Genomic DNA, 115,343 nt, shown 5'->3' on the forward strand with positions numbered 1-115,343 from the left:
ATGAATGAAAAACGTATCGCATCTGCTTTGGTTGTGCGCATTAAATTGATGGCCAGTTTGGATATTTCTGAAAAACGTTTGCCGCAAGATGGCCGCTTTAACCTGAAAGTTAAGCATCATAATATCGATGTGCGTTTATCGACTATGCCAGTGCAATTTGGTGAATCGGTAGTAATGCGTTTGCTTGACCATACTGATGGTGTTCGCAGTTTGGATAGCGTGGGGATGCCAGCGAATTTGGTTGCGCGTTTCCGCAAAGTTATTACGCGCCCTCATGGCCTGGTATTGGTTACGGGGCCAACGGGTAGCGGTAAGACAACAACGCTTTACGGTGCATTGTCTGAATTAAATAAACCGCAGAAAAAAATTATTACAGTGGAAGATCCGGTGGAATATCGTTTGCCGCGTATTAGCCAGGTTCAGTTGCATGAAAAAATTGGTTTAACCTTTAGCAGTGTGTTGCGCGCAACCTTGCGTCAAGATCCCGATATTCTGCTGGTGGGAGAAATTCGCGATGCTGAATCAGCTGAGATTGCGTTGCGTGCATCCATGACGGGCCACCTGGTTTTATCTACGCTCCACACCAACGATGCAATTAGTTCAGCGTTACGTTTACTAGACATAGGCGTTGATGGTTACTTGGTGGCTACTGCATTGAAAGCGGTAGTTGCACAACGTTTGGTGCGCCGCATTTGTTCCAGCTGCATTCAAAATCACACGCCTGACGCAAATGAATTGCAATTGTTGGCAACCATTTCCAAAACCCGCAATTTTAGTTCGGTAGTGTTTAAGCAAGGTGCTGGATGTCCACATTGTAATAACACGGGCTATCGAGGACGTATTGGTGTTTTTGAAATGCTGGAATTGGATGCAGCCATGGCCGAGGCTTTGCGCACATCAGATATTAACGCATTTGCGAAAGCGGCAAGCGAAAGCCCCAATTTCAAAACACTCAGTGAAGCCGCACTTGAATATGCAGAGCAGGGCATAACAACATTGGATGAGGTTATGAACATCACCGCGCAAATTGAAGAGCTAACCTAAGATGGCTATCTATCTTTTTAAAGGCCGCAACGCGGATGGACGCGTTGTAAACGGCCAGATCGAAGCAGCCAATACTGATGCTGCGGCAAATCAATTGTTAGGGCGCGGTATTACACCTGTTTCAATGGATGAGCAAATTGTTAAGCTCAGTCTTTCTGAGCGATTCGAGCGTTCTGCGAATCTTGGCAAAGTAGAATCTGTTGAATTGATTATGTTTTGTCGCCAGATGTATACCATTTCAAAATCCGGTATTCCGTTGGTAAAAGGTCTGCGTGGTCTTGCTGCTTCTTTGCGTAATTATACGTTTCAGCGTGCGTTGGAAGATATTATTGAACGCTTGGAAACCGGTGTTGAGCTATCTACAGCAATGCGGTTTCATCCGAAAATATTTAATAATTTATTCGTTAGCATGATGAGTGTTGGCGAAAGTTCGGGACGCCTTGATCTAGTGTTTAAACAGCTGGGCGAATACATGGAGCGCGATTTAAATACTACTAAAAGTATTAAAACTGCGCTGCGTTATCCAACCTTTGTTTTGATTGCTATTACTATTGCGATGGGAGTTATTAACATTAAAGTAATTCCCGCTTTCGCGGGGCTATTCGCCAATTTTGGCGCTAAGTTACCATTGCCAACTAGAATTCTCATGGGTATTTCGGAATTTTTTGTCGCCTACTGGGTGTATATGGTGGTGATAGTTGTTGGCGGTATTGCTTGGTTCTTGCACTACACTAAAACGCCTGAAGGCAGCAGGTGGTGGGGCCAGAAAAAACTTCGGCTGATTGTGGTAGGGGATATTATTGAGCGTGCGACACTTGCTCGTTACGCGCGTTCTTTTGGATTGATGCTAAATGCTGGGTTGCCAATTTCAAATGCGTTGGAGTTGTGCGCGCGCGCCATCGATAATAATTATTTGGGCGATAAAATTCGCGGTATTCGTGCAGGTATTGAGCGTGGTGAGGGCTTATATCAAACACATTTAGTTAGCGGCATGTTTACGCCCTTAGTATTGCAGATGATTTCGGTTGGTGAGGAAAGCGGCCAAGTGGACACGCTGCTTGGAGAAGTTGCAGAGTTTTATGAGCGTGAAGTCGAATACGATACCAAATTACTTGGTGATCGAATTGAACCTTTGATGATTGTCGTTATGGCGGGTTTTGTGATTATTCTTGCGCTCGGTATTTTCTTGCCTATGTGGGATATGTACTCGATTCAAAAACAATAATATAACTCAGGAATATTACATGAAAAAAAATCTAGGCTTTTCCAGCTTTGAATTTTATTTCGTAATATCCGTAATCGGTCTGATAATGATTTTTGGGATTCAGCGTTACTACAAATTAGCAGAGGAAACACAGCAGCTGAGCTTTGAAGTCTTAGCTCAAAATTTTAGTGCTTCGGTTTACAGCCATCACGCACGCTGGTTGCTAGCGCAGCAGTCATCAAATATCACGTCGCAACTAATCATTGAAAATAATATCGTCCAGTTTTCCAGGCAGGGATGGCCTATAGCCGTTGTGACTGAGGGCTCCAGTGTTAAACCCAACGAGATCGCCAGTTGTTTAAGTTTGTGGAATAATTTTTTGCAGAATCCGCCAGCTATTTCTGCGGGCGACAACTCCAGCGAGGTACGAAAATATCATTTGGCTACAACTCGTGAGGGTAAGTGCCGCTTCGAATTCCTCACACCTGACGCGGGGACTTTTTTCTTTGAATATTCGCCTGAATCAGGCCAAGTCAAGACTCAAATCCGGCCTATTGCTAAAAATAGTTAGCAATTTCCTTTTAATAACTGGCAAGTTTCGACTCTTCGTCTATATTTTGGTTAATCAAGCAGTTATTTCGATAAATGTCTTGACGAGACAGGAGGGAACATCACACCTGCTCTTGTTTGCGATGTTTCGATATATAGGATGCACATCACCACTTACGTACACACTTTTCTGTTTGGAGTCTTGTTATGAAATCTCAACAATCTGGTTTTACACTGATTGAGCTTATTGCCGTAATTGTTATTTTGGGTATTTTGGCCGCTACAGCTTTGCCAAAATTTGTTGATATGTCTGGTGCCGCCCAACAAGCAGCGGTTGACGGCGTTGCAGGTAGCTTGAGCAGTGGTGCTGCCATGAACTATGCGAATGCCGTTGCGCTTAGTTCTGGTGTGGTTACCGGTACTGCGAAAGTTGTTGTGGCTAAATGCAGTGATACCGCGGGCATCTTGCAAGGTGGCGCTTTACCAAGTGGTTACACTTTCACTGGTACAGACACTGCTGTTGCGGCCTTAGGCACACCTGCGACTTGTACTTTAACTGGTAAAGGTTCTAAAACTGCTACCTTCCAAACTATCGGCGTTCCGTAAGGTTCCTTAGCTAATTTATGTGAACGTTATATGCGAAGAGCTGTGCAAGGATTTACGTTAATTGAATTAATAACGATAATTATTTTAATTGGTATTATGTCTGTCACGCTTTTTTCGCGTATGGGTAGTGTCTCAAGTACAAATGTTAATGCAGGCCGCGATGATCTCATCGCGGCCTTATTTTTTGCACAACAAACAGCTATGGCACGTAGCAACATCCAACTTATTGTCACTGCCAATAGTGTTAGCGTAACGGAAAATGGCACGCCAATAATTGTTCACAGCAAAGGTTACCCCTTGACCTTCGCCTCTGGCGTCACTGCTTCCCCTATTACTTTTACTTACGATAAATTAGGCAGAACTACCGCCGGCAATATTACTTTGTCGTCATCAGGAGGCATTAGTGCCAGCGTTGTGGTAGAGGCGAGTGGTTATGCGCACTAATTCGAGTGTTGTAGACAGATATAATTTTCAACGAGGCGTCAGTCTTATCGAATTGGTTATTTTTTTAGTGGTGGTGAGTATTGCAACCAGCGCGCTCTTGGCTACCTACGCTAATAGCGCAAAAAATAATGCAGATCCTATTATCAAAGTGCGTGCGCTTGAGCTAGCTCAAGCAAGGTTAGATGAAATTTTAGCGCTTAAATACGATGCTAATACACCAACTGGTGGTATTCCTGCGTGTAATAGCACCGGTACAGGCGCCATGACGTGTAACAACTCCCCTGACTCTGACCTAAACGATGTCGACGATTTCCACAATGTCAGCGACACTCCCTATACCGGCTATACGCGCGATGTGACGGTAGTGACGTCTAACAATTTAAAACTGGTTACGGTGACAGTGACGGCACCTAAAAATATAACGCTTACGCTTGCTGCCTACAGGGCCAACTTTTAATGTCACTTTCATATTCCAAAATCAAATTCTCACGTGGATTCACTTTGATTGAAGTGATTACCGTGATTGTGATTTTGTCGATATTGGCCGTTTTAGGAACGCGTTTTGTCCTTGAGTCTACCAAAGCTTATCAATCCACCCAAACACGTTCGCGTTTAATAAATACAGGTCGGCAAGCTATCGAGAGAATGTCGCGACAACTGCGCGTGGCCTTACCTTATAGTGTTCGTTTGACCAACGGAAATACTTGTTTGGAATTTATGCCGATTGCCAGCGGTGGAAACTACGCCGATTACGTCCCCGATTTGGTGAACGGCGCAACTGCAACACAAGCGCTTAATGTTTCGCCCCACGTGATTGATTTTGGAACAGCTGTTTATGTAAGTATTGGTGCAATGGCCCCCGATGAACTATATGGCACTAGCCCAACATCCCGGGCAACCTTAACGTCTCGCTCTGCAAATCAACTTAATTTTTCACCAGCGCGAGGTTGGACACGCAACTCTGTGAACAAGCGATTCTATTTATTGGACAGACCACAAGCTTTCTGTGTGGTGAACGGCCAGTTGCGTTTTTATGCTGACCAAGATGCAAATGCCACAGATATTAATGCAGCGGTAAATACTGCATCGGCATTCAGCATATTGGCAGATAACGTGACAGGTTCAACTACACCCTTCGCATTGACAGCGGGTAGTGAAAACCGTAATACGGTGGTGCGGTTTAATATAACTTTTATGCAGGGCACCTCTATTGCAGAGGGTGCCGAATCTATAGTAATTAATCATTCAGTGATGATTCGCAATGTCCCTTGATAATTTAAAAAAGCAACAAGGTTTTTTAATGCCACTTGCGATTTTTATCGTGGTGGTAATGGGATTATTTGCGTTAGTCATATCGCGTAATACTATTCAAAGTGCTACGTCAGTCACGCTTGAGGCAGTTTCAACACAAGCATTTTATGCGGCAGAAAGTGGTGCGCAACAGGGAATGCAAACTTTGTTTTTTCCTGATGCCAGCTCTCGGCAGCAAGCGGACACGCGTTGTGCCGGACTAAACACGACCTATAACTTCAGTGTTGCAGGATTAAATAATTGCTCTGCAGCTGTCGTTTGTTCCTGTAGGTTTCAAGATAATACCAATTGTGCTCCAGTTACAGCAGCGAACTATACTTCCAGCGCTGCACAAAATAAAACAATGAGCTTTTATACCATAACGAGTACTGGGACCTGTGGAGCAGGAACCTTACGTGCAACGCGGACAATTGAAGCGGGTTCATTTTTAAAACAGGAATAATATATTTTTTAAATCTTCCGAGCGTTTTTGAACATGCAAAAAATAACCATTAAAAAAATTCTATTGTTGTTTGCGGCTTGGATGTTGTCGTTCATGCCTCTTCATGCATGGGCTGTGGCTTGTGATGTAATATTCAGCAACGGTATTCAGGCTACAGCAGCTAACGGCAGCATTAATTTAAGTTATCACTCGCTGTTAACAGGCGGCAGCGCCACCTTAAAAACTAAAACACTTACGGATAATACCAGTTGGGTTGCCTGTAGCGGCTCAAGCTGCGCGGCGAGCGGTACAGCAGCGACAACATCTTCAGTCACCTTTTCTACAGGTACTGGTACTAATGGTGCAATTTCCGTTGCGGCAAATAGCACTCTCTCTAAGGCATCTGGTGACTATTCAACGACAAGTGTCGGGCAGCAGGCTACCTTGACTTTCAGCACTGCGAATGGAACCTATAAGACAACTGCATTTACCACCGGCTACCAGTCTATTGTGCAATTACAATCTGGCGATTACTGGATCAATGGGAATTTAACTCTCGGTCAGGAAACAGTTTTAAAACGCATTGCTAGCTCGGGTACAACACGTATTTTTGTGAATGGCAATATCACTATGGCATATAAAGTTAGCACGCAAAGTTATGTGTCTGATCAATTGCTAATTTATGCAACGGGCTCCATCACTGCGGATAACGAAGCCAATTTAACCGGGTTTGTTTATGCGGCGGGTAACGTTAGTTTCAACTTTAAATCTGTTATCAATGGCGGCGTTTCCGGGGCCAACTTTACGGCTTCTGGTAACGAGGTAACGGTTAACTACCAATCTTCTGCTTTTACCACGGCTAATTTTGCACCTTTTTGTAGTGGTGCAACTGTAGCACCAGTTCTGCTCGGCTCATGGCGTATGGATGAGGGGTCCTGGAATGGTACTGCGGGTGAGGTTATCGATAGCAGTGGCAAGGGAAATCATGGTAGAGCACGCATAGCGGCGGGCAGTACGCCTCTGCCATCTACCACATCTGGCAGTGCACCCGCTTATTCCGTGGGCGCGCAAAGCACTTGTCGCTATGGCGCATTTGACGGAACAGGCTCACCCTCACGAACCTATAGTTACGTAGAGTTATCCGGCTTTCCCGCGCTCCCCAACGGATTCACCTTTGCGGCCTGGATACGTTCAACAAATGCTGGCGCACAACACCAACGCATATTGGTGCGGGATGATGCTGATAACGGTTGGGGGCTTAGTTTGGCAGACGGAACAGGTCAGCCTGAGTTGCGCTTTTTTAATCGAAATGTAACTAATAATGGTGCTGTTACAGGGCAGGGCACTAACCCAAACTGCGGGGTATTTTGTGTTGATACCAATCCCATCATCGCAAGTAATACGTGGTATTACGTTGCGGCGGCGGTAGATACTTCTGCCCAAACTGTCACCTTGTATGTCTACAGTCAGGCTGGTGTGCTGCAAGCGAAAGCAGTAGGGGCATATTCGGGCACTTGGAAAGACGGAACAGGTACTGCCGCTATAGGGGGGGAAACCTCGGCCTCGTCGGAGGGGCAGCAGTCATCCTGGCACTTTTTAGGCAATATTGATGAAGTAAATATTTATTCCGGGGCTCTCTCACAGTCTGGTATTGAGGCGTTATTACCTAGTGTACGTACCTGTCCAGCGCCGGATCATTACGAGCTGCAAGTAGCCGCCTCCAACGTTGCCTGCGCAGGCGCCGATGTCACTGTCCGTGCCTGCGCTGATAGTGCGGTACCTTGCAACCAGGATAATAGCGTTAACACCGGCGTCACCTTGGCAACTTCGGCAGGAGCTTTAAATACAACGGCTTTAGCCTTGGTTAATGGCACCGCCACCACAAAACTTTTGTATGGTGCAGCTGCCGAAGGTGCAACCGCCACCATAACACTCTCAAATGAGGTTACAGCAGCGACTAATGCGAGGAAATGTTGTACAGGTACATCTAGCTGCAGCGTAGCCAATAGCTGTACAACTACCTTTAAAAAAGCAGGTTTCATTTTTCCGGGAACCTTATCGGGAACAAGCGATACTATTCCCACGCAGCGAGCGGGCGTGGCCAGTAATACGGTAGCATCCCCTGTTAGTAACTACGCCTACATACGTGCAGTACAGACCAGTTCGGCTACCAATAACGCCTGTGTTGCTCGTTTTACATCTCCTCAAACCGTGCCTATGGCTTACCAATGCGTAAACCCATCGACTTGCGTTGCAGGGCAAACTTTATCCATGAACGGAACCGGCAATATTCCCGGCTATGCGCAAGCAGCTGCCGTTAGTAGCTATACGAATGTATCGTTCAACTTTGATGCAAATGGCAACGCGCCTATATCCATGAGTTATTCTGATGTTGGGCAAATACACTTAATACCGAATTTAGTACTCCCTGCCACCACTAATGATCCTGCTTACACCATGACCGGTCAGAGCAATGATTTTGTTGTTCGGCCTTTCGCTATGAAAATACCTGCAAGTCCTGTGGGCGTAACCACTGTGGCCGGAGTGGCTAACCCAGGTAAAACCAGCGAAGCGGGCTCCGCAAATAATTTTGTTTCTGCGGGGACACCGTTTAAAGTATCTGTGCAGGCTACCAACGCGGGAGGAAACGTAACGCCTAACTTTGGGAACGAAACCCAGTCCCAGTCCAGGTTTATAACCTTGGTAACCAATAGCTTGGTATATCCGGACCCGGTTGGTGGTTCTGCAACCGCACTGACTTATACCGCAAATTCATTTTCTCTAAGCCCTAGCAGTCCATACACCTATAGCAATCCGACTGTTGTTTGGCCGCAGGTTGGTAGTATGACCATTATGCCTGGGTTGAGCGATTATCTCGCAACGAATACAACTCTGGGGGCGATTGGCGGGACAGCAAGCTCGACAGTAGGGCGTTTTTATCCGGACCATTATCGAGTAGTGCCTGCATCTTCAACAGCCACTAATGGTTGCGGCGCATTCAGTTACATGGGGCAAAAAAATTTATTGATTAAGCCATATATAGTGGCTGAATCAGCAGGCACAGGGCAGATTGTGGTTTCCAATTATGACAATAGGACCTTGGGGTATGGCGTTATTGCCAATGCAAAGCTATCCATACCAGTTTATGCCGCAGAGGATAACGCTAATGGCGTAGATTTGAGTTCACGAATGAGTGCTGATACTGGCACTTGGGTCAATGGTGTTTACAACGATACTGTTGCAGGAACATTTGCCCGTCATGCGTCCACTGCTCCTGACGGTCCCTTCAACAATTTGCGCGTCGGCGTTTCTGGAGTGACCGATACAACCCCTTCCGCCCCCTATGACATTGTAGGGGGGCTGATTAATTCACCCGCTTCCACACCCGCGCCCAAAGACATGTTAAGTGCTTCAGCAATTGCTTTTAAAGATCCTGCAGCCCCAAGTAACTATTTGTTGAATTTGCGCTATGGCCGCTTACGTTTAGACGATGCCTTCGGTCCAGAAACATACCCGCTCGATGTAAATTTCGTTACCGAATATTGGGCAGGCAATCGTTTTATTGTAAACGCTAACGACTCGTGCACGCAGGTTCCACGCGCTGCGGTAAGCTATAAGTGGGGTACAAATTATGCGAGCGGTGGGCCTTTAACTAATGCTACCAATTTGACTGTGCCTTTAAGCTCTGGAAGCACTCAAGGTACTTATTTCAATATGGACCCGGCGACAAACGGCAATATTAATTTTAATGCTGGTAACGCGGGGCAAAAATTTACTAAGCCTTCTGCGGGTGGCACAGGCACTTTTATTGTATCTGTTGATACAACTCTCTTGTCCTGGTTGAGCTTCGATTGGGATCAAGGTAAAACGGCTGGTCCAGACACCAAATTACCAAATGCCACCTTTTCGTTCGGCTCCTACCGCGGCAACGATCGCATCATTTATTGGCGAGAAAAATTGCAGTAAAAATTCTGTTAAGCTTTAGCGCTCTGATTTGCTAAGAAGTAATTTATGGAAATGACCGTTACCACCCCAAGCCTGCTTTTCCCCGCAATTTCGTTGTTGCTGCTGGCTTACACCAATAGGTTTGTGGTTTTGACCAATGTGATCCGCCAATTGAGTAATTTGGAGAATGCTACCTCCATGGTGCTGGTGCGTCGCCAAATTGATAATTTGCGGTTGCGTATCCAGGTAATTCGCCGCATGCAGGCATTCGGCGTTTTATCGTTTGTTTTATGTACGCTATCTATGTTCGCGCTTCTAATGCAATGGTCTGTAGCGGGGCAATTGTTGTTCGCTAATAGCCTTATCTTGCTGGTTATTTCACTGATGTTTTCGTTTTACGAAGTCAATATTTCCACCGAGGCAATCAATATCGAGCTGGAGAAGTTCGACGCGCGGGTAAGCGAAGTGGAACAAGCGGACGGAAAAGCGGATTAAAATCTTTTACAGGCCAGTATGAGCGGAGGCAGCTTAAATAACTATCACCCATCTAGCCTGTTTGACACAAAGTTTAGTGGTGAGTGTCTTCAGCCGGTGCTTCCAAACGTATATCTACCGCAAGTTCATCGGCAATAGTATCCAGCTGATCGTAAAGATCGTCCATGTTGACTGACTTGGGCACCTGAATCAAACCCGTCGCTTCAAACATAGGTTCGCCGGACCAAGGCATACTCGAGCAAGCGGTTTCGAGCTCACTCATGTTAATATGACGGCTGGCAAATGCTTGTGCAATTTCAAAGATGATACCCGGGCGATCACTGCCCACCACACTGAATTGAAATTCCTTGCCAGCAGTTTTAACAGAATCTGCAGCAGACTCCACCACAATTTTTAAGCCTTGATCAGATAGATTGCTCAAGGCTTCGCGCAGGGCAGCTTCGCTTTCACTATCAATGGCAACTTGCAAAATACCCGCAAACTTACCGGCTAAATGCGCCATGCGGCTTTCAAGCCAGTTGCCTTGGTGATGCGTAATAGTTTGGGCTAAAAGTTCGACAACACCGGGTTTGTCGTCACTGATAATGGTTAGGACTAATTGTGTTTGCACAGTGATTTCCTTCTTATGATGGCTTGGCAATAGCTTCAAGGTTAACTTTCTCTCAGTCCTTGAACAAGTAAAATATTAAGCAGTCCATGGACAATGACAAAGTATGATTATTCCCCACGAACAAATTTCAGCCGATGCCTTGCAAGGTTTGATTGAAGAATTCATTACGCGTGAGGGTACGGATTACGGCGAAATGGAAGTATCGCTTTCGCAAAAAGTCGCGCAAGTAAAACGTCAGTTAACACAGGGCGAAATTGTGATTGTGTTTGATCCTGCTACTGAAAGCGTATCCATTTTAACCAAACATGATGCCAAATTAATGGCATCTAAAGACTATTGATTAGTTCTATCAAAACTACGCTTATTAACAATAGAGAAAGTATGAATCATTTATTTTTACACTGCCGTGCAGGTTTTGAAAAAGAATGTGCTGCAGAAATTACTGATTTAGCAAGTGAAATAGGTGTGTATGGTTACAGTAAAACCAAAGACAATTCCGCCTACGTTGTATTTATCACCCACGAACCAACGGGTGCCATGCGTATTCAGCAAGAACTGCGTTTTCGTAAATTAATTTTTGCTCGCCAATGGTTTGTAACTCAAGCTCCAATTACCGGCTTGCCCGTTAATGATCGCGTAACTCCTTTATTGGCCGCAGCAGAACAATTTCCAATTGCGCGTGAGTTGCTTTTGGAAACTGTCGATACAAATGATGGTAAAGAACTATCGGGCCTCAGCAAAAAATTTACAGCTCCGTTCAGTAATGCCTTAAAGAAAAAGCAACTGCTCAGCCCAAAAAGTCCGTGGCGTTTGCATTTGGTTTTTATCACGGGTACAGAAGCCTATTTAGGCGTAAGTTTATACAACAACAGTTCACAATGGCCCATGGGAATTGCGCGTTTGCGTTTACCTAAAGAAGCGCCCAGCCGAGCAACTCTAAAATTGGAAGAAGCCTGGCATCATTTTATTGCCGCTGAAGATTGGGATACACGTTTGGCCTCTGGCATGCGTGCGGTGGATTTGGGTGCGGCACCTGGCGGTTGGACATGGCAATTGGTTCAGCGTGGCATGTATGTAGAAGCTGTAGATAATGGTCCAATGGATAAAAATTTATTGGAAACTGGCCAGGTTTTACACATTCTTACCGATGGTTTTTTATATGAACCGAAAAAGAAAGTAGATTGGTTGGTGTGCGATATTGTAGATAAGCCTGCGCGTGTCACCAGCATGATCATCCGCTGGTTTGGTAAAGGATATTGCCGGGAAGCCGTGTTTAATTTGAAGTTGCCAATGAAGCAGCGCTATCTTGAAGTTAAAAAATGCGAAGAGCGAATCCTTAAAGAATTAACCGCACTAGGTTTTGATGCTGCTGTGCAATTTAAGCAACTCTATCATGATCGCGAAGAAGTCACCGGCCATTTACGTGTTTTTAATTAAACGCTAGTGAAAGGCTGCTTTATTATCGCTAGCAGTGTGGTTTAAAACCCACTCGGTCAATTGAACCCAATCTTCAATTAATTTGCGCAGCTGATTTAAATGTTCTGGCGGCATATCGTGTTTACTTAATGCCTGCTCTCCAATTTCAGTAAGCGCAGAAACAATTTTGCCGATGGTGTGGGCCGAGAGTAGTTGGTAAATTTCAGCATTAAAATGCATTTCTCCCGTGTGAGAACCATGGAGATTTTCATAGGGCGCGACGTGAATATGCGTTAAGGTATTTTTAATAGCGTTAGCTAACCCGGGATTATTATTCCGCAATAATCGAAAGGTGAGCTCTAAAGCTTGGTGGCTAAAAAAATCATCGGGCTGATGGATTTCAATTTGCATCCGAGACATCGAACCTTGTTCCCCGGTAATGAATGGAAGTACTTGTTTTTAATATCCTCAGCTAGAGTTTAGCAATAGAATGTTTTTTTGCCGGGTGTTTTTAGACGAAGAAATACTATGAATAGTGAAATTGATAAAATTTTAGATACCAGCGGTTTGCTATGCCCAGAACCGGTAATGATGTTGCACAAAGCCGTAAAAGATCTTGCGGATGGCGGCGTAATTAAAGTAATAGCAACAGATCCATCTACAACACGAGATATACCGAAGTTCTGTCATTTCTTGGGTTATGAACTAATTAAGCAGGAAGCAGACGAAAAAAGTTATTTTTATTATATTAAAAAAATTTCTGCATGAAGTTCGTACAAATTTTGTGTTTTGAGCGATTTATTGTGTGTAGAAGTCAATGCTCCATGTATATGAAGCATTGAACAGGAAAGTTTACTAGACGTCGTCGACTAGCAAAGAGATAGCCGCAAGTGCTTCCGGATCTTGAGCTTTAATCTTATTGGCAATTTGATGCTGAAAAAAGTAACGGAAGTTGTCGTTGGTTTGCGCCGCATACAAACAATCATCACCCGGTAAAACAGGCGTACTCACTACTTTGGTGTGATCAGTCAACATGCCGTAAATAGTACCGTCGTGCAGCAAGCGCCAGCTAATCACCTCGACCAAAGACAAATGCTTCTGGCCTGGAGTTGCAAGCACCGCGTGAGTACCAATCATATCCGGAACTTCCTGCACTACGTCATCGTCGTTTTCACATTCAATTTCGTAGTAATCAGCAGCGGTTTCCAGTTCTACCACCTTATGGATGGGGGCTTCAAAGAAGACATCATCAATACCTTGGTCATAGTAACCCTCAAAATGACCATTTAAGGGGTCACAGAGGTCCGGGCAGGGCACAATGTCGTTCAGCCAAGGCACTAAACCAACTACTTCACCATTGGCGCGTAAACCCCAACACAGGATTTTTAGGCTAAAGAGCTTTTCGGAACTGGTATCGTTGGAATAGAGCATTTCGAGGCCATCCAGCTCAGGAGCCAGACGGATAAAGCGTTCATCGTGCAGGGTAGAGAAAGTTTTACCGGTGAAGAAGTCGACCACATTGTCCATATTGTGGGTTGGGTTTGAGGTCTTCATAATGCCACCCCCTTTATACAAGCGGTTGGTGATAGCCTGCTGGATTTACGCTGGCTGGCGGTAAGGAAGCGGTTTTAAACGCTACCTTCAAACTAAGTATATGCTAAAGATTTCCGGTGTAACACCCTTTATTTACAAAAAAAGACCATAGTTTTCAAGAGATTATTTATGAAAATTCTAGCGGATGAAAACATCCCTTTAGTGAATGAGTTTTTCCAGTCCATCGGTGAAGTTGTAACTCGCCCTGGAAGAACAATGTTAAATAATGATGCGCTTTCTGCATCAGCTTTGTTGGTGCGTTCGGTAACCAATGTTAACCAAACATTGTTGCAATCAAGCAAGGTGAGTTTTGTAGGTACATGCACAATTGGTGTTGATCATTTGGATCAAAACTGGTTGCAGAGTAATCATATTGAATTTTCCAGTGCGCCCGGTTGCAATGCAAATTCTGTCGTTGAATATGTATACGCTGCGCTCTGCCATTTAGATGTTAATTGGCTCGACAAAAAATTTGGCATTATAGGTTGCGGAAATGTGGGCGGCTTGTTGTACAAGCGCTTAAAATTACAAGGTGTTGATTGCTATTGTTACGATCCACTGCGCACGCCAGAAGGCAATTCAGATTTAACCACATTAGAAGAAGTGCTGAGCTGTGACATCATTAGTATGCATACACCGCTCACAAAAACGGGCGATCATCCCAGCTTTCATTTAATTAATTTGCCAGAATTACGCCAATTAAAGTCAGGCGCGGTTTTATTAAATTGCGGACGCGGGCCTGTGATCAATAACGCTGACTTGTTGCAGTTTTTACACGAACGCGATGACGTGCGGGTTGTGTTGGATGTATGGGAACCTGAGCCCGATATTTCCTTAGATTTATTAGATAAAGTCGTTTTAGGTTCGCCGCATATTGCAGGTTACAGTTACGATGGAAAGTTGAAAGGCACTGAGATGATCTACCAGGCTTTATGTAAACACTTAAAGCGTGAGCCCGAGTTATCTATTAAAAATTTAGTTCCTCCGCTTGCCGATAATCAGCTTCAACCAACTGCTAACCAAACAACTTGGGCACAAGTTAAACAACTTATTGCACAAGTTTATTCCATTGCAGAAGACGATCAGCGTTTGCGTGCTTTAGCGCAACGCGCGCGCGCAGGAGAGGAAAATTTTGGTATTGGCTTTGATGGTTTGCGTAAGCATTACCCAACTCGTCGTGAATTTCATAATTATCAAGTCGTAGGCGCAGATGATAAAACGGCAGAATGGCTGCGTGTTTTAGGTTTTGGTGTAGCAAGCTCCGCACATGAATAAATTCAAGCTCGGTGTAATTATCAATCCCTACGCGGGCATTGGCGGTAGTGTGGGATTAAAAGGTAGCGACGGCGATGAAATTCGCGCTGAGGCTTTTGCACGCGGTGCAGAAACGCGCGCGCAAGTGCGTATGCAACGTTGCCTCGCAATGCTGAAAGATTTTTCAACTGAGATAGATGTATTTTGTTTCGCAGGTGATATGGGCGAAGCAGTTGCTTCGGCTGCTGGTTTACATGTCCGAGTTGTGGGGCAAGCGCAATCATCACCATCCAGTGCGCAGGACACAATCGCTGCAGCAGAAGCTTTAGTAAAAGAATCAGTCGATATTATTTTATTTGCGGGTGGTGATGGTACGGCTCGTAATATTGCTGACGCATTTCAACATTTAAATATTACAGATCAAGTCGTGTTAGGTGTCCCTTCCGGCGTAAAAATGCATTCCGGTGTTTACGCAATTACACCAGAAGCTGCTGGCGAAATTTTATTATGTCTGCTAAAAAAACAGCTTGTGAATGTGCAAGCATGTGATGTGCGCGATATCGATGAGGATGCTTTTCGCCAAGGGAAAGTAAAAACCCGGTTTTACGCCTCTATGTTTGCACCTGTGTTGCCACAATTTTTGCAACAGGTAAAAAATAGCGGTGCTGCGCAAGATGAGTTAGTTAAGCTCGATATTGCCAACTTTCTTATCGATAATCTGGTTGATGATGTGCTCTATATTGTGGGGCCGGGTTCAACAACGAAAGTATTTTTAGAACAGTTGGGTGTTCAGGGTAGTTTGTTAGGTGTGGATGTTGTTTTAAATCGGGAGCTTGTAGCAACGGATGTTACAGCGCCACAACTACAATCATTGGTTGAGAATCATTCTGGCGATGTCAAATTAATTATTACTGCAATTGGCGGACAAGGCCATATTATTGGTCGCGGTAATCAGCAGCTTACTCCCAATGTGTTGCGCATAATTGGTAGACACAATATTCAAGTGGTCGCCACTAAGGAAAAAATTCTCTCCCTCGCTGGGCGATCATTATTGGTTGACTCCAATGATCCCGATTTAGATAAATCATTTTCAGGCTATCAATCAGTGCTTGTTGGGTATGATGAGTTTGTTTTGTATCCCATAGGCATGCCTGAAGAATCTCCGGAAAATCCATGAAGTTATTGCTCGATAAAATAAAAGAGTTACAACATAAGCTATCGGTACAACAGCATGTTGATAGTTATCGTCTTTTGCATGGAAGAGGGCGCTGTTTTGAAGGTTTTGAATTTGTTAATGTCGATTTTTTCCAACCCGTGCTTTTGCTTGTATTTTACAAAGAGCCGCCAACGGGTTGGTTGGATGAATTGACTGCTTATTTAAGCGATAAGTTATCTGAACAATTATCCTGTGTGCTGGTTCAGCGTCGATATCTTGTAAATGCTCCTTCGGAAATCGTTATGGGAGAGATGCCAGAAAAAGTATTTGCTCGTCGCGGTAACTTATTATTTAACTTGCACCTTAATGCACAACAAAATTCCGGTTATTTTTTAGATATGGAATCCGGTAGGCAGTGGATTGAGAACCATGTGCGAGGCAAACGTGTATTAAATTTGTTTGCTTATACTTGTGCCTTCTCTGTAGTAGCGGTCGCAGCAGGTGCTGATAAAGTTGTGAACGTGGATATGAGTAGCCCTGCATTAAATTTGGGGCGCGCTAATCACCAGTTGAATAATTTTCCTAAAGATAAAACGGAATATGTTGCTGAGAATATTTTAAAGTCATGGAGTCGTGTTAAAAAGCCAGGGCCTTATGATGTGGTAATTATTGATCCACCGTCTTATCAGAAAGGAAGCTTTATTGCCGAAAAGGATTACGCAAAAGTGATTCGACGTTTGCCGGAGCTAATGCCAAATGGTGGATTGGTTCTGGCTTGCTTGAATGCGCCAGAACTAAGTGATGAATTTCTACGGCAGCAATTTGAAGAGCAGTTACCCGATGCAGAATTTATAGAGCGTTTGTCTGCACACCCCGATTTTCCAGATGTAAATCCTGGACAGCAACTTAAGCTGTTGGTTTATCGAGTTCCTCGGTTTCAAATAGAAAGTGCTTGACCTAAAAACAACAAAGCCCGCAAGCGCGGGCTTTGTTGTTTTTAAAATATCTTACTGCGAGTAGCGCGATAAAAATTCACCGAATCGATGAATGGCTTTCGTTAAATCATCTTCACGTGGTAAGAACACAATACGGAAGTGATCTTTATTGGGCCAATTAAACGCAGAGCCTTGTACCAACAGAATTTTTTCCTGAATTAAAAAGTCGAGCACCATTTGCTGGTCGTCTTTAATTTTGTACATATCCAAATCCAGTTTGGGGAATAAGTACAAAGCGCCTTTTGGTTTTACGCAAGAAATGCCAGGAACCGCAGCTAAGGCTTTCATTGCTGCATCGCGTTGGTCACGCAAGCGCCCACCAGGAATAATTAATTCATTAATGCTTTGGTAGCCACCAAGAGCGGTCTGCACCGCATACATTGCGGGTACGTTTGCGCAAAGGCGCATGGATGACAACATTTCCAAGCCTTCCACATAACCTTTGGCGCGCTGCTTGGCACCGCTGATAACCATCCAGCCTGAACGGAAACCAGCCAAGCGATAAGACTTAGAGAGACCATTGAAGCTTACGCAAACAACATCCTGCGCAACGCGTCCCATAGGAATAAATTCCGCATCGTCATACAAAATTTTGCTGTAAATTTCGTCAGCAAAAATAATCAGGTTGTGTTCGCGAGCTAGTTGTACGATTTGCTCTAACAATGCTTGGCTGTAAACCGCACCGGTTGGGTTGTTCGGGTTAATAACGACAATGCCGCGAGTTTTGTCGGTGATTTTGCTTTTAATGTCAGCAATATCCGGGAACCAATCAGATTGCTCGTCACACAAATAATGGCGCGCCTTGCCGCCGGCGAGATTTACTGCTGCAGTCCACAGTGGATAATCTGGCGCAGGTACAAGAATTTCGTCGCCATTGTTCAGTAGCGCTTGCATCGCCATGACGATAAGTTCACTGGCACCGTTGCCCAGAAAAATATCATCAATTTCTACATTGGGAATTTGCAGGCGTTGGCATTCTTGCATAATGGCTTTGCGTGCCACGAACAAACCACGGGAGGCGGTGTAACCTTCGGCGTTGGGAAGGTTGTAAATAACATCTTGAATAATTTCGTCGGGCGCGGCAAAGCCAAAGGGGGCAGGGTTGCCAATATTCAGCTTAAGAATGCGGTGGCCTTCTTCTTCAAGGCGGTAGGCGTGTTCAAGTACGGGGCCACGAATATCGTAACAAACGCCGTTTAACTTGTCGGATTTCTTAATGGTACTCATTTGCAGTAATATGCCTTAAGTGTGGTAACGAAATTTGAATTGCGAGCCGCGAATAATCGGTGTTTGCAGCCGCCTATGTCAAGGAAATCATTATGTCTGAATCACAATTTAACGATGACTCTTATTGGTTGGAGAAACTAACTCCAGAGCAATACCGTATTTGCCGTCAGAAAGGTACTGAGCGTCCTTTTACAGGTGAATATTGGAATGAATTTAGTGATGGTACCTATTTGTGTCGCGGCTGTGCTGAGCCCTTATTTACATCCAATACTAAATTTGATGCTGGCTGCGGCTGGCCAAGTTTTTATCAGCCAGCTAATAAAGAGGTCATTAAGGAAATTCTCGATACGAGTCATGGGATGTTTCGAACAGAAGTTGTTTGCCGAAAATGCGGTTCTCACTTGGGGCACGTATTTACTGATGGCCCGGCACCAACTGGATTGCGTTATTGCATTAACTCGGCATCAATCGACCTGCAGAAAGAATAAGCGAGTTCTGGATTAATCGTAGATTTGCTTTTTCTTCCATGCATCACCATCTGGTGGGGTGAAGTTTTCCCACTCTTTTGCGGTGGGATCGGGAGTGGCTACTTCGGCAGGAGCTGAAACCTCGCCAGTTAACTGAGCCTTCTCTTCCAACTTAGCGGTAATTTCTTCCAGTTGCGCAATTTGTTTGTCGTATCCGCGAGTCGTGTTTTCTGCGATCAATAATTTTTTAGCAAGCGTGAAGTAATGAATGGCAAGGCGAAGCTTGTTGGCTTGTTGCGCCAGTTTTGCGTGATACAGGTAGGCATCTACCGCCATTTGTAGGCTCAGACGTTTCACTTGATCTGTATAAGCGCCGAATTGCACTTTGTTAATGATCTTTAAGGCTTCTTGCTGCACCAGGAAATGCTGTAGTTCTTGCAGGTGCTGCCGTATCTCTTTCATTGCCTGCGGGTTTTCAACACGCGCACGCTGTGCGGTGTTATTTTTTGGCAATGTATCCAACTGGTTGTTATAGAGCGTGATGTCATCAAGATGCCGCTGATCTTTGGGCTCAATTTTGCTCAGTTGTTCGCAGGTGTCTATTAATGCGCGATAAACCAGGCTCAATAACTCACCGGTTAAAAAATTGGGTGGGAATCCATTAATTAAATGTATGAGGTTGCGCTGTTTGGTTTTCAGGGTCATGAGGATGCGCTGTTTCTGAATACGTTTTTTTTCGATCGATTGCGTAATGTATGCATAGCCTGCGATGGCGAGCAGTAGGGCGAGAACAGCGGCAACAATGAATATAGACATGAGCTTATTTCTAAAAAGTAATTACATGTGCCAAGTATAGCACTGTTAAATAACCAAATAGATTATGTAATACGCAGTTGTAATCATTGAGCTAAGTGCTTGTTTCCAAAGTTATAAAATTCGAGATAAAAGTGTTGACAGAGTAGGGTCTGCTCCTTAGAATGCGCCCCACTTCTGCAGACGACGTCACAAACGTCCAAGCGGGAGGATTCTGGGTCCCCATCGTCTAGTGGCCTAGGACACTGCCCTTTCACGGCGGTAACAGGGGTTCGACTCCCCTTGGGGATACCACTGCGGGAATAGCTCAGTTGGTAGAGCATAACCTTGCCAAGGTTAGGGTCGCGAGTTCGAGTCTCGTTTCCCGCTCCAATTTTTTATGTTGTATTGCTCTGTTTACCAAGACGGAGTTCCATCTGTCCCCTTCGTCTAGTGGCCTAGGACACTGCCCTTTCACGGCGGTAACAGGGGTTCGAACCCCCTAGGGGACGCCATTTAAGCGGGAATAGCTCAGTTGGTAGAGCATAACCTTGCCAAGGTTAGGGTCGCGAGTTCGAGTCTCGTTTCCCGCTCCAGTTTCTCATCAAGTCCTTTAGTTTTGTCTTCCCTGACGACTCTCTTCTAGTGTAATCCCAAAGATTTCAAACGTGCGTTTTCATAGGAAAAAGGCTCCTGTGTTTCGCTTGCATTCTGACGTAGCTCATCGAGCTCCTGAAAAATACGAATTTCTTCATCTGGCATGTAGTGCAGGCAATCCCCGCCAAAAAACCATAATAAGTCCCTGGGGACCAAAGGCATAAGATGCGGATAGGCTGCTACAATTCTGCAAAATAGATGTTGCCCTTGTAATAAAAGATCTGCGCCCCCACTATTGGGCAGTTCCGATAATTCAAGAAAAAAATCCCGATCTTCTTGTGTGTTGTCTTCAAGGCAGAAGGGCGGTTGTTCTTTTGCTCGCTCTATAAATGCGTGTAAAAGACGCATATGAAAATCTAAATATGCCTTATCGTAATCGTTCATTGTTCAAGCTCGTTCGTTACTTTAGTTCTATTGAATACACATTCATTGAAAAAGAGGCGCTATGTCTGCAGCACTTTCAATTCGAAATCTCACCAAGGTTTACAACAATAAATTTGAAGCATTAAAAGGCATTTCTTTAGATGTTATGCCAGGTGATTTTTTTGCAGTGCTGGGGCCTAACGGTGCCGGCAAGTCTACCACAATCGGCATCATCAGTTCGCTAGTGCGTAAAACGGCGGGTGATGTAGAAATTTTTGGAGTCAATATAGATACAGATTTCTCGCAAGCCAAAAAATATTTGGGCGTTGTGCCGCAAGAATTTAATTTCAATTTGTTCGAAAAAGTAGAAGATATTGTATTGCAGCAGGCTGGTTACTACGGTTTGCCGCGTGATTATGCAAAAAGCCAAACAGAAAAATATCTCAAAAAACTTAACTTATGGGATAAACGTAGCACGCCAGCAAGAATGCTTTCTGGTGGGATGAAGCGCCGGTTAATGATTGCTCGGGCACTGGTTCATGAACCGAGGTTGTTAATTCTTGATGAGCCTACCGCAGGTGTCGATATTGAATTGCGTCGTTCCATGTGGGATTTTTTGCGAGAAATTAATGAAGCAGGCACGACGATTATATTGACCACTCATTATCTTGAGGAGGCTGAAAGCCTGTGTCGTAATGTGGCGATTATCGATAAGGGTTTGCTGGTTAAAAATACCAGCGTCAAAAACTTACTCCAAGGGTTGAATAAAGAAGTTTTTATTTTTGATGCTGCTGCGGATTTGCCGGAACAATTTTCAATTTCTGGTTTTGATGTTCAAAAAATAGATAATCACTCGTTTGAGGTTGAAGTTGAAAAAGGCCAATCGCTAAATCAGGTATTTTCTGCCTTGAGTGAACAAAAAATTTCCATTATCAGCATGCGCAACAAGGCCAATCGTTTGGAAGAAATGTTTGTATCCATGATCGCCCAATCGGCAGCTAATGGTGGAGGGCAATAAGATGGAATACAAAGAACAGTGGATTGCTTTTACGACAATTTTGCGTAAAGAAATAAAGCGCTTTACCCGTATTTGGGTCCAAACACTTTTGCCGCCGGTTATTACCATGGCATTGTATTTTGTGATTTTCGGAAAGCTAATCGGTAGCCGCATTGGGGATATGGGCGGCTTTAGTTATATTCAATTTGTGGCACCTGGTTTGATCATGATGGCGGTGTTAACCAACGCTTATTCAAATGTTGTGTCCTCCTTTTTTAGTGCGAAGTTTCAGCGCAGTGTAGAAGAAGTTCTGGTGTCACCTACACCTAATTATGTGATCCTGCTTGGCTATACCATGGGTGGTGTTGCGCGCGGATTGTGCGTTGGCTTGCTTGTGACTGTTATGTCATTAGTTTTTACTGATCTGCACATTTACAGTTGGTCTATCACCATTGCGATAGTTTTGCTTACATCCATGTTGTTCTCACTTGCAGGTTTTATCAACGCTGTCTACGCCAATACATTTGATGATGTCTCCATAGTGCCAACATTTATCCTAACCCCGCTCACATATTTTGGCGGCGTTTTTTATTCAATCAGTTTGCTTCCCGAAATTTGGCAGCATATTTCGCGATTGAATCCTATACTGCATATGGTTAACGCTTTCCGATACGGAATACTCGGCGTAAGTGATATCAACATTGTAAACGCAATTGTTGGTTTGCTTTTAGGAGTAATAGTATTGTTTGTGGTGAGTTTACATTTATTAAAAACTGGTAAGCGTTTGCGCGCTTAATGAGATATTGATGGCACATTCAATTGATTCCAGCCCTTTGGGGCAAAAAAGCTCCTATGTTTCCAGCTACGACGCGAGCTTATTGTTTCCAATTGCGCGCGCTGAGTCTCGAAAGGCGCTTGGGCTCAGCGAGCAGCTGCCATTTTATGGCCACGATATTTGGACGGGATATGAATTGTCCTGGTTGAATTTAAAAGGGAAGCCAGAGGTAGCTGTAGCAGAATTTGTTATTCCTTTTGATAGTCCATGTATTATCGAATCCAAGTCATTTAAGTTGTATTTGAATTCGTTGAATCAAACAAAGTTTTCAGGATTCGATGAAGTTAAAACACTACTGTTAAAAGATTTATCTGCAGCGGCAGGTGCTGATGTAAGTGTAAGTTTGCATCCTTTGCGTGATTCAAACCTGTTGATTGATTTTACCTTTAACGCAACTTGTATTGATGGTTTGGATATCGAAGTTGATGCCTATCATCCACAGCCTGATATTTTGACTGCTGACGCGTCTTGTTCTGTTAAAGAAACGCTCTGCAGTCATTTGCTAAAAAGTAATTGTCCTGTGACTGGCCAGCCTGATTGGGCGAGTGTGATTGTTGAGTATGAAGGGGCAAAAATAAATCACGAAAATCTGCTGCGTTACGTGGTTTCATTTCGTGAGCATCAAGACTTTCATGAGCATTGTGTTGAACGAATATTTACGGATATTCTGGCGCAGTGCAAACCTGAGTTTTTAAGTGTATATGCGCGTTATACGCGTCGTGGTGGTTTGGATATTAATCCCTTCAGGTCATCAGAAAAAGGTGCCAAGCCAGCGGTAGGTCGATTGCTAAGGCAATGACCTTAAATGATTACTTTATCGCGTAATCTGCTAGCGGCTTTTTCCAAAGACTCGATAACTTTTTCTTTATCGTAATTACGCACTTTATCCATGTCCAAATACATGGAGAATCCTTCAGCACGATCTTCAAAATAACTTTGGTTTTTGCCCAAATCTTTGCGCAGGTCTGCAACCTGGTAAACCTTAATCGGCTGTGCAAAACCTTTCACCTGAATTTCGCCTTTGTCACGGCACATGATAGTGTCTTTACAAAGTGACCAGGTTTCATGAGAAATTAAAATTTCATCAGGTTCTGCTGCTGACTCTAATCTGCTCGCCAGATTCACCTGAGTGCCCAGTACTGTGTAGTCCAGATGGCTTGATGTACCGAATGTGCCAACGGTGCAGTAGCCGGTGTTAATTCCCATGCGTATTTGCAGCGGCTTTTTAATGCCCTGGTTGAACCACTCTAATTGCAGAGAGCGCATTTTCTTTTTCATGGCAACAGCCATGGATACACAGCGAACACAATCTGCTTTCACGCCCTGGCTATTACTATCACCAAAGAGCACCATAATCGCGTCACCCATGAATTTATCAATAGTACCTCCGTGTTGGGTGACTATCTTAGACATCTCAGTGAGGTAATGATTGAGTAATTCGTTTAATGCTTCAGCTTCAATCTCTTCCGCGAGTTGGCTAAAGTCTTTGATGTCTGAAAAGAAAATGCTGATTTTTTTACGTTCAGCTTGCAGGGTTTCATCTTTACCTTGGTTAATAGCTTTCCACACCGTGGGCGGAAGATAACGAGACAGCTTGTACGCGCGGATCTTGTGCCACTTCTGTTCGTTTTCCAGTTGTTTTTGTGAAATGGAAAGCTTGTGAAAGCGATTGTGCATATAAACGGCATACACCAGAAAATAGGCGGCAATACCAATGAGGCTGGAAAGGCTTATTTCAATACTGGTTGATAAGACAAAACTAGGCGCATGGAAAATAAAACTTACTAGAATCCCCACCGCAAATGCGGAGTTATCTTCCATTAACTTTCTTAGCCCTCCGCTAATTAACGCATTGAACTGAATCATGGTTAAAAAAAGTACGCAGGGCAAAACGCTGAAATTGGTAAAACTTAAAACCAAACCAATGAGTCCGGCATCAACATAGGATAACCAGCGTGAGCTTTTCGCCAGTGTATCTGCTGCTTGTTTGTGCGTGAAATGATAAGTGCCGTAGGCGTATATCAATAAGGCAACAATAGTTGCGCTATAAAGCGGGCTAACATTTGACCAATTGATGTAGGAAGCTAGAGTCCCCGCGGCCGCAAAGCATATTAGCGTACGAAAATAATACTGTTGCTGAGGTGATTCCGCCTGAAGGGAGGATGTTTCTTGCTTGCTGGTCATTTTTAAGGCCTGGTGAGACGCGTAATTATTTTCTGTTTGGAGTGCTTATAAACCGGTATGACTGATGGCATATTAAACGTTCTTTTGTATTAAATGTCTATTGGATGATCAATGCTAAAATGGCTTACTAAATTCAAATCATTGCAATTAAGGTTATTAAAAACTGAGAGCGCACTTATGGTCTTTCTCAATTTATTGACCTAATTTTAAATCAAGATATTTTTCTTCAAGTTCAGCATATTGTTTTTTAAGCTCGGATAATTCTGATTGCATCTTGGCGGCTTCAGGTTGGGCTGCAACAATGTTAGCGCTGGGTGCCGGTTGACGCATGTTTTGTTTGAGGGAATCATTTTCTTGTTCCAACTCATTGATGCTGCTCACCAAGTCTTTACTTTCCAGCGTAAAGTTATGCAGTGCATTTTTAATTTGTTTATTTTCTTCACTCAGGGCACTGGTTTCATCCAGCGTTTTTTCTTGTAACGAAATTTCTTCATGTGCTTTTGCCAGTTCGTCTTCCAGCAATTGAATGCATGTTTCTGATTCTTGCACGAAGCGAATTTGACGTTGCAGTTGCTGCTGTAATTCCTGGATGATTAATTCTTTTTCTTCAGTGGTACTGGCTTCAACAAGCTTGCGTTGTAAGTCATTTATGATGCGATGCTGATCAGCAGCAACATTACGCAGTTTTACGATCTCCTCTGCCGCACGTGGATCTTGTCGCGTGATGTTAATCGTTTTATGGGTAAATGAATCCGGATTTTGGATTACCTGGGTTATGTTTTGTTGGATGCTATCGTACACCCCGTGATAGCTTTCCAAAACATCATTGAATGCTGCGCGGTCGCTAACTCCATCAGAAAGAACTAGTAGTTGGGCGTAATAATCCTGGGCATTTGCTTGTGCTGCGGCCCATTGCTTTTCCATATCGAAAAACAAACGTTTAAATTTCTCGAGATTTTCGATGCGCTTTTTGGCCGTTTCTAACTCTTCGCTAGAGTTGTCTGCTTGGTGACCCGCCAGTAAAGGTTCTAAAGCTTGTAAAAAGATGCTCCAGTATTCTGCTGTTCCCCGGTCTTCAGTGGTGCCCAATTCTTCCGCACGTAAAAAGGCGTAACGCAAGGCTAAAATTCGTTGCATTAATGAGCTGTCTGCAGGTAGCTCCAGGGCTATATCACCGTCGGGCGCATGGATGGAAAATTCAGCCGCGGTAGCGTCTAACTCTTCATTTAAATAGGACTTGTAGTTTCCTGAGGCTGGTAGGGATGGCGTTGGGACTTCTGCTTGGGGGCTTTGTTGAGCTTTCAGGAGCTCTAATAGCTTTTCCTGTTGGCGGCGAACCAGCGACTTGAGTTTGCGCGAATGAAAGAAAAAAAACACAGTACACAACAAGAGTACTATGTTAATTTCTGCCACGACGATAATAAGGGCGTTGGGTACCTGCATGGGTTTGACTCGTTATTGGGTTCGCGCTGTTAGGAGCGTCTCTGCCTGCAAGCCTTTATTATGGTACAGAGTTTGCGGATATACGAATTTCAATGTTTATTAAATCTGGTGATAAGCCGGATAAGAGGTGTTAGTGGACGCATTACAGCTTTTGCAGAACAGGGTATCTATAACCAAATTGGTAGCGCCAGCTCCCGATGAAGGGCAGTTATTGGAGATATTTAAAGCTGCCACCCGGGCTCCAGACCACGGCAAATTACAACCTTGGCGCTTTTTGGTTATCGAAGGTGATGGTTTAAACGATTTAAGCTCGGTATTAGTGAATGCCTTGGTTGCCGCAAATCCTGAGATTTCTCCCTCGATTGTCGAAAAGACCAAAAATATGCCTTTCCGGGCACCGATGATTATTATCTCAATCGCTAAATGTCAGGATCATCCTAAGGTCCCCAAGCAAGAGCAGCTTCTTGCCTGCGGTGCTGCGACCCAGAATATCCTGAACGCGCTTTTTAGCCTTAATTTTGGTGCAGTGTGGCGAACAGGTGATTTAGCTTATGACGCAAATGTCAAACAAGCATTGGGTTTGGAAGGATTGGAGGAGATCATTGGCTTTATTTACGTAGGGACTCCCGCAGCCGATATTCCTGCGGCCCCGGAAACAGATGTGACCAGATTTTTTGCTAAATGGCCTGACAAATAATATTGCCTTTTAGTGTGTCCTTGTGTACATTTGCGCCCCCTTACATAGGGTCTGAAGATGATTGCTATGTGAAGATTAGTGATATGTCCGAGTGGCCGAGTCGGAGTTTTACGTAGACAACAGCCGAAGGCTGATAACGAGCACGCAGGCGTGCTGTTAAAAACACGGTATTGAATTTAGTTTAAAAAGTTTTAATTGGTGAGATGTCCGAGTGGCCGAAGGAGCACGCCTGGAAAGTGTGTATATCGCAAGGTATCGAGGGTTCGACTCCCTCTCTCACCGCCATATAAAAGAAACCCCGGATTGTTTAAGACATCCGGGGTTTTTCATTTGTGAGCTTCACATTTTCACTACTGATGTTCCACCAATCAGGTAATAATTTCCTGATATCGCTCTGTTGAAAGCGTTCATCTAAAAGCCATAGATAACCTGTATCGGTTTTGGTGCGAATAACTCGCCCCGCAGCTTGAATGACTTTTTGAATGCCGGGGTAGGTGTAAGTAAAATCATAGCCGCGCTGAAATTTTGTTTGCATAACATTGCGTAGATGTTCTGTTACAGGATTCATTTGTGGTAACCCCAAGGTCGCTATAAACACCCCCTTTAATGCATCACCAGCAAGATCAATACCTTCGCTAAAAGCCCCTCCTAATACCGCGAGTCCTAATACATTATTGTGCTGATTGAACTGCTCGATAAATTCTTGTCTTTCGGATTCATTCATTTGCCGCGATTGGGCAACTATTTTAATGTGTTGATTTGCAAGTTTGAACTGCAAGCGCTCTTCAACTTTTTGTAGAAACTCATAACTTGGGAAGAACGCAATTGCGTTGCCTGGATTATCTGTAAGTTGTTCGCAAATTAAATTGCAAATAGGTTCTATAGCAGCAAGCCGATCTTTGAACCGGGTTGATAAGTTGCGTGCGAGTTTGACAGTTAATTGATCACGATGAAAAGGTGAGGGGACTTTAATGTGCACGCAATCATCTGGCAGCCCTAACAGGGATTGGTAGTAATGAGCTGGGTGCAAGGTTGCAGAAAAAAAACAGGCACCTTGCGCATATTCTGTACGTTGTGCCAGCAAGCGTGCCGGTATCAAGTTTCTTACGGTCAATATTTCTGCTTTTGTGTTTAGGGATTGCAAATCAATACAAAAGTCGTCGCCAATAGCCTCAAGTACTTTTTGAAACTGAAGTGCAGCAAAAAAGAATTCATGTGCTAGTGTGCGTTGAATGGGGTGCTCAGGGTTTTGTTGAAGTAACTCAATATATTTATTGGTGAATTCCAACAAGGCTAAACTGAATTTTTCCGGTAGTGCCGGGATGATAGCCAGATTCTGATGGCCGAACTCATTAATTAGTTTTAACCAAATTTTATTGATGGTGTTTAATGGATTTTTAATTGAGGCAGGGGCAGATTTTTTGGCGCTGAGCAGTTGCTTGCGATCTAACTCACCTGAGTACATTTGACGGCCGCGATCAATCAGGTTGTGGCTTTCATCAACTAATAAATAAGGCCGCCAATTAAATTCCTGGGTTAATCCTAACAGCAAAGGGGTTCCGTCAAAATAGTAGTTTACGTCTGCAATTATAATATCGACCCAGCGACTCATCTCTATGCTCAAATAAAAAGGACAGATCTCAAACTCGTGAGCGAGTTCAGCTAATGCATTTTTATGTAAGACAGGATATCCATAGGCCGCCTCCCGAGCTGCCTCCAATTTTTCGTAAAAATTAAATGCGTAAATACAGTCATCACCATTACATTGCTTTTCGGGTTGTAAACAGGATTTTTCTTGCGCAGTTAATTCCAGTGTTCGCAGAGGAATGTTTTGCGAATCGGTGGCTATCAGATGGATGTTCTCCAGCGCCAATTGCTTACCAGTAGTTTTTGCGGTGAGGTAAAAAACTTTATTGACCTCAGTGCGAGTCATTGCTTTGATTGCTGGAAATAATCCAGCCAGCGTTTTACCTGTTCCAGTCGGTGCCTCAGCTAGCACAACTCTGCCAGTGACGGCAGACTTATAAACAGCTTCCGCCATGAGTCGTTGCGAACTATGCATGGTTTCATACGGAAATTGTAGTTGATCAATCCAAGGTTCAAGGCGTTGAAGTCGTAAATTAATTTTGGCATGCCACGCGCAATATTTAGCGGCCAATATTTCGAAGTCATTTTGTAAGTCCTGCGCGCTCCACATTTCTTCAAAACGATACTCTTTCTGATCAGTTAAATTAAAGTAAATGAGAGCAATTTTTATAGAATCACATTTCGACTGCGCACACATCATCCACCCGTAACATTTAGCTTGCGCCCAATGTAGTTGGCGGTGGTTATGAGGAATTTTCTCGACATCACCGTAAAAAGTTTTAATTTCTTCAATACAACCAGTTACTGGTGAATAGCCATCAGCTCTGCCACGAAAAGTGAGATCGTTAAATTGAATACTTAGGCTGATTTCAGTTTGGTAATCATCGGGTCGATTGGCCGTAACTCGTTGGTGTCCCTCTATACCCTCCAGTCCAGTTGGTGATGGGGTGAATTTTCGGTCTATGCTGCCTGTCTTTGCAGCGAATTCTACCAAGGTTTTGACAGCGACAATTTTTGATTTATTGCCAGCTAACATATACCACCTCAGCGGGAATTTTATTTGCAGAGAAAAAGTCGAGCCAGCGTCGTTGATTGTCCTGGATGCGGTCCCCTGGGCCTTTTACCTCCAACATTAAATAGTCATTTTTATCTGGAAAAAATTGAATTAAATCGGGTAAACCGCTGCGATTATTTCGCACGTCAAATAGTATGCGCTTAAAAATTAACGCTAAATGTTGTGCAGGAATAACTTCCAACGCGAGATTCAAGATTTCCTCGTTAAAAAAATGCCAGTTCACAAAGTGGTTGGCCAAACCTTGTTTCATCCTCCACATGTCGCGTATGTGCTGTTTGTGGTAACCATCTTCAAATAAACAAAACAATTCGGTAATGCGTGGCCGTTTAAGTGAGAAGCTTGCTTCGTACATATCCAGCGGCGCTGATTGAAACGGATTGGCAAAGGCTCCGTCCAGGCTGCGGAACATTTCCGGCCATAACCACAATCCAAAAAGACCGGTGAGTAACTGGTTTTCGACATATATACAGGGCGCTTCGGTGGAATGAAAATGCAAGCGCACAATTTCTTCAACGTTTAGTTGCTGCGTGCCGGAAATGTTATAGGGGTTAACTAAAGTCAAAGATCGTTCTGTTACGGATGACGGCGTTTTTTTTGAATAACTTTTCCCTAATTTTTTAGCGAGTCGAAGCGAAATTCGCTCAGCGATTTGCAATTCCTGTTCATCAACAGGAGCTGTGAGTAAGGACTCTAGCATGTCCCATGCTTCCAGGTACTTTTCCTGTTTCTCCAATAATCGTATTTGACGCTCACGTGCAGGCGGCAATTCGCTTTGCCTATATAAGCTGAGAGCTAAATCAACTTGATGCTGTCGTTCAAACTTATACGCAAGTTGGTTGCATAATTTTGATCGCCGGCGTCTTAATGTGTGAGCTTGGATTGAGTCTGGTATTTGCCGGGCAATTTCAACAAGATTCTCGTGTGTACTTGCCAATTCTAATTGTTCACGCAGAATTATCAGGTGCTTATAAAGTTCCAATTCTTCACGAGTTTTAAAAATGCGATGCTGCTCATCAATGGTGTAATTTTCATAACGGAATAAACCAATGTCTTGCAACACAAACTCTGTTAAGTCTTGATGCGAGTTGCCAAAAAATAACAATAGAAAATTATCAATGATATGTTGGGTCTTTAAGCAATAAACCAGACCAAGTTGTTTATTGGTCCATTGCTGCCATTCTTTCGTTGAGGGATAAAGGTGTGCTAGTTGGTCGATTAAATTACTTTTTCGTTCCGACTTGCTGTTGACGGAAAAAGCCTCAACAAGCTCAGCTTTTGTTAATAGATGTGCAACTTCATGAAATGACAAAAGTACTTGTATATCTATAAATCCACATTCAATTAAATATTTCGCTGCATCTTCAAGAGAATTTATTTCAGGGTAATTGATTTTATCCGCGCGAAAAAAGGGACCTTTACGGCTGGATAAACGGACAAACAAGCATTGACTATGAAGAGGAAGGTGTTGAAAAGTGTCGGCAAAGTCTCGCTCTTCTTGAGTCAGAAGATCTTCGTAGCGTACGGCAACCCAATCCACAAGGAACGTAAAATTGGAGAGGTAGTAGGTTGGTGGCAAATCAGGAGTGGCGTTCATTGGCGGCAATCGCATTGGCTGGGCAATGGATTATATTGTACTGGTTATAGATACAGTTTGCGAGTGCTTGCTATATGGTTGAGGAAAATTAAAGCTCAATAAAAAAGCCATATCTTTTGATATGGCTTTTGGGTGTTAGCGTCAGTTCAATATGGTGACACTTTAGTGTTGACGGCTGCTAAACGGTTCTACTGAATAGAAATTATGAATGCTATCTGACCATGATGTGTCAGCCATGTCTGGCCAATCATCTTTGTCAAACCCAGGCGCATTTTGTAAGCGTTCTTTGCTGACGTCTAAAATAAATCTTTTGTTTTCCGTGTCCAACTTTAATGCTTTCCAGGGCACGGCAAAAAGTTTTTCGCCTAGTCCTAAAATTCCGCCAAATGAAAGCACTGCGTATGCAATTTTTCCGCTAGCGACGTCGAGCATAATTTCTTTGATGTCACCAAGGTCTTCATCATAGGTGTTGTAAACATCGTTGCCGTTTAATGTGTCAGCGCCCATCAAGCGTGGGCCTGGGCCAGCATGATGTTTATGCTTATACATGCCATAGGTATCTCGAGTTTCGTAGTTCATATCGTATCTCCGAATGGTTAACCTAAGTAAATATTGCGTGCAGTATATGTTTACTACGCTATTCACTTTAATAACTTTTCGGTTTTTATATCTGTACGGAAGCGCACAAGAATTTTTAGTTATTATTTTTTGAAATACATGCGATAAGTGGCGACATGGTAGATGGTTAAACTGCGTACCGATTTTTTGTTTTAAATTTATATACATTAATTGAAGCGATTAATTTTTTATTTACCTTACAGAACGAGGATTGAAAAATGGTCAGTAAAAAATCTGGTAAAAATTTCTCAGAAAATTCTGAACGAATTACTGAGGCAGGGAAAAAAGGTTCCGGTGCAATAGGAGGAAATCTAAAAAAAGATCCCGGTCGAGCAGTTGAATCTGGACATAGAAGTCACGAGCAGCGTCGCGGTAGTGGAGACGATAACGCCTAATTGGGGGAGGCTTTTTTGTATTGACCTTTGCTGATGATGCGCCTATTATTTTCTGTATATACATACAGGTTGTGGGTTATGAATAGCGAAGATTATGTCGATGATCCGGATCCCTGGGTTATTGCGCCTGCGCAGCCCATTAAGGGGCGCGGTGCAGTTTCTAACATCGCAGGGCGCTACGAGACAAGAATTAGTGAAGCCATAGATGATGGTTGGTCCCATGAGGAAGAGGCGGTTTTAGCGCCTGTGACCCATGTGACCTATGAAACCGCCAAAACCATTCTGTCTCGCAATCAGTCGCCAGATTTACCTTTCGGTGTGTCCTTAAATCCTTATCGTGGCTGCGAGCATGGCTGTATCTATTGTTTTGCTCGTCCTACCCATTCTTATTTGGGCTTGTCTCCTGGGTTGGATTTTGAAACTCGTCTGTTCGCCAAAATAAATGCTGCCGAGCTATTGCGAACCGAGCTGGCGGCTAACTCCTATATTCCGAACGCTATTGCTTTAGGCGTCAACACAGATGCTTATCAGCCCTGTGAACGCAAGTTTCAGCTTACCCGGGCTGTTTTAGAGGTCCTTCATGAGTGTAATCACCCTGTAGGCTTAATTACAAAATCCTCCGTCATTGAGCGCGACATTGACTTGCTGGCTGACATGGCAAAGAAGCGGCTTGCAGTGGCATCCATCACCATAACGACGCTTGATCACACGATTTCCCGAACCCTGGAGCCCAGGGCGGCATCTCCCACTCGTAGGCTTGAGACGATTCGTCGCTTGGCTCAGGCGGGTATTCCGGTTTCAGTGAGTGTTGCGCCTATTATTCCTTTTGTGACTGACCAAGATATGGAGGGCATCCTTGAGGCTGCCTTTGAAGCTGGCGCAACCTCGGCGGGTTATACAGTGTTGAGGTTGCCTTGGGAGGTGAATCCTTTATTCCAGCAATGGCTGGAGGCCCATTTCCCTGATCGTGCAGAGCGCGTAATGAACCGAATTAGGGATATGCGAGGAGGCAAGGATTATGATTCCACCTTTGGAGCGCGCATGCATGGGGAGGGTTTGTGGGCTGATATGATTCGTCAGCGATTTCATAAGGCGCTTGCGCGTTTGGATATCAATAAGAGTTCGCGTTTCCATTGGCTTGATACTTCCAAATTTCGCAAACCCTTGAGCGTTCCCGCCGATAAAAAGCATGCCCATAGCCAATTGGATTTTTTTAGCAAGTGATAAAAGGATTGGTCAAGTCGTTGGCGGGCTGTTAATGGATAGATAGGTTGCAAAGCATTCAGATTGATTGTTTTATGTATTCAATTGATTTTAAACGGATTAACTTAAAATCCATTTTCACAAAATGTGAAAAAATGCTTGACGATAGGGTGCCCGGCCCATAGAATGCGCGCCTCAACAACGCACTCGTAGCTCAGCTGGATAGAGTACTCGGCTACGAACCGAGCGGTCGGAGGTTCGAATCCTCCCGAGTGCGCCATACAAAGTAAAGGCCTAGCTAATTAGCTAGGCCTTTTTTGTTTGCGAATCTGTTAGAACCTCTTTAATTCCATTCTTTTGGTTGGTTCCTTCTTTAATTAAGCCTATGTAGGGTGTTTTGCATCTAGATTTCTTGCGAGACCATTTAAAATGGTCTGCTGTTTTTTCTCTCTTCTCGATACGCCCCACTTTTAAATAATTTGTTGCATCGAATTTTAAAAATCATTGTTCAAAAATGGTGCGCTCGTGTTCAGCTGGTACCAAGTTGTATTGATTTTTAAACACTTGGCATCGGTATCATTAAAATTTTTCGTAATGCTTGTGCAATATTAATGCGCTTAAAATATTTGCGATGCTGTTCACGCTGTTTTTATTAATAGTCCGTGAATTTTACGAAACTATTTGCAACTATGCTGTCTACTTTCGCGGATATAGAGACAACGTCGTCAGCTTCTTTAATTAAGATAAGTGCTGACGCTTATTGTTGCGAGTTATTTAGATAAATTTGTAATAGCACTAGAAAAATTTAACGCGCATGAATTTTTTAAAGAAAATGTAATTTCATTTGTCGTCTTTTTCTGCATTAATCCTTCAAGTGCATTCATCAATTAATCAAGAGGCTTTGCTTCCATTGGCATGGAGTAGAGTGAATCTTTTATAAATATTTTGCGTATCCGATCGCTTAAAATTACTAACTAATTTGTATCTTTCACTATCTAAAAATTATTTAGAGGTTGCTATGCGTTGGCTTTTTGTCGCTGTTTTTTTTTCAGCATTTAGTTGTTCTGCTTTTTCTCAGGGCGTTAACAATAATATTGTTCTACCTTCTTTAGAATTTAATTGGTTTGTGCCTTCTCTACGAGAGAATGGTGACGTATTACCACTGGCGGAAATAGGTGGTTATGAATTGCGATGGAAGATAAAAGGAACCAAAAATTTTCGTTCAGTAGTTATACGAGGAGGTTCTAATAAGTCCTACATTTTAAAGGGGTTGGTTTTAGGTGCGTATGAGTGCGAAATTGCGACATTTGATGCGGATGGTTTGTATAGCAGATTCGTCCCCATTAAATATAAATTAATATCCATTCCTAAACCCATCCTCAAGCCAACAGTACCCGGTGTTAATAATTGCAACCCTGGGGTGCCATGCAAAATGTAATATAAGCAATTCGATTATTAACGAAGCTAATGGCTAACTTGGGAATAAAATGTTCTAGTGGTGTGTGAAAGTGTTTATGCTGTTAATCCTTGCTTCGAGCATCTCGTGCATAGACATATGAAATCTAAGCGTATGGATTTAATTCGGCAATGATTGGGTTAAGTCTGATGTTTGATTCAGAAGCTAAATTGATAATACGGAGCTAGCTATTTGTTTGTCGTCTTTATCTTTCGGGTAAATAAAACCTTTTCTGCTATGCGTGTGTTTTGCTGATTATAGAAATTTTGCAGTGCTGTCATAGCATGGTCGGCATCGGCATAACGTTTTTGGGGATTGTTTTTCGTCATACGTAAAATTACCAAGCGCAATCCTTGCGGTATGTGTCTTAGTGTCCAAAAATTCTTCCAATTAAATAAGCTGGGCTCTGGCAGCGCACCTGTTAACAATTGAAATAAAATTGCGCCTGCAGCGTAAATATCAGCTTGCACGGATTCGGTTTCATTGGCGGGGCGATACCAGTCATCTTGCTCAGAGTAAGTGTGTGCCGGAAAACCGAAGTCTGTCATTTTAATAAAATTGTTTTCGGCGAATAAAATATTGCTTGGGCGAAGGTTGCCATGAATTATTCCATGCGCATGTGCGCAGGCTAGGGCGGAGCACATTTGTTGAGCCATTAAAATCCATTGTCCTAATGTGAAGGCCTGTGATAAACGGTCTTGTAGGTTTCCTGCAGCTAAATATTCGCTAACAGTAATAAAAACACGCTGGTTTTTGCCCGTGCCATAAACACGCGCTATATGCGGATGCTGGATATGCGTGAGCGTAATATTTATTTTTTCTGCTGTACCTATGTGATCAAGCTTCTGCTTTTTGATTACTAAAAACCGTTTATTTTTTGGATCTTTGGCTAAATAAGTTGCGCCAAAAGGGTTTTCTTTAAGTATATCCAGAAGTTGATAGTTAGAGGGTATGTCATTTTGCGGAGAGTCGTTGCTCCAGCGGTTACTGCGCAAATGTTTGCCTTGTGCAATCAACAACAATTGTTGGCGAATTTCATCGGCACTGGTAGGTCTTTTTTCTGGTGTGGGTTCCAAACAGGAATTGATAAGCGGCTTGAGTGATGCGGAGAATTCGTCATAGTCGCCATTGGGTAAAATAGCTTGCATGGGAAAACATCCGTAAAATAATTGATGCAATACAATTCCTAGTGAATAGATGTCGCTCAGGTGCGATGCCTTGCTGGTGTTTTCGATTTGCTCAGGTGCCATGTAGGCATCAGTGCCCATCACCAGGTTATCATTTTTAATTAAATTGGGTTTTTCATGCTTGGTGAAATAGCCTGCAATACCAAAATCCACTAGGCGTACATGCCCATCGTAATCTACCAAAATATTGCCCGGTTTTATGTCGCGATGAATAATTCCGTTACGATGTGCATAGGCGAGTGCTTTGCAAATTTGTATAGCTATATCAATCTTGCGAGTTGCACTAACATCGTTGCGTTTTAAAACAGCGTTAAGCGTAATGGACTTTACAAAAGGCATAACAAAATACGGGCGGCCTTGGCTGCTCACACCTTGATCTATAACTTGCACTATATTGGGGTGGTTGAGGCTGGCTATTAATTTTGATTCTTGTGCAAATTGACTTTGGATTAACGCATCGTCAATTAGTGAAGCGTCTAAAACTTTGATTGCAACTTGTCGGTCCAGGGATTCTTGAGTGGCCAGGTAGACATTAGCCATTCCGCCAGCACCAAGCGTTGTTTTTATGCGATAGCCTGCAATTGTTTCCACGCGTGTTATTCCCGCAATACGATTAATTGCTTGGAGTATAGTAGCGAATTTTAAAGTGTATGAAATAAAAATGCGCTCACCAGGAGCGCATTGAAGGAAGGCTAAGTCGATATGGAATAAGGGTAGATTTAAAACAGGGCTGCGAAGAAACCTAGCGGGTTTTTGCTTTCTGCAATACTGGCGATAAATGCAAATACCAATAAAGAAACCACCCAAAGGACTTTTCGAACCTGTAATTTGGGATGTTTGAAGGTTAAAACTCCCAAGGCAATGTAAACAATCAGTGCTACTAACTTAACGGCAAGCCAAGGTTGGTCGGCTGGATTTAAATGCAATGTCACGGCCAGGCTAATGCCGCTCACAATCAAAATTAAATTAACAATATGGGGTGCGATCAAAAATATTTTATGCGAGGCTTTGCTTGGTGAGCGCATCATTAGATTGCCGCGAACAAAGAACAATATAAAAGATAGTAGTATGGCAGTAAGGTGCGTATGTTTTAATATTTCGTACATGATATGTCCTTAGGCTTGAAGTGCTTTGGTGATGAGAGCAAGCATTGAATCTGATAAGGGCAATTTTAATGCTGCTGTGTGCCCATTTTCTGACATTTTATTCCAGGTTTTTTGAATGATATCAATCAGCTTGGCCTCATCATGTTTGCTGGCAAAATCTTCCAGATAAAATTCTATGAATACCAGGCAGACCACATCTTCCAGCGCCTGAACTTCGTCGTCTCGTTTTAAGCTGCGTTTTAATAACAAATCCTTCACGCGTTGTACGGTGTCTGCAGAGTAGCCATTTTTAATCAATATTGTACCTGCTGTTTCTCCGTGAAATACCGCTAAATCCAAGCGCCATTTTTTGTAGCCTTGGCGATCCATAGGATAATCGCTGCGTGGAATTTTCCAGCGACAAATGTGTTGGCTGCGCGCGGCTAATTGTAATGCTTCTGATGGGTTTGATAAAAACTTGTGCAGTTGCGCTGTCATGCGCTGCCCATAAATCAATTCTTTTGCGATAGTTTGCCCATTTACAATTTCGGTATTGGGGTCTTCTGCGTTGGCTGCATCAAAATCCGCTAATGTTTTTTCAAGTTGGTTCATACTTAATCGGTACCCTTTGCAATAACTTGGAGGCTATCCATATCGGTAATAACAATTTCTTTTTTATCCACGGCAATCACTTTGTTTTTTTGCAAACGCGTAAAAATACGGCTTACAGTTTCTATGGTTAGGCCCAGAAAGTTGCCTATATCAGTACGCGACATTGGCAAAATAAAATTGTTGGTTGATAAGTTACGACGACCGTTCCGCGCGGAAATGCTTAGCAACAAACTGGCAATTCTTGCTTCGGCGCTACTTTTACCCAGTAGTGTGATGATTTGCTGTTCTTGTGTTATTTCGCGGCTCATCAATTGAAAAAAATGACGCTGCAGAGTGGGAATTTGCAAGCTTAATTCTTCAAGACGGTTAAAGGGAATTTCACACACGGAGGAAGTTTCCAGCGCGATTACCGAGTTGGTGTAAATATCACTGGCAAGGCCATCCAAGCCGACTACCTCACCAGGCAAATAAAATCCTGTTACTTGCTCGTTGCCGGTTTCGCTGATGCTTACCGCTTTTACTGCACCTGAGCGTATCGCATAAACAGAGTCAAAGGTATCTTTAGCGCGATAAAGATATTCGCCTTTTTGTAAAGGTTTACCGCGTTGCACAATATTATTTAATCGATCTATATCATCAAGATGTAAGCTGATAGGTAAGCAAATTGTGTTTAATCGACAGTTGCCACAGCTCACACGCTTGTCGTGAGCGCAATGGGCATCCTGGATTTTTATGTAGGGAGGTTGGATATCATTCATGTGCAAAACTCGCCGTTTGCGAGGGATATAGTGTTAAAGGCGAATTGTTGCAGCTTTGGTATAGACGGTAAATAGTTGATTTTGGTTAGCTCCATAGATATATGCTTGGTGAGCGTGCCGAGGGCATTGTCATCTCACTAATTATTGTGACACCGAGACCTTAAGGTATTGGGTTTGTGATTGCTTTGTACGCTGGATTTGATTTACAGCTTGTGCAATTAAACCTTTACTTACCGGTTTATGGGGAATATAGTTCGTTCGCTGGCCAAATTGCAGCGTGGACAACGGCTTAGGTTTAAGAAGTTGATCCACAATTATTTATGGTAAGTCACATCCGTTGTTCTAGCAGTGCATCTCATTGGTTTCGGCCAATGTTAGGTTAATAGTAACTCGATGCTTCTTCATAAGTAACACCGATCTGTCAGCAACATTTTTTTATTATTAAGATCATCGAGGTTTAAAATGGCTAGAAGCACTGGCACAGTAAAATGGTTCAACGAGTCAAAAGGTTTTGGTTTTATCGCTAGCGAAGCTGGCCAAGACGTTTTTGTACACTACAGCGCAATCAGCGGTTCAGGTTTCAAAACCTTGGCTGAAGGTCAACGTGTAGAGTTTGATGTTAAGCCAGGCCAAAAAGGCCCTCAAGCTGAAAACGTAACTGGTTTGTAATCCTTAGGGATTCAGCTAGAAAAAAGCCGCACATGTTGCGGTTTTTTTACGCCTGCAATTTGTTATAGAGCCAACGTTTTAGCTGGTGACAACTTGTCCTGCGTTAGTAAACGAAAGTTCCGCCCACAAAAAAGCCCGCATCATGCGGGCTTTTTTGTGGGGCAGATTAAGGCTTAATAAACATAGACCGCGCCAGCTGCACCAGCTGAGTTATTTGCTTTATCACCGTTGATGCCTACAGCGTTACTCGATTCTCTATAAGCGCCTATCAGTAAACTCTCGCCCAAGTCATCAAGGTCCAATGACCGAGCGAAACGATCCTGCGCGCCGGTGTTGGGGGATTTCACATAGCTTTTTTGCGCCCATGTGGTTCCTGTCCGCGTAAATACATAGGCTGCACCGGCGTTGGTCGCTGCGGTATCCAGTTGGTCGCCATTAATCCCGGTAGCCTGACTGGAATCAAGCCAGGTTCCTACCGCAAGAATATTACCGTTAGCTGAGAGGGACACCCGATCACCAAACTGGTTACCCGGGATTACTGTAGACGCCTTAATGTAGGTTTGTTGTGTCCAGGTAGCGTCTGATTTGGTGAATATGTAGACCGCGCCTGAATCATAAGCAGCTGTATCTTTAGGATCGTAGGTCCCGACGTCGGGATTGATACCAGCGTTTTTGACGGCGTCACCGGGAGTGCCGACCGCTAAGGTTTTGCCGTCACCTGAAATTGATACTGCCGCGCCAAAGCCTTGGTTCCATTGGTTGTATGAAGGTTTGATTTTTACTGTTTGTTGCCACTTGCTGGCCTCGCGGGCAAAGACGTAAACCCCACCGTTATTAAGTAAACCTATCTGGGTATCGATGGTGATAATGTCATCATTGGCGCTGGAGTCTTTACTGTCTTCCCCAGGTGCACCTACAGCGAGTGAATTGCCGTCATTGGATAATGTAATGGCCGCGCCAAAAAGATCATCTTTGCCTGCATCCGCAGCTTTAACGTAAGCTTCTTCAACCCAGGCACCGTCGTCTTTCAGCTTATAGATGTAAACAGCGCCGGAATTTGGACCACCAGCTTCGCTTGAGCTACTGGAGCTATTACTTGACGAAGACGACGATGAAGAAGTCGAACTGGAGGATGATGAGCTGCTTGTAGAACTGCTGGATGAGAAGTCAATGCATTTAAATGCAGTGGAGCTATTGCTATCCCCAGACGGCGTAACGATCCCGGAGCCGTAAGTATTTTCAGCCGCTGTACCTACAGCTAAAGTCTTACCGTCTCCAGACAGGGCCAAGCTATAACCGAAGGCCATATTTGAGTTGCCGAAATAGTAACCTAGCAGAGGCTTGATATATGCCTGTTGTGTCCATTGAACACCCACACGTTTGAACACATAAACTGCGCCTATATCAGTGTTAGTTGTGCGCGTTACGTAACTTTGGGATGAAGATGAGTTAGCTGCGGCGCTAGACAGGTAGGTATCGTTGTGTGGATCACAGTTAACGCCAATTGAAACGCTGTCTTCATTAATAGCACTTACTGCCAGAGTATTGCCATCGGTGCTAAGCGCAACCTGATAACCAAAACGCGCATTTGGATTTGGGATATTTGCAGTAAAGCCATCACCAGGCTGCTCAGTGTTAGATGCCTTTAAATAAGCTTCCTGCTGCCAATTACCATTTACCTTGGCGAATACATATACAGCGCCGGCAGTAGGGCTGGCGTTACTGGTTTGGTCACCGTTAACGCCTTTGGCATTGCTAGACTCTGCAGGTGCGCCCACAGCCATGGTTTTTCCATCACCAGAAATTACTACGCTCCAACCAAACCAATCATTAGCGTCGGTGTTTGATGCCTTCAAATAGCTAATGGCAGAAACCATAGCGCTATCCACAATTATGGCATTCGAATCCTGACAGCCTGCATTGTTACAGGCTTGAACTTTGTAGCGGCTATTTACCCAGTCGGTTAGATGGACGCTTACCGGGTCTGTAACTGAGTTAGTCGTAAAGTCCGAACCTACTTGCACAAAAGCTGCGTTGCTATCGGCTTTTTTGAGTAGCTTGTAATAGGTTGCACCGCTAACGGCAGTCCAGTCGAATTTAAGGGTTTTGGTACCGCTAGCAGAAACTTTTACGTCGGGCCAGGTGCCGCTACCAGGAGGCGTTACAGGCGTTGAGCTGAATGTGTGGGAGCTAGATGAGCTGCTCGAACTGCTGCTGGTACTCTTATTATCGTTACTGCCACCACCACAGGCGGTGAGTAACAAACTCGAACCTAAAACGGTCAGTAACAGGGTGCTGTATTTCAGCAAACGCGGGATTCTAACGATATTCATTCAGCCATTTTCCTGATGTTTCAACATAGCCGGCGATTCTGTGTGGCGCGGCGCTCGGTGTCAATCTAAACCCTTCAATATCTTTAATGCTTGCGCAATTTAACTTTTGCTCGCAGGTTTATCATTAAGGGCTCGCTTACGACAGCGCTCTCCGGTAGAGGTTCCGGCTCTCAAATCAATCACTTAGCTATAGCGCCACACAGCATATTAGCGCCAGACTGCTACACTCCAGTTATACCCTGTTTCGGGTGTCAGAATTGTATAAAAATTGTCATTGGGTGTTTAATCCTGCATGCGTCAAATTGATTTAATAAAGCTCTATAGCCAGATGCGATGCCTGGTGGTGGACGATATGCCTGATGTGCGGGTAGCCATCTCGGGCATGCTGCGTGTTTTTGGTGTCCAACATGTTGATGTAGTAGCAAACGGCGAGCAGGCTATGGACGCTTGTTTTAGTAACCACTATCACATGGTGTTGTGCGATTACAATTTGGGTCCCGGTCGCGACGGCCAGCAGGTTTTGGAAGAGCTGCGTTTTCGTAACCGCCTTAACAACACGAGTATCTTTGTGATGGTCACCGCTGAGACCTCACGGGAAATGGTGTTGGGTGCTCTGGAATACCAGCCTGATGACTATGTCACTAAACCTATTACCCAAGCCTTGCTGCGGCAGCGACTGGATCGTGTATTGCTTCGCCACCGAGAGCTTTACAGTATTAAACAGGCAATGGATGAAAAAGATTATGCGGCGGCGGAGCAGCGTTGTGCCGAGCGTTTGAATGCCAATACCAGCCATCGCGGTGCCTGCCTGCAGATTCAGGCGGAAATGAATTTACGTCTGTTTAATTTCAAACGTGCAGAAGAAATTTACACCGGTGTGCTAAATGAGCGCCCCTTGCTGTGGGCAAAACTCGGTTTAGGTAAAACCCAGGTAGCGAAAAAAGAATACGCTAAAGCGGAAGTAAATTTAAAAGAGGTGATTCGCGATGATCGCCGGGTCGTGGAAGCGCATGATTTGTTAGCTGATGCTTATATCGGCCAAGGGGACACAGTGCTTGCGCAACAGGTGATGCAAGATGCAGCAGAAGTTTCACCCAAATCCGTTATGCGGCAGCGGCGTTTAGCAGAACTCTCCAAATTAAACGCAGATACCCAAGCCTGTTTAGAGGCGAGCAGGCGAGTGATAAAAACCGCGCGCAATTCAGTGTATGAATCTCCAGATGATTATTTTAATTTAGCGCGTGAGTTGGCAGAGCTCAGCAAAGAAGGCGAAGCCAATGCCGATAAATATGTGAAGGAAACCTTTGAAGTTTTGCAAAAATTGGAGAAGCGGCCTTATTTTGATGTAAGTGCTGATGTTCAAAGTAACGCATTAAAGTCACGTTCTTTACTCAACAATAATAAAGCAGAAGCAGCTGATCCTTTTTTGGAAAAAGCAAAAACACTTTATCAGACACGCAAAGAAGATTTAAAGCCGGAAGCGGGATTGGATGTGGCACAAACCTTAATTGTGAAGGGGGATAAATCGGCGGCCGATGAAGTTTTGCATGAATTGGTTGAACAGTTTCCTACTCACGATAGGGTTGTTGCCAAAGTCGATTCCATGTCAGACACACCGAAAAGTAAAGAAGGCCGTAAAAAAGTCGCAGATATGACTAAGTCTGGAATTGATTACTATGACAGTAAGCAATACAAAGAAGCTGTGGAGACTTTTAGAAATGCGATTGGCATTTTCCCCAGCCATATAGGTTTAAACTTGAATTTAGTGCAGGCCGTTATTGCAGAAGTAAAAAATAACGGCGAACAAACCGGGTTTGAAACCCTCTGCAGAAACTCCTTATCGCGCATTTCTAACATTGACCCCGGTGATTCACAATATGCTCGCTACACGCATTTGGCTAAAGAAGTAGACGAGGTATTCAAAATGGATTTAAGTGAGCTCGATTTAGATTTGTAAATCGAGTTTAATTCTGCATTAAAGATGTCGTAGCATGGTGGATTAATCCAGTGTGTATATTTTGGACAATAGAGATATGTCAAATCTTACAAAACTTGCCCTTGTGATTCTGGCGTTGACTTCATCCTTAAGTGCGGCGACGGCTATGGCACAAGTGCAAAAAATCAGTATGGGTAACGGCACAATCGCTGCGGAAATCACGCCAGATATAGGCGGACGTTTGCTTTCCTTCTCGCTAAAGGATCAACCCAATTTTTTATTACTGGCAGATCTCGCGTCTTTGAACACCCGTCCGCAAGTAAGTCCTAGTTCTGACAATATTGGTTATTTTGGCCATGAAATTTGGGTAGGCCCGCAAAGTGAGTGGTGGGTGCATCAAAAAGTAAATCCTGAACGTGCCGCTAAAAAAGCTGTGTGGCCACCAGATCCTTATTTAATCCTTGCGCAAAATACAGTGCTTGAGCAGAGCCAGGAAAAGGTAATTCTAAAAAGTCCTGAAAGCGGCGTGAGCGGTGTGCAAATCATAAAAGCTTACGCGCTCATGCCTGAAAGAAAAAATAGCCTTAAGTTGCAAGTGCGTGCCACCAATATACGCAAAGAAAATATTGCCTGGGATATTTGGTTTAATACGCGCGTTCCCGCCAATGCGCAGGTATATGTTCCTGTGGCTAATGCCGCTGACGTACAACAAAAAAATCTGGAAGACGCGACTAATGCTGCTCTTGTTTATACCGTGAGTGATGGCATCTTATCCTTGGATATGATTCCGCCGCCAGCGGGTAAAACAGCGCGCAAAGGGAAATTAATGATTCAACCTTCGTCGGGTTGGATGGCAAGCTTTTATGACAAACAAGTTTTTATTATTCAATTTCCCTTGCAACCTAAAGCGGCGATTCATCCAGAGCAGGGTCAGGTAGAACTTTATAACGATTTCAATCCAGCAAAATTGCAAGAGGGCTTGCTTGAAATGGAAGTGCATGCGCCTTACAAAACGCTCGCACCCAAAGAGTATATGATTGGCGAAGAAACCTGGACGATTTTAGAATACAAAGGTGCTCCGACGCGTAATGCGCATCTCGCGTTTTTGCGTGCGCAAGCAGCACAATTGGGTTTGAAGTAAAGCAAATAAGTTTTCCAGAAATAAAAAAGCCATCATCACTGATGGCTTTTTTTGCATTACAGATTTTAAATCGCAGAAATTTCTTTTATTTCCACCGCAGCACTCTTGGCTTCACCTGCAGTCAAATGCCATTTTTCTGCGAGCACTGCGCCGCGCTCAACACAAATGTAACCTTGCTCGTGACCTGCGCCTATGTCAGCAATTTTAGCCGCGTTAGTTGCACCAGGGTTCCACACCACAACGCTTGGACAATTGTTGTGAGTGATTTCAATTGCAGGTTTACTGGCAATTCGTACCGCATTTTCAATTGCTGGATAAACGCGATCTACTTCCGCAGGAAAACTCACATCACCATCCTGAGTTTTTACAGCGTGATTTTCCAAATTATCGAGATAAGTTCTGCCCGCTAAACCTTGTACGCGCACAGTTTGCAATGATTCCACCGGATGATAGCTGTGCAACACCCAGCTGCAGTCAAAGGGTTTGGTGTCTGTATTTTTGATACTGATTGCCAATTTAATACTGGCGCCCAAGGTCATGGTCAACTGGGCTGTGAAATCAAAATCAAATAATTCATTTGCGCTGCTGATGAAATTGAATACTAATTGCGCGCTTCCGTCTGCTTGCAATTTTGCATCACTCAATTGCCAATCGCGGTTGCGTGCAAAGCCGTGTTTAGGTTTTTTCGGGTCTTGGGTATTAGGGCCAAACCATGGCAGGCAAACAGGAATACCACCGCGTAAGGCTAGGCCAGGTGTAAAATCACAGTTGGGGCTAACCCACAATAGAGGCTTGCCGTTGCGGGTTTGAAAGCTCAATAAATGAGCACCTTGTAGTGCAATAAGCGCGTTACAAGCGGCAGTGTTTACTCGCAAAATCGGAAGGCCTTCGCCCTTGCTGTTGGGGAACGCTTTATCGCTTGAAGTTAGCTCCAAAAAATCGCAACGTGCAATCAGGGTATTTAATTCGGAATTTAATGAGGACTGGGGCGTAAGAAGGGACATAATGACAACCATCAACAGCTTTAAGATGCCCTAATTCTAACCAAATCGTTGGTCATAATCATCTGATAAATGTTCAGATTTTTTGGTTTTGGCGCGCTAAAAACAGTATGATGCACGCCCATTTTCGCGTGACAGATTTTTAATATATAGGTGTGTGAGTGAGCAAATCGCAATTTGTGAGTCAGGCTTTTACTATCGGCCAACGTTGGATCAGTGAAGCAGAAGCTGAATTAGGCTTGGGCATTGTGCTGGATATTGCGAATCGCCGTTTGACCTTAAGTTTCCCTGCGGCAGGAGAACGCCGTACTTATGCGATGGATAATGCGCCAGTAAGTCGGGTTGTTTACCAGGTTGGTGAAAAAGTACGTCATCAAGACGGTACTAGCGTAAAAATTACTCGTGTAATTGAACAGCAAGGTTGTTTGTTATATCACGGGTTGGTATTTGATAAAGATAAAAACTTAACCAAAGAAGAATTGGCCATCCCCGAATTTGAATTGGATAGTTTCGTTCAATTCAGCACACCGCGTGATCGCTTATTTGCGGGGCAAATTGATAAGCACACACATTTCACGCTGCGTTACAAAACCCTTAATTATTTAAATCAGCATCGCCAATCAAATATATTTGGTTTAGCGGGGCCGCGTGTGCAATTGTTGCCACATCAACTCTACATTGCAAACGAAGTTGCGCAACGCCATGCACCACGTGTGTTGTTGGCAGACGAAGTAGGTTTGGGTAAAACCATTGAAGCCGGTTTGGTTTTGCACCAACAATTAATTAGCGGCCGCGTAAAGCGCGCATTGATTGTGGTGCCCAATAGTTTGCAGCACCAATGGCTGGTGGAAATGCTGCGTCGTTTTAATTTGGCATTTACTTTGTTAGATGAAAAACGTTGCCAAGCGATTGAAGGTTTGGATTCGTTTGAAGAGTCGATTGATTTTATTGATGACTTTACCGACGAATTTGAGCGTGAATCTACCAGCGATAATCCATTTGAGTCTGCACAATTAATTCTGTGCTCACTGGATTTCCTTACCAAAAACCCTGAACGTTATGCGCAAGCATTGCAAGCGAGCTGGGATTTGTTGTTGGTAGATGAAGCGCACCATTTACAATGGAGCGAGCAAAAAGTTAGCGTTGCTTACCAATGTATTGAAGGCTTGGCAAAAGTTGCCAAAGGTTTGTTGCTTTTGACTGCTACGCCAGAACAGCTTGGTTTAGAAAGTCACTTTGCGCGTTTGCGTTTGCTAGATCCGGATCGCTATTATGATTTGGAAAAATTTATTGTGGAGCAAAAGTCCTATGCGCCGCTCAATGATTTAGTGCAAGCACTACTCGCTGCTCATGTTGAAGAAGCCAAAGCTTTGCCCGCAAATTTAGTAAAACAATTGGCTGATTATTTACCAAAAGAAACTATCAGCGAATTAACTGGCTTGGCTGAGCAAACCTGTTTAGGCCAAGCCGCAGATAAAGCCATTAGTTATTTGTTAGATAGACATGGTACTGGCCGTGTGCTTTTTCGCAATACTCGTAATTCTGTGGCAGGTTTTCCAGACCGTATGCTGCATCAACATTCTTTGGATTTGACTGCGGAACAACTCGCAGAGATTCGTAAGTTGCCTTTGGAGAAACAATTGCGTGCTGAAACCTTTTGGCAAGCGCAGGAAAACGATTGGTGGTTGCATGATCCCCGCGTAAATTGGTTAAGCGATTTGCTTAAGCAAAATCGTCGCAAAAAAGTCTTGGTAATTTGCGCAAGTGCCGATACCGCACAAACTCTTGAAGACTATTTACGCTTACGTAGAGGCTTGCTGACTGCAGTCTTCCACGAAGGTTTGAATTTAATTGAACGCGACCGCGCTGCTGCTTATTTTGCGGATATGGAAGAGGGGGCGCAGGTTTTAATTTGCTCTGAAATCGGCAGTGAAGGCCGTAATTTCCAGTTTGCACAAGATTTGGTGCTGTTTGATTTACCACTTAATCCTGATTTGCTAGAGCAGCGCATTGGCCGTTTGGACCGTATCGGCCAAACAGCAACGGTGAATATCCATACTCCATTTTATGTGGGCAGCGCACAGGAAAAGTTAATTCGCTGGTATCACGAAGGCCTCAATGCTTTCGAAAAAACCTGTGCTATTGGGCAGAATGTATATATCCAATATGCCGATAACCTTTTACCAATATTGGTAGAGGATGATGAAGCTGCTTTCGCTGATCTACTGCAAAAAACACAAACCTATGCAGCGGATCTAGTCGCGCAATTGCAGAAAGGTCGCGACCGTTTATTAGAGTTGAACTCTTGCAAGCCGGCGCAAGCTGCTGTATTGGTTGATGCGCTTGCTGAAAAAGACGAAGACAAAAGCCTCATCAATTATCTGGATGCCGTCTTCGATGCATTTGGAATTGATTCAGAAAAACACAGCGAACACAGTCAAGTTATTCATCCGAGCGATCATATGCGCGTGGAGGAGTTTCCCGGTTTGCCAGAATCTGGTTTGACGATTACCTACCAGCGTCAACAAGCGCTCTCCCGTGAGGATATGCAATTTATTACTTGGGAGCATCCGCTAGTGCGTGGTGCACAGGAATTAATTGCCTTGACTGAATTTGGCAACACCGCATTTTGTACTCTGAAGTTGCCGCCGCTCAAACCAGGTAACCTGATGCTGGAAGCTCTCTATGTATTGCATTGCCCGGCGCCGGCCGAACTGCAATTATTCCGTCATATGCCTCAATCATTATTGCGTGTGTTACTTGATCACAATGGTAAAGATTTGAACGCGGTCTTGGGGATTGATCAGCTAGGCAAACTTTTGCAGAAAGTACCGCGCAATAATGCACAGGAATTAGTTCGCCACGCGCGCCCAGCCTTGGTGGAAATGTTGCAGAAAGCAGAAGACAAAGCCAAGCCGCAGCAAGCCGATTTAATTGCGGCAGCTCAGCAAAAAGTTAAAGAAGAAATCAACACAGAATTGGATCGCATGAAAGCACTTGCTAAAGTGAACCCCAATGTCCGTCAATCTGAAATCGATTATTTGCAAGAGCGTTTGGCTGCAAGCCAGCATTACTTGTCACAAGCGAAACTTCGTTTAGATTCTTTGCGCGTGATAATGACAGTTTGATTTTGTCTTCCTTGCATATGTTTTTTTAATAGGGAATCGTCATCCTCGCGCAGCGGGGATCCACCGGGCTGGCGCGCCAGCTTTTGATTGTTGATTTTTGAAAAGCGATGGATACCCGCTGCGCGAGGATGACGACTCCCAGAAAACTAATTTTTTTTTTGAGATTAACTATGTATATTTTCTCCGCAAATGCCAAAGCCAAAAAAGACCGTGATGGTGTTAAAGAAGGGCAGGTTGTTCCCTTTATTGTTTATATAAACTTCATCGATCTGTTTGGTGCAGAGCAGTTATGCAAGGTTTATTTGATGCGCGCTGGCTTCACCGAAATTGAAATCGAAAAGCGCAAGTTGGTACCCAGTACCTTAACGAGTGATCCACGAGTGGTTGCCGCCGATAAAGCCATGGCTGAAGCGATTAAGTCTGGCTATATGATCCAGATGTTTGACGAATAATATTCATAGTCTTCGCTCACTGTTACTGCTTGCTAAGTTGCTGGAACTTTTTCTTTACAGCTAAGTCTATCCCCCGTTCATTGTGCAACGGGATTTCATACCATGGGAGTTTTACAAGGAGTTAGTGCTCAATCTATAGCACGAAAGAGATATTCCCCAAAACTGGTTCCGCAACAATATTCTCTCTGGGTTTTCTTTTTTACTTTTATTATTCATCTGGCAATTATCTTTGTTGCTATGAAGGGCCATCACCATAAATCCGAACAGGTGGAAATGGCTATCAACCTAGTGCCGATGTATGTGGTTGCAGATGTTCCTGTATTTTCTGTTGAGGCTCCGGCGATACAGAGTGATATTCAGCTTTCCTCGCCGGTATCCCCCGAGTTAATTTTCCCAGAACCTGAAAAAAATGTTTCTACATTAAATATGCGCGAGTTTTTAGGACAAGAAACCTATGAGTTTCCAACTAAAAAATCAGGCCGCTATAAAGATGTATTTAATCCTGAGTTGCGTAAGAAGTTGCAGGATTTGCCTGAGCGAAAAGTTGTTAAACCTAAAATTCAATATTTGGGTGTTGGTATTACGTTGGAAGATATTGGTAATGGCATGTGTCTTTATGGGGATGCCTTTCTTAAAACTGGCTATAAAGTTAAGTGTGGTCCTGATCAGGGAGAGCAAATGATGATAAATATGGAGCATGCATTGGCTGACCCGTTGCATTTAAATGAATAAGTTTCTTGAACTTTGTCTTATTCTAAAGATCTAGAGCCTCACTAATAATTGAGTCAGGATTTTTGGCTTTATGGGATATTCACAATTACAGGGGCGTTTTGGCTTATTCGAGTCTGGTTATTCCTCTTCTCGACGTATATCGAAAAATCAATCTTCATTGGTATTGGGGATTATTGTTTTTGCGCACGCGCTAATAATCCTGTTTGTATTAACTGAAAAAAATCGGCAGCGCGAGTTAGTGCCTGAAAAAATTCTGCACATGATTAATGTGTTGCCGGAGTCGGAAGAATTAATTTCAGAACTGAATAAACCAGAGGTTAACGAGTTGCGGTCATTGCAACTAAACATCCCTCAAATGCAAATTACCGAACCTGTTATATCATCACTAGATACTCCAATCGACAATTTGCCTTATGAGCCTCCTTCAGAAGCTTCTCGTGGGAATGAAAATGTCTTTGATCCCAAGATGCGACAGAAATTACTTGATGCTAAGCGATTAAATGTTCCCCGCGCAGCAGAGAAGTCCAACACCTGGACCGCGATTGATGGACGTACTTATATAGAAATGGGTGACGGTACCTGCATGGTTTCTATGCCTAAAGTTGATTCGCGGGATCGCGGGACTAGTTGGGGTTTTACGACGTGTGGTAAAACCGATAGTGAAAAAGCAATGGATAGAGTTAATGCTGATTTTGAATCGCGTAGGGGGCCAATTAATAAACCAAAAACAAATCAGTAGATAAAATCCTAATAAAAAGGCCAGCAATTGCTGGCCTTTTTTTCCTTTTGTTAATTCCTTTTATGAGTTTAATTAGCGATTAATCAAACTTCTTTGGACGAAAGCTTTTGCTCTTTTCGCCTTTTGGTTTATCACCTAAACCTAATTTTCCGCGTGGTGCGCCGTCGCGTGGTTTATCTGAGTAGCTGCGTGGTTTATCGCTGCGTGGCTTATCATCGCGTGAAAAAGAGCGCGGGCCGCGATCACCGAAATCACGATCGCGACTATTGCCGCCAGCACCAGTATCAACGCTGATTTCTAGCGGACGATTGCGTACACGAACTTTTTTCAATTGGCTCAATACATCATTAGACAAACCTTTTGGTAAATCTACCGTTGAGAATTCGTCGTGCAATTTAATATGGCCAATGTTCGCGCTGGAAATACCGGCTTCGTTTGCGATTGCACCAACGATATCACCAGGGCGAGCTTCATGGTTGCGACCTACTTCAATGCGGTAGCGAACCATGTTCTCGTCGTTGTGTTCACGGCGTGGACGATCTTCACGTGAGCGTTCGCGACCTCCATCACGGCCACCACGATCATTGCGATCACGACCACCGCGTTCTTCGCGGCCACCGCGATCACGTCCTTCACCACGAGATTCGCGCTCAGGTTTTACGTCAGTAAATTTCACTTGCAGTGGGCGCTCGCGTTGCAACAAATAAGCGAGAGCAGATGCGATATCTTCTGGCGATACTTCATTTTTGTTGCTGAACTCTGCCAACAAATCATTGAAGAAACTTAAATCTGGCTGCTCAGCCAGTGTGGTAGTAATTTGCTGGGTGAACTGATCAATACGGTGTTTGGTTACTGCAGCGCCGCTTGGTAATTCCATCAAAGTGATTGGCTTCTTGGTCGCTTTTTCTATGGTGTATAGCAAACGTTTTTCACGTGGTGCAACAAACAAAATAGCTTTACCACTACGACCTGCACGGCCAGTACGACCAATACGGTGAACGTAGGCTTCTGAGTCATACGGAATGTCGTAGTTAACAACGTGGCTTACGCGCTCTACGTCGATACCGCGTGCGGCAACGTCAGTAGCTATAACAATATCCAAAGAGCCTGATTTCAAACGCTCAATAGTGCGTTCGCGCAATTGTTGGTTCATGTCGCCGTTCAAAGCAGCGGCAGAGAAACCACGTGCTTCCAATTTTTCAGCGAGCTCAACGGTTGCGGTTTTGGTTCGCACGAAAATAATCATGCCGTCAAAAGGTTCTACTTCAAGGATACGTGTAAGTGCATCCAATTTATTGGTGCCGCTAACCATCCAGTAAACTTGTTCAATATTGTCGCCAGTGGATTGTGAGCTGGCGATTTTAATTTCTTTCGCATCGCGCAAATAGTTGTCGCACACTTTGCGAATTTCGCGCGGCATGGTTGCAGAGAAAAGTGCAGTTTGACGAGTCTCTGGAGTGTGTTCAAGAATCCATTCAACGTCATCGATAAAGCCCATGCGCAGCATTTCGTCGGCTTCATCGAGTACAAGGCTTTTCAAACTATTTAAATTCAAACTGCCGCGACGCAAGTGGTCCATTACGCGGCCAGGTGTACCAACAACAACGTGCACGCCGCGTTTTAATTGGCGCAATTGGCTGGTCATGTCTTGACCGCCATAAATTGGCAATACGTGGAAGCCCGGAATGTGTGCAGCGTATTTTTGGAATGCTTCAGCTACTTGAATCGCAAGTTCACGTGTTGGTGCGAGAACCAGAATTTGTGGGTCTGCTTGCTTTACATCTAATTTTGACAGCAGTGGCAATGCGAAGGCTGCAGTCTTACCTGTACCAGTTTGCGCCATGCCGAGAATGTCGCCACCTTGCAACAGCACGGGAATAGCTGCGGCTTGAATGGGCGAGGGTACTTCGTAGCCAACAGATTGAATGGCTTTAAGTACAGGCTCGGAGAGTGCTAAATCGGTAAACAGAATTTGGTCAGTCATTTTTAAACCTTTGGTTTGGCTGAATTAAAAAAACAATAAAGCAAAGCCGTCGCTAACATTGCGTGTTAGTTAAGGATTCGTTTTTGTTTTTATTGATCGAATAATTTTTTGCCGCGCAAATAAATAACGCAGCCTAAGTGGGAGCGATGATCGGGTCGCTATGGGTGCGAAAGCTGTAAAACTTTCGCACAAAAGAAATTCGCATGAGCAGTGCTGATGCAAGATAAGGCGATTAAATCAACGGATTCCCGCGTGTCCTGCCAAAAAATATTGGCTAACTGGAGCACAGTGCAATTCAAAAACATCGTGTTTTTTAAAAATTGCGCACTTTATAGCAGGCTGAAAATTTGAACTTCATGTTGTCGATTGGTTCCTGAAAACCAATGTTTGGGCAGCCCTCAGGCGTCCTGCCTGCTCAGCATATCCCCACAAAATAAACTCAATAAAGGAGGGGCGTTACTGAAAGTGCGCGCAGTATAGGGATTCGGTGCCTATAAAGCCAGCAAAATAGCTGCCAGTTCACATTGGGTTGGATTTTGCTTTTGCTAATAACGAATCCAATGCGTTGGCGAAGGTTTGCTTGTCGCGGTCGTTGTATGGAGGAGGGCCATCGTGGACTACGCCGCTGGAGCGCATGGTTTCCATAAAGTCGCGCATGTTGAGGCGAGCGCCGATACTGTCTTTGGTGTAGCGCTCACCGCGGGGGTTGATGACCGCTGCGCCTTTAGCGATGGCTTCGGCAGCGAGAGGGATGTCTGCAGTCACTACCAGATCGCCAGCGGTTAGCTCCTGAACTATATAGTTGTCGGCCACATCGAAGCCGCCAGCGACCTGTGTGGCTTTAATCCACGGCGAGGCCGGTGCGGATAAATACTGGTTAGCGACCAGTATCATCAGGATTTGGCGTTTGTGAGCAGCGCGGTAGAGAATTTCTTTGACGGGCTTGGGGCAGGCGTCGGCATCGACCCAGATTTGCATATTCATTATCTCGTGGTTACAGAGCCTATCAGGCTGCGCAGATTATACATTTTGCGTTATTCATGGGTTAGACTCAGCGCAAATAAACGGGTTAGATGAGAAACTCATGTCCGAAAAACACATTTCCACCACCGCCTTGGCACGCATGCTTCACAAAGAAAGCAAAGAGCTATTTATATTGTTGGCGCAAGGTGGCTGGATGGTAAAGGTGGATAACCACTGGCAGTTGACAGAGAAAGGTCGGTTTGAAGGCGGGATATATATCAATCATCCCAAATATGGCGAATACATCGCGTGGCCGGAATCCATTCAGGATCATCCGTTACTGCGTTTATTGCCAGAGGCGCCGCTCAGTGCAACCCACATTGGTACCAAATTGGATTTACCCGCGCGCTTGGTGAATTTGCTATTGGCTGAGCGTGGCTGGATTAAAAAGCATATTCGCGGTTGGTTGTTGACACCAAGAGGAAAAGCCTTAGGTGGCGAACAACACACCAGTGAACAAAGTGGTATTCCCTATACGACCTGGCCGGAAACTCTGTTGGATAACTCGCTATTTTTGGACTCGGTTGCGCAATTAAAGGGAGAGAATTTTACTACTTCTACAAAAGCTATGAGCGGGCAAGTGGTAGCCTTGCGCGAAGCTTTGATATTAGAAAATTGGTTGTACCTCGCCAATGTGCACCACTCGGTTAATTATGAGCTGAAAGCGGGCAGCGAAAAAATCCAGGCTGATTTTTTCTTGCCGGAATTACAAGTCGCTATTGATTTATGGGGCGCTGCAGACAATGCAGCGGCAATTGCACGAAAGTTGGCGAAGCAGGAGTTTTACCAAAAGCATGGCTACGACTTTATTGAAATTCACGATGAAAATATCGCGCAATTGGATGAGCTTTTAGCAAAGCAATTGTTGCAATTTGGTTTGGCAGTTTATTAAGCCGATATCTATTAGGAGTATTTTATGGCAAGTGTATTCACATTGATTATAGAAGGAAAAATTCCTGGGCATTTTGTGTATCAAGATGATATTGCTGTTGCAATCTTAACGATTCAACCTATTCGCGAAGGGCATGTGTTGGTAATCCCTCGACAAGAAATTGATCAATGGAGTGATTTACCGGTTGATGTTGCTGCGCACTTGATGAAAGTTAGCCATAAAATCGCCAATGCGATGAAACCTTTGTTTCCTTGCACGCGTATAGGCGTGATGATTGCCGGGCTGGAAGTTCCTCATACGCATATTCATTTGGTGCCTATGGATTCTATGGATGATTTAAGTTTTTCGTTTGCAAAAAATGCAGATCAGGAAGCATTGAAAAAAACAGCCGAAAAAATTCGCACTGCTGTTAAGGGTTAATCAAGTTTGTAACCGGCAAAAAATGTTTCCGCGTAACTAAACGCCACACTCCTGCACTGGTATTGTGCAAATCCCTTTAAAAACCCTCTTGCTAAAGCTGGCAAGCCGCCAGCTTTGCGTCACTTTTTTCGCAAAATTGAAAAACAATAATAGTGTTCTATGATGGGGACTGACTTGAATTTCATCGGTTCCCTATCATGAATGCTTACTATAAACAGAAAGAATTCGAGGAGCATCCGCTCCAGCCTGGTGATAAAAACCATCAAGCGTTTGATAATTATCGAATGGAGCCTGGTGCTATAACGCGTGGTTGGTTGCCATGGTTTGGTAAAAACTCTAAAGCATCTTTATCGGTTCCATGTCTTGTCAATCGCGGCCAAATTCCACGTATAGAAAAAACCTTTGCGGGCATGGTGGCAACGCGCATCAATATTATGACCGAGTGGGCAAACCAGCACTGGGCACGGCTTAATTATCTGGCGGCAGAGCTTGAGCAAAAATGGCCGAATGGCTTGAGCGATTCATTGGTACGTTTTCGTAGGCTTAATAATGAAGCATCCGAAATATTTATTATTAATACTCGCCATGAAATTATTGCTTCAACTGCGTCTGAACGTATAGGTGAGTTAGATTCCAATAAAGTGCCTGCGCAATACCTTCAAGCGCCTTTTTTATTAGGGCCTTATTGCGATCCCTACACCGAAAAACTGGGAGCAACCACGTCCAAGTTTCACGATCAAGTTACGCTCATGTTTTACCAGCCTATCCGTATTAATCATGAAGTAGTTGGAAGTGTCTGCGTTCGTATTCCCAACGATGTGCTCAGTGATCTAATCCAGCGTGAAGATGGCCATGTTTATCGTGGTTCGGGTGATAACTATTTGTTTATGGTTAAATCTAACCTTGATAAAAGTATTTTGCCGGGTACTGCATTGTCGCGTTCACGCTTTGAAGATAGTACTTTTTCCGGTGGTGACAATTTAAAGAATGGTATACCCACTAGTAATGGCGTAGTAAAAGTTGCAAAACACACAGAGTTTGAATTGCGATTTGTTGACCCTATAACTTCGCAATTGCATCCTGGTGTTCAGCAAACTATTAACAAAGGGAAAAATATTTTTGTGGATTATCCGGGCTATCCAGACTACCGGCATATTCCAGTTGTTGGCGCAGGCTCAACGTTTCAAATGCCCGGTTCACCGGATACATGGGGATTGATGTGTGAGGGCGATCTGGAAGAGGTTTATGAGCAGCGCAGCTTAAATTACATTCTGTTCACGCGACTGGTGTTGGGTTTGGGTATTGGATTTGTTTTCCATTGGCTGTTGATAAATTATTTAAAATTGACGGCACCTGATAATTTACTCGCTACATTGTTTGCTTATTCCTTACCGCTACTTTCTGTATGGTTGTTTGGTGTCAGGGCGAGAATGGCAAAAGTTAAGGAGCTGACGGATTTCTTTCTGGGCGTGGCAGAATGTGGTGAATCACTCAATAAGCGAATGGACTCCGGTTTATTTGCTAAAGATGAAATTCGAGCGCTTGCCGATTGGACCAATAGCTTTGTGGACAAGATGGATCACACGGCGCAGGGTATGATTAGTATTGAAAGTGAGTTAAGTCGCGTTTCAGGTTCGCTTAATAAAACCGCTATTACTGCCAAAACCTGTTCTGTTGAATTATTGGATTCAGCGCAACTCACTGCCAATGCCACCAGGATTCTCCACGAAAGTGTACATAATATGGCTGAGACTATTTCAGTCAGTGCTACAGCATCAGATCGTGCACTCAATGAATCCATAACGGGTAAAAGTGTAATTGAAAAAAATCGCACAGAAATTACTTTGCTCGAACAGCAAATTGAAAAGTCAGCCTTGACGATTAATAAGTTAAGCGATGAAACTCAAACTGTAAGCCAGGTAATCCGTATTATTTATGATATCGCCCAGCAAACTAATCTATTGGCCTTGAACGCCGCGATTGAGGCAGCGAGGGCGGGGGAATCCGGGCGTGGTTTTTCTGTGGTGGCAGATGAAGTCCGTAATTTGGCTTCGCGCACAGCGGAGGCGACAAAAACAATTTCTGCGAATTTGGAATCTATTAAAGAGCAAGCTTTAAGTTCGGTCACGTCTATGCAAGATTGTCAATTAATCGCTAATAACAGTGTTGGTTATGCAGAGATTGCCAATGATTCCATTTCTAAAATACATGACGAAATAGAATCGGTTAAAAGCCAGTTGCATCACATCAGTGAAATTATGCAAGAGCAAAATTCGCAGGCCACAATTGCCATGCAGCAGGCCGCGTCCATTTCATCCTATGCAAATACAACGGCAGAGAACGCAACTGAAACCAGAGCGTTGGTTGCAAGTGTTGCGCAGTTGGCTATTTCTTTATCGAAAGCGGCTAAGGATTTGAAGGGGGCTGCAAGCTAATAAAAAGCACCGCTCGTTAAAGAGCGGTGTTTTTTTAGCAATATTATTTTTTCAAACTAAATGCATCGCGAATTTTCCATTCCGGTTTGTCCTGGTCTGCACGTTCAATCCACAAGGGGCGGTTATCCTTGTGAACATTTGTCACCCAGCGTTGTGGTACGGCATCTGTTCCTATCATGTATCCATGCAAAGTGCCTTTATTATCGATACGGAAGCGCAAAAAGCCTTTGTATCCTTGGTGCGCGATGGCAGAGAAAGCATTGTTCGCCAGGCCGCCAAAGCGCGCCACCAGCGCAAAATAAACACCAAATAGAAAACCACCAACCACAACACCGCCTAAAAAAATCACCATGCCTTTTGAATAGGGATCAAGGTGAAAATATCCGCCGATCCAAAACAAGGTTGCTGCCGCCAATATGTGTACGATGCTATAAATTGCGCTGAGGGCAAACGCGCGACCACCATCTTCCATGGCGATAGAGCCGCATAGACCAATCAATACGGCATGTACAAGAAATGCGAGCGGACTAAAAAACAGGGCTTTAAACCAAAGGACAATAAAACTGGGCAAGCTGATTTCACCAATCCGGCTCGCATGGATAAAACCGTCGGCCTCAAAGGAGTTGGTGAATACGAAACTGTTGCAGTAAACCGCCAGGAAGTAGAGCAGGCCGAGCATAATCGGGAACATAAAATTACCGCCCAAGAGCCCGCGTTTTAGTTCACCGATTCGTTGACCACAGCGCTGGATGAAATTGCCCTTCGCCTCGTCCTTAAAAAGTCCAAAAATCGAGGTGGGTTTAAATAAGGCGATTAAATTCCACCAGGACAGGCCTTTGCTGGTTTCACGGCTGGGATAGCTTTTTTGATGGCTGTATTCACGCTGATTTTGGGCCTTGCTGCCTTTTGACTGGAGGCCCACGCAGACACGCTCTCTTATATCGGGTGTCATGGCGTCATCGTCATCGATGCGATCTAAAACCTTAAGGTCGGACACCCTTTTGGCATGGGTCGGATGCAAAAAAGCCCCGCCAGATCCGCAAGTTACAAGCAAGTCCTCATAATCCAGTTGAGCTCCAGTGGTCGCAGATTCACGCACGTAATGGTGTAAATCTCCCGCAAGGCGCATGCGAATTTTGATGCCCGCATTTAGCAAAGCTGCCTCCAGGCGTTGATAACGACGAGGGTAGCCTTCACCGGCGCCATCGCCAAGCGGACGCGTCCAGTAGGGTTCCGGGTAGAGCAAAATGACGTTGTGCCCCGGGTGAATTGTCTTATCTGATTGCTCATTTGAGGTTTCAATGAGGTTTAAAAAAGCTTCGTATTGGGTGCGATCCAGATCTCCCACCAGTGCAAAATCCAACCCCAAAATCCACCAATCATGGGGTAGGCGGGTTGCAAAGTAGCTGCGGTTTTGAGGGGTATGGGCTTGTAAAAAGTGATTGGAGTAGTCGCCGATAAAGTGGCGGTTGAAGCTGGAAATATTATCAAACCAATCGTGGTTTTGCGGAATGGATACCACGTGTAACTTTTTATCGGCGTGAGCTTCGCTGTTGACGCTCGGCCGAGCTGCTTCCCACATCTCGATAAATCGATATTGGTATTCTTCGTTGCTGGCGCCGGGGTAGGCGAGGTCACCCCCCAATACCAGCAGATTGCTCGCGGGTAGCTGGGTCATTATGTCCGTAACCACTACGCCTTTATCAATGCCGACCGAAAGCTCGGGGCTTTGGACAGCGCGCGCCACCGTATAACTGGCATTGCCTCCGTCACCGCTGTCAGACATGAAGTCCCACCAGTAATCACCACCGGTGTAACCCTCCGTTTGGTCGATCACCTCAAACTTTTCTGTGAATAATTCGCGGCGATCAAAGTTGCGAATGAAATCACCCGTAGCCACCATTTCCCGTGCAGCGCGTAACAATACATAGGGGTGATACCAGGCAACCGGCCAACGCAGGTGAGGCGGCTCGTGCTTACCAAATTTATAGTCAGCCACTTTATTTCTCCTTTAGTGGTAGGCGCCTGGGGCGATTTTTAATTTGGCCAAGTGTAGCACCCGATAACGAAAATATGGCGTTCGGATTGATAATTACCCATTACCTGAATAAGTGCCAAGCTTTTGACTTCAAAAATTAAAGGCTTTTTAACTCATTGAATAATAAACAAAAAGTCTATTGGCATTGCCTTTGCAAAACCTCAATTAAGAACCCATTTTGGCGTTGATAGTTTGACGCTGACATTTAGTATGAGGTGGCCCATGGCGGGCATGCAAACCATCCAACCATTGAACAAGCCGTTAAAGCTGGTATCGCTGGACGCTGCCGAGCCTGTGTCTGTCTCCAAACAAGGCGATAAGGGACAGGATCTTAAAAGCGCGTTCGACCTTTTTAACGAGATGTCGCAGCAGCTGACTGACTCCTATTTCATGCTGGAAAACCGTGTTGCCGAGCTCAATCAAGAGCTGAGTACGGTTGCTGACCAGCGTATGCAGGAATTGGCTGAGAAAGAGAAAATCGCTAATCGTTTGGAAAACCTGCTCAATTTCCTCCCCGGTGGAGTCGTAGTGCTGGATTCCTCCGGGCGTATTTCCGAATGCAATCCTGCGGCCATTGATTTGTTGGGTGAACCTTTGCAAGGTGAATTGTGGCGCGATGTTATCGTCCGTTCGTTTGCACCACGTCAGGATGATGGCCATGAAGTGTCGCTGCGTGATGGTCGTCGTATCAGCATCTCAACCCGTAACCAAGGCGAAGATGGGCAAATTATTTTGCTGACTGATCAAACTGAAACCCGTCGCCTGCAAAGCCAATTGAGCCGCCACGAACGTTTGTCTGCATTGGGCAAGATGATGAGTGCGTTGGCGCATCAAATTCGCACGCCTTTATCTGCAGCCATGTTATATGCAGGCCACTTGTGCAACAGCAAATTAGACGAAGAAAAACGTCATCAGTTCTCCGAAAAAATTTGCAATCGTTTAAATAATATCGAACGCCAGGTGCAAGACATGTTGGTGTTTGCCAAAGGTGAATTACCTTTAAAAGATGTTGTGAGTGTTAATGAATTGCAGCAAGCATTCGCCGAGGCGATGGAAGTCCCTTTAATGACCACAGAATCAATTTGTGTGTGGCACAACGATTGTGGTGATCAAGTGATTCAATGCAATCGTGAAGCCTTAATTGGCGCGCTGTTGAATTTAGTGAATAACGCCATTCAAGCTGTAGAGCGCAATGCAAAATTGCGTATTACTTTTACGTCTACTCACCCAAAAAATGCAAACGAAGATCCGCAATTAATGATTGCTGTTTGCGACGCCGGCCCCGGTATAGCGCCTGAATTATTACCTAATCTTGGCGATTTATTTGTAACGACCAAAGCACAGGGCACTGGCCTTGGCTTGGCTGTCGTTAAAGCTGTTGCGCGCGCGCACCACGGCAATTTCAGTTTGCAATCAACACAGGGGCAGGGCACTTGTGCCAGCCTCTTTATGCCTTTCGCAATCCTTTAAAATTGGTAATCGGAGAATCACACATGGCACTCTCAGCAGCTTTCGCAGTAAATTCAAAATCCGATTTTACTCATGATGCGATTAAAGTTTTGGTGGTAGAAGATGACAGCAATTTGCGCGAGGCATTGAGCGATACTTTGCAGCTCGCAGATTACACCGTTATTGCAGCGAATAGCGCAGAAGATGCGCTTAAAAAATTAGCCGAATACGATGATTTGCGCATGATTATTTCTGACGTAAATATGGGCGCAATGAGCGGCCACGATTTGCTGCGCGAAGTGAAAGCCAATTACCCGCATATTCCCATGATGTTGATTACCGCTTACGCCAGCATCAGCCAATCAGTAGATGCGATTAAAAACGGTGCGGTTGATTATTTGGTAAAACCATTTGCACCGAATGTATTAGTCGAAACCATGGCGCGCCATTTAGGTGTTGCGCAAATTCAAGGTGATGAGCCAATTGCGCAGGCGCCCTCAAGCAGACAACTTTTACAATTGGCGCAGCGCGTTGCCAAATCAGAATCTACGGTATTAATCGTGGGCGAGTCAGGTACCGGTAAAGAAGTATTGGCGCGTTATATTCACAATCACTCACCACGTTCAAACAAACCCTTTATTGCGATTAACTGCGCGGCGATTCCAGAGAATATGTTGGAAGCCATGTTGTTTGGCCACGAAAAAGGCGCGTACACCGGTGCTCATTCCAGCGCGCCCGGAAAATTTGAACAAGCTGATGGTGGTACTTTATTGCTCGATGAAATTTCAGAAATGGATATTGGTTTGCAAGCCAAATTATTGCGCGTGTTACAAGAGCGCGAAGTAGAGCGTTTGGGTGGTCGCAAAACGATTAAGTTGGATGTGCGTGTCATTGCAACCTCTAACCGCGATATGCGCGAGCAAGTTGTTGCTGGAAAATTTCGTGAAGACTTGTATTACCGTTTAAGTGTGTTGCCCTTGCAATGGGCACCACTGCGTGATCGTTTGGAAGATATAGTTCCGCTCGCGCAAAAAATTCTGCAAAAGCATGCGCAAAAACAAAATCGTCACGGTGTAAGTTTGACCATGGCTGCGCAACAAGCCTTGTTGAGTTATTCATGGCCAGGAAATGTGCGTGAGCTGGATAACATTATGCAGCGGGCGTTGATTTTGCAAATTGGCAGCGGCATAGATGCAGTAGATTTAGGTTTGGACGCAGGCAATATTTACAGCCAAAAACCCAATTTAGTGGAGGCGGCAATGCACTATCAAACAACTAATTCCCAGCCGGTACATGCAGCACGCGAATTTGCACAAGATTTATCCGTCCCTCATTACAGTGGCGGCAATATAGCGCTGATTAGTGCAACACCTTATGCACCTAATCCAGCCTTAGGCACAGATTTAAAGCAACGTGAATACGAAATTATTATGGATACCCTGCGTAAAGAAGGCGGCAGCCGTAAAAATACTGCCGAACGTTTGGGTATAAGTGCGCGCACATTGCGTTACAAAATGGCACGTTTGCGCGAAGAAGGCTTTGCTATTACAGAGTGACCATAGAAAAGCGGGTTAATTACTCATAAAGAGTGGGAAAGGCGAGGCGTTAACTGGTATAAAGGTGGAATAATTCGAGTTATTGGTCTATATCAAAAGATACATAACTATTATTCCACTCCCGTTGTACAGGTTTCCCCATGGCACTGTTTCGTTTTACATGGCCGTATTCGATATTGCAGTGTGCCACTGCTATTGCTTTGTGTTTGTTGTTGGCAGCTCAAGCCGGTGCAGATCCCTTGCGCATTTCTATTACCGGCAACGTCCATGTCAATAAAACAGAACCTGCTTATTTTTTTGAGCAATTGCTGATTTTAGCCTTGGAAAAAACTCGCCTTACGGATGGCGATTATGTTTTGCTCCATAATGTTCATAACGGTGGCATAGCGCGCGACCGCGCCATGTTAATTGCGGGTGCAGGTATTGATGTTATGTGGGCCTCCGCAACCAAAGAACGTGAATTGCAAATGCGCGTGGTTCCCGTTGATTTGTTGAAAAACCTGAATAATTATCGGGTTTTATTGATTAACAAAGATTCCCAGCAGCTCTTCGCGAAAGTGAAAACCCTGGATGAGTTAAAAAAATTTAGTGTTGGTTCGGGTGAGCATTGGACTGACGGGAGCATATTTAGGGATAACGGTTTTAATGTCGCGGTGACTTCCAGTTATTCCGGCCTGTTTAAAATGCTTGCAGCTCGCCGATTCAACTTTATTTCCCGTGGTTTACACGAAATTGGTTACGATACTAAAGAATATAAAGACTTGGGATTAATCCAGGAACAAACAATTCTTTTAAAATACGATGTACCGATTCGCTATGCTTTTTTTGTCAACAAAAACAACCTTGCACTTGGGGATAGGATTGAGCGCGGTTTAAAAATTGCGCAGCAGGATGGTTCTTTTGACCAGTTGTTTTATCAAATGCCCAGCTTTAAAGAGGGCGAAGAGCTGCTTAAAAGCTCTCGCCGCACATTAATCGAAATTAAAAATACCAAAGCCGAATAAGCTTTCCAGCTTGCCTTCTAATTAAAATCAAATTCTGAAATCTCGCGCTTTAAACGACGCTCTTCCCATTTTATTTCCAGCTTCCTTCTGCATTCCATATTGGCTTTTATCTTGGAGCTTTTACTTTTGGCATTTACCGCCTGAAGTAAAAAAGCTGCCATCGCTTGTTCTATGACATCTGATTCGTAGTTTTGCATTGATGGGTTCATCGCATCTCTCCTGGCTTAACTGTTCTGTGAGTGGAGCAGCCTAGAACCTAAGGTAAAAGCGTGACATCTTCGTGAATAAAACAGGTCAATTTGATGACGAATCTGTGTGCTTTTTAAGCGACAGGCGAAGCTTTGCCATGCGGCAATTTTTGGCCTGCTTTGTGCAATATCCCCTGTAACAATGCAGCGTGCCAAATTATTGTCGTTACGCTGCGATTCTTCGTGAAAGATTTGCAGGTTAATTTGTAGGAGATTCCCAATGACAGATCGCGTCGATATCAACCGTCTTCTTGGTGAAATGCGCAGCATTAAATCGCAAACACAAGTATTCCAGCGCCCTCAAGCCGTAAATGGCGACCTAGGTTTGAATCGCGGTTTAACTAATCTACAAGCTGATCCCGCCAATAAAGTGCCAAGCTTTGGCGATCTTATGACCAAAGCCATTAACAATGTTAACGATGTGCAGCAAAAATCCAGCGCTATGGCTGAGGCTTATGAAAAAGGTGTCGCGGGTGTAGATATCACCGACGTTATGATTGCCTCACAAAAAGCCTCAGTATCGTTCCAAGCCATGGTTCAAGTGCGTAATAAATTGGTTGAAGCCTACAAAGATGTCATGAGTATGCCTATTTAACGGCGTTTTATTTCCAGCGTTGTCACTCATCAATAAGTAGTTAGTAAAAGGTTTTCGATATGGCCACCACAGCAGATGCAAATCTCCCAACAAAATCCAAAGGTCGCGGCGGCGATTTGGCAGAAGGTTTTAGCAGCCTGAATTTATTTCGCCAGATTGGATTAATGATTGCCTTGGCGGCGAGTGTTGCCATAGGTTTTGCTGTGGTTTTGTGGACGCAAGGCGAAGACTATCGTCCGTTGATGGGCCGCATGGATAATTTGGATGCAGGTAGCGTTGCACAAGTGCTCGAACAAAATCGTATTAAATTTAAAATGGATAACAACACAGGTGCGATTCTGGTTGCTGCCGAAGACATCCATGTTGCGCGTATGAAAATTGCGGAAGTTGGCTTACCTGGCAGTGCAACACCAGGCTTCGAGTTAATGGATAAAGAACAGCCTTTAGGTACCAGTCAATTTGTAGAAAGCACTCGTTATCAACGCAGTATTGAAGGTGAATTAGCGCGCACCATTACCAGTATTAGCAGTATTCGCAGCGCGCGCGTGCATTTGGCTTTACCAAAGAAAACTGTGTTTGTGCGCGATGCATCCAAACCTACAGCATCCGTTTTTGTAGAAGTTTTTGCAGGCCGCACTGTGGAACCTGCGCAAGTAAAAGCGATTATGAATTTAGTGGCGTCCAGCGTGCCTGATTTAAAAATGGCGGACGTAACCGTGGTAGATCAACACGGTGACTTGTTGTCTACCGGCGAAGACAGCCAGGATTTAATGCTTGCTACCAAGCAACACGATTATGCGAAAACTGTTGAAGAGGCCATGATGAAACGCATCAGTGGAATTCTTGAACCTGTTGTCGGCAACGGAAAATTCCGCACCCAAGTAAGTGCCGATATTGATTTCACCGCCGTAGAACAAGCGGCAGAAACATTTAATCCAGATCTTCCCGCTGTACGCAGTGAGCAAAAATTAATTGAATCAAAAGCAGGCGGTGCCGACGCAGCTGGAATTCCCGGCGCGTTAACGAATCAACCTCCAGCCAATGCGCAAGCGCCAGAACAAGCTGCGCCGCAAGAAGGCCAAGCCGCTGCACCTAAACCAGCAACTAATAACCGCGAACAATCCACCCGTAATTTTGAGCTTGATCGAACTGTCAGTTATACCAAACATCAGCAGGGCACACTCAAACGTCTAACCGTTGCAGTGGTAGTGGATGATAAAATTATTAAAAATGAAGATGGCACTGAAACACATCAACCATGGTCTGCAAATGAGTTGGAACGCTTGGCTATACTGGTGAGAGATTCAGTCGGTTTCTCGGCTGTGCGTGGCGACAGTGTTAATGTATTGAATGCGCCTTTCACTGCTGGCGTTGAAGTTCCTGAAACAGAATTACCCTCCGTACCTTGGTGGGAAAAGTGGTTGATGCCGCATATCAAATCTATTGCCAGCGTTATCATTATTTTGGCGTTGATCTTTGGTTTGCTACGCCCTGTATTTAAAAGTTTGGCGCGCAACGGTGGCAGCATTGCCGAACAAGAAGAAGCACGTCAGTTAGCGGCGCTAGAAGCAGCGGGCCTTGGCGGAATGGAAGGGGTTTCTGACGAAACCGTAACCTTGTCCGGTGGCAGTGCACTTTTACTCGGTGGTCCTGAACAAGGCTACGAACAACAGCTTAACGCGATTAAAGGTTTGATCGCAGATGACCCTGGCCGTGTGGCACAAGTGGTTAAAAAATGGGTCAATCAAGGCGAATAAACCAAGCGAAGCTAATGGTAGGGTGAATAAAGGCTATGGCTAATACTCCAGAAAAAGCCGGTGAAAAAACCAAAACAAAACTGCGCCCCGTAGATCAGGCCGCTATTTTGCTCATGTCGTTGGGTGAGCAAGACGCCGCTGAAATTTTGAAACATATGGGTCCGAAAGAAGTGCAGCGCATAGGCGCCGCCATGACCCAATTGAACAACGTGCAACAAACCGATGTCCAAGCGGTAATGGGCAACTTCCTTGAAGAAGTGCGCACCTTGACCGGTTTAGGTGTTGGCGCCGACGGTTACATTCGCAAAATGTTGGTGACCGCATTGGGCGAAGATAAAGCCAACGGTCTTATTGATCGTATTTTGCTGGGGGGTAATACCACCGGTTTGGATACGCTTAAATGGATGGATGCACGTTCCGTTGCCGATATCATTCGTAACGAACACCCGCAGATCCAAGCCATCGTAATTGCTTATTTGGACGCAGATCAGTCTGCCGAAATTTTGACGTATTTTCCGGAAAAAGTTCGTCTCGATATTATGATGCGCGTTGCATCACTCGACACAGTTCAACCCAGCGCCTTGCAAGAATTAAATGATATTTTGGAAAAACAATTCTCCGGTAATGCTGCATCGCAAACCAAAGCCATGGGCGGTTATAAAGTGGCTGCGGAAATTATGAACAATTTGGACGGCTCAATCGAAGCAGATTTGATGGACTCCATCAAAGAAGTGGACGAAGACATGGGCAACCAGATTCAAGACCTTATGTTCGTGTTCGAAAACCTCAAAGACGTGGAAGATCGTGGCATTCAAGCATTGTTGCGCGAAGTTTCTTCCGAGGTTCTTATTGTTGCGCTTAAAGGTGCGGACGACGAGCTCAAAGAAAAAATCTTCAAAAATATGTCCAAACGTGCAGCAGAACTTTTGCGCGACGATTTGGAAACCAAACCACCAATGCGTTTGGCCGACGTAGAAGCCGCGCAAAAAGAAATTCTTACTACTGCACGCCGCATGGCCGATTCTGGCGAAATTATGTTGGGCGGCGGTGGCGAGGCAATGGTTTAATTTCCGTCAGTTGTCGCTCGTTTGGGTTCATGCGGAAAACTAATTCCTAATTTATTGTTGTACAGGCCTGCGCACTAGTTCGCGGCTTAATTGGAAAAGAATATGACATCCAAATCCATGCCTGGTCGCATTGCATCCGAAAACTTGGGTGAAGTTACATCCTGGATGCTGCCACCTGTCGATGACACCGGAAAGGTGTTATCCAGCGCCGAAAAAGAAGCGCGCATGCGCCGTGAAAAATTGCTGCAACAAGGCAAAGAAAAAATCGAAACAGTTGAAATTCCTGCGCAACAAAAAACCGGCATGACCGCACAAGAAATGCAGGAAATTTTTGACGCCGCCGAAAAAGATGGCTTTGCCCAAGGCCATGCCGAAGGTTTAGAAAAAGGTAGAAGCGACGGATACGAAGCCGGGCGTCAGCAAGGTTTAATGGAAATGCGCGCGCAGTTAACCTTGGAGCAACAGCGCTTTCAAAGCATTGCCAACTCTTTACTGAATCCGCTGACTGCACAAGATAACGACATCGAAAATATGTTGCTTGATGTAATTTGTTCGCTCACGCAAAGCGTTATTCAACGCGAATTAGTTACAGATTCTTCGCATATTTTGGAGCTGGTAAAAACAGCTGTTGAAGCGCTTCCTGTCGGCAGTAAAAATATTCGCATTAGTTTAAATCCCGACGATTTGGCTGTGGTGGAAACTTATGCTGCAGATCAACAACTGGATTGGAAATTTTTTGGTGACATACAATTGCAACCTGGCGGCTGCAGAGTAGAAACCCCTGAAAGCCGCGTGGATTTTTCAGTATCGCAACGTTTGCAAACTGTACTTGAGCAATTTTTAACGGGGCAATTGGCGCAGTTAGATGGTGCAGATGATTCGTCGCAAGTTGAATAAAATCTTTCGAGTACTTTGCGCTCAGGATGATTGGAACAGAAGATTTGATTTTAATAGGGAGTCGTCATCCTCGCGTAGCGGGGATCCAGCTCTTAGGCAGTAACTCAAATTAAAAGCTGGATCCTCGCTACGCGAGGATGACGACTCCCCGTAAAGACGGTTTACCTATGTCAGAACGCCAATCCATCACTTCTCGTCTACAACACTACGCGCCGCGCCGTTTGGTAAACAATGAGCCTGTGGCCGAAGGTCGTATTACTCGCTCGGTTGGTTTAACCCTGGAAGCGGTTGGCTTAAAAGTGTCTGTAGGCAAACAGTGCGAAGTGATCAATAGCGATGGCCGTAGTATAGAGGCAGAAGTTGTTGGCTTTGCTGGCGACCGCGTATTTTTAATGCCTATCAAGCGCGTTGAAGGTTTGCAGCCCGGCGCACGTGTTATTCCCGTTTCTGCCCAGCAAGGTATGCGCATTGGTTTGCAAACCCTAGGGCGTGTTGTGAACGGTATTGGCCAGCCTTTGGATAATAAAGGCCCCTTGGTTGGCGATGAATTTCTGGATTTCGCTCCGCAGGAAATTAACCCACTGCAACGTCACCCCATTAGCGAAACACTCGACGTAGGAGTGCGAGCGATCAATGCGCTAATCACCGTCGGCCGCGGTCAGCGTTTGGGTTTAATGGCCGGTTCCGGCGTAGGTAAAAGCGTGCTCATGGGCATGATGACCAAGTTTACGACGGCGGACATAGTGGTCGTGGGGTTGATTGGTGAGCGTGGTCGTGAAGTTAAAGAGTTTATTGATCATATTCTGGGTGAAGAAGGTATACGGCGCGCGGTAGTAGTGGCTTCGCCAGCGGATGACGCTCCATTAATGCGCCTGCGCGCCTCGCAACTATCAAGCCGCATTGCCGAATATTATCGTGACAAGGGTTTAAACGTGCTCTTGTTGATGGATTCGCTAACCCGTTATGCGCAAGCGCAGCGGGAAATCGCCTTGGCCATTGGCGAGCCGCCAGCAACCAAGGGTTATCCGCCTTCGGTATTTGCTAAAATACCCCAATTGGTTGAGCGCGCCGGTAACGCGGACAAAGGGCAGGGCTCGATTACTGCGTTTTATACCGTATTAACCGAAGGTGACGACTTGCAAGACCCCATTGCGGATTCGGCGCGTGCGATTCTGGATGGTCATGTGGTTTTATCGCGCCGCCTGGCAGAGGAGGGTATTTACCCCGCGATTGATGTAGAGGCTTCCATCAGCCGTGCTATGCAAAACATCGTACCTGAAGATCATCTCAAACAAATGCAACGCTTCAAACAGTTGCTCTCTCGCTATCAACAAAACCGGGATTTGATTTCAATTGGCGCATATAGTCCCGGCGCAGACGCCGAGACTGATGCGGCCATTGAGCGCTTCCCTCATTTACGTGCTTTTATCCAGCAGGGCATCAATCAGCGTGTGCTCATGCCTGAATCTATCGCCAATCTCCAATCCGTTATTCGCACCCAGGCAACCAAGGGAAGTGGTCCCTTGGCGTCCCAGCATCAACGTTAGGTTGAAATAGCTTATGGCTGAATCCCGCGCCAAGCGTATGCAAGTGGTACTGACTTTGGCCGAGCGGGCAGAAGAACAGGCCGGCCAACAACTCAGTCAATGCCAAGCGCAGGTCGATGCAGAAACTGAGCAATTGCGTCAGTTAGATGAATACGCCGCCCAATATTTAACAATCTATACCGAGCGCAAAACCGCCGTCAGGCCGCAGGAGCTGATTGCTTACAGCGGTTTTATCCAGCGTTTGGGTGATGCGCGTAAAGAACAGGAAGGGCGCCTGAAACGAATCGAAGCGCAGATGGAGCGCTTACGTCAGGCTTGGCGAATAGCGCATCAAAAATGCGAGTCTATTAAAGAGCTTATTACACGGTTAAAACAGGAAGAAAATGCACTGCTCGACAAGCGCCTGCAAAAGGAATTGGATGAGCTGGTGGGGCAGGCTTACATCCGGCGTGAAAACATAGATTGACGAAAAAATAAGCACAAGTTTTTTGCCCTGAAATAGGGCGGTTTTTGGTTGGCACTTTTTAACGAATTTGCCTTGGTCGAGCTATACAAAAGGTATTTATCGACTAGGCTTAGGATGGAAATACTTAGTGTAATCACCTCCCAAAGGCTTTAGGGGTAAGGGGGTTATCGTGGTACTAAGCTAACAAGATGCAAATAATGATTATTTGAATAATGTGATAGAGGTAATTTATGGCGATCACGTCTACCGTTTCTGCAGATGGTTCTCAAGTAACTATCTACATTCAGGGGCGTTTTGATTTCAGTTCACACCAGGATTTTCGCAATGCTTATGAGAAGCTTGCCAAAACTCCAAGCCGGTTTCGGGTGGATTTACAAGGTACCTCTTATTTGGACAGTTCTGCTCTGGGGATGTTATTGCTGCTGCGCGATCATGCGGGCGGCGAGCGGGCAGAAATTGAAATTGTGAATTGCTCGCAAGATGTTAAAAAGATTTTGCTCATCTCTAACTTCGAGCAATTGTTTTCTATTCAATAATCACAAAGAACTCGTGTATTAAAGTTCTTTCAAATCCAGGTTATGGTTTCCATAACCGATGGTGAATGGAAGCGGTTGCTATGAATGAAGTCCGCAATTTAAAAATTCTCGTAGCTGATGATACCGATTCTGATCGTCTTATTTTAGAGACGATTGTGCGCAAAGAGGGGCATCAGGTTTTTTCCGCAAAAAACGGTTTGGAAGCCGTTAATATTTTTCAGCAAGAACATCCCGATATTGTATTGCTAGATGCACTTATGCCGGAGCTGGATGGCTTTGATGCTGCTCGCCAAATTAAACATTTGGCGGGTGATGAATTAGTGCCCATTATTTTCCTCACGTCCCTGCAAGATACAGAATCGCTGGTTCATTGTTTGGACGCCGGTGGCGATGATTTTTTATCCAAGCCATACAACCGCGTTATTCTAAAAGCCAAAATTAAATCGTTTAATCGCATGCGCGGTTTGCATAACACCATGATTGAACAGCGTGATCAGTTGTCACAACATCACCAGCGCTTATTGCAAGAGCAAACTGTCGCCAAACAAGTGTTTGATAACGTCGCCCACAACGGTTGTTTAAACGCGAGTAATGTTCGTTATTTTCTATCATCACTCGCTGTGTTTAATGGTGACGTGGTGGTGGCAGGTATGCGACCTAATGGCAATATGATGGTATTGCTCGGCGATTTCACCGGTCACGGCTTGCCCGCAGCAATTGGCGCTATGCCTTTGGCATCTACTTTTTATGGCATGGTGCACAAAGGCTTTTCCATGTCCGATGTGCTGCGCGAAATTAATAAAAAATTAAAATCGATTTTGCCAATCGGATTATTTTGTTGCGCAACAATGATTGATTTTAATTTTCGTCGCAAGCGTATAAAAGTATGGAACGGTGGTTTACCAGCGGGAATGATTTATCGCCAAGATGGTACTGTTATTCCCATGCGGTCCTCTCATTTGCCGCTTGGAGTTTTGCCAGAAAAAAGTTTTAAGGATGATGCGCAATTCTACGACCTCGATATTGGCGATAGAGTTTTTATGTGGTCAGATGGGATTCATGAAGCACGCAATTCAGACGGCGAAATGTTTGGTGAAGAGCGCCTGTTACAATTGTTTGAAGAAAATGATTGTAGCCAATCTGCATTTGATGAAATTTTGTTGGGCGTTAAAAATTTTATTGGTTCCGGCGAGCAAGACGACGATTTATCCATGATCGAAATTTGTATGCAAGCACCGGAAAATGTTAGTCATCCCAATTACAACTTCAATCAGTCGCAACAAATGGCGCAAGTTGAGTGGGAGTTGCGATTTGAAGTTAAACCAACCAGTTTTAAATCATTCGACCCTTTACCTTTTTTGCTGAATATTCTGACAGAAGAACCAGACCTGCGCGGCTTTAGTGGCAGCCTATACACTATTTTGGCAGAGCTTTATTCCAATGCACTTGAGCATGGTGTACTTGGGTTAAGTGGCGACATTAAAAAAACACCTGAAGGTTTTACTGAGTATTACACCCAGCGTGAAAAACTGTTAAATGAAATTACTACCGGATTTGTTCATATTTATTTTGCGTATTCATCCAACATTGAAGGAGGCTCATTAACGCTGCGTGTTGAAGACAGTGGTGAAGGTTTTGATTATAGTGCACGACAAGGTAAGGAGTTATTGGTAACCGGCTATAGTGGGCGTGGTATAGGCATAGTGGAAAAGCTCTGTAAAACGGTGCGTTATTATGGTTCTGGTAACATGGTTGAAGTGGTGTTCGAATGGGTTAATAATGACTAGCCTGTTGATCATCCTGTGAATGAATTGCGTGCCTGGATTAGCTTATGAACGACCCCCAACATTTAGATTACGATGCGTTGAATGCGCTTAAAGAAGTTATGGAAGATGATTTTGGTTTTTTAATTGAAACCTATTTGAAAGACTCTAGTGATCGCTTGGTAGCGCTTCATGAATTAGTGAAAAGTGAAAATGCAGATTTGATTCGCAGAACCGCCCACAGCTTTAAAGGTAGTAGTAGTAATTTAGGCGCCGTGTTTTTGGCTAGCTTGTGTTCAGTTGTAGAGCGCAACGCTCTCGATCAAAAATTTTTCACCCTGCCTGAAGATGTCTCGCGGATTGAAGCGGAGTTTTTAATCGTTAAACAAAAGATGCTGGATTTTCTTGGTTAGCAACGAATAATAAATTTTACTGTTCTATCGCCTTTTGGCACCTCCCTTGCTTTTATCTTGTTGAAATCGTAAATCAATAACAAAATCCATTCGAAAGCGGCAAGCCCTTGCCGTTTTGTGGTTTTGTGGTGGCAATACAACGAGGTGGCGGCAATGAATAACAGCTCTGCAAATAATTTTTTACTCAAATCCGTACAGGCGCCTGCCGCTCAGGCATCGGTACCCAAACGCAACTATCAGGATGATAACGCCGCCAGCTTCCAACAAAGTTTTAAAGATGTTCATGAAAGCGTGCGAGCGCAAGATGAAAAAGTTGCAAAACCTGCTCCTAAAAAAGTCGCTGCTGCTGATAACCGCAAGCCAGCGAATGACGTTGAGAGAAAGCCCTCTGCACCGGTTAAACAAGCTGAAGAAAATCGCTCGCGCGAGCAGGTAGACACCACCGAAAACAAAGCTGAGAAGAGCGATAAGCTAGCCAATCAGGATTCCAATCCTCAATCCAGCGAAGGTAACGATGCAAACAAAGAATCATCAAGCAAAGATGGCGGCAAAAAATCCACCGCTAAAAACACGACGGAAGATGAAGTGGCTACCGACCTTGCTTCTCCAGTGGTGGCAGCACCTATAGTTCCTGCCGCCTTAACTGCGGTGGAATTGCCTGCGGAAGTTTTAGCTGCAGGTGCCATAGATGTTAAATCTATTATTGAGTCCGGGTTTAACTTGCCTGCAAACATGACCAAAAGCGAACCTGCGATAGCTGCTGGTGATTCTCCAGCAGGAAACACCGTGGTATCGAGCAGTACAGAAGCGGTAGATCAAAGCGTTTTGAATGTGGATATGCTGACCACAACGGCAGATCAAGGCATTCCGAATGTAGATGTGCTTGCCACCACAGCTGACGCGGGGGCCGCACTAAAGCAACAAGCAACAGCTGAATCTTTATCGTCCAAATCTTCCGAAATTGTGGTTGATCTTGAAACATCTCCAATTCCTCAAATTGCAGCTACAGATTCGCCGGATACCCTTGTTGATCAAGCAGCTATTGCATTAACGACCGCAGGTACTTCAGCTCTTCCAAAAACACCTGCAACACAGGCGGCAACCTCAGTTCCACTTGGGGAGGATGCTTCAACGGCGGATGGACTTAGCGCTATACCTGCTCCTCAGGTTGTAGAGAATTCAGCATCCAGGCAGGCCCCTCAGGTTGCGAGCAACCAGCCCTTGGCAGCAGATGCAAATCAAACACAAAACCAGTCACTGGATCCTAAGGCCAGTTTCGAGAAAACCCTGCAAAATATTTCCATACCTGAATCGGCGGGGCGCGATGCAGGAGCTACGTCTGCCGCTGCGCCAGCTAATTCAACTAATAGCGCTCCAGCTACTAGCGCTTTGGATTCGATGTTGCGTTTCAGTGATGCCAATACACCTTCTGCCCGTGGCTTTGTTGTTCAGACCGCAGTGCCTGTACCTGTTGGTCAGCCCCAATGGAGCCAGGCGGTAGGTGAGAAAGTCTTATGGTTAGCGGCGCAAAATGTGAGTTCGGCAGAAATTCACCTCAACCCTGAAAATCTTGGGCCAATGCAAGTTAAGGTCAGCGTTAATCAGGAGCAGACTACGGTTAACTTCACAAGTCATCACCCGGTAGTGCGTGAGGTGCTTGACCAAAACATGGGGCGCCTGCGCGACATGTTCAGTGAGCAGGGTTTGAATTTGGTTAATGTAGACGTATCGGATAAATCGTTCAGTCGCCAACAAGGCGAAGCCAAAGATCAAAAGGGACAAGCTGGCAATAAAGATGTAGCCACTGATGAGGACACACAAGTTGCCGTAAGTGCTATCACCCAACAACGCCTTGTGGATCACTACGCTTAATTCTTCTATTTATGCGAGGCCATTTTGGCTTCGCATATCCTCTGTTTGTTCGTAATTAAACGATGGTGCCCGAGGCCGGACTTGAACCGGCACGCCCCAAAGAGCACCCCTCTACTCTTGCTCGTTGATTATTTGAACATCTTGCCTGCAATACAGTCATCTCAGTAAATCACGCTCAAAAAAAGCCGTTTCGTCCATATGCTTCGCTAGCATTCAAACAATCCGCTGCTACGCTTTAGGGAACAATAGCTGGCATAGCTATTGCTCAAACCCTATTAGCCAAAGAAAGTGACGGAGTTTTGACATGGCCGCTGGAAAAAAAGAAGACAAAGACGACAAGGCAGATCAACAGGTTGATGCCGCTGCCGCTGAGGCCAAGAAAAAGAAGAAAAAGCTTTTCATGTTTATTGGAATTGCTGTTTTATTAGTATTGATTTCAGTGGGTGCGACTTTCTTTATCGTATCCAAAATGATGGGCTCCAAACATTCGGGTGATGAACAAGAGGCTGCGGCTGAATCCAGTGAAGCAGCTGAAGTGGTTGCGCCAGCGGTTTATTATCCCTTGAAACCTAATTTCACCGTTAACTATGACGTAAATGGCCGCCAACGTTTTTTACAAGCTGAATTAACGCTTATGTACCGCGATCCAGCGGTGGTAAAAACACTGGAGTTACATATGCCAGCTGTGCGCAACGGTTTGGTAATGTTATTGAGCAGCCAAGTGTTTGAAGAATTGCAAACCGCCGAGGGCAAAGAAAAATTGCGCGCGGCTGCGCTGCAAACTGTGCAAGATATTATTGCTAAAGAAGAAGCCGCTGGCGCTGAAAAAGCTAAAGAGTCTGAAGAGGAAGAAGACGAAGAAAAATCTGCGGAGAAAAAATCTTCACCCAATATTGAACAAGTATTATTTACTCAATTTGTAATGCAATAAACTCAGCCGCTAACGCAATATCAGTAATGCAATAAAAGGATAGTGACTCGTGCAAGATCTCTTATCGCAAGACGAAATCGACGCGCTCCTTCATGGTGTTGATGACGGCGACATAGAAACCGAATCGGACGTAGAGCCCGGCACGGTAAAAAACTATGACTTAACCAGTCAGGATCGTATTGTGCGCGGGCGTATGCCTACGCTCGAAATGATTAACGAACGTTTTGCACGTTACACTCGCATCAGTATGTTTAACATGTTGCGCCGCACTGCAGATGTTTCTGTGGGCGGCATCCAAATTCAAAAATTTGGTGAATATGTTCACACGCTTTATGTGCCTACCAGTTTGAACATGGTGAAATTTCGCCCGCTGCGAGGCACAGCATTAATTATTTTGGATGCCAAATTAGTTTTTAAATTAGTAGATAATTTTTTTGGCGGCGACGGACGCCATGCAAAAATTGAAGGCCGTGAATTTACGCCGACTGAATTGCGTGTTGTCCAAATGGTATTAAACCAGGGCTTTGTTGATCTTGCCGAAGCCTGGAAAGCAGTGATGCCAATTAACTTTGAATACGTGCATTCAGAAGTGAACCCATCGCTTGCTAACATCGTAAGCCCCAGTGAAGTCGTTGTAGTCAGTACTTTTCACGTAGAACTTGATGGCGGCGGCGGTGAATTACATATCACTATGCCTTACTCAATGATTGAACCTATTCGTGAAGTTTTAGATGCCGGTTTGCAATCAGATACCGACGAACAAGATGAGCGTTGGGTAAAAGCACTGCGCGAAGATGTGCTCGCCGCAAAAGTTGAATTGGAATGCGATGTTGTGCGTCGTGAAATTACACTGCGTGACATTGTGGATTTAAAAGCAGGGGATGTAATCCCCATTGAATTTCCTGATTTCCACGTGCTAACCGCAAACGGTGTACCTATGTTCAGGACACAGTTAGGTCAGCATCGCGGCAATCTCGCCTTAAAAATTAAAGAATTTTTTGATCGCTCCAGCGCGCAAAATATAACAGGTACCCCAGGAGTTAATAATGGCAAGCGATGATATTAATCAAGACGATATGGCCGATGATTGGGCTGCGGCCATGGCAGAGCAGGCCGATGCAGATGAGGCAGCAGCTAATCCCATTTCATTTGAAGAGTTGCAAAGCGAAACTAATAAAGTTAACCCCAATCCTGAATTGGAAGTTATTTTAGACATTCCCGTCACCATTTCTATGGAAGTAGGGCGTACCTCAATTACGATTCGCAATTTGTTACAACTCAACCAAGGTTCCGTTATCGAGTTGGATCGTTTGGCGGGTGAACCATTAGATGTATTGGTAAACGGTACTCTAATCGCGCACGGCGAAGTGGTTGTGGTCAATGAAAAATTTGGTATTCGTATGACCGACGTTATCAGTCCTGCAGAGCGTATTAAAAAGCTGCGCTAATTTATTTGTGTAAAGGTGGTTGTATGCAAAATTTCACCGGCTCATATAAAAAATCTATTGCCGGGATCTTATGTGCCTTAAGTATTTCGCTTATTTCTTCTAGTTCAATTGCAAGTGATTCTACCGCGCCCGCCGCTAATAAACCTGATACGCCTGCGCAGGTTGCGGCGAGTTCAGCAACGAGTGAAACTCAACCGAATCCAACAGCTACGCTTACTCCTACCACTAATGTTAAAGCTGCTCCGGTATCTGCAAAAACTAACAGTGCATCCCAGCTCGCAAGTTTGGTTGGTGGGCTAGCGTTAATTTTGGTATTGATTTACGGGCTTTCCTGGTTTGTTAAACGCTTTAGCCAAGGTGGTTTTCTGCAGAGCTCAACTATGAAAATTGTTTCGGCTATGCCACTGGGCACGCGCGAACGATTGTTGTTAGTAGATGTTGGCGGCAAACAATTATTACTGGGCATTACCGCAACCCAAATAAATACTTTGCATGTGTTTGACGAACCAGTTGTGCAATCTGAAAAAGAGCAACCTGTTTCATCTGATTTTAGCCAAAAGTTAATGGCAATCTTGCAGCAAAAAAATAGTGCTTCTTCCAGTGCTTCATCTGAAGGCCCGAGTAAAAAATCCAATTCGTAAGGAATTATTATGTTGATGTATGGATTGCGGAACATATTCCGCATCACAAAATATTTTCTTGTAAGTGCGCTAATGTTGATAAGCGTAAATACCTGGGCGCAAGCGACTCCACCTAGTCAACCAAGTGCAGCACCCGCAGCTTCGGTGACCAATATTGGTGGCTCCTTACCGGCGATTCCAGGTTTGCCTGCATTGACTGTTAAAACCAATAAAGATGGTACGCAAGAATACACAGTAACCCTGCAAATTCTCGGCATCATGACCATGCTGACTTTTTTGCCAGCGCTACTCATGATGGTTACATCCTTCACGCGTATCATTATTGTATTTTCAATTTTGCGTCAAGCTTTAGGTCTTCAGCAGTCACCATCGAACCAGATTTTAATTGGCCTCGCGCTATTCCTTACTTTTTTTATTATGCAGCCGGTATTTAATAAAGCGAATCAAGACGGCTTGCAGCCCTATATCAATCAACAAATTACGGCCAACGTTGCTATTGAGCGAGTAGCAGCACCATTCCATGCGTTTATGTTGGCGCAAACTCGTGAGTCAGACATTAATTTGTTTGTAGGTATTGCCAAGCATCCACCTATAGCAACACCACAAGACACGCCATTTAATATTTTAATTCCTGCGTTTATTATCAGCGAATTAAAAACGGCATTTCAAATTGGCTTTATTATTTTCATTCCATTTTTAGTAATTGATATTGTGGTATCCAGCGTGCTTATGGCCATGGGTATGATGATGCTGTCGCCACTAATTATTTCCTTGCCGTTTAAAATTATGCTCTTTGTGTTGGTAGATGGTTGGGCCATGATTGTGGGAACACTCGCCGCCAGTTACGGTGTTTAATGAAAAGTTACGGGGTTTAGAGGAGTAAAGTTTATGACACCAGAAGTCGTTATGGATTTATTTTCCGAAGCACTTTATCTCACGGTATTAATGGTTCTGGTGATTGTAGGGCCGAGTTTGATCGTAGGTTTGATTGTGAGTATGTTCCAGGCCGCCACTCAAATTAACGAACAAACCCTCAGCTTTTTGCCGCGGTTGATTATGACAATTGCGACTATAGGCATGGCAGGCCCCTGGATTATCACCAAGTTTATGGATTTGTTTACACGGCTTTATACAAACATACCAACTCTTATAGGTTAATGTTTCGCATGCAAGAACTTGTTGTCAGCGAAGCGCAAATTAATCAATTTATCGGCCAGTATCTGTGGCCGCTAATTCGCATTAGCGCATTTTATTTTGCAGTTCCCGTCATTGGCGCCCGCACTGTGCCTGCTCGTATCCGCATCATGCTTACGCTTTTTACTGCGCTTTTAGTGGTGCCTCTCTTACCAAATGCTCCTGTTGTTTCCTTCTTCTCGCTCGCCGGTATGTTAATGGTGGTGAAAGAATTATTAATTGGGCTTGCTTTAGGTTTTGTACTGCAAATGGTAATGCATGTATTTGTTTTGACCGGGCAGTTAGTTGCGTTGAAATTAGGTTTGGGTTTTGCGGCGCAGAATGATCCATCGAGCGGCGTAAGCGTTACGGTACTCTCACAATTTTATTTGTTGATGTCGACTTTATTGTTTTTGGCAATCAATGGTCACTTGGCAGTTATCAATATGATCGTCAATAGCTTTACGACTTTCCCTATAGGTGGCCCCGGTCTTTCGTTAGATGATTACATGCTGATCGTGCATTTATTTTCGTGGATGTTCGCCGCCGCTTTGTTAATCAGCTTACCCATTTTTACCTCCATGATGATTGTGAATTTATCTTTCGGTGTCATGGGGCGTTCTGCCCCTCAACTTAATATTTTAAATGTCGGTTTTCCCATCACATTAATGTTTGGTTTTATTTTAATGTGGTATTCCTTATCCAATTTCCTGCCGCTCTTTAATCAAATAATTGAAGAAGGTATGGCTGCTGCAAATACATTAGTGGGGTCACCCTAAATGGCAGAAGACGACAGCCAGGAAAAGACGGAAGAGGCCAGTGGGCGAAAGATTGAGAAGGCGCGTGAGGAAGGGCAGGTACCTCGATCGCGCGACCTTACAACCTCTATTGTTTTGCTGCTGGGTTCAATAGGTCTTTTGTATTACGCGGATTTCATGTGCGGAAAATTCATTGACATGATGCGCGTTAATTTTGTTTTAACGCGCGAGACTATTTTTGATCCCAACGCCATGATTGGCCTGTTTGTATCATCGCTTTTTCAAGGCCTACTGAGCATGGCTCCGTTTATGGCGCTCATGATGGTAGCGTCAGTAGTGGGGCCCGTTGCCTTAGGTGGTTGGTTATTCAGTGCAGATGCACTCATGCCGAAGCTCAGCCGCATGGATCCCATGGCAGGCTTGAAGCGCATGTTTTCGATGAAGTCGCTCATCGAATTATTAAAATCGACGGCGAAAGTAGGGATTATCTTGGGGGCGACAGTTTTATTGCTCAAGTATTACGCGCAGCCCATGTTTCGTTTGAGTGACGAATCCATCAATGTCGCGATTATCCACTCCGCAGAAATTAGCGCCTACGCTGTGATCGCGCTCTCCGCATGTACATTAATCATTGCGGCCTTTGATGTTCCCTTGCAGATTTTTGAATACAACAAAAAATTAAAAATGTCGAAGCAGGAGCTGAAGGACGAATCTAAAGACACTGACGGTAAGCCTGAGGTTAAAGGTCGCATACGCCAACTGCAGCGCGAAATGGCCCAGCGCCGCATGATGGCTAACGTTCCTACGGCGGATGTGATTATTACCAACCCGACACACTATGCGGTTGCTCTGAAATACAATCCCGAAACCATGGCCACGCCGATTTTATTAGCCAAGGGAGGAGACAATATCGCCCTTAAAATCCGCGAAATCGGCAAAGCCCACGGCGTAGAAATTATTGAATCACCGGTTCTTGCGCGGGCGATCTTCCACACTACCGAGCTCGACAATGAGATTCCGTCAGGACTTTATCTAGCTGTTGCCCAAGTGCTCGCCTATGTCTTCCAGCTGCGCACTTACCGTAAAGGCCGCGGCCAGAAACCTCGCTATCCCGGCAATATCAATGTACCTAAGGACATGTATTTCGATTAATCTAGGCTCCGGCGCTCTGAAAATAGCCGTATTGGCCGATAAATCAGCCCTGTGGCGCGTTTTCAGCCATCCGCTTCAAATACCTGGAAAAAACTAAAAATTATCGTTGACGCCGGAAAACTCGTTGATATAATGCGCCCACTTTCTTTGCCAGTGTGGCGGAATTGGTAGACGCACCGGATTCAAAATCCGGCGACCTTAAAATCGTGTCGGTTCGAGTCCGACCACTGGTACCAAATATAAACCGACTACTACCAATGTTGGTTGAAACAAAAAAACCGCTTAATAGCGGTTTTTTTGTTTTTGTCGTTTGAGATTCTCGCCAGGTTATATTTTTAATTAAAGGCTTCTAAATTAGTCGATAATTTTTGGTTAGTAGATAATTCTTGCGCTTGCATTTGCTCTGAGATTGCCGCAGCAATTTTTACACTCTGTTGCCGGATTTCATTAATAGCGGTCGTTTCAAATAGTAAATTACCCAAAGCAGGGCCAAGTGCATAAAGCTCATGCTGATTGGATAATTTCAAATCATTGGATTTGCAAAAAAATTCCGGGTCGACCAGGTTACCGCAAAGCTTTTCCAGTTGATGGTTGTAACAGTAACCACTACAAATCACCATTTTTTCAGCTTTAATCAAAGCAGTGGTGTGTGTAAGATTCAATAAAAAATAATCTCCATGATGTTCCGCCTGTTTCACTTCACCTTTGATAATTGTCAGTCTTCCTTCTTTTTGTAATTTAATCAGCAAGTCATAAGTTGATGTGGGTATACGGTGGCGTGCAATATTCCACCAAGGCAAAACACGGCGTAATTTTTTTTGTTCGCGGGAGGGAAGCGAGAGCCATGTATTGTTTGTTTCTTGCCGCAGGCTATTGATTGTGGTTTGCCAAAAAATATTTCGATTTGCATTAGCATCAATTTGTTTGCGAACAGCGTTCAGTATTTTGCGCGCGCTTTTTACACTGGGAAATTTGAACGGTATGCAATCCTGATGACTGGATTCCAGGTGCGGTAGTGGAGTTAATCCGTGACGCGAGAACACCTGGATATCGCCTTTAAAATTTTGGTGGGCGAGGTGTTGTACGGCATCAACCATACCCAATCCTGAGCCCACTACAATAATGCTGTTCAACTTACGCCAATCCTGTTGAAGAAATTCCGGATGATAAGGCGATGGAAAAATATTCTTTCCTGCAAAGTTCCTGTGTTTTGGTTCGGAGTTACCAGTTGCCAAAATTACCGTGTCAGCCAGTAATGATTCCTTGGAGCTAAGTTCAATAACGAGACCGGAGTTTGTTGCTGCTCTAACGCTCGTAGCTCTTGCTGTAACTTTATAAACCCGTATATGTTTTTCTGCGCAACTGGCTACGGCGTTGTCAAATATCCAGCGAAGATATTCACCGTAAATCATCCGTGGTACAAAATCCTTGGCGCTAAAATTTACATGGAGAAAATCTGGATGAAGATTACGCCAAAGGTAAGGATATTTGGTTAGCCACTCAACAAAATCATCAGGCTTTTGGTGCCATGCCCCCATCCGCTTAGCGGCGACATTTAAAATAAAAGAAGGATGATCAATAGAATAGGCGAGCCCAACCTTAAACGCTTGGCTGTCGTCAATGATGTAAATATTAGTGGGAATTCTAGAAGAATTGTTTAATTGGGTGCTGAGTTCAGCTAGGAGCAGTGTTGCAGAAGCACCACCACCTACAATTACAATTGATTTAGACACAGATTGATTCAACAAAAGTTCCAGTTGGTAAGATTAAGGTAGCTAAAATAACATCATGCGCTTTAAAAAACATCGCATCCTTGCGACTATAAAGTTGGAGATTTACTACTACCTAAAACTTAATTACCTTCGTGCTCGCTAATGAACGAAAGGCGATCAATGCCAGCACGCTCAATTGCGGCCATAACTTTTGCGATTACCCCATAATTTACTTTCTCATCTGCATTGAGATTCAAACGTATTTCCGGGTTTTCAGTTTTGCGCTTAATTAACTCAGCTTCTATTTCAACGAGGGGATAACCCTCTTTATCAATATAAACTTTTCCTGTTTCATCAACGCTTATCACAGTAGGTTTCTCAGGTTCCTTTTGTTGAAAGGTGGGTTGAGTGTCAGGCAAATTAACGTTGATGGTATTGGTGAGCATAGGCGCGGTGATAATAAACGTCACCAGCAGCACCAACATAACATCTACCAAAGGTGTTACGTTGATTTCACCAAATACTTCATCGCTATCACTGCCGCCAGATGAAAAAGCCATTACGCTAATACCTCTTTGCCAGAATCAGATTTTGCTTTAGCACCAGAAAAATCATTTGTACGAGTGCTCGATTTAGTTGTCGGGATTGAGTGCACACGGAAACCTGATTTTTGTACCAGGGTAATAAAATCTGTTGCAAAATCATCCAGGTCAGCGGCAATCAATTTCAAACGACGTAAGAAAAAGTTGTAGGCAAGAACTGAGGGAACCGCTACGGCGATACCTACACCGGTCGCAACCAGAGCTTCACCAATTGGGCCCGCTACTACTTCAATATTGGCGGACGATTTACTGGAAATGGCGGTCAACGCAAGAATAATTCCAAATACAGTTCCAAATAATCCAACGAAAGGAGCCGTACTGCCTATTGACGCTAATACAGCTAAACCACTTTCCAATGAGCGACGCTCTTTATGAATTTGCTGGCGCAGGTGACGTTCAAGCAAATCCTGACGATCCCAACTGTTTTCCAAATTACTTGCCGGAGTTGAATCCGCGCTACGTAAAGTAGTGAAGCCGATGGCAGCCACGCGTGCAGTCGGGCCAACATATTTTTCCAATGATGCCGCCGCGTTTAAATCTGCTGCGCTCCAAAAATCCTTTTTAAAACGTCTGTTTTGAATTCCCAATAAAGAATGCTGAATAGCTTTCAGGAAAATCAATGTCCAGGTCACTACAGAAAAAAATGCCAGTGACCAAAGTGTCCATTCAACGATATGCTTGTACAACTCATTCATAATTTACTCACTTAATTTACATCTTAAAAATTAATGGATAGTTAAAAATTAATTGAGTCGTTACATCAACTTATTAACAACCAACCAGATTACAAAAACGTTTTACTTTTTACCGGGCGTTAAATGCCCATACGAAAACCATAAAGACCTAGATGACAAATCACTAAGGACTAGCTGCCTAAGCGGAAATCAATAGGTACTTCAACCCAACCTTCAATTGCAGTTTCACCCTTACGAGCTGGTACGAATGTCCAGCGTTGTACAGTTTGGGAAGCTGCTTGATCGAGAATTTTTCTACCACTTGAGGTTTTTACTTCCACAGTTTTGGCTTTACCATCTGGCTGAACCAATACACTCAGCACTACAGTGCCTTCCCAACCTTTTTCTTGCGCTACTTCAGGATAAACAGGTGGTGGATTATTTAAATATGCTGCCGTCGCAGAAGCCTCGGTTACTGTCTCGCTAACTTGCGCTGCGCCACTGGCGACAGGTGCGGGCGCTACATATTGTTCAATTACATTTGGATTATCAGTAACCACTTTTTGTGAAGCAGGCTTGGGTAGTTCTTTTTTAGTAACTTTTGGTTGCTCTACAACTTGTGGTGGAATAACCGGCGGTGTATAGCGTTCCAATTTAATTTTTGGTATTTCTACTTTTTTAACCGCTTCTGCAATGGGTTGATAATAAAAATATCCAAATACCAAAACGTGTAAACCTATAACGGCAGCGGTAAATAAAGTTGTTCCCAAACGGCGATACTTTGAATATACCAACTCGATAGGCTTATCGATTTTTACTTGTCTTGGTTGCAGCGGAATAATATCGGCAGATTTTAATTGCGCGGATTTTCCATTTTGGTTGCGGACCAAGGCGCGAACGTAACGACGGTCATGGGCATAGGGCTCGGAGTAGGCATGTGCACTCATGGTAAGTTCCTTCCCGCATACTACGGGGATTACTGGTTTAACTAACATGCTGTAGCTATAGAATTACAGCTCTTGTGAGGTGAATTGCAGCATCTATGCCAGTTAAGTAACCAGGAGGGAATTTAGCGGTCAAATAGAAAAAATTATTGCAATGCGGCGTTAAATTAACCAAATCAAACATATTTCAATTTGCAAACAACCTTTGCGATATATGCTTAGAAATATTGGTTTTTAAACGCGAATCCGATTCGCGTGTAGTGCGGAACAGCTTGTTAAGAATCCAACAGCCTGCTGTTGATATCCCAGCAGTGTTGGAATTTTAACTATCTTTAAATAACTGTGTTTAGTTGAGGAGATCTTGAATATTTTGACCTTCCGGTTTGTAACTCCAGCGGGGGATAAGCAATAAAATCAATATCGAAATTATGGCGACTGCGACTGATCCCCATATCGCCAAAGGAGCGGCTGCAATACGATCAGGATAGATATGCATAGCGGCGCCCAAACCAATTCCATTGCCCGCCGTAACGAGCACCACAGCTGTTAAATCGTGAAAGCGCCGCGCTTTATTTGCGCCCATCGCCCATTTGGGGTGAGTGTTGTAGCTAGGTAATTCTTCATGGGCATTGTTTAATTGCTCAAGTGCCGCGAGAAAACGTCGCAAATTACTGATTGCGCGTTCGCCTTTGTAATTTAAAAAAGCCAGACATAAAGATGCAGCAGGAAAGCCTGGCAACAACCATTCGACGGGCACACTTCCACCATCGCTGGGCTTTAGCGCAACCAATGCAGCTAATAAACTCAAAACCAGGGTTGCATATAGTGAGAGTGCTTGTTGTCGTTGGCTGATGCGCGTATTGACTTCCTGATAAGCTGCAATAAAACGATAATTGGCGTCGACAATGTATTTATTAGTCATAAATTTACAATTTTTTGAGTTAATAAAAAGGGCGCATAACGCGCCCTGTTGGTGAAGCAAGTGAGAAATTAACTGCGTGGATCTGGCGTTAGGCGCAAATAAGGTTTAATCACGGTGTAACCCTTGGGGAAGCGCTGTTTAATTTCTTCTGCATCCTGCAATGCGGGAACAATAACAACATCTTCTCCCGATTTCCAATTACCTGGCGTTGCGACCTTGTGATTATCGGTCAATTGCAATGAATCGATTACCCGCAAAATTTCGTCAAAGTTTCTACCTGTGCTAGCGGGGTAGGTGATGATTAAGCGAATTTTTTTGTTGGGATCAATAATGAATAACGAACGTACAGTAGCAGTAGTACTCGCGTTAGGGTGAATCAAATCATAAAGTGTTGATACTTTGCGATCTGCATCAGCCAAAATTGGGAAATTTACCAAAGTGTGTTGGGTTTCATTGATGTCGCCAATCCAGCGTTGGTGTGATTCAACCGGATCAACGCTTAGGGCAATAGCTTTTACGCCACGTTTGGCGAATTCGTCTTTTAATTTGGCGGTTAAACCTAATTCGGTAGTGCAAACAGGAGTAAAGTCAGCGGGGTGAGAAAACAAAATTCCCCAGCTGTTGCCTAACCATTCGTGAAAATGGATTTCGCCTTCGCTGGAATCTTGAACAAAATCAGGGGCTTCATCGCCTAAACGTAAACTCATTTTTTACTCCTTGATGTCGGTATAAAATTGGGGAAATTCATCAGCGCATATTTTTACAGCTTTGTGCAAAGCCGTAAAAATGTACGGTGATTTTAAACGGGTACAGCATAATCAAATCAACAGCCCTAATATAAGTTTTATGATTTGATAAACAAAATACTATTTTATGCTTTGCTTAGATCAAAACAGAAACACAGCTTCAGGCGACATTAGGATAAATTCGGCATATAAATAAAAAGCCCAGAGGATTAGTCTGGGCTTAGTGAGTTTTAAAAATATAAAGATTAACGCCGAGCTCGCGCCAAGCGTTCAATAACTGACGCCATTAGGTCGATTTCTTCGCAGGTATTATAAAAAGCGAAAGAAGGCCGAACTGTAGTTTCAACGCCAAAACGACGTAGAATAGGTTGCGCACAGTGATGGCCAGACCTAACGGCAATGCCTTCACGATTTAATTCTGTACCCACTTCTTCGGTTTTATAACCCGCTAAAACAAATGAAAGCACACTGGCTTTATCTGCTGCCGTACCTATAAGACGTACATCGGGAATAGGTTGCAAGCGTTGGGTACCATAAGCGAGCAAATCGTGTTCATAGCGCGCTATACGGTCCATGCCAATGCGCTGTACGTAATCTATAGCGGCACCCAATCCGACGGCGTCTGCAATGTTACCTGTACCTGCCTCAAAGCGGTTAGGCGCATCTTGATAAACGATGCGGTCAAAACTTACGTCGGCAATCATGTTGCCGCCGCCTTGCCATGGCTCAAGATTTTTTAAATGTTCAGCCTTGCCGTAAACCACGCCTATGCCCGTAGGGCCAAATACTTTGTGGCCGGAAAACACAAAAAAATCTGCATCAAGAGCTTGAACATCTACCCGCATATGGGACACGGATTGTGCGCCGTCTACAACGACAGGAACGCCGTTGGCGTGGGCGATATTAATGATATCTTTAATCGGCGTTACAGTTCCCAATGCATTGGAGACTTGCGTAACAGAGACTATTTTTGTACGGCCGTTAATTAATTTACGGAATTCATCCAGTAAAATTTGGCCACTATCGTCTACTGGAATAACGCGGAGTTTTGCGCCGACACGGGATGCAAGCATATGCCAGGGAACAATGTTGGCGTGATGTTCCAAATTAGAAACAATAATTTCATCACCTTCACCAACGCGTTGCTTGCCAAATGTATTGGCCAGCAAGTTAATGCCTTCAGTAGTTCCGCGTACAAAAATAATTTCGTCGGATGACTTGGCACCCAAAAATTTTTGCACCTTGGTACGTGCACCTTCATAAGCATCCGTCGCTCGCGCGGCAAGTTCATGCGCGGCGCGATGAATGTTTGAGTTTTCGTGTTCGTAAAAATAACTTACACGCTCAATCACCGATTTAGGTTTGTGGGTTGTTGCAGCGTTGTCAAACCACACTAAAGGCTTTCCGTTAACGCGTTCCGACAAAATAGGAAAATCACGACGAATGGCCTGCACATCAAAGCCTTGGGATTCGGCTGCAAATTGCCCTTGTTTGGGCGAATTCCCAAAAACAGGTTGGGCATTTGAATCCAGGAAATAAAAATTTGAGTCTGGCTTGGCTGCGGGCGCGCGAGTAGGATTATCAAATTGAGTAACACTAAATTCGGCAGCGAGCAGTTGTTGAATATCTTTTTCACCTGGCAAACTCGACGGGTTTGGCACAACGCGGTCGCCACCGTGACTTTGTGCTTGGTGATAATCACCAAGCGAATGACTTTCTAGCTTATGTAAATCAGCAGGAGTTTTGGCAGGGGCAGTTTGTGTTACAAACCGATTATCTTCCAACAAATTACGTAATTCATCCTCACCGGGTAAACCAAAAGCTTGCGGTGAAACCTGGGTCGCAAGTTGCTCAACCTGTAAATTGGCGAGCGGATAAGCGCCAGCATGCTCTGCAAAATAATAAGCGGGCACTGGTACGGCAGCTGACTGGCGTTCCAATTGCGGTGAAGAGAAAGAGGGTGCATCGCCAGCGCCAAAATCTGAAACGCTGCGGCCAACTTGTGGCTTTTGCGAAACATTTTGCGGCGCATGTTGTGAAAGTGCAGGGCGCAAACCAGAAACAATAGGCTCTGCATTAGGCAGAGCCTGAAATATTTCGTTAGCCAAAGCGGCAAGACTTTGAAGATCTGGCAAACCGTGATTGTCAGTCATATTGCAACTCAGTTATTGATGGCTACACCTTGATGTGTAGCCTTGTGGTTATTTGCAGCGGCGCGATTATTTATAAGTATCGGGATAATCGTGGTACTTGCTGACATCCACATCTTCCAATACCGCCAAGGCATCTTCTGTTAATACAGCGAGAGAGCAGTACAAAGAAATCAAATAAGAAGCTATAGCGTTGCGGCCAATACCCATAAAGCGTACTGATAGGCCTGGGCTCTGCTGACCAGCCAAACCTGGTTGATATAGACCCACCACACCTTGGCGTTTTTCACCTACGCGCAACAACAAAATTTTTGTTTTGCCATTTTCATCAATCGGTAATTTATCCGACGGAATTAATGGAACGCCGCGCCAGGTAATAAATTGTGAGCCGAATAAACTTACAGTAGGTGGTGGTACACCACGACGAGTACATTCACGACCAAAAGCGGCAATCGCCAATGGGTGTGCCAAAAAGAAACCTGGTTCTTTCCAAACTTTAACCAAAAGTTCATCAAAATCGTCGGGAGTAGGCGCACCGGTTAAGGTAGAAATGCGTTGGGTTTCATCAACGTTTGCCAACAAACCGTATTCGGGATTGTTGATCAATTCGCTTTCTTGACGCTCTTTGATTGTTTCAATCGTTAAGCGAAGTTGCTCTTTGATTTGATCGTGCGGGCTATTGTACAAATCTGAAACACGTGTATGAACATCAACAACACTGGTTACTGCATTTAAAAAATATTCACGCGGCTTTTCATCATAATCAACAAAAGTTGGTTTGATTTCTGATTCATCGCGTTGCGAGCAAGTTACAGTCACTTGACGTGGGTTTTTCACGCGGTTTAAGCGAAAAATGCCTGCTTCAACAGGTGTCCATTGCAGCAAATGAACAAGCCAACGCGGCGAAATAGTGGAAAGTTGTGGGGTAGTTTTAGTGGCGTTGGCAAGTTGGCGTGCTGCGTTATCACCAAGTGCTAATTGCACTTCATTTTCGGTAGACATACCGAAGCTCCTTTAAAAAATTAAGTGTTGAAATTCGAACAGTGAATTATTTGCATAGAAGAAAAAATACTAAGCTAAGATCACATTCTTATAAGGGAATATCAACCGGCTATAGCCAGCATTAAAATACGCGCTTATATTTTTTTAAAAATTTAACTAACGTTTTCCAATTGTGATTGTTCATAAGCTTCATAACGCGCTAGTAACGCAGAGGGTGATAAGTTCAATGCTTTGGCTATTTTTGTTACTGTTCCAAGCGATGGCATAGCAGTTCCGCGCTCAACTTCACCCACGTAGCTACGGTTTAGATCTGCACGATCGGCCAAAACTTCTTGCGATAGACCGTGCTCTTCACGCACACGTTTTACAATTCTGCCGAAATAAATAGAGAGGCTCATATTTGCGCCTCCGCAATGTTTCGAAGTGTGGCTTGGGTAATACTGCTGCCGGGTGGTACGCTCCGGGTAAGCCACACATTACCGCCTATGGTTGAACCTTTGCCGATAGTGATACGACCTAAAACGGTTGCGCCTGCGTAAATCACCACATCGTCTTCAACAATAGGGTGACGAGGAAGTCCTTTTTGCAATGCGCCGGTTTCATCGGTAGGAAATGTTTTTGCGCCGAGAGTAACGGCTTGATAAACACGTACACGTTCGCCAATGACTGCAGTTTCTCCAATCACAACACCGGTTCCGTGATCGATAAAGAAGCCACTACCGATTTGTGCTCCCGGGTGAATATCAATGCCTGTGCTGGAGTGTGCGAGTTCCGCAACGATTCTCGCTAATAGTGGGACGCCAAGCTCATAAAGTGTATGTGCCAGGCGGTGATAAATGATGGCCAATATGCCGGGGTAGCAAAGCAAAACCTCATCGACACTGCGAGCCGCAGGATCACCTTGAAATGCAGCTTGCACGTCAATATCTAATACACGGCGTAAACGTGGCAGAGCGGACGCAAACAAACGCACAATATTATTGGCCTGGATTTTTAATTCTGCTTCGTCTGCGCTATCAGATTGCTGGCGAGCTACATATAACAATTCAAGTTGAACTTGAATTAATAATTGATTTAATGCGGCATCAAGCGTATGTCCTACATAATAGTCTTCGCTCTCTTCGCGCAGGTCTTGCGGTCCCAGGCGCATAGGGAAAAGCGCACCGCATAATTCGCTGAGAATTTGTTGTAATACCTCGCGTGACGGCAATTCACGAAGGCCAGCCTCGCGCAAACGTCCGCGTTGGCTACGCCATTCGTTGCGCACTGAGCGCAACTCATTTACGATTTTGTCCAGCTCCCAATTGGTGGCTGCGACAAACGAAAATTCCGCTTCTTTGTTGGTTTTTTGAGGCATGGTTAACTCCCTGCAGAAAATCTTTGTATTATCAAAGTCTTTTAATTTTCAATTTTTAATGTGCGTTAAAGATTTTGTATTAATAAATCTTGGTCGTTTTGCGTTAAAGAAATTAATCTTGTACCCAAGGCAATCCACGCTGACGCCAGCCGCCGCTAGAGCCGCGTTGCTGGTTTTCATCCAGGTCGCCTTCAAAGCCTTCCCTTACGTTAAAAACGTTTTTAAATCCTGCGGCGGTAGAAGCCTCGGCAGCAGCAGCCGAGCGCTTCCCACTGCGGCACAACAACAAAATGACCGAATCTTTTGAGAGCTTGCTTTCCAATTCACGCAGGAATCGCGGGTTTTTAATCAAAGCGGGGCCGGTTTGCCAGGCGACATGAAAAGTATTGGGTACATGTCCAACAAACTTACGTTCTTCCGCTGCGCGCACATCGACTAAATGTGCTTGTCCATTTACAAAAAGTTTCCACGCTTCATCGGGCGAAACTTTTCCGGCATAACCAAGACCTTCTGAAATTGCTTGCTGTTTTGCAGATTCAAGCACTTCTGGCAAAGCCTCGTTTAATTTGGACGGGGTGGGCGATGGATTATTCAGTTGCACCACAGTCATAAGATTTCCTCGTATCTTGCAGGTGTTTAAAATTAAACAGCTGATTAATTCCTGGCTGCGCATTCATTAATAGGTGCGCCTAATTAATAGTTGCGCATGAATTAGTTTTCGTGAAGTCGAGGGGAAATATAATGGTGGCTATAGACAATTGGAAAGAATATATATGTATATCCTTATAATCATGTTGGTCCATATCCAGTTTGTGGACTGCGTTAATTGAAGAAGCTGCGCTATTTCTGGATTATTGAAGTGCCATAGTTTGATATTTAAACATTCTGATGCGCTGAGTTATAAGCTGAGAATATAAAATTCTTTTCTAATCAAAAATCTGGTCCTTATCATGCATTGCCTAAAGCAACTTAATTGACTTACCGGATTTTGATATGCCGCTTACTGAGCTGATGAATTACTTTAATGACCAATTACAAACGCAGGCGCGCACAAAGTCTTTGCCTAAAACAGGATTTTATAAAGCCGATAATGTGTATTGGGCGCGCTTTGGCAGTTTGATTCTGGGTAGCGATTTTCATCCTTTAAGCGCTATTAAGGATGAAAAAATTTTAGGTTATGAGGCGGAGCTGATTGTACGCGCCTCAACAGGCAACCGTTTAAATATAGACAGTATCTTTAACTCGCTGGATAGTAATGAACAGATTGTACATTTGGATCGACTGGTGCGAACACTTCATTCGCTCAACTATTTACAGCAGTTTGATGGACAAGATCATTTGCTCTCTCTGCAGGTTCAGTCTCGACATATTGTGAGTGTAAGCGACGACCACGGTAAGGCATTTGAAATAATACTAAGTGATTGTGGGCTTAAACCCGAAAGGGTTTTGTTGCATACGCGTTTGCTTGATCACGCAACCTTGAAGCATTTTAAAAAGGCATTAGAGAGTTATAAAAATCGCGGGTACAAAATTGGTATCAATATCACTCAGTCACGGGAGTTGACTTTGCTCGCCAGTTTAGAGATAACCCCCGATATTATTTTCGTGCACAATCCCTCTTTGATATTGGGCAACAAAACTGCAGATACCACTACCAACCAGGCATTCCTGACTCCCGTTGAGTTTTATGAAGGGCAGCGAATTTTGGTCAGCGAATCAAAAGATGCTGTTGTAGATATAGTAGATTCGTTTGATGGTTTGCTTTTGTTGCCGCAGGGCGCGTACGACGAAGATAAAACGGTAAATTATTTTACGGGATAGCATCTTCTTTAATATCTACCCAAAAAAGGATGGCATTGCCATCCTTTTTTTATTGCTGAATTAATCACACATAAAATTTTAATCGTCATAAGGATGTTGTGTCTGCTGTCTTTAGCCAACAAAAAGATGTCTATAGGCGGTGATAGGCTGTCTATGGCCACCAATTTAAGTTGGATGGTTATATCAATATAAAATTAAAGTATTTTGGGTAATTTTTTTCTCTTCATATACTCGCTCGCAACTTGTTATAACAAGTATTGATGAGCGAAATTCTATTTATTTTTATGTCGGATAACTGATGAGCAAGCATCAAAAACTTTTACCGCTTTCGCCAGTTCCTTTATACAGCCAATTAAAGGAGCTGTTGCGCACACGTATTTTAGATGGAAGTTATCCGGCCCATAGCCAGATGCCCTCTGAGAGTGAATTAGGCGCGATTTATAAGGTGAGCCGAATTACCGTACGCCAAGCGTTAAGTGATTTGCACAAAGAAGGTTTGATTTTCAAGATTCATGGCAAAGGTACCTTTGTTGCAAAGCCCAAGGCTTTTCAAAATGTGAGTAAGTTGCAGGGGCTGTCAGAAGCAATGTCTCAATTGGGATACGAAGTTTTAAATCAATTATTAAGTTTTAAATTTGTTAAGGCAGATTCGCAAGTTGCGAACAGGTTGCAGGTTCCAGAAGGAACCAAAGTCGCGGAAATTAAACGTATTCGTTTAATTAACCGCGAGCCGGTTTCCTTGGAGGTAACTTATGTTCCCCAACTTATTGGCGAGCAATTAGAAAAGGCAGATTTAATAACCCGCGATATTTTTTTGATACTGGAAAATGACTGCGGTGTTGCCTTGGGGCATGCCGATTTAGCAATAGACGCTGTTTCTGCCAGTGGTGAATTACTTAAAGCGCTCAATATTAATGAGGGCTCGCCCATTATGCGCATTGAGCGTTTAACGCATAACGCGGAAGGTGTTCCCATAGATTTTGAAAATCTTTATTACCGCGGCGAAGCCTTCCAATATCGTTTGCGAATTGATCGCCACACCAATAATTAATTTTTTGATACAGATGTTAGTTGGGAAAAACTATGAGCAATACCGCTTTTGATATCAGTAGTTTGAAAACCATTGAACAAGAATACGACATAGTCGTTGTTGGCGGTGGGACTGCAGGCCCTATGGCTGCTATTAAAGCTAAAGAGCGTAATCCAAATTTACGCATTTTGTTAATTGATAAAGCCAACGTGAAACGTTCCGGTGCTATTAGCATGGGAATGGATGGATTAAATAACGCAGTCATTCCTGGTCATGCAACGCCAGAACAATACACAAAAGAAATTACGATTGCGAATGATGGTGTGGTGAATCAAGCCACTGTTTATGCCTATGCAAAACATAGTTTTGCGACCATTGAGCAGTTGGATCGCTGGGGCGTGAAATTTGAAAAAGATGAAACGGGCGATTACGCCGTAAAAAAAGTGCATCACATGGGGTCATACGTATTGCCCATGCCGGAAGGGCACGACATTAAGAAAGTGCTTTACCGACAACTTAAGCGTGCGCGAATTTCAATTACTAATCGTTTGGTTAGCACGCGTTTATTAACAGATAGCGAAGGTGCAGTGAATGGCGTTTTAGGTTTTGATTGCCGCACAGCAGATTTTTACGTGATACGAGCAAAAGCTGTGATTCTCTGCTGCGGTGCAGCTGGCCGTTTGGGTTTGCCAGCCTCCGGTTATTTAATGGGTACTTATGAAAATCCAACCAATGCTGGCGATGGCTACTCAATGGCTTATCACGCCGGTGCTGAGTTGGCGAATTTGGAATGCTTTCAAATCAATCCATTAATTAAAGATTACAACGGGCCTGCGTGTGCTTATGTCACGGGGCCACTTGGCGGTTACACCGCAAACAATAAAGGCGAGCGTTTTATCGAATGCGATTATTGGAGCGGCCAAATGATGTGGGAGTTTTACCAGGAGCTGGAAGGTGGCAACGGCCCCGTTTTTTTAAAGCTTACGCATTTGGCAGAAGAAACAATCCAAAATATTGAAACTATTTTGCACAGCAACGAGCGCCCAAGTCGCGGTCAATTTCACCAAAATCGCGGTACAGACTATCGCGAAAATATGGTTGAAATGCATATTTCTGAAATTGGTTTTTGTTCGGGCCATAGCGCTTCAGGTGTATGGGTTAATGAAAAAGCAGAGACCAGTGTTAAAGGTCTTTACTCGGCGGGTGATATGGCAGCCGTGCCACACAACTATATGTTGGGTGCATTTACCTATGGTTGGTTTGCGGGTGTGAATGCAGCAGATTACGTTGCAGAGCGCGAATTTTCTTTAGTGGATGCTGCGCAAGTAGAGTGTGAACGCTCACGTGTATATGCACCCTTGCAGCGCTCTGAAGGTTTGCCACCCGCGCAGGTGGAATACAAATTGCGCCGCTTTGTAAATGATTATTTGCAGCCGCCGAAAGTCACTAAAAAAATGGAAATAGGTTTGCAGCGGTTTGATGGAATCGCAGCAGACATTGAACAAATTAAAGCCAATAACCCGCACGAATTAATGCGCGCTATGGAGGTCAGTTTTATTCGCGATTGTGCAGAAATGGCTGCCCGTGCATCTTTATACCGTACTGAAAGCCGTTGGGGTTTGTATCACTATCGCGTTGATTATCCAGAGCGTAATGATGCTGATTGGTTGGTGCATTGCCATCTTAAGAAAGACGAGCAGGGCAATATGATCAGTATAAAACGTCCTATAGAACCTTACCTGGTTTCGCTCAACGAACAAGAACAGGGTGCTTATAACAAGCTGCGTTTGAAAGTAGCCAACGGTTAATTTTAAAGATTTCATGAGAGGAGGCGACCCATGCCCCAACAAGCACAAGAAATTTTTTTTCGCAGTAACGCTCCTGTCACTGTGGATGAAGATAAATGTATCGCCCACAAAGGTTGCACTGTGTGTGTAGAAGTGTGCCCTATGGATTTGTTAGCGATCAATCCTGTTACACAAAAAGCATATATGCAATTTGACGAATGTTGGTATTGCATGCCCTGTGAGGCCGATTGCCCAACAGGTGCGGTAAAAGTCGATATTCCCTATTTGTTGCGTTAACTATTTTTATTCTGCCACCCGAAAACATTGGGCGCGTTTTTTTCGAAGTAACCTCTCGTTGTCCACCTTATGTGAGGCGATAACGATTCACACATTAGATTGAGAGGAAAAGGACCATGCGTTTTACCACCAAGATAACAGCGAGCATTGCTTTGGCTGTTGCCAGTTTTGCCAGCGTTAACACCTATGCTGAAACTATTCGTGTTGCATTGGGTACACAAGACACCACTATTAATTGCTCGACCGGTGGTTTGTTAATTCGTGAGTTGAAATTATTGGAAAAATATTTACCGCATGAGGGTAAGTACAAAGATGCAACCTACGATATCCAATGGAAAAACTTTACCAGCGGTGCTCCACTCACCAATGAAATGGTTGCGGGTAAGTTGGATTTCGGCGCAATGGCCGATTTTCCCGGTTCATTTAACGGCGTCGCTCATGAGGCGGCGGGTAAGCACAGTATTTTCTTAAGCGTTTTATCCGGCAGCATTAAAGGCAGCGGCAACGGAATTGTTGTACCTGCTGCATCGCAGGTGCAATCAATTACCGAATTAAAAGGTAAAACGATTTCTGTACCTTTTGCATCAACTTCACATGGCATGTTATTGCGCGCGATTAAGGCTCAAGGTTGGGATCTTGATAAAGACGTAAAAATTATTGCGCAAGCCCCGGAAATTGCTGGCTCGGCATTAAAAAGTAACCGTATTGAAGCCCATGCTGATTTCGTTCCTTTTGCGGAATTATTTCCTAACCGCGGTTTTGCTCGCAAAATTTATGATGGCTCGCAAGCTAATGCACCAACTTTCCACGGAACTTTAGTAGACGCTGCTTATGCAGAAAAATATCCGGAAATTGTTGTTGCTTATTTGCGTGCTGCTTTGGAAGCAGATCGATTAATTGCGGCTGAACCAGAAAAATACAGCGAGTTAATTGAAAAGGTGACTGGTATTGATGCGGAAGTGAATTATTTATTCCACGGCCCTCTAGGACTACAAACTCGTGATTTAACCTGGAAGCCAGAGTATCGCCAAGCCTTGGCGACAGCGATTGATACGCTGAAATTGTTGAAGAAAACGGATCAAGGTTTAAATATTGAGAAGTTTATTAATGATAAATACATCCGTGAAGCTTTCAAACAATCCGATTTGGATTACAAAAAATCTCTTGCTAATTACGCACAATTGCCGCTGAACGCCAAGGACGCAATAACAGGTAAGCCCATTACAGACTTTAAACATGTTGCTCAAATTTGGGTGCGCGGTGAACCTTTGGTTCGCCACTACGCTTCGTTTAAAGATGCAGTAAAAGTGTTAAAAGAATTAGAGTCTGAAGGCAAAGATATTCGCGCTATTTATGCACAAGCATCTGACAGCGGTATTAAATTGCTCGCTAACCAGGCTTGGTTTGTTGAAAGCGCACAGGGTCAAGTCGATGCCTTCTTGCTAAAAGAGCAAGCAGAAGCTTTCGCGAAAAGTAATTCAGGAACGGTACGCGATTTCAGCTCCATCCGTTTGTAATGTACCCAAAGATTTTTATAAGGTGGTTTAGCTAATGTCGTTGTTAAAATTTCCTTCCATACAATTGCAGGGTGTGGCGCTGCAACTGGGTTCGATTGCAGTATGTTTGCTGTTCTGGCAAGTCGCAGCCACGCAACATTTGAATTTAGGGTTGGTGACTTTTAGCAACGTACCAACACCGGGAGCTGTGCTTGCTGCTGTATGGCAGTTAGTGAGCTCTGATTCGCTGTGGCCACACCTGAGCAGCAGTTTAACCCGCGTGTTTAGCGGTTATTTAACGGCAAGCGTGTTAGGGGTCGGCTTGGGGTTGGCGGTTGGCCGTTCCAAACGCGCAGAAAAAATTCTTATGCCGCCGTTGGAATTGTTGCGTCCAATTCCCGCGGTTGCCTGGATTCCCCTAGCAATTTTAATGTTTCCATCATCGGAAGCTTCCATGATTTTTATTACCTTTACCGGGGCATTGTTTCCAATATTATTGAATACAGTTCACGGTGTTGAGGCGGTTGATCCACGTTTAATTGCATCGGCTCGCAGTTTAGGTGCGAGTAAAAGTGCAATTTTGCGCGAGGTAATTTTGCCCGGTGCAACGCCAAGCATTATTACAGGCTTGTCAATTGGAATGGGTACATCGTGGTTTTGTTTGGTAACTGCTGAGATGATTTCCGGGCAATTCGGAATTGGTTATTACACCTGGTCATCTTACGTCATTCAAAATTATGCGGACATTGTAGTGGGAATGTTGTTAATAGGTTTGCTCGGAATGGGGAGCAGCTGGTTAATAAAAATCCTCGGCAATTTTTTAACTCCTTGGTACCGTCTGGGAAAATCATGATGACTATTTACGAATCTGCCAATGCAAAACAATTGGCTGCTGAAACACATGGCGCTGCGTTTGAAATGGCTGATGATGTTGGCTTTGAAAAAAATAAAGCTGCACAGGGTCAAATTAACGCTGAAAAAATTTCAATTCATCTCGGTGAAGGTAAAGCAGCGTTTGAAGCTGTGCAATCAGTAGATTTTACGATTGCTCCCGGTGAATTTGTCTGTATTTTAGGACCGTCTGGTTGCGGTAAATCTACTTTGTTGGGTGCGTTGGCCGGGCATATTACGCCGAGCCACGGCAGTTTAAAGCTGGATGGAAAATTCATTAAAAATCCATCACCAGAACGGGGAATGGTTTTCCAACATCACACACTTTTGCCTTGGCGCAGCACGCTCGATAACGTTGCATTTGGTTTGAAAATGCAGGGGATTGGTAAGCAGGAGCGTCGCCAGCAAGCGGCTGAAATGCTCAAACTTGTTGGGCTGGAAGATTCTGCTAAACGTTGGCCTAGTCAATTGTCGGGCGGCATGCAGCAACGTGTAGAAATTGCACGTGTACTTATTAATAAGCCCCGCTTGTTGTTAATGGATGAGCCTTTTGGCGCGCTCGACGCGCAAACACGTTTAAAAATGCAGCAATTATTGTTAAGCATTTGGGGAAAAATTCGCACCACTGTGGTGTTTGTTACGCACGATATTGATGAAGCATTGTTTCTTGCTGATCGAATTTTGGTTATGAGTCCGCGGCCTGGGCGCATCATTGAAGATTTGTCGGTGGACTTTGCGCGTCCGCGTACAACCGAGTTGGTGACTACACCGGAATTTATGCGGCTCAAACGCCATTGCCTTGAATTACTTAGTCATGAAGAAGGCCGACAGTTACCACGTTTATCACCTCTGGGTTTGCCGCCGGCAGTTGAGTTTACCTATTAAACATCATCGCGTTTTGCGATCTACATTCTTAATGGAATTTGAGTCTCTATGAGTTTTATTGATAATCCAGACATCATTGCCCTGCAGCCACGCTTGCAAGATAGCGATGCAGCTGTGCGTCGCATCGCGTTGATTGATCTTGCTGATTTGGAAGAACCAGATGCTTTGCCATTGCTGACGACAAGTTTGCGCACAGATAGCGATGCCGATGTACGTGCTGAGGCTGCGCGTTTGCTTGCGGCATGGGAAGAGCCAGAAGTGATTACTGCATTGTGCGAAGCGCTTACAGATAGCAATCACAGTGTGCAGGAGCTTGCAGCTCACAGCCTTACGCAACTTAAAGAATCTATTTCTGGCCAGTGGATTTTGCCTTGGGCTGTTCATAGCGATGTCAGCGTGCGCCGCCGGGCTTTGCGGGCCCTGCGCGAGCTGCGTTTACCTGCAGCAGCTGAACCCGCCATTGCGGCTCTGGGCGATGCAGACGCGGGCGTGCGTCGCGAAGCTGTAGGTGTATTGGCTTGGCTCAAACATAAACCTGCGCTTGCCGATTTAGCCACGCTCGCGAGTCATGATATAGATGTGGACGTACGTCGCGCGGCCACGGGTGCCCTGGGATTTGCAGCAGAACCGCAATCACTTAGGGCGCTTTATAAGGCCTTGCAGGATAGTCAGTGGCAAGTGCGCGAGGAGGCAGCCGCAACTTTGGGTAAGCTGGGCTTTAAAGAGGCGGGCACCGAATTGGTGGATGCCTTGGCTGATGACTATTGGCAGGTGCGCCTGCAGGCCGCTCGTGCTTTGGGTAAATTGCGTTTTATACCCGCTAATCCTGCGCTGATTAGCTTACTGGGGCATAGCATCAGCAATTTGCGTAAGGAAGCCGCGCTCGCTTTGGGCGAAATTGGCGATCAACATGCCGTATTAGCTTTGCGTCATGCTGAAAATGATAGTGACCCCGAAGTTCGCAAAGCCGTACGCATTGCGTTGGCACAACTTAGTGAGCGCGTAGCGTGATCTTTGCACCGCAAAAAATACACAATGCTCACCTGGAGCAGCAGCTTGTTATTTGCTGGCGCGATGGACAGGAACACAGATTTAGCTATGGCGAGCTGCGTGCGGCTTGTCGCTGTGCTACTTGCCGTGCTGAACAGGTGCGTGGGCATTTGGTCTTGAGGGATGCAGATTTGAAGATTAAGAAAATCAACAATCTAGGGCAGGGATTGCAATTTGTTTTTAGCGACGGTCACGAGCGTGGCGTTTATCCCTGGCAATATATGTATGAACTCGGCTCGCGTCCCCTATAAACAGCTGTTTAATCCTCACAAGTCCGTAAATAGTTTATTGAGCAACACACTGCTGCAAATTGCACAATCTCAAAGCAGTTATAAGCTTGAAAAAAATTGATATTTCCGCTCGTTCGCAAATAACCATACTATGCTGACTATATTCATTTAGCAGTTTTGGTGATCGAGCCCATGTGCCAGTTGTTAGGAGTTAGTTGCAAGCAGCCAGCAGACATCAACTTTACGTTTGAAGGTTTTCGCGCACGTGGTGGTTTAACCGATGAACATAAAGATGGTTGGGGAATTGCGTTTTTTCGCAACAACAACTTCGATGTTTTTCTGGATCACCAGCCAGCCGCTAATTCTGAATTGGCAGCAGAAATTAATAGTGCGGGTATTAAATCCAAAACGATTATCGCCCATATCCGCAAGGCTACTGTTGGCGAAGTTAAACTCAGCAATTGCCATCCATTTCACCGTGAGCTTTGGGGTAAAACCTGGTTGTTTTGCCACAATGGCGACCTGAAAAATTTTGCTCCGGAATTAAATGGAAGATTTAATCCGCAAGGTGATACCGACAGCGAATTAGCATTTTGCTATTTGTTGCAGCAGTTGGAATCGCAACTGCCACAAGGTACTGATGACAGCGAGGCTTTGTTTAAAGTCTTGAATGATTTGAGCAGGGAAATAGAGAAGTTCGGCACTTTCAATATTATTTTCTCGAATGGTGATTTGCTATTTACCTATTGCTCAACTTCATTGGCACATGTTGAAAGAAAATATCCTTTCACTACTGTAACCCTGGTGGATAAAGATGTGTCGCTCGATTTAAGTCAACATCACAACGAGCACGATAAAATGATTTTGATTGCTACCAAGCCTTTAACGATTAATGAAGACTGGAAAGTTTATCAACCGCAAGAGGCAAGGATGTTTCGAGAGGGCGAAGTGATTTACAGCGGAATTAATATTTAAGGTTTAAATATTTTTAAGAATGACCAAATAAAAAAGCCCGCAATGTGCGGGCTTTTTTATTGCTCAGATAATTACTGGCAAGCTTCGCAATCAGGATTATCGATTGAACATGCGAGTGGCACTGGTGCCGCTTGCGCAAAGCTGGCTTGTTCAACTTCTGAAATCACTGGCGCTGCAACTGCTGGAGCAGCTGCAATACCACCGCCTGCACCTGTTGCAGATACTGCGTTCAATGCACCGGTATTAATGGTAGATTTTTCAGTAGTAGTTGCTGCTAATGCACGCAGATAGTAAGTGGTTTTCAAACCGCTGAACCATGCCATACGGTAAGTGATATCCAACTTTTTACCGTTAGCGCCAGCAATGTACAAGTTCAAGCTTTGCGCTTGGTCAATCCATTTTTGGCGACGGCTTGCAGCTTCAACAATCCACTTGGGTTCTACTTCAAATGCGGTCGAATAAATCGCTTTTAAATCTGCGGGAATGCGATCAATTTTTTGCACCGAACCTTCGTAATATTTCAAATCATTAACCATTACGGTATCCCACAAGCCACGAGCTTTTAAATCGTGTACCAAGTGCGGGTTTACTACAGTGAATTCACCAGAGAGGTTAGATTTCACGTAGAGGTTTTGGTAAGTCGGTTCAATCGATTGAGTTACGCCAGTGATGTTGGAAATAGTTGCCGTTGGGGCAATCGCCATCACATTGGAGTTACGCATACCCTGTGATTTAACTTGTGCGCGCAATGAAGCCCAATCAAGTGTTTGGCTGCGGTCAACTTTAATGTATTTCTCGCCACGGTTCTGCGCGAGGTTTTCAATCGAATCGATTGGTAGAACGCCCTTGCTCCACAAAGAACCTTCAAAGGTAGAGTATTTACCGCGTTCTTTTGCTAATTCGCTTGACGCTTTAATCGCGTAGTAACTTACTGCTTCCATTGAAGTATCTGCGAAGGCAACGGCTTCATCAGAACTGTAAGCGATGCGTTGTAAATACAATGCATCCTGGAAGCCCATAATGCCCAAGCCGATTGGACGATGACGCAAGTTAGATGCTTTAGAGGTTGCAACAGCGTAGTAGTTAATATCAATTACGTTATCCAACATACGGATAGCGGTTTGCACAGTGCGTTCAAGTTTTGCTTGATCAAGTTTGCCGTTCACAATGTGTTGTGCGAGGTTGATCGAACCCAAATTACATACCGCGATTTCATCATTTGCTTTGGTGTTCAGAGTAATTTCTGTACACAGGTTAGATGAATGCACTACGCCGCAATGTTGTTGTGGGCTGCGAATGTTGCATGGGTCTTTAAAGGTGATCCATGGGTGGCCAGTTTCAAACAACATGCCGAGCATTTTGCGCCACAAATCCAACGCGCGAACAGTTTTGAAAACTTTGATTTTGCCTGCAGCGGCTTGTGCTTCGTAAAATGCGTAACGTTCTTCAAAAGCTTGGCCGTATAAATCGTGCAAATCTGGAACATCGTTTGGAGAAAAAAGAGTCCACTCTTTGTCATCAAACACGCGCTTCATAAATGCATCGGGCACCCAGTTAGCGGTGTTCATATCGTGCGTACGGCGACGGTCGTCACCAGTATTTTTGCGGAGCTCTAAGAACTCCTCAACATCCATATGCCAAGTTTCAAGGTACGCACATACAGCGCCTTTACGCTTACCACCCTGGTTAACAGCAACAGCAGTATCGTTGGCAACTTTCAAGAAAGGTACAACGCCTTGTGATTTGCCGTTGGTGCCTTTGATGTAAGCACCGAGTGCGCGAACTGGTGTCCAGTCGTTACCCAAACCGCCCGCAAATTTACTGAGCATTGCGTTGTCTTGCATTGCACCGTAAATACCGTGCAGATCGTCTGGTACAGTAGTTAAGTAGCAAGATGACAATTGCGGACGCAAAGTACCAGCGTTAAACAGAGTTGGGGTAGAGCTCATGTAATCGAAAGATGACAACAAGCGATAGAACTCGATTGCGCGTTCTTCTTTTTGTTCTTCTTCAATGGCGAGGCCCATGGCAACACGCATGAAGAAAATTTGTGGCAATTCGATGCGTACATCATTGCTGTGAATGAAGTAGCGGTCGTACAGAGTTTGCAAACCCAAATAAGTGAATTGCAAATCGCGGTCAGCTAATAAAGCTTTGCCTAATTTTTCGTGATCGAATTTCAAAAGTTCTGGAGATAATAATTCGAGCTCCACGCCTTTTTTCAAATAAGCAGGCAGGGCGCGAGCGTAGTAAAGCTCCATGTCTGATTGGGTGGCTTCTTGTGCTATGCCAAGGAAGCTCAAAGCTTCTGCACGCAATTTGTCCATCAACAAACGCGCGGTTACGAAAGAATAATTCGGCTCTTTTTCTACCAATGTGCGGGCAGTGATAACCAAAGAGGTGTTTACATCAGATTCGTTTACGCCGTCATAAAGGTTGCGCATGGCTTCATCGAGAATCGCTTTCTCTTCAACGCCTTTCAAATTAGCGCAAGCTTCAGCAACTATGGTGCGCATACGGCCAATGTCTAAAGGCGCGCGGGTGCCGTTGGACAAGGTTACGTTGATGCTTGGGTATTCACTGTCAGCAGCTTGTTCTGAACTGCGTTTTTCAGCGCGCATACGCGCATGCTTTTCGCGGTAAAGTACATAGTCACGGGCAACTTTTTGCTCGCCGGAGCGCATGAGGATCAATTCAACCTGATCCTGAATCTCTTCAATGTGGATAGTGCCACCAGAAGGCATGCGGCGCTTGAAAGTCGCGGTAATTTGTTTGGTGAGATTGTCTACGGTTTCGTGGATACGGGTCGACGCTGCAGCGGTACCACCTTCAACAGCCAGGAATGCTTTTGTCATGGCAATGGCGATTTTGCTTGCATCAAACGGAACAACCGTACCATTGCGCTTGATAATGCGCAGTTGGCCGGGCGCTGTAGCCGCAAGGTTTTGGTTGCCATGAATATCGTGTTGAGGGGTAGTGCTGGTACTGCTTTCAATGTCGGTGTGCATAGACGTCTCCCGCGTGAGGTCATATCCGTAGTTATGTATATAAAGCGATAAATCCAAAAAACCGGTGACTGCGTTCAATAGACAACGCAAATAATCAGCGGTTTGTAAATCCTAAAACTAAACAGTGAAGGTGAAACAGGGATTGGTAATTGCCATGTCCATTTCTTACAGCTTTTAAACCCTAATTCTGGCCAAGGGCCATTTTGTATTTATTAAAATCAGGGTTTAGAACGCTACTCAGCAGGTCAATTTACGGCCTGAGCCATAATTTACTGCTACCGCCTCCTTATATATGGGAATACTTCCAAGCGCATTAAAGACACTTTTAAGTAAACACAACATATAGTGGCGGTTGTTCCCAAACTACTGATGCCAAAACTGTGCGCTCAGGGCCTGTTTTGGCTGTCTATAGAAACTGACTATCTCTATAAACACTCAATTGGGTGTAAAAGCCTTACCAAATCTACTTGACAGGCGGAGCATCAATCGTTTGATTGCACTATTGGAAACCAATAGAGAAGCCTGTCACAAAACCCTATATGTAGGGGTTTAGTCAAATCTGAGCAACAAGATAATGCGATTAAGTGATTAATGCAAGCCTGAAAATTGCCGTTCGGCCTGTGGATAAGATGTGGGTAGTCGGTGAAAAAACTGCGTAAAACCCTTTAAACAGCGTGCTGACGCGGGTTTTGTATCTAAGTGAGGGGTTAAGCAGAGGTTAGAATTTTTTCTTCTAGGGTAAGTCGCTGTTTATTACTACATCTTGTGGTTCAACACCGAACAAAAATAATTGTGGATGAACTAAAAAATCGAACGATTTTTCGCGTCTATTTTCTGTGGGTTCTTCAAATCAGTATTGCGATATTATTATCATATAGTAATAATGACTACGTGATCGCATGGACGATTTACAGCAGGCTAATAAAAATCCAAACACAAGATCGGCAATGAGGAAAAATAAAAATGCGTCAATTAACTCGTTATTTTATTGTTTTTTTACTCTTAACACCCCTCTGTTCCAGCGCATTTGCGGACCACCCCATCAAGCATCACGTGGGAATCGTTTGGGCCAGCCCTAAGGGTTTTAACCTTACGCTGGATATCCACGTTCCCCAAACCCAAGCTACCAAGCCCAAACCAGTTTTAGTGATCTTCCACGGCGGCGGCTTCTTGCTAAATAGCAAGTCAATCATGACTGACCTTGCGACCAGCATTGCAAGCCGTACCGATGTTATTACGGTTAATGTGAACTATCGTTTGCTGTCAGATCTGGATAACACCACCACTATCAACGAAATTATTGAAGACGGTATGGGATCGGTGCTTTGGGTGAAGGACAACATCAAACAATACGGTGGCGACCCAACCAAAGTGGCGGTGACTGGCGATAGCGCGGGTGGCCATTTAGCTTCAATGGTGATGTTAGCTGGCCGTAATTTGGATAGTGACGGTTTTGCGAAAAAGCCGCTGGGCTTTAAACCTACTTACCTTCCACAGGGCATGACGGCTGAGCAGGTTGCCAGTAAAGACGGCTTGAAATTACAAGCAGCTATTTTGAGCTACACCGGATTTAGCTTAGTGGGTATGGCAGAAAATGGTTTTGAAAAAGGCGGTCCTATTTGGGGTTGGGCGCATGCAAAAGCGCGCGGCTTTTTTGGTGATGCTATCAACCTTAAAGATAACCCGGACTACTACCTGGCCCTTTCTCCAGATCAATATTTAGTAAACGCCAAAAAATATAAGTTGCCGCCACAATTTGTGCACGTAGGCGAAAACGACCAAGCCACTAGACCAGAATTTTCGCAAAAATATACGGAGCAGCTTAAGAGCTTGGGTCAATCCGTTCGCCTCAAAATTTATCCCGGTAAAAAACACGGGTTCCTCGATTCTGGTTGTAACGATTACAACCAGGGTTGCTTTGATGATATGTCAAAACCTGCGGTTGACGACATGATTGCATTCTTAAACGAAGTATTCGGTCTGTAGAAAAACACTTCAGCTTCAACATTCTGCACAGGGTTCGATTTAAAAAAACTTGTGCAGAAATTAACAAGCGGGCAAACACAGCGCAGCAGCATCTTGCTGCGTATCCCTCCAATAAAAAGATGGAATTCATTATGGGTAAATTTACTCAGTTAAAGCATTTCCCTCGCATGAAAAATTTGCGTGTGAAAAAATACCTAGGCACATCTTGTGCACTTATTTCGGCAATGCTGTTTTCTGCGTTTGCCAGCGCGCAACTCATGCCAGATCAGCTTAAGCCAAAAGTTTTGCCATACAAAGATACATCGCTCAGCTTTGAAGAGCGCGCCAAAGATTTGGTGTCGCGTATGACGCTGGAAGAAAAAACACCACAGTTAATTAACGACGCACCGGCAATTCCTCGCCTTGGCGTGCGTGAATACAACTGGTGGAACGAGGGCTTACACGGTGTTGCAGCCTTAGGCGATGCAACCGTATTCCCGCAATCTGTAGGTATGGCCGCTGCGTTTAACGAACCGCTCATGCAAAAAATTGGCGATGTGGTGAGCACAGAATTTCGCGCAAAACATTTTTCAAAACTCCATCGCTTTGGTGGCTCAGATTGGTTTGCAGGTCTAACCGTTTGGGCGCCCAACATTAATATATTCCGTGATCCGCGTTGGGGGCGAGGCCAAGAAACCTACGGTGAAGATCCATATTTAACATCACGTCTTGGTGTTGCCTACGTAAAAGGTTTGCAGGGTGATGATCCGCATTATTTAAAAACCGTGGCCACGCCTAAACACTATGCGGTTCACAGCGGTCCGGAGGCTGGTCGTCATAGAGACAACGTAAATCCTAGTGCAAAAGATCTTGAAGAAACTTATTTGCCTGCATTCCGCGCAACAGTGGTTGAAGGAAAAGCTGAGTCAGTGATGTGCGCTTACAACGCCATTAACGGTGTTCCTGCTTGTGCGAATACTATGTTGTTAAAAGAAAACTTGCGCGATAAATGGGGCTTCAAAGGTTTTGTTGTGTCTGACTGCGCAGCAGTATTTGATATTTATTTCAAAGGCAGCCATGGCTTTACTGCGACACCGGAAGAAGGCATAAAAGCGGCCTTTGATAGCGGTATGGATTTGATTTGTGGTGAGGCAAATGAAGTAGACAACATCAACAACGCGCTCAAAAAAGGTTTGGTGACCGAAGCGCAAATTGATACGGCTCTGGTGCGTTTGTTCACTGCGAGAATGCGCCTTGGTCAATTTGATCAACGTACACAAGTGTTTCCAAAAATTACCGCAAATGACAATGACACTGAAGCGCATCGTCAACTTGCTCGCACTATCGCCAGTGAATCACTCGTGTTGTTGAAAAATAAAGATAGCTTCCTGCCATTTAAATCGTCCATTAAAAAACTTGCTGTAGTTGGTCCAAACGCTGATAGCGTTGCAGCATTGGAAGGTAACTACAACGGCAGTCCTTCAAATCCTGTGACTGTGTTGAAAGGTATGCGCGCGCGTTTTGGTGAAAATAATATTCAATATGCACAGGGAACCGGGTTGGTTGATCCTGTTCAGTCAGCTGTTCCAAATAACGTACTGTGTGTTGATGAAAAATGTAAAAAATCCGGTTTGAACGCCGAGTATTACGCTGATAAAAGTTACAAAGATAAGCCGCTTGTTAAGCGTATAGATGAGAATGCAACGGTTAGCTGGCGCAACGAAGTTGCCAGTGGTGCCGTGCGTTGGACCGGTTTTGTGAAAGCGCCTGAAACCGGCACTTATTCCATGCGTTATCTTGCTGATGGTGGTTACCGTATTTGGGTCAACGACAAAATCGTTATTGATGCCTGGAACGTTGATTGGCGCCCGGTAATTGCGAGCGGTAATGTTGATTTGGTTGCTGGCCAAACCTATCGTTTGAAAATTGAAGCCTTCCAGCGCGGTGAGCAAGGTAATGAAAAATTGATGTGGAGTGTGCCTTCTAATCCTGGTGCGCAAGCCGCTGTAAGTGCAGCAAAAGATGCAGATGCCGTTGTGTTTGTGGGCGGTATAACAGCACAAGTTGAAGGCGAAGAAATGCCGGTGCCTATGCCAGGTTTTACTGGTGGTGATCGTACTGATTTGAATTTGCCAGCAGCGCAACGCGAATTGTTGAAGAAACTTTACGCAACCGGAAAACCTGTTGTGGTTGTGCTGATGAACGGAAGTGCATTGGCGGTTAACGAAGAAGATGCATCTGCGACTGCGTTGGTTGAAGCCTGGTATCCGGGTGGGCAGGGCGGTGAAGCAGTTGCTTCCATGCTGGCAGGTGATTTTAGCCCGGCAGGTCGTTTGCCCGTGACTTTCTATAAGTCGCTTGATCAATTGCCAAAGTTCAATGATTACTCCATGGACAACCGCACTTACAGATTTCATACAAACGACGTACTTTATCCATTCGGATACGGTTTGTCCTACAGCAAGTTTTCTTATGGTGAAATTAAATCGCCCAAGCAATGGGATTCAAATGGTGCTGTAACTGTGTCTGTGGATGTAACCAACGTGGGTAACCTGGATGCTGACGAAGTGGTGCAGTTGTATGCCTCGCGTAAAGATATTCAAGGTTCGCCAATTCGTACGCTGGTAGGCTTCCAACGCGTTCACATTGCCAAAGGCAAGACACAAAAAGTGAGCTTCCAATTGGATGATCGCCGTTTAAGTACAGTAGACGCAAAAGGACAGCGTGCAGTGGTCCCCGGAACGGTTAACTTGTGGGTTGGTGGAGGTCAGCCAGCGCAGCGCGCGGGGCTTGAACCGGCAGCTGGCGGCGAAACCAGCTTGATCATCAAGAAAGGTAAAACTGTGTTGTAATCTGTCTATCGGTATCTATGTCGGGTGCGGATACTGATAAGATCCTGAAAATGGTTTCGATGAAAGTCGGAGCCATTTTTTTTAACAAACCCTTTTAACTTTTCTCAACATACAGAAAATTCCTATGAAAAAATTAATCTGTGTCTTAGGTATTTTGTTTAGCGTTTTATTAACGGTTACACCCGTCCAGGCAGCTGAGCCCGCTCCGGTTTATGAGCTGCGTATTTATACTGTTCACCCAGGCAAAATGCCGGACATGCTAGCGCGTTTTAAAAACCACACCACTAAAATTTTTGAGCGCCACGGTATGGTCAATGTGGGTTACTGGGTGCCGGTAGAGCAAAAAGACGGCGACAAACTTTATTACATTCTCAAACACAAAAGTCGTGCGGCAGCCGAGGTCTCATGGAAAGCTTTTGGTGATGATCCTGAATGGGTAAAAGTTCGCACAGCCAGTGAAGCGAATGGACCTATTGTGCAAGGTGTCGAATCTGTGTTTTTAGCACCAGCAGATTATTCGCCGGAAAAGTTTAAACTCGCCGGAAAACATATATTCGAGTTGCGCACCTACACGACTAACGACGATAAGTTGAGCACATTAGATACGCGTTTTCGTGAACACACGATTAAACTGTTTGCTAAACATGGGATGACAAATATTGCTTATTGGCATCCAACAGATGCAGATAAAGGCAGTGCAAATACTTTGATCTACTTGCTGGCACATAAAGATCGCGACGCTGCAACCCAATCCTGGGCAAATTTTATTGCTGACCCTGAATGGATAAAAGTCCGCGATGCATCGCAAATCAACGGCAAAATCTTGATAGAAAATGGAATTAAATCAGTGTTTATGAATCCGACGGATTTTTCTCGTTTGCATTAAAAGAGAAGGGCGCGCTTAGTGCGCGCCTACCTGCATATAAAGATTAAATTTTCCGTCATCCGCGAAACCTATGCCGAGATAAGCAGGGCCTAAAGGTGTTTCGCCACCTAAATAAATTACCGCAGAATTTAACCAGCCATCTGTTTCATCAAAAGTATAGGCATTTTTTAATTTAGCCGCTTCCAAACCCAAGCCCAAACGCAAATCTCCGTTAAATCCTAGCGGCATTCGGCCAATAATACGTTCACCGCGCAAGTGAGCGTAGAGCGCATTATCAGCAATAATTTGATTGCTTGCGAAGGCCGACAGGTTTAGAAAACCGCCAAGATAGGCAGCATCTACGGCAGGCAATTGTCCAAAGACTGAGCGAATGTAAGATGCCCGGCCTGCCAATACAAATTTATCGAGCGGGTAGGCGAAATTAAATTCGCTGCTTAATTTTCCGTAGCCTTCGTGGGTAGATTCAAAATAACTAATTTGAGTTGACCAACCGCGCGAGGGAAAATGCAAACGGTTGCGGCGATCAATATTTATATCAAATAAGCTGCCACCAAATTTGTCGTGGGAGTTCCCCAGTTCTACTGAGCTGAGGTCAGAGGTGCTTTTAATATCGTATTCGCGCCACGCAAATTTCATTTGACCAAAATTGCCCAGGTTTCTACCTAAGGCTAATTCAGACCAGGCGCGAACAACTTCATATTCGGCAATTTTTTCATCGTTTTGAAACACATTTACCATTTCGCTTTTACGATAAAGCGAAGGTTGTACAAAATAAGTTTGGCGGTAATTCAGTGGTTGATACAATTCAACTTCAAAACCAGGGTTGCTGCCGATATCCATGCTGCCAAAAAGCTCGCCACCGTGATGATTGATCCATGTACTGCGGTAGGCCGCGCGTAAATCGAAATTGGTGCCTTGGCGATATTCGTTGTTAATATCAAACCCAAAGATGAAATAATCCGAGCTCCATGTCGCTTCGCGGGCGTTAATTTTTAAGATGTTTTTTTCACCCGGCGACTCGATTGAATAATCCACATTTTCATAAAAGCCATCGCCGTAAAGCCGAATTAAATCTTGTTCAAGATTTTTAATGTCCAAAGGCTTTTGGATTTTCTGGCGAATGTGTTGCTTAATGTATTCGGGTGATTGATCTTTTAATGGGCTAATTGCAATTTCATCAATACGAATGGGCTCTTGGGAGCTTTTTTTGTCATGGCGCCAATCGGCGTATGCAGATTCGCTAACAGAATATTGTTTTAGCTTGTCGAGTTTTGCTTCTGCGGCTGCCTTGCCTATATCTGCCGCCGTTTTATAGCGTAAAAAATCCGCTGCCGAGAAATCGCCTAGTGCGGGCTCCAAATAAATATCTTGTGAACGCAAAGTAGAAATTGACTGTGCAACATTTTGCTTGGCCAAAATATCAATCATTTGCGTGGTAACGCTTAGCAGTGAATCAATTTCTTCGGCGGGTTTTAAGGGGGTTCCCACGTTCACCGCAATAATAATATCGGGGTTGCATAGCTCACGCGCCACGCCAACCGGCAAGTTATCCACCAAGCCGCCGTCTACTAATTTGTGGCCTTCGTAATCAATCGGCGTCATAAGCCCTGGCACAGACATGCTCGCTCGCATGGCCATGGGCAAGCTGCCTTTTTTGAACACAAATTTTTCACCCGTACCTATATCGGTTGCTACAAGCGCAAGTGGTATGGGCATTTCTTCAATATTACGAGCGGCGTAATCGGCGCCGACTAATAAGTTGAAAAACAATTTAATTTTTGTGCCGGCGATAACCCCAGGTTTAATTTGTACACCGCGTTTGGTCAAGCCTAATTCTGTGCCGGATAAAAAACGATTACTAACGCGCTTTTTACGAAACCCTAGCTGCGAATAATCGGCGGAATCGAGAAATAAATCAGTCCAATCTGCTTTGTTTAATTTTTCACGCATTTCTGCAGGTGAAAGACCTGCGGCATAAGCTCCTGCGGCAAGCCCACCCATACTGGTACCTACAACACAGGCGAGTGGAATGCGTTCACGTTCAAGCACTTCGAGTACGCCAATATGCGCAGCACCGCGTGCGCCACCGCCGCCCAACACTAATGCAATGCGTGGCGCGCGCTGGTCATGTTGTTGTGATTCAAAGGATTGCTTTTCAATAGATTGTTGGGCAAGGGCAGGGTAGTGAACAAGTCCACCCAATAAAAAAAAGAATAAGGCGACCCAATTAAGCTTCTGCTTTGCGCGAATATTTTTCTTCCAGTAACGACAGTCCACAATTGTTCCTGTAAAAATTCTAAATATTTATGGGTAAGATCTAATGAGCCTTTGGCTTTCGTAAGACTCTGGATAACGGCGAGCTTCAATTTTATAGTAGGCGCGCAGTAAGTCCGCTTCTATACCAATTTTTCCACGGGCTTCTTTAATGCTGAGATGGGCTAGTGAAGGGTAATCGACTTTATTGAGTGGCTGGCAGTTGGAGATGTAACCGAGCCTGACGGCATCTTTATAAATTTGAAAATCTTCGTCGCTAAAACGATAGTTCTTGGGGTAAAAATGTTTGGTGAATAAGCCGTAAAGTTTTTCTTCCCATTCGCCCACTTGCTTGGTCGAACCCATGGTAAAGCCGATGACAAAAGCTTCGTCTTTGGGTAATACGCCTCGGCCTAATAAAATATGAATGTAATCGTGAGTGGCAAGATCAGTTGCGCCAGAAAAAATATCTATGCCCGGTAAATCGTATTTGGGGTTTTCGACCAATTGCACCAGCAGCGGAATCGACTCTTGCTGCAATGCAATTGCTTTCATTTGTGCATAGGCCTCCGCAAGAGTTTGTTGGTCCTCATGCAGGGGAATGAGCCATTCGCGTACTTGCTTGGGTAAACTCATAGTGTTGTCCTTAGTGAATGCCCTTTAATCCATTTGCTAACGTACTAATTCATAAGCGCACATGTTAACGGCAGAGGCCAGGTTGAGCGAATCAATTGCGCCACAGCCTGGAATATTGAATGAGTGAAAGCAAATGTCTTTTAATAAATCGTCTGGCAATCCGCGCGCTTCGTTACCAAATAAATAACAGTCGTAATCTTTGAAGGAAACTTCACTGACTTTATCGCCATGCATATGCAAGCAGGCAATTTTGTTAAAACGTTTGCCGATTTCTGCGATTGAAACGTCTAGCTCCATGGGTAAATGAAATATGGCGCCCATGCTTGAGCGAACAACTTTTGGGTTATAGGGGTCAACAGAATTAGGGCTGAGCAGCAAACGAAAATTTCCAAACCACGCAAGTGTGCGCACAATAGTGCCGAGATTGCCGGGGTCTTGTACTTCGTGTAAATAAATCGCGCGCTCTGTATTTTGCGCAGCAGACGCCGCTGGTAAGAAGGGTACTATAGCCAAAATTCCCTGTGGAGTTTTGGTGTCAGAAACTTGCGACATTTGTTTTTCAGTGATGACGTTTTTTCTAAACTCGCTCGGCCAATCCGCATAAGCTTCGGTAATATAAAGCTCGCTTTTTTTCAGCTCCGGAATTTTTTCAGCAGCTTTTTGCAACTCAAGCACAAGATGTTCACCCTCAACCAAAAAATGGCCGAGTTCTTCGCGGTATTTTTTTTGCTGAAGTTTTTTTACGTCGTCGAGTTTCATAGTTTTTTGCCATGTGGGCACAATGGTGCTGACTTTTAAATCATTATTTTCGTTTAAAGCAACATCCGCATCCGTGCGGAGGATTACATTAGTTTTGGGTGGTGATTAAGCTAAGTCTTCCAACATGGCTTTAGCCACCGCTTCTGCAACTTTAATCCCATCCACGCCCGCAGACAAAATTCCGCCTGCATAACCTGCACCTTCACCGGCAGGATACAAACCACGCGTATTTAAACTTTGCAGGCTTTCATTGTCACGTGTAATGCGTACGGGCGATGAAGTTCGAGTTTCAATGCCGGTGAGAATCGCATCGTCGCGATCAAAGCCGCGAATTTGTTTACCGAACTCTGGTAGTGCTTCGCGGATTGCATCAATAACGTATTTGGGGAGTGATGGATTCAAATCACCCAAGCGCACGCCGGGTTTATAAGAAGGTTCAACTTCGCCGAATTCGCTGGAGGCTTTGTTGCGAATAAAATCGCCCACCAATTGGCCGGGTGCACAATAATCGCTGCCGCCTAATATGTAGGCCGTGGACTCAAGTTTCTCTTGAAATTCAACGCCAGCAAGCGGGCCGCCGGGGAAATCGTCTTCCGGTGTAATGCCAACCACAATACCCGCATTGGCATTGCGCTCATTGCGCGAATATTGACTCATGCCGTTAGTAACAACGCGTTCTGGTTCTGACGTTGCGGCAACCACTGTTCCACCGGGGCACATGCAAAAGCTGTAAACCGCGCGGCCATTTTTTGCGTGATACACGAGCTTGTAATCTGCTGCGCCTAATTCCGGATGGCCCGCATATTTGCCGAGTCTTGCCTTATCAATCAGAGATTGCGGGTGTTCGATACGGAAACCAACTGCAAAGGGTTTTGCTTCTACATATACGCCGCGCTCGTGGATTTTTCTAAAAGTATCGCGAGAACTGTGACCGAGTGCGAGCACGACATAGCGGCTGCGAATTTCTTCGCCGTTTGCGAGAGTTACACCTTGCATACGGCCATCTTCAATAATGAAATCGGTCACTTTGCTTTCAAAGCGAACTTCGCCACCGAGCGCGCGAATTTCTTCGCGCATGGTGGAAACTACGCCGGTCAAACGAAAAGTCCCAATATGCGGTTTACTCACATACATGATTTCTTCGGGCGCGCCGGCACGAACAAATTCGTGCATCACTTTGCGGCCGTAGAATTTCGGGTCTTTGATTTGGCTGTAAAGTTTTCCATCCGAAAATAAACCCGCGCCACCTTCACCAAACTGCACGTTGGATTCTGGAGTGAGCACCTTGTTGCGCCAAAGCGCCCAGGTATCTTTAGTGCGGGCGCGAACGTCTTTGCCGCGCTCGAACACAATAGGTTTGAAACCCATTTGGGCGAGCAAAAGGGCGGCGAATAATCCGCAAGGGCCAAAACCTATAACTAACGGGCGCTCGGTCAAATTGGCAGGTGCCTGGCCAACGGGGTAATAGTTGGTGTCGGGAGCGGGGCGCACGTGAGTGTCATCGTTAAAGCGGGCGAGAATTCGCTCTTCGTTGTTGGCTTTTAAATCGATGATGTAAACGAATTTGATTTCGCTGTTTTTCTTGCGTGCGTCGTAACTGCGTTTGAAGACGGTAAAGTCGAGCAGCTCGGCATCTTTGATTTTTAGGCGTTCAATTATGGCTTTGCGTAGGGCTTCAGCGGGATGATCAAGCGGCAAAGCGAGTTCGGTAATGCGAATCATGGCTGGGTTCCTGGCCGGTTGATCCGGCAGAGGTAAATTGAAAGGCCATTTTACGCAGGTTGGCACTCCAGGTCACCATATCTTCCTCGAACACTGATAGCTGATCTGTATGAGCCTGTTTAAATCCGGCGTAATTGCCTAATCGCAATAGCTAAAAGTGATGGCTTTTGGGTTGTGCGCACAAATGCTATTGAAGTAAAAACGCGGTCGCTCATTGCCA

General features: G+C 44.5%; 105 protein-coding genes and 7 tRNA genes (1 of these 112 cut by a window edge). 75 read left to right on the forward strand and 37 right to left on the reverse strand.

Translation table 11 applies throughout. The features are described 5' to 3' along the window. The 10 genes from IE104_RS05100 to IE104_RS05145 all read left to right on the forward strand — a co-directional run. A protein-coding gene (locus IE104_RS05100; protein WP_189416455.1) for a GspE/PulE family protein crosses the window boundary here: on the forward strand, positions 1–1,044 show its 3' portion. Its footprint begins 678 nt before the window's first position; 1,044 of the gene's 1,722 nt are visible here — the last part of the coding sequence; its start codon lies off the left edge, out of view; it ends in the stop codon at positions 1,042–1,044. A 1-nt stretch (position 1,045) separates the two neighbouring features. After that, entirely contained in the window at positions 1,046–2,269 is a 1,224-nt protein-coding gene (locus tag IE104_RS05105; RefSeq protein WP_189416456.1) for a type II secretion system F family protein, read from the forward strand. Positions 2,270–2,288: 19 nt separating this feature from the next. Then, entirely contained in the window at positions 2,289–2,819 is a 531-nt protein-coding gene (locus IE104_RS05110) for a hypothetical protein (RefSeq protein ID WP_189416457.1), read from the forward strand. Positions 2,820–3,004: 185 nt separating this feature from the next. Then, complete coding sequence (locus IE104_RS19140; RefSeq protein ID WP_189416458.1) at positions 3,005–3,403, forward strand: type II secretion system protein; 399 nt, start codon at positions 3,005–3,007, stop codon at positions 3,401–3,403. A 30-nt stretch (positions 3,404–3,433) separates the two neighbouring features. Then, positions 3,434–3,847, forward strand: coding sequence for a hypothetical protein (locus tag IE104_RS05120; RefSeq protein ID WP_189416459.1), 414 nt, complete (start codon positions 3,434–3,436; stop codon positions 3,845–3,847). Next, positions 3,837–4,304 carry a type IV pilus modification PilV family protein gene (locus tag IE104_RS05125; RefSeq protein ID WP_189416460.1) on the forward strand — a complete coding sequence of 156 codons (468 nt, stop codon included), beginning with the start codon at positions 3,837–3,839 and terminating at the stop codon, positions 4,302–4,304. Before IE104_RS05120 ends, IE104_RS05125 begins: the two co-directional genes overlap by 11 nt. After that, a complete protein-coding gene (locus tag IE104_RS05130; RefSeq protein ID WP_189416461.1) occupies positions 4,304–5,119 on the forward strand; it encodes a prepilin-type N-terminal cleavage/methylation domain-containing protein in 816 nt (271 codons plus the stop codon). The genes IE104_RS05125 and IE104_RS05130 overlap by 1 nt, the downstream gene beginning before the upstream one ends. Beyond that, entirely contained in the window at positions 5,109–5,600 is a 492-nt protein-coding gene (locus IE104_RS05135; RefSeq protein ID WP_189416462.1) for an MSHA biogenesis protein MshP, read from the forward strand. Before IE104_RS05130 ends, IE104_RS05135 begins: the two co-directional genes overlap by 11 nt. A 33-nt stretch (positions 5,601–5,633) precedes the next feature. Beyond that, positions 5,634–9,545, forward strand: a complete 3,912-nt coding sequence (locus tag IE104_RS05140; RefSeq protein WP_189416463.1) for a DUF6701 domain-containing protein — start codon at positions 5,634–5,636, stop codon at positions 9,543–9,545. 45 nt (positions 9,546–9,590) lie between these two features. Continuing rightward, a complete protein-coding gene (locus IE104_RS05145; protein WP_189416464.1) occupies positions 9,591–10,019 on the forward strand; it encodes a DUF2721 domain-containing protein in 429 nt (142 codons plus the stop codon). Positions 10,020–10,092: 73 nt separating this feature from the next. On the opposite strand, the gene IE104_RS05150 is transcribed toward IE104_RS05145, so the two are convergent. Further along, on the reverse strand, positions 10,093–10,629 hold the full coding sequence (locus IE104_RS05150; RefSeq protein ID WP_189416465.1) for a glycine cleavage system transcriptional repressor: 537 nt from the start codon (positions 10,627–10,629) through the stop codon (positions 10,093–10,095). 103 nt (positions 10,630–10,732) lie between these two features. Here IE104_RS05150 and IE104_RS05155 point away from each other — a divergent pair, with 103 nt between their 5' ends. Beyond that, entirely contained in the window at positions 10,733–10,969 is a 237-nt protein-coding gene (locus IE104_RS05155) for a YheU family protein (protein WP_189416466.1), read from the forward strand. A 41-nt stretch (positions 10,970–11,010) separates the two neighbouring features. After that, a complete protein-coding gene (rlmM, locus tag IE104_RS05160; RefSeq protein WP_189416467.1) occupies positions 11,011–12,066 on the forward strand; it encodes a 23S rRNA (cytidine(2498)-2'-O)-methyltransferase RlmM in 1,056 nt (351 codons plus the stop codon). Positions 12,067–12,069: 3 nt separating this feature from the next. On the opposite strand, the gene IE104_RS05165 is transcribed toward rlmM, so the two are convergent. Beyond that, on the reverse strand, positions 12,070–12,465 hold the full coding sequence (locus IE104_RS05165; RefSeq protein ID WP_189416468.1) for a hypothetical protein: 396 nt from the start codon (positions 12,463–12,465) through the stop codon (positions 12,070–12,072). A 108-nt stretch (positions 12,466–12,573) separates the two neighbouring features. Here IE104_RS05165 and tusA point away from each other — a divergent pair, with 108 nt between their 5' ends. After that, entirely contained in the window at positions 12,574–12,813 is a 240-nt protein-coding gene (gene tusA / locus IE104_RS05170) for a sulfurtransferase TusA (protein WP_189416469.1), read from the forward strand. Between the two features lie 87 nt (positions 12,814–12,900). Here tusA and IE104_RS05175 read toward each other — a convergent pair whose 3' ends face one another. After that, positions 12,901–13,599, reverse strand: coding sequence for a hypothetical protein (locus IE104_RS05175; protein WP_189416470.1), 699 nt, complete (start codon positions 13,597–13,599; stop codon positions 12,901–12,903). A 168-nt stretch (positions 13,600–13,767) separates the two neighbouring features. Here IE104_RS05175 and IE104_RS05180 point away from each other — a divergent pair, with 168 nt between their 5' ends. The 3 genes from IE104_RS05180 to IE104_RS05190 are packed head-to-tail and all read left to right on the forward strand — an operon-like array spanning position 13,768 to position 17,004. Beyond that, positions 13,768–14,913, forward strand: coding sequence for a 4-phosphoerythronate dehydrogenase (locus tag IE104_RS05180; RefSeq protein WP_189416472.1), 1,146 nt, complete (start codon positions 13,768–13,770; stop codon positions 14,911–14,913). Further along, positions 14,906–16,069, forward strand: a complete 1,164-nt coding sequence (locus IE104_RS05185) for an ATP-NAD kinase family protein (RefSeq protein WP_189416474.1) — start codon at positions 14,906–14,908, stop codon at positions 16,067–16,069. The genes IE104_RS05180 and IE104_RS05185 overlap by 8 nt, the downstream gene beginning before the upstream one ends. Then, entirely contained in the window at positions 16,066–17,004 is a 939-nt protein-coding gene (locus IE104_RS05190) for a class I SAM-dependent methyltransferase (protein ID WP_189416475.1), read from the forward strand. The genes IE104_RS05185 and IE104_RS05190 overlap by 4 nt, the downstream gene beginning before the upstream one ends. A 51-nt stretch (positions 17,005–17,055) precedes the next feature. Here the strand turns inward: IE104_RS05190 and IE104_RS05195 are convergent, their stop codons facing one another. Beyond that, entirely contained in the window at positions 17,056–18,270 is a 1,215-nt protein-coding gene (locus IE104_RS05195; protein ID WP_189416477.1) for a pyridoxal phosphate-dependent aminotransferase, read from the reverse strand. Between the two features lie 92 nt (positions 18,271–18,362). Between IE104_RS05195 and msrB the strand changes: the two genes are divergently transcribed. Continuing rightward, a complete protein-coding gene (gene msrB / locus IE104_RS05200) occupies positions 18,363–18,758 on the forward strand; it encodes a peptide-methionine (R)-S-oxide reductase MsrB (RefSeq protein ID WP_189416478.1) in 396 nt (131 codons plus the stop codon). A 12-nt stretch (positions 18,759–18,770) separates the two neighbouring features. Here msrB and IE104_RS05205 read toward each other — a convergent pair whose 3' ends face one another. Then, entirely contained in the window at positions 18,771–19,553 is a 783-nt protein-coding gene (locus IE104_RS05205) for a hypothetical protein (RefSeq protein WP_189416479.1), read from the reverse strand. Between the two features lie 215 nt (positions 19,554–19,768). On the opposite strand from IE104_RS05205, the gene IE104_RS05210 reads away from it, so the two are divergent. The 4 genes from IE104_RS05210 (at position 19,769) to IE104_RS05225 (ending at position 20,125) form a co-directional block, all read left to right on the forward strand. Continuing rightward, positions 19,769–19,844 (forward strand) — tRNA-Glu (locus IE104_RS05210). 2 nt (positions 19,845–19,846) lie between these two features. Beyond that, positions 19,847–19,922, forward strand: a tRNA-Gly gene (locus IE104_RS05215). 46 nt (positions 19,923–19,968) lie between these two features. Continuing rightward, positions 19,969–20,044 (forward strand) — tRNA-Glu (locus tag IE104_RS05220). A gap of 5 nt (positions 20,045–20,049) precedes the next feature. After that, positions 20,050–20,125 (forward strand) — tRNA-Gly (locus tag IE104_RS05225). A 46-nt stretch (positions 20,126–20,171) separates the two neighbouring features. Here the strand turns inward: IE104_RS05225 and IE104_RS05230 are convergent. Then, a complete protein-coding gene (locus IE104_RS05230) occupies positions 20,172–20,570 on the reverse strand; it encodes a PA2817 family protein (protein ID WP_229837615.1) in 399 nt (132 codons plus the stop codon). A 61-nt stretch (positions 20,571–20,631) separates the two neighbouring features. Here IE104_RS05230 and IE104_RS05235 point away from each other — a divergent pair, with 61 nt between their 5' ends. The 3 genes from IE104_RS05235 to queF are packed head-to-tail and all read left to right on the forward strand — an operon-like array spanning position 20,632 to position 23,180. Next, positions 20,632–21,567, forward strand: coding sequence for an ABC transporter ATP-binding protein (locus tag IE104_RS05235; protein ID WP_189416481.1), 936 nt, complete (start codon positions 20,632–20,634; stop codon positions 21,565–21,567). A gap of 1 nt (position 21,568) precedes the next feature. After that, the gene (locus IE104_RS05240) at positions 21,569–22,342 is read left to right on the forward strand and encodes an ABC transporter permease (protein ID WP_189416482.1); all 774 of its coding nucleotides are present in this window, start codon (positions 21,569–21,571) and stop codon (positions 22,340–22,342) included. A gap of 10 nt (positions 22,343–22,352) precedes the next feature. Continuing rightward, complete coding sequence (queF, locus tag IE104_RS05245; protein ID WP_189416484.1) at positions 22,353–23,180, forward strand: NADPH-dependent 7-cyano-7-deazaguanine reductase QueF; 828 nt, start codon at positions 22,353–22,355, stop codon at positions 23,178–23,180. A gap of 2 nt (positions 23,181–23,182) precedes the next feature. Here the strand turns inward: queF and IE104_RS05250 are convergent, their stop codons facing one another. Together IE104_RS05250 and IE104_RS05255 are read right to left on the reverse strand one after the other, a co-directional pair. After that, positions 23,183–24,565 carry an adenylate/guanylate cyclase domain-containing protein gene (locus IE104_RS05250; protein WP_189416485.1) on the reverse strand — a complete coding sequence of 461 codons (1,383 nt, stop codon included), beginning with the start codon at positions 24,563–24,565 and terminating at the stop codon, positions 23,183–23,185. Positions 24,566–24,757: 192 nt separating this feature from the next. Continuing rightward, on the reverse strand, positions 24,758–26,008 hold the full coding sequence (locus tag IE104_RS05255) for a hypothetical protein (protein ID WP_189416487.1): 1,251 nt from the start codon (positions 26,006–26,008) through the stop codon (positions 24,758–24,760). A 133-nt stretch (positions 26,009–26,141) separates the two neighbouring features. On the opposite strand from IE104_RS05255, the gene IE104_RS05260 reads away from it, so the two are divergent. Both IE104_RS05260 and IE104_RS05265 read left to right on the forward strand, forming a co-directional pair. After that, positions 26,142–26,705: a nitroreductase family protein gene (locus IE104_RS05260; RefSeq protein ID WP_189416488.1), complete on the forward strand. Its 564-nt coding sequence runs from the start codon at positions 26,142–26,144 to the stop codon at positions 26,703–26,705. A 197-nt stretch (positions 26,706–26,902) separates the two neighbouring features. Then, a tRNA-Ser gene (locus IE104_RS05265) sits at positions 26,903–26,990 on the forward strand. Positions 26,991–27,012: 22 nt separating this feature from the next. On the opposite strand, the gene IE104_RS05270 is transcribed toward IE104_RS05265, so the two are convergent. The 3 genes from IE104_RS05270 to IE104_RS05280 all read right to left on the reverse strand — a co-directional run bounded on the left by IE104_RS05270 (position 27,013) and on the right by IE104_RS05280 (position 31,540). Beyond that, the gene (locus IE104_RS05270; protein WP_189416490.1) at positions 27,013–29,328 is read right to left on the reverse strand and encodes an ATP-dependent DNA helicase; all 2,316 of its coding nucleotides are present in this window, start codon (positions 29,326–29,328) and stop codon (positions 27,013–27,015) included. Next, positions 29,312–30,961: a VRR-NUC domain-containing protein gene (locus IE104_RS05275; RefSeq protein WP_189416491.1), complete on the reverse strand. Its 1,650-nt coding sequence runs from the start codon at positions 30,959–30,961 to the stop codon at positions 29,312–29,314. Before IE104_RS05275 ends, IE104_RS05270 begins: the two co-directional genes overlap by 17 nt. A 162-nt stretch (positions 30,962–31,123) precedes the next feature. Continuing rightward, positions 31,124–31,540 carry a PRC-barrel domain-containing protein gene (locus IE104_RS05280; protein ID WP_189416492.1) on the reverse strand — a complete coding sequence of 139 codons (417 nt, stop codon included), beginning with the start codon at positions 31,538–31,540 and terminating at the stop codon, positions 31,124–31,126. A 257-nt stretch (positions 31,541–31,797) separates the two neighbouring features. Here IE104_RS05280 and IE104_RS05285 point away from each other — a divergent pair, with 257 nt between their 5' ends. The 4 genes from IE104_RS05285 (at position 31,798) to IE104_RS05300 (ending at position 34,615) form a co-directional block, all read left to right on the forward strand. After that, positions 31,798–31,974, forward strand: a complete 177-nt coding sequence (locus tag IE104_RS05285; protein ID WP_189416493.1) for a con-10 family general stress protein — start codon at positions 31,798–31,800, stop codon at positions 31,972–31,974. Between the two features lie 78 nt (positions 31,975–32,052). Next, positions 32,053–33,198, forward strand: coding sequence for a PA0069 family radical SAM protein (locus IE104_RS05290; RefSeq protein ID WP_189416495.1), 1,146 nt, complete (start codon positions 32,053–32,055; stop codon positions 33,196–33,198). 182 nt (positions 33,199–33,380) lie between these two features. Then, positions 33,381–33,457, forward strand: a tRNA-Arg gene (locus IE104_RS05295). A 738-nt stretch (positions 33,458–34,195) separates the two neighbouring features. Beyond that, positions 34,196–34,615: a hypothetical protein gene (locus IE104_RS05300; RefSeq protein WP_189416497.1), complete on the forward strand. Its 420-nt coding sequence runs from the start codon at positions 34,196–34,198 to the stop codon at positions 34,613–34,615. Between the two features lie 206 nt (positions 34,616–34,821). On the opposite strand, the gene IE104_RS05305 is transcribed toward IE104_RS05300, so the two are convergent. The 4 genes from IE104_RS05305 to fnr all read right to left on the reverse strand — a co-directional run bounded on the left by IE104_RS05305 (position 34,822) and on the right by fnr (position 38,275). After that, positions 34,822–36,411, reverse strand: a complete 1,590-nt coding sequence (locus IE104_RS05305; protein ID WP_189416498.1) for a protein kinase domain-containing protein — start codon at positions 36,409–36,411, stop codon at positions 34,822–34,824. Positions 36,412–36,539: 128 nt separating this feature from the next. Then, a complete protein-coding gene (locus IE104_RS05310) occupies positions 36,540–36,926 on the reverse strand; it encodes a SirB2 family protein (RefSeq protein ID WP_189416500.1) in 387 nt (128 codons plus the stop codon). A gap of 9 nt (positions 36,927–36,935) precedes the next feature. After that, entirely contained in the window at positions 36,936–37,517 is a 582-nt protein-coding gene (locus tag IE104_RS05315; RefSeq protein ID WP_189416501.1) for a DUF4202 domain-containing protein, read from the reverse strand. Between the two features lie 2 nt (positions 37,518–37,519). After that, the gene (fnr, locus tag IE104_RS05320) at positions 37,520–38,275 is read right to left on the reverse strand and encodes a fumarate/nitrate reduction transcriptional regulator Fnr (RefSeq protein WP_189416502.1); all 756 of its coding nucleotides are present in this window, start codon (positions 38,273–38,275) and stop codon (positions 37,520–37,522) included. Positions 38,276–38,737: 462 nt separating this feature from the next. Here fnr and IE104_RS05325 point away from each other — a divergent pair, with 462 nt between their 5' ends. Further along, the gene (locus tag IE104_RS05325) at positions 38,738–38,944 is read left to right on the forward strand and encodes a cold-shock protein (protein WP_189416505.1); all 207 of its coding nucleotides are present in this window, start codon (positions 38,738–38,740) and stop codon (positions 38,942–38,944) included. A gap of 173 nt (positions 38,945–39,117) precedes the next feature. Here the strand turns inward: IE104_RS05325 and IE104_RS05330 are convergent, their stop codons facing one another. Beyond that, positions 39,118–41,277: an FG-GAP repeat protein gene (locus IE104_RS05330; RefSeq protein WP_189416506.1), complete on the reverse strand. Its 2,160-nt coding sequence runs from the start codon at positions 41,275–41,277 to the stop codon at positions 39,118–39,120. Between the two features lie 292 nt (positions 41,278–41,569). On the opposite strand from IE104_RS05330, the gene IE104_RS05335 reads away from it, so the two are divergent. Beyond that, positions 41,570–43,234 (forward strand): tetratricopeptide repeat-containing response regulator, encoded by a 1,665-nt coding sequence (locus IE104_RS05335; protein WP_189416508.1) that lies wholly within the window; start codon positions 41,570–41,572, stop codon positions 43,232–43,234. 76 nt (positions 43,235–43,310) lie between these two features. Next, entirely contained in the window at positions 43,311–44,354 is a 1,044-nt protein-coding gene (locus IE104_RS05340) for a DUF4380 domain-containing protein (RefSeq protein ID WP_189416510.1), read from the forward strand. A gap of 65 nt (positions 44,355–44,419) precedes the next feature. On the opposite strand, the gene IE104_RS05345 is transcribed toward IE104_RS05340, so the two are convergent. Further along, positions 44,420–45,358 (reverse strand): D-hexose-6-phosphate mutarotase, encoded by a 939-nt coding sequence (locus IE104_RS05345; RefSeq protein WP_229837616.1) that lies wholly within the window; start codon positions 45,356–45,358, stop codon positions 44,420–44,422. Between the two features lie 158 nt (positions 45,359–45,516). Between IE104_RS05345 and rapA the strand changes: the two genes are divergently transcribed. The 4 genes from rapA (at position 45,517) to IE104_RS05365 (ending at position 50,406) form a co-directional block, all read left to right on the forward strand. Further along, positions 45,517–48,483 (forward strand): RNA polymerase-associated protein RapA, encoded by a 2,967-nt coding sequence (gene rapA, locus IE104_RS05350; RefSeq protein ID WP_189416513.1) that lies wholly within the window; start codon positions 45,517–45,519, stop codon positions 48,481–48,483. A gap of 170 nt (positions 48,484–48,653) precedes the next feature. Continuing rightward, positions 48,654–48,935 carry a hypothetical protein gene (locus tag IE104_RS05355; RefSeq protein ID WP_189416515.1) on the forward strand — a complete coding sequence of 94 codons (282 nt, stop codon included), beginning with the start codon at positions 48,654–48,656 and terminating at the stop codon, positions 48,933–48,935. Positions 48,936–49,037: 102 nt separating this feature from the next. Next, the gene (locus IE104_RS05360; protein WP_189416517.1) at positions 49,038–49,667 is read left to right on the forward strand and encodes a hypothetical protein; all 630 of its coding nucleotides are present in this window, start codon (positions 49,038–49,040) and stop codon (positions 49,665–49,667) included. A 70-nt stretch (positions 49,668–49,737) separates the two neighbouring features. Further along, positions 49,738–50,406 carry a hypothetical protein gene (locus IE104_RS05365; RefSeq protein ID WP_189416518.1) on the forward strand — a complete coding sequence of 223 codons (669 nt, stop codon included), beginning with the start codon at positions 49,738–49,740 and terminating at the stop codon, positions 50,404–50,406. A 79-nt stretch (positions 50,407–50,485) separates the two neighbouring features. Here IE104_RS05365 and IE104_RS05370 read toward each other — a convergent pair whose 3' ends face one another. Together IE104_RS05370 and IE104_RS05375 are read right to left on the reverse strand one after the other, a co-directional pair. Continuing rightward, positions 50,486–52,390: a DEAD/DEAH box helicase gene (locus IE104_RS05370; protein ID WP_189416520.1), complete on the reverse strand. Its 1,905-nt coding sequence runs from the start codon at positions 52,388–52,390 to the stop codon at positions 50,486–50,488. Between the two features lie 519 nt (positions 52,391–52,909). Then, entirely contained in the window at positions 52,910–53,368 is a 459-nt protein-coding gene (locus IE104_RS05375) for a YaiI/YqxD family protein (RefSeq protein WP_189418290.1), read from the reverse strand. A 106-nt stretch (positions 53,369–53,474) separates the two neighbouring features. Here IE104_RS05375 and IE104_RS05380 point away from each other — a divergent pair, with 106 nt between their 5' ends. The 3 genes from IE104_RS05380 to IE104_RS05390 all read left to right on the forward strand — a co-directional run bounded on the left by IE104_RS05380 (position 53,475) and on the right by IE104_RS05390 (position 57,160). Then, positions 53,475–54,305 (forward strand): 4-alpha-glucanotransferase, encoded by an 831-nt coding sequence (locus tag IE104_RS05380; protein ID WP_189416521.1) that lies wholly within the window; start codon positions 53,475–53,477, stop codon positions 54,303–54,305. A gap of 24 nt (positions 54,306–54,329) precedes the next feature. Then, positions 54,330–54,725, forward strand: coding sequence for an HIT family protein (locus IE104_RS05385; RefSeq protein WP_189416523.1), 396 nt, complete (start codon positions 54,330–54,332; stop codon positions 54,723–54,725). Between the two features lie 197 nt (positions 54,726–54,922). After that, positions 54,923–57,160 carry a methyl-accepting chemotaxis protein gene (locus IE104_RS05390; RefSeq protein ID WP_189416524.1) on the forward strand — a complete coding sequence of 746 codons (2,238 nt, stop codon included), beginning with the start codon at positions 54,923–54,925 and terminating at the stop codon, positions 57,158–57,160. A 43-nt stretch (positions 57,161–57,203) separates the two neighbouring features. On the opposite strand, the gene IE104_RS05395 is transcribed toward IE104_RS05390, so the two are convergent. After that, positions 57,204–59,159: a hypothetical protein gene (locus IE104_RS05395; protein WP_189416526.1), complete on the reverse strand. Its 1,956-nt coding sequence runs from the start codon at positions 59,157–59,159 to the stop codon at positions 57,204–57,206. A 261-nt stretch (positions 59,160–59,420) separates the two neighbouring features. Between IE104_RS05395 and IE104_RS05400 the strand changes: the two genes are divergently transcribed. The 3 genes from IE104_RS05400 (at position 59,421) to IE104_RS05410 (ending at position 63,207) form a co-directional block, all read left to right on the forward strand. Beyond that, positions 59,421–60,668 (forward strand): sensor histidine kinase, encoded by a 1,248-nt coding sequence (locus IE104_RS05400; RefSeq protein ID WP_189416528.1) that lies wholly within the window; start codon positions 59,421–59,423, stop codon positions 60,666–60,668. Between the two features lie 23 nt (positions 60,669–60,691). Then, a complete protein-coding gene (locus IE104_RS05405) occupies positions 60,692–62,203 on the forward strand; it encodes a sigma-54-dependent transcriptional regulator (RefSeq protein WP_189416529.1) in 1,512 nt (503 codons plus the stop codon). Between the two features lie 140 nt (positions 62,204–62,343). Then, positions 62,344–63,207 (forward strand): transporter substrate-binding domain-containing protein, encoded by an 864-nt coding sequence (locus IE104_RS05410; RefSeq protein WP_189416531.1) that lies wholly within the window; start codon positions 62,344–62,346, stop codon positions 63,205–63,207. Between the two features lie 17 nt (positions 63,208–63,224). Here the strand turns inward: IE104_RS05410 and IE104_RS05415 are convergent, their stop codons facing one another. After that, positions 63,225–63,416, reverse strand: a complete 192-nt coding sequence (locus tag IE104_RS05415; protein WP_189418462.1) for a PA3496 family putative envelope integrity protein — start codon at positions 63,414–63,416, stop codon at positions 63,225–63,227. A 259-nt stretch (positions 63,417–63,675) separates the two neighbouring features. Between IE104_RS05415 and fliE the strand changes: the two genes are divergently transcribed. From fliE to IE104_RS05510, 19 genes are all read left to right on the forward strand, one after another. Beyond that, positions 63,676–64,050, forward strand: coding sequence for a flagellar hook-basal body complex protein FliE (gene fliE, locus IE104_RS05420; protein WP_189416532.1), 375 nt, complete (start codon positions 63,676–63,678; stop codon positions 64,048–64,050). Positions 64,051–64,109: 59 nt separating this feature from the next. After that, the gene (gene fliF, locus IE104_RS05425; protein WP_189416534.1) at positions 64,110–65,807 is read left to right on the forward strand and encodes a flagellar basal-body MS-ring/collar protein FliF; all 1,698 of its coding nucleotides are present in this window, start codon (positions 64,110–64,112) and stop codon (positions 65,805–65,807) included. A 35-nt stretch (positions 65,808–65,842) separates the two neighbouring features. Further along, entirely contained in the window at positions 65,843–66,874 is a 1,032-nt protein-coding gene (gene fliG, locus IE104_RS05430; protein ID WP_189416535.1) for a flagellar motor switch protein FliG, read from the forward strand. A 102-nt stretch (positions 66,875–66,976) separates the two neighbouring features. Further along, positions 66,977–67,771, forward strand: a complete 795-nt coding sequence (locus IE104_RS05435; RefSeq protein WP_189416537.1) for a flagellar assembly protein FliH — start codon at positions 66,977–66,979, stop codon at positions 67,769–67,771. Between the two features lie 167 nt (positions 67,772–67,938). Beyond that, positions 67,939–69,318, forward strand: coding sequence for a flagellar protein export ATPase FliI (gene fliI, locus IE104_RS05440; RefSeq protein WP_189416539.1), 1,380 nt, complete (start codon positions 67,939–67,941; stop codon positions 69,316–69,318). Positions 69,319–69,331: 13 nt separating this feature from the next. Beyond that, complete coding sequence (gene fliJ, locus IE104_RS05445; RefSeq protein WP_189416540.1) at positions 69,332–69,784, forward strand: flagellar export protein FliJ; 453 nt, start codon at positions 69,332–69,334, stop codon at positions 69,782–69,784. A gap of 230 nt (positions 69,785–70,014) precedes the next feature. After that, positions 70,015–70,320 (forward strand): STAS domain-containing protein, encoded by a 306-nt coding sequence (locus IE104_RS05450; protein ID WP_189416542.1) that lies wholly within the window; start codon positions 70,015–70,017, stop codon positions 70,318–70,320. An 80-nt stretch (positions 70,321–70,400) separates the two neighbouring features. Then, a complete protein-coding gene (locus tag IE104_RS05455) occupies positions 70,401–72,107 on the forward strand; it encodes an ATP-binding SpoIIE family protein phosphatase (RefSeq protein WP_189416544.1) in 1,707 nt (568 codons plus the stop codon). Between the two features lie 44 nt (positions 72,108–72,151). Beyond that, complete coding sequence (locus IE104_RS05460) at positions 72,152–72,496, forward strand: Hpt domain-containing protein (RefSeq protein WP_189416545.1); 345 nt, start codon at positions 72,152–72,154, stop codon at positions 72,494–72,496. A 153-nt stretch (positions 72,497–72,649) separates the two neighbouring features. Continuing rightward, complete coding sequence (locus IE104_RS05465; RefSeq protein WP_189416547.1) at positions 72,650–74,368, forward strand: flagellar hook-length control protein FliK; 1,719 nt, start codon at positions 72,650–72,652, stop codon at positions 74,366–74,368. Positions 74,369–74,672: 304 nt separating this feature from the next. Then, positions 74,673–75,299: a flagellar basal body-associated FliL family protein gene (locus IE104_RS05470; protein ID WP_189416548.1), complete on the forward strand. Its 627-nt coding sequence runs from the start codon at positions 74,673–74,675 to the stop codon at positions 75,297–75,299. A gap of 49 nt (positions 75,300–75,348) precedes the next feature. Further along, positions 75,349–76,359 carry a flagellar motor switch protein FliM gene (gene fliM / locus IE104_RS05475; protein ID WP_189416550.1) on the forward strand — a complete coding sequence of 337 codons (1,011 nt, stop codon included), beginning with the start codon at positions 75,349–75,351 and terminating at the stop codon, positions 76,357–76,359. After that, positions 76,346–76,747, forward strand: a complete 402-nt coding sequence (gene fliN, locus IE104_RS05480) for a flagellar motor switch protein FliN (protein WP_189416551.1) — start codon at positions 76,346–76,348, stop codon at positions 76,745–76,747. The genes fliM and fliN overlap by 14 nt, the downstream gene beginning before the upstream one ends. A 23-nt stretch (positions 76,748–76,770) precedes the next feature. Next, on the forward strand, positions 76,771–77,388 hold the full coding sequence (fliO, locus tag IE104_RS05485; protein WP_189416553.1) for a flagellar biosynthetic protein FliO: 618 nt from the start codon (positions 76,771–76,773) through the stop codon (positions 77,386–77,388). A 72-nt stretch (positions 77,389–77,460) separates the two neighbouring features. Beyond that, positions 77,461–78,243: a flagellar type III secretion system pore protein FliP gene (gene fliP / locus IE104_RS05490; protein ID WP_189416554.1), complete on the forward strand. Its 783-nt coding sequence runs from the start codon at positions 77,461–77,463 to the stop codon at positions 78,241–78,243. A gap of 33 nt (positions 78,244–78,276) precedes the next feature. Then, on the forward strand, positions 78,277–78,546 hold the full coding sequence (fliQ, locus tag IE104_RS05495) for a flagellar biosynthesis protein FliQ (RefSeq protein WP_189416556.1): 270 nt from the start codon (positions 78,277–78,279) through the stop codon (positions 78,544–78,546). Between the two features lie 8 nt (positions 78,547–78,554). After that, positions 78,555–79,340, forward strand: a complete 786-nt coding sequence (gene fliR, locus IE104_RS05500) for a flagellar biosynthetic protein FliR (RefSeq protein WP_189416557.1) — start codon at positions 78,555–78,557, stop codon at positions 79,338–79,340. Further along, positions 79,341–80,471, forward strand: coding sequence for a flagellar biosynthesis protein FlhB (gene flhB / locus IE104_RS05505; protein WP_189416558.1), 1,131 nt, complete (start codon positions 79,341–79,343; stop codon positions 80,469–80,471). A gap of 149 nt (positions 80,472–80,620) precedes the next feature. After that, positions 80,621–80,707, forward strand: a tRNA-Leu gene (locus IE104_RS05510). A gap of 99 nt (positions 80,708–80,806) precedes the next feature. On the opposite strand, the gene IE104_RS05515 is transcribed toward IE104_RS05510, so the two are convergent. The 11 genes from IE104_RS05515 to IE104_RS05565 all read right to left on the reverse strand — a co-directional run bounded on the left by IE104_RS05515 (position 80,807) and on the right by IE104_RS05565 (position 91,190). After that, a complete protein-coding gene (locus IE104_RS05515; protein WP_189416559.1) occupies positions 80,807–82,204 on the reverse strand; it encodes an FAD/NAD(P)-binding protein in 1,398 nt (465 codons plus the stop codon). Between the two features lie 119 nt (positions 82,205–82,323). Then, positions 82,324–82,743 (reverse strand): ExbD/TolR family protein, encoded by a 420-nt coding sequence (locus IE104_RS05520; RefSeq protein ID WP_189416561.1) that lies wholly within the window; start codon positions 82,741–82,743, stop codon positions 82,324–82,326. Beyond that, complete coding sequence (locus IE104_RS05525) at positions 82,743–83,480, reverse strand: MotA/TolQ/ExbB proton channel family protein (RefSeq protein WP_189416562.1); 738 nt, start codon at positions 83,478–83,480, stop codon at positions 82,743–82,745. Before IE104_RS05525 ends, IE104_RS05520 begins: the two co-directional genes overlap by 1 nt. Before the next feature lie 170 nt (positions 83,481–83,650). After that, positions 83,651–84,406 carry an energy transducer TonB gene (locus IE104_RS05530; RefSeq protein ID WP_189416564.1) on the reverse strand — a complete coding sequence of 252 codons (756 nt, stop codon included), beginning with the start codon at positions 84,404–84,406 and terminating at the stop codon, positions 83,651–83,653. Positions 84,407–84,749: 343 nt separating this feature from the next. Further along, the gene (locus tag IE104_RS05535; RefSeq protein WP_189416565.1) at positions 84,750–85,325 is read right to left on the reverse strand and encodes a hypothetical protein; all 576 of its coding nucleotides are present in this window, start codon (positions 85,323–85,325) and stop codon (positions 84,750–84,752) included. Positions 85,326–85,393: 68 nt separating this feature from the next. Further along, entirely contained in the window at positions 85,394–86,032 is a 639-nt protein-coding gene (locus IE104_RS05540; protein ID WP_189416567.1) for a peroxiredoxin, read from the reverse strand. 284 nt (positions 86,033–86,316) lie between these two features. After that, on the reverse strand, positions 86,317–88,224 hold the full coding sequence (locus IE104_RS05545) for a family 2A encapsulin nanocompartment cargo protein cysteine desulfurase (RefSeq protein WP_189416568.1): 1,908 nt from the start codon (positions 88,222–88,224) through the stop codon (positions 86,317–86,319). Positions 88,225–88,290: 66 nt separating this feature from the next. Beyond that, positions 88,291–89,223 (reverse strand): family 2A encapsulin nanocompartment shell protein, encoded by a 933-nt coding sequence (locus IE104_RS05550; RefSeq protein ID WP_189416570.1) that lies wholly within the window; start codon positions 89,221–89,223, stop codon positions 88,291–88,293. A 152-nt stretch (positions 89,224–89,375) separates the two neighbouring features. After that, positions 89,376–89,621: a helix-turn-helix domain-containing protein gene (locus tag IE104_RS05555; RefSeq protein WP_189416571.1), complete on the reverse strand. Its 246-nt coding sequence runs from the start codon at positions 89,619–89,621 to the stop codon at positions 89,376–89,378. Further along, positions 89,618–90,580, reverse strand: coding sequence for a serine O-acetyltransferase EpsC (gene epsC, locus IE104_RS05560; protein ID WP_189416574.1), 963 nt, complete (start codon positions 90,578–90,580; stop codon positions 89,618–89,620). Before epsC ends, IE104_RS05555 begins: the two co-directional genes overlap by 4 nt. A gap of 112 nt (positions 90,581–90,692) precedes the next feature. Then, complete coding sequence (locus IE104_RS05565) at positions 90,693–91,190, reverse strand: rhodanese-like domain-containing protein (protein ID WP_189416575.1); 498 nt, start codon at positions 91,188–91,190, stop codon at positions 90,693–90,695. Positions 91,191–91,573: 383 nt separating this feature from the next. Here IE104_RS05565 and IE104_RS05570 point away from each other — a divergent pair, with 383 nt between their 5' ends. From IE104_RS05570 to IE104_RS05615, 10 genes are all read left to right on the forward strand, one after another. Next, positions 91,574–92,401 (forward strand): hypothetical protein, encoded by an 828-nt coding sequence (locus tag IE104_RS05570; RefSeq protein ID WP_189416577.1) that lies wholly within the window; start codon positions 91,574–91,576, stop codon positions 92,399–92,401. Positions 92,402–92,699: 298 nt separating this feature from the next. Further along, positions 92,700–93,452 carry a GntR family transcriptional regulator gene (locus tag IE104_RS05575; protein ID WP_189416578.1) on the forward strand — a complete coding sequence of 251 codons (753 nt, stop codon included), beginning with the start codon at positions 92,700–92,702 and terminating at the stop codon, positions 93,450–93,452. A 32-nt stretch (positions 93,453–93,484) separates the two neighbouring features. Further along, positions 93,485–95,239 carry a fumarate reductase/succinate dehydrogenase flavoprotein subunit gene (locus tag IE104_RS05580; protein WP_189416580.1) on the forward strand — a complete coding sequence of 585 codons (1,755 nt, stop codon included), beginning with the start codon at positions 93,485–93,487 and terminating at the stop codon, positions 95,237–95,239. 30 nt (positions 95,240–95,269) lie between these two features. Beyond that, complete coding sequence (locus IE104_RS05585; protein ID WP_189416581.1) at positions 95,270–95,515, forward strand: 4Fe-4S dicluster domain-containing protein; 246 nt, start codon at positions 95,270–95,272, stop codon at positions 95,513–95,515. Between the two features lie 116 nt (positions 95,516–95,631). Next, positions 95,632–97,032 carry an ABC transporter substrate-binding protein gene (locus IE104_RS05590; protein WP_189416583.1) on the forward strand — a complete coding sequence of 467 codons (1,401 nt, stop codon included), beginning with the start codon at positions 95,632–95,634 and terminating at the stop codon, positions 97,030–97,032. Positions 97,033–97,066: 34 nt separating this feature from the next. Then, complete coding sequence (locus IE104_RS05595) at positions 97,067–97,864, forward strand: ABC transporter permease (protein WP_189416584.1); 798 nt, start codon at positions 97,067–97,069, stop codon at positions 97,862–97,864. Next, on the forward strand, positions 97,861–98,787 hold the full coding sequence (locus IE104_RS05600; protein ID WP_229837617.1) for an ABC transporter ATP-binding protein: 927 nt from the start codon (positions 97,861–97,863) through the stop codon (positions 98,785–98,787). The genes IE104_RS05595 and IE104_RS05600 overlap by 4 nt, the downstream gene beginning before the upstream one ends. Positions 98,788–98,835: 48 nt before the next feature. Continuing rightward, entirely contained in the window at positions 98,836–99,798 is a 963-nt protein-coding gene (locus IE104_RS05605) for a HEAT repeat domain-containing protein (RefSeq protein ID WP_189416586.1), read from the forward strand. Further along, positions 99,795–100,088: a DUF971 domain-containing protein gene (locus tag IE104_RS05610; RefSeq protein ID WP_229837619.1), complete on the forward strand. Its 294-nt coding sequence runs from the start codon at positions 99,795–99,797 to the stop codon at positions 100,086–100,088. Before IE104_RS05605 ends, IE104_RS05610 begins: the two co-directional genes overlap by 4 nt. Positions 100,089–100,259: 171 nt before the next feature. Continuing rightward, positions 100,260–101,042 carry a class II glutamine amidotransferase gene (locus IE104_RS05615; RefSeq protein ID WP_189416587.1) on the forward strand — a complete coding sequence of 261 codons (783 nt, stop codon included), beginning with the start codon at positions 100,260–100,262 and terminating at the stop codon, positions 101,040–101,042. A gap of 71 nt (positions 101,043–101,113) precedes the next feature. Here the strand turns inward: IE104_RS05615 and IE104_RS05620 are convergent, their stop codons facing one another. Continuing rightward, positions 101,114–104,050: a ribonucleoside-diphosphate reductase subunit alpha gene (locus IE104_RS05620; RefSeq protein ID WP_189416588.1), complete on the reverse strand. Its 2,937-nt coding sequence runs from the start codon at positions 104,048–104,050 to the stop codon at positions 101,114–101,116. Between the two features lie 963 nt (positions 104,051–105,013). On the opposite strand from IE104_RS05620, the gene IE104_RS05625 reads away from it, so the two are divergent. The 3 genes from IE104_RS05625 (at position 105,014) to IE104_RS05635 (ending at position 109,753) form a co-directional block, all read left to right on the forward strand. Further along, positions 105,014–106,036, forward strand: coding sequence for an alpha/beta hydrolase (locus IE104_RS05625; RefSeq protein WP_189416590.1), 1,023 nt, complete (start codon positions 105,014–105,016; stop codon positions 106,034–106,036). A gap of 131 nt (positions 106,037–106,167) precedes the next feature. Continuing rightward, positions 106,168–108,867 (forward strand): glycoside hydrolase family 3 protein, encoded by a 2,700-nt coding sequence (locus tag IE104_RS05630; RefSeq protein WP_229837621.1) that lies wholly within the window; start codon positions 106,168–106,170, stop codon positions 108,865–108,867. Between the two features lie 124 nt (positions 108,868–108,991). Then, entirely contained in the window at positions 108,992–109,753 is a 762-nt protein-coding gene (locus tag IE104_RS05635) for an NIPSNAP family protein (RefSeq protein ID WP_189416592.1), read from the forward strand. A gap of 15 nt (positions 109,754–109,768) precedes the next feature. Here the strand turns inward: IE104_RS05635 and IE104_RS05640 are convergent, their stop codons facing one another. The 4 genes from IE104_RS05640 to IE104_RS05655 form a co-directional block, all read right to left on the reverse strand. Further along, on the reverse strand, positions 109,769–112,030 hold the full coding sequence (locus IE104_RS05640; protein ID WP_189416593.1) for a patatin-like phospholipase family protein: 2,262 nt from the start codon (positions 112,028–112,030) through the stop codon (positions 109,769–109,771). A gap of 27 nt (positions 112,031–112,057) precedes the next feature. Beyond that, a complete protein-coding gene (locus IE104_RS05645) occupies positions 112,058–112,642 on the reverse strand; it encodes a hypothetical protein (RefSeq protein ID WP_189416595.1) in 585 nt (194 codons plus the stop codon). 36 nt (positions 112,643–112,678) lie between these two features. Further along, positions 112,679–113,401 carry a TrmH family RNA methyltransferase gene (locus IE104_RS05650; RefSeq protein ID WP_189416596.1) on the reverse strand — a complete coding sequence of 241 codons (723 nt, stop codon included), beginning with the start codon at positions 113,399–113,401 and terminating at the stop codon, positions 112,679–112,681. 105 nt (positions 113,402–113,506) lie between these two features. After that, a complete protein-coding gene (locus tag IE104_RS05655; protein WP_189416598.1) occupies positions 113,507–115,123 on the reverse strand; it encodes an NAD(P)/FAD-dependent oxidoreductase in 1,617 nt (538 codons plus the stop codon). Positions 115,124–115,343: the final 220 nt, after the last annotated feature.

It is taken from the genome of Cellvibrio zantedeschiae (assembly GCF_014652535.1).
In the GTDB taxonomy this organism is placed as follows: Bacteria; Pseudomonadota; Gammaproteobacteria; order Pseudomonadales; family Cellvibrionaceae; genus Cellvibrio; species Cellvibrio zantedeschiae.

Excerpts from the sequence above, each read along its gene's own strand:
- IE104_RS05105 (WP_189416456.1), top strand. The coding sequence starts at position 1,046 with ATGGCTATCTATCTTTTTAAAGGCCGCAACGCGGATGGACGCGTTGTA.
- IE104_RS05110 (WP_189416457.1), top strand. The coding sequence starts at position 2,289 with ATGAAAAAAAATCTAGGCTTTTCCAGCTTTGAATTTTATTTCGTAATA.
- IE104_RS19140 (WP_189416458.1), top strand. The coding sequence starts at position 3,005 with ATGAAATCTCAACAATCTGGTTTTACACTGATTGAGCTTATTGCCGTA.
- IE104_RS05120 (WP_189416459.1), top strand. The coding sequence starts at position 3,434 with ATGCGAAGAGCTGTGCAAGGATTTACGTTAATTGAATTAATAACGATA.
- IE104_RS05125 (WP_189416460.1), top strand. The coding sequence starts at position 3,837 with ATGCGCACTAATTCGAGTGTTGTAGACAGATATAATTTTCAACGAGGC.
- IE104_RS05130 (WP_189416461.1), top strand. The coding sequence starts at position 4,304 with ATGTCACTTTCATATTCCAAAATCAAATTCTCACGTGGATTCACTTTG.
- IE104_RS05135 (WP_189416462.1), top strand. The coding sequence starts at position 5,109 with ATGTCCCTTGATAATTTAAAAAAGCAACAAGGTTTTTTAATGCCACTT.
- IE104_RS05140 (WP_189416463.1), top strand. The coding sequence starts at position 5,634 with ATGCAAAAAATAACCATTAAAAAAATTCTATTGTTGTTTGCGGCTTGG.
- IE104_RS05145 (WP_189416464.1), top strand. The coding sequence starts at position 9,591 with ATGGAAATGACCGTTACCACCCCAAGCCTGCTTTTCCCCGCAATTTCG.
- IE104_RS05155 (WP_189416466.1), top strand. The coding sequence starts at position 10,733 with ATGATTATTCCCCACGAACAAATTTCAGCCGATGCCTTGCAAGGTTTG.
- rlmM (WP_189416467.1), top strand. The coding sequence starts at position 11,011 with ATGAATCATTTATTTTTACACTGCCGTGCAGGTTTTGAAAAAGAATGT.
- IE104_RS05165 (WP_189416468.1), bottom strand. The coding sequence starts at position 12,465 with ATGTCTCGGATGCAAATTGAAATCCATCAGCCCGATGATTTTTTTAGC.
- tusA (WP_189416469.1), top strand. The coding sequence starts at position 12,574 with ATGAATAGTGAAATTGATAAAATTTTAGATACCAGCGGTTTGCTATGC.
- IE104_RS05175 (WP_189416470.1), bottom strand. The coding sequence starts at position 13,599 with ATGAAGACCTCAAACCCAACCCACAATATGGACAATGTGGTCGACTTC.
- IE104_RS05180 (WP_189416472.1), top strand. The coding sequence starts at position 13,768 with ATGAAAATTCTAGCGGATGAAAACATCCCTTTAGTGAATGAGTTTTTC.
- IE104_RS05185 (WP_189416474.1), top strand. The coding sequence starts at position 14,906 with ATGAATAAATTCAAGCTCGGTGTAATTATCAATCCCTACGCGGGCATT.
- IE104_RS05190 (WP_189416475.1), top strand. The coding sequence starts at position 16,066 with ATGAAGTTATTGCTCGATAAAATAAAAGAGTTACAACATAAGCTATCG.
- IE104_RS05195 (WP_189416477.1), bottom strand. The coding sequence starts at position 18,270 with ATGAGTACCATTAAGAAATCCGACAAGTTAAACGGCGTTTGTTACGAT.
- msrB (WP_189416478.1), top strand. The coding sequence starts at position 18,363 with ATGTCTGAATCACAATTTAACGATGACTCTTATTGGTTGGAGAAACTA.
- IE104_RS05205 (WP_189416479.1), bottom strand. The coding sequence starts at position 19,553 with ATGTCTATATTCATTGTTGCCGCTGTTCTCGCCCTACTGCTCGCCATC.
- IE104_RS05230 (WP_229837615.1), bottom strand. The coding sequence starts at position 20,570 with ATGAACGATTACGATAAGGCATATTTAGATTTTCATATGCGTCTTTTA.
- IE104_RS05235 (WP_189416481.1), top strand. The coding sequence starts at position 20,632 with ATGTCTGCAGCACTTTCAATTCGAAATCTCACCAAGGTTTACAACAAT.
- IE104_RS05240 (WP_189416482.1), top strand. The coding sequence starts at position 21,569 with ATGGAATACAAAGAACAGTGGATTGCTTTTACGACAATTTTGCGTAAA.
- queF (WP_189416484.1), top strand. The coding sequence starts at position 22,353 with ATGGCACATTCAATTGATTCCAGCCCTTTGGGGCAAAAAAGCTCCTAT.
- IE104_RS05250 (WP_189416485.1), bottom strand. The coding sequence starts at position 24,565 with ATGACCAGCAAGCAAGAAACATCCTCCCTTCAGGCGGAATCACCTCAG.
- IE104_RS05255 (WP_189416487.1), bottom strand. The coding sequence starts at position 26,008 with ATGCAGGTACCCAACGCCCTTATTATCGTCGTGGCAGAAATTAACATA.
- IE104_RS05270 (WP_189416490.1), bottom strand. The coding sequence starts at position 29,328 with ATGTTAGCTGGCAATAAATCAAAAATTGTCGCTGTCAAAACCTTGGTA.
- IE104_RS05275 (WP_189416491.1), bottom strand. The coding sequence starts at position 30,961 with ATGAACGCCACTCCTGATTTGCCACCAACCTACTACCTCTCCAATTTT.
- IE104_RS05280 (WP_189416492.1), bottom strand. The coding sequence starts at position 31,540 with ATGAACTACGAAACTCGAGATACCTATGGCATGTATAAGCATAAACAT.
- IE104_RS05285 (WP_189416493.1), top strand. The coding sequence starts at position 31,798 with ATGGTCAGTAAAAAATCTGGTAAAAATTTCTCAGAAAATTCTGAACGA.
- IE104_RS05290 (WP_189416495.1), top strand. The coding sequence starts at position 32,053 with ATGAATAGCGAAGATTATGTCGATGATCCGGATCCCTGGGTTATTGCG.
- IE104_RS05300 (WP_189416497.1), top strand. The coding sequence starts at position 34,196 with ATGCGTTGGCTTTTTGTCGCTGTTTTTTTTTCAGCATTTAGTTGTTCT.
- IE104_RS05310 (WP_189416500.1), bottom strand. The coding sequence starts at position 36,926 with ATGTACGAAATATTAAAACATACGCACCTTACTGCCATACTACTATCT.
- IE104_RS05315 (WP_189416501.1), bottom strand. The coding sequence starts at position 37,517 with ATGAACCAACTTGAAAAAACATTAGCGGATTTTGATGCAGCCAACGCA.
- fnr (WP_189416502.1), bottom strand. The coding sequence starts at position 38,275 with ATGAATGATATCCAACCTCCCTACATAAAAATCCAGGATGCCCATTGC.
- IE104_RS05325 (WP_189416505.1), top strand. The coding sequence starts at position 38,738 with ATGGCTAGAAGCACTGGCACAGTAAAATGGTTCAACGAGTCAAAAGGT.
- IE104_RS05330 (WP_189416506.1), bottom strand. The coding sequence starts at position 41,277 with ATGAATATCGTTAGAATCCCGCGTTTGCTGAAATACAGCACCCTGTTA.
- IE104_RS05335 (WP_189416508.1), top strand. The coding sequence starts at position 41,570 with ATGCGTCAAATTGATTTAATAAAGCTCTATAGCCAGATGCGATGCCTG.
- IE104_RS05340 (WP_189416510.1), top strand. The coding sequence starts at position 43,311 with ATGTCAAATCTTACAAAACTTGCCCTTGTGATTCTGGCGTTGACTTCA.
- IE104_RS05345 (WP_229837616.1), bottom strand. The coding sequence starts at position 45,358 with ATGTCCCTTCTTACGCCCCAGTCCTCATTAAATTCCGAATTAAATACC.
- IE104_RS05355 (WP_189416515.1), top strand. The coding sequence starts at position 48,654 with ATGTATATTTTCTCCGCAAATGCCAAAGCCAAAAAAGACCGTGATGGT.
- IE104_RS05360 (WP_189416517.1), top strand. The coding sequence starts at position 49,038 with ATGGGAGTTTTACAAGGAGTTAGTGCTCAATCTATAGCACGAAAGAGA.
- IE104_RS05365 (WP_189416518.1), top strand. The coding sequence starts at position 49,738 with ATGGGATATTCACAATTACAGGGGCGTTTTGGCTTATTCGAGTCTGGT.
- IE104_RS05370 (WP_189416520.1), bottom strand. The coding sequence starts at position 52,390 with ATGACTGACCAAATTCTGTTTACCGATTTAGCACTCTCCGAGCCTGTA.
- IE104_RS05375 (WP_189418290.1), bottom strand. The coding sequence starts at position 53,368 with ATGCAAATCTGGGTCGATGCCGACGCCTGCCCCAAGCCCGTCAAAGAA.
- IE104_RS05380 (WP_189416521.1), top strand. The coding sequence starts at position 53,475 with ATGTCCGAAAAACACATTTCCACCACCGCCTTGGCACGCATGCTTCAC.
- IE104_RS05385 (WP_189416523.1), top strand. The coding sequence starts at position 54,330 with ATGGCAAGTGTATTCACATTGATTATAGAAGGAAAAATTCCTGGGCAT.
- IE104_RS05390 (WP_189416524.1), top strand. The coding sequence starts at position 54,923 with ATGAATGCTTACTATAAACAGAAAGAATTCGAGGAGCATCCGCTCCAG.
- IE104_RS05400 (WP_189416528.1), top strand. The coding sequence starts at position 59,421 with ATGGCGGGCATGCAAACCATCCAACCATTGAACAAGCCGTTAAAGCTG.
- IE104_RS05405 (WP_189416529.1), top strand. The coding sequence starts at position 60,692 with ATGGCACTCTCAGCAGCTTTCGCAGTAAATTCAAAATCCGATTTTACT.
- IE104_RS05410 (WP_189416531.1), top strand. The coding sequence starts at position 62,344 with ATGGCACTGTTTCGTTTTACATGGCCGTATTCGATATTGCAGTGTGCC.
- IE104_RS05415 (WP_189418462.1), bottom strand. The coding sequence starts at position 63,416 with ATGAACCCATCAATGCAAAACTACGAATCAGATGTCATAGAACAAGCG.
- fliE (WP_189416532.1), top strand. The coding sequence starts at position 63,676 with ATGACAGATCGCGTCGATATCAACCGTCTTCTTGGTGAAATGCGCAGC.
- fliF (WP_189416534.1), top strand. The coding sequence starts at position 64,110 with ATGGCCACCACAGCAGATGCAAATCTCCCAACAAAATCCAAAGGTCGC.
- fliG (WP_189416535.1), top strand. The coding sequence starts at position 65,843 with ATGGCTAATACTCCAGAAAAAGCCGGTGAAAAAACCAAAACAAAACTG.
- IE104_RS05435 (WP_189416537.1), top strand. The coding sequence starts at position 66,977 with ATGACATCCAAATCCATGCCTGGTCGCATTGCATCCGAAAACTTGGGT.
- fliI (WP_189416539.1), top strand. The coding sequence starts at position 67,939 with ATGTCAGAACGCCAATCCATCACTTCTCGTCTACAACACTACGCGCCG.
- fliJ (WP_189416540.1), top strand. The coding sequence starts at position 69,332 with ATGGCTGAATCCCGCGCCAAGCGTATGCAAGTGGTACTGACTTTGGCC.
- IE104_RS05450 (WP_189416542.1), top strand. The coding sequence starts at position 70,015 with ATGGCGATCACGTCTACCGTTTCTGCAGATGGTTCTCAAGTAACTATC.
- IE104_RS05455 (WP_189416544.1), top strand. The coding sequence starts at position 70,401 with ATGAATGAAGTCCGCAATTTAAAAATTCTCGTAGCTGATGATACCGAT.
- IE104_RS05460 (WP_189416545.1), top strand. The coding sequence starts at position 72,152 with ATGAACGACCCCCAACATTTAGATTACGATGCGTTGAATGCGCTTAAA.
- IE104_RS05465 (WP_189416547.1), top strand. The coding sequence starts at position 72,650 with ATGAATAACAGCTCTGCAAATAATTTTTTACTCAAATCCGTACAGGCG.
- IE104_RS05470 (WP_189416548.1), top strand. The coding sequence starts at position 74,673 with ATGGCCGCTGGAAAAAAAGAAGACAAAGACGACAAGGCAGATCAACAG.
- fliN (WP_189416551.1), top strand. The coding sequence starts at position 76,346 with ATGGCAAGCGATGATATTAATCAAGACGATATGGCCGATGATTGGGCT.
- fliO (WP_189416553.1), top strand. The coding sequence starts at position 76,771 with ATGCAAAATTTCACCGGCTCATATAAAAAATCTATTGCCGGGATCTTA.
- fliP (WP_189416554.1), top strand. The coding sequence starts at position 77,461 with ATGTTGATAAGCGTAAATACCTGGGCGCAAGCGACTCCACCTAGTCAA.
- fliQ (WP_189416556.1), top strand. The coding sequence starts at position 78,277 with ATGACACCAGAAGTCGTTATGGATTTATTTTCCGAAGCACTTTATCTC.
- fliR (WP_189416557.1), top strand. The coding sequence starts at position 78,555 with ATGCAAGAACTTGTTGTCAGCGAAGCGCAAATTAATCAATTTATCGGC.
- flhB (WP_189416558.1), top strand. The coding sequence starts at position 79,341 with ATGGCAGAAGACGACAGCCAGGAAAAGACGGAAGAGGCCAGTGGGCGA.
- IE104_RS05520 (WP_189416561.1), bottom strand. The coding sequence starts at position 82,743 with ATGGCTTTTTCATCTGGCGGCAGTGATAGCGATGAAGTATTTGGTGAA.
- IE104_RS05525 (WP_189416562.1), bottom strand. The coding sequence starts at position 83,480 with ATGAATGAGTTGTACAAGCATATCGTTGAATGGACACTTTGGTCACTG.
- IE104_RS05530 (WP_189416564.1), bottom strand. The coding sequence starts at position 84,406 with ATGAGTGCACATGCCTACTCCGAGCCCTATGCCCATGACCGTCGTTAC.
- IE104_RS05535 (WP_189416565.1), bottom strand. The coding sequence starts at position 85,325 with ATGACTAATAAATACATTGTCGACGCCAATTATCGTTTTATTGCAGCT.
- IE104_RS05540 (WP_189416567.1), bottom strand. The coding sequence starts at position 86,032 with ATGAGTTTACGTTTAGGCGATGAAGCCCCTGATTTTGTTCAAGATTCC.
- IE104_RS05545 (WP_189416568.1), bottom strand. The coding sequence starts at position 88,224 with ATGACTGACAATCACGGTTTGCCAGATCTTCAAAGTCTTGCCGCTTTG.
- IE104_RS05550 (WP_189416570.1), bottom strand. The coding sequence starts at position 89,223 with ATGTCTACCGAAAATGAAGTGCAATTAGCACTTGGTGATAACGCAGCA.
- IE104_RS05555 (WP_189416571.1), bottom strand. The coding sequence starts at position 89,621 with ATGAGCCTCTCTATTTATTTCGGCAGAATTGTAAAACGTGTGCGTGAA.
- epsC (WP_189416574.1), bottom strand. The coding sequence starts at position 90,580 with ATGCCTCAAAAAACCAACAAAGAAGCGGAATTTTCGTTTGTCGCAGCC.
- IE104_RS05565 (WP_189416575.1), bottom strand. The coding sequence starts at position 91,190 with ATGACTGTGGTGCAACTGAATAATCCATCGCCCACCCCGTCCAAATTA.
- IE104_RS05570 (WP_189416577.1), top strand. The coding sequence starts at position 91,574 with ATGCCGCTTACTGAGCTGATGAATTACTTTAATGACCAATTACAAACG.
- IE104_RS05575 (WP_189416578.1), top strand. The coding sequence starts at position 92,700 with ATGAGCAAGCATCAAAAACTTTTACCGCTTTCGCCAGTTCCTTTATAC.
- IE104_RS05580 (WP_189416580.1), top strand. The coding sequence starts at position 93,485 with ATGAGCAATACCGCTTTTGATATCAGTAGTTTGAAAACCATTGAACAA.
- IE104_RS05585 (WP_189416581.1), top strand. The coding sequence starts at position 95,270 with ATGCCCCAACAAGCACAAGAAATTTTTTTTCGCAGTAACGCTCCTGTC.
- IE104_RS05590 (WP_189416583.1), top strand. The coding sequence starts at position 95,632 with ATGCGTTTTACCACCAAGATAACAGCGAGCATTGCTTTGGCTGTTGCC.
- IE104_RS05595 (WP_189416584.1), top strand. The coding sequence starts at position 97,067 with ATGTCGTTGTTAAAATTTCCTTCCATACAATTGCAGGGTGTGGCGCTG.
- IE104_RS05600 (WP_229837617.1), top strand. The coding sequence starts at position 97,861 with ATGATGACTATTTACGAATCTGCCAATGCAAAACAATTGGCTGCTGAA.
- IE104_RS05605 (WP_189416586.1), top strand. The coding sequence starts at position 98,836 with ATGAGTTTTATTGATAATCCAGACATCATTGCCCTGCAGCCACGCTTG.
- IE104_RS05615 (WP_189416587.1), top strand. The coding sequence starts at position 100,260 with ATGTGCCAGTTGTTAGGAGTTAGTTGCAAGCAGCCAGCAGACATCAAC.
- IE104_RS05620 (WP_189416588.1), bottom strand. The coding sequence starts at position 104,050 with ATGCACACCGACATTGAAAGCAGTACCAGCACTACCCCTCAACACGAT.
- IE104_RS05625 (WP_189416590.1), top strand. The coding sequence starts at position 105,014 with ATGCGTCAATTAACTCGTTATTTTATTGTTTTTTTACTCTTAACACCC.
- IE104_RS05630 (WP_229837621.1), top strand. The coding sequence starts at position 106,168 with ATGGGTAAATTTACTCAGTTAAAGCATTTCCCTCGCATGAAAAATTTG.
- IE104_RS05635 (WP_189416592.1), top strand. The coding sequence starts at position 108,992 with ATGAAAAAATTAATCTGTGTCTTAGGTATTTTGTTTAGCGTTTTATTA.
- IE104_RS05645 (WP_189416595.1), bottom strand. The coding sequence starts at position 112,642 with ATGAGTTTACCCAAGCAAGTACGCGAATGGCTCATTCCCCTGCATGAG.
- IE104_RS05650 (WP_189416596.1), bottom strand. The coding sequence starts at position 113,401 with ATGAAACTCGACGACGTAAAAAAACTTCAGCAAAAAAAATACCGCGAA.
- IE104_RS05655 (WP_189416598.1), bottom strand. The coding sequence starts at position 115,123 with ATGATTCGCATTACCGAACTCGCTTTGCCGCTTGATCATCCCGCTGAA.